This is a genomic window from Neobacillus sp. NPDC097160 (assembly GCF_044762155.1).
Taxonomy (GTDB): domain Bacteria; phylum Bacillota; class Bacilli; order Bacillales; family Cytobacillaceae; genus Neobacillus.
On sequence record NZ_JBIWDU010000002.1, the window covers coordinates 288,358 to 402,110 of the forward strand.

Annotated in this window: 131 protein-coding genes, 2 pseudogenes and 1 riboswitch (2 of these 134 only partly in view); of the genes and pseudogenes, 45 read left to right on the forward strand and 88 right to left on the reverse strand. The window is 38.4% G+C overall.

The window, feature by feature from the left end; all coding sequences use genetic code 11:
• On the forward strand, positions 1-401 hold the final stretch of the coding sequence (locus tag ACIQXV_RS03340; protein WP_402955987.1) for a carbohydrate ABC transporter permease. The gene continues 427 nt to the left of window position 1, outside the view; the window shows 401 of its 828 coding nt (coding positions 428-828); its start codon lies beyond the left edge, outside the window; its stop codon occupies positions 399-401.
• A 93-nt stretch (positions 402-494) separates the two neighbouring features.
• The gene (locus ACIQXV_RS03345) at positions 495-1,793 is read left to right on the forward strand and encodes an ABC transporter substrate-binding protein (protein ID WP_402955989.1); all 1,299 of its coding nucleotides are present in this window, start codon (positions 495-497) and stop codon (positions 1,791-1,793) included.
• A 115-nt stretch (positions 1,794-1,908) separates the two neighbouring features.
• Here ACIQXV_RS03345 and ACIQXV_RS03350 read toward each other — a convergent pair.
• Positions 1,909-2,303 (reverse strand): annotated as a pseudogene (locus ACIQXV_RS03350) (globin domain-containing protein).
• 223 nt (positions 2,304-2,526) lie between these two features.
• Here ACIQXV_RS03350 and ACIQXV_RS03355 point away from each other — a divergent pair.
• Positions 2,527-2,877: a DMT family transporter gene (locus ACIQXV_RS03355; protein WP_402955991.1), complete on the forward strand. Its 351-nt coding sequence runs from the start codon at positions 2,527-2,529 to the stop codon at positions 2,875-2,877.
• 4 nt (positions 2,878-2,881) lie between these two features.
• The gene (locus ACIQXV_RS03360) at positions 2,882-3,196 is read left to right on the forward strand and encodes a DMT family transporter (protein WP_402955993.1); all 315 of its coding nucleotides are present in this window, start codon (positions 2,882-2,884) and stop codon (positions 3,194-3,196) included.
• A 54-nt stretch (positions 3,197-3,250) separates the two neighbouring features.
• Here ACIQXV_RS03360 and ACIQXV_RS03365 read toward each other — a convergent pair whose 3' ends face one another.
• The 4 genes from ACIQXV_RS03365 to ACIQXV_RS03380 form a co-directional block, all read right to left on the reverse strand.
• Positions 3,251-3,925, reverse strand: a complete 675-nt coding sequence (locus ACIQXV_RS03365; protein WP_402955995.1) for an oxidoreductase — start codon at positions 3,923-3,925, stop codon at positions 3,251-3,253.
• A gap of 33 nt (positions 3,926-3,958) precedes the next feature.
• Positions 3,959-4,477 carry a GNAT family N-acetyltransferase gene (locus ACIQXV_RS03370; RefSeq protein WP_402955997.1) on the reverse strand — a complete coding sequence of 173 codons (519 nt, stop codon included), beginning with the start codon at positions 4,475-4,477 and terminating at the stop codon, positions 3,959-3,961.
• A 13-nt stretch (positions 4,478-4,490) separates the two neighbouring features.
• Entirely contained in the window at positions 4,491-4,886 is a 396-nt protein-coding gene (locus tag ACIQXV_RS03375; protein ID WP_402955999.1) for a VOC family protein, read from the reverse strand.
• Between the two features lie 153 nt (positions 4,887-5,039).
• Positions 5,040-5,528 carry a hypothetical protein gene (locus tag ACIQXV_RS03380; protein ID WP_402956001.1) on the reverse strand — a complete coding sequence of 163 codons (489 nt, stop codon included), beginning with the start codon at positions 5,526-5,528 and terminating at the stop codon, positions 5,040-5,042.
• Between the two features lie 126 nt (positions 5,529-5,654).
• Between ACIQXV_RS03380 and ACIQXV_RS03385 the strand changes: the two genes are divergently transcribed.
• Together ACIQXV_RS03385 and ACIQXV_RS03390 are read left to right on the forward strand one after the other, a co-directional pair.
• Positions 5,655-6,026 carry a VOC family protein gene (locus ACIQXV_RS03385; protein ID WP_402956003.1) on the forward strand — a complete coding sequence of 124 codons (372 nt, stop codon included), beginning with the start codon at positions 5,655-5,657 and terminating at the stop codon, positions 6,024-6,026.
• A gap of 106 nt (positions 6,027-6,132) precedes the next feature.
• A riboswitch (PreQ1 riboswitch) is annotated at positions 6,133-6,177 on the forward strand.
• Positions 6,178-6,183: 6 nt separating this feature from the next.
• The gene (locus ACIQXV_RS03390) at positions 6,184-6,759 is read left to right on the forward strand and encodes a QueT transporter family protein (RefSeq protein WP_402956004.1); all 576 of its coding nucleotides are present in this window, start codon (positions 6,184-6,186) and stop codon (positions 6,757-6,759) included.
• 110 nt (positions 6,760-6,869) lie between these two features.
• On the opposite strand, the gene ACIQXV_RS03395 is transcribed toward ACIQXV_RS03390, so the two are convergent.
• Both ACIQXV_RS03395 and ACIQXV_RS03400 read right to left on the reverse strand, forming a co-directional pair.
• A complete protein-coding gene (locus ACIQXV_RS03395) occupies positions 6,870-7,562 on the reverse strand; it encodes a copper homeostasis protein CutC (RefSeq protein ID WP_402956006.1) in 693 nt (230 codons plus the stop codon).
• On the reverse strand, positions 7,563-8,339 hold the full coding sequence (locus tag ACIQXV_RS03400) for an N-acetyltransferase (RefSeq protein WP_402956007.1): 777 nt from the start codon (positions 8,337-8,339) through the stop codon (positions 7,563-7,565). It lies immediately after the preceding gene.
• A gap of 159 nt (positions 8,340-8,498) precedes the next feature.
• Between ACIQXV_RS03400 and ACIQXV_RS03405 the strand changes: the two genes are divergently transcribed.
• Positions 8,499-9,023 (forward strand): DinB family protein, encoded by a 525-nt coding sequence (locus ACIQXV_RS03405; RefSeq protein ID WP_402956009.1) that lies wholly within the window; start codon positions 8,499-8,501, stop codon positions 9,021-9,023.
• A 195-nt stretch (positions 9,024-9,218) separates the two neighbouring features.
• Positions 9,219-9,644, forward strand: coding sequence for a VOC family protein (locus tag ACIQXV_RS03410; protein WP_402956011.1), 426 nt, complete (start codon positions 9,219-9,221; stop codon positions 9,642-9,644).
• Between the two features lie 91 nt (positions 9,645-9,735).
• On the opposite strand, the gene ACIQXV_RS03415 is transcribed toward ACIQXV_RS03410, so the two are convergent.
• Positions 9,736-10,614 carry a LysR family transcriptional regulator gene (locus tag ACIQXV_RS03415; RefSeq protein ID WP_402956013.1) on the reverse strand — a complete coding sequence of 293 codons (879 nt, stop codon included), beginning with the start codon at positions 10,612-10,614 and terminating at the stop codon, positions 9,736-9,738.
• A 107-nt stretch (positions 10,615-10,721) separates the two neighbouring features.
• Here ACIQXV_RS03415 and ACIQXV_RS03420 point away from each other — a divergent pair, with 107 nt between their 5' ends.
• Positions 10,722-11,810, forward strand: a complete 1,089-nt coding sequence (locus tag ACIQXV_RS03420; protein ID WP_402956015.1) for a citrate synthase/methylcitrate synthase — start codon at positions 10,722-10,724, stop codon at positions 11,808-11,810.
• A 122-nt stretch (positions 11,811-11,932) separates the two neighbouring features.
• Here the strand turns inward: ACIQXV_RS03420 and ACIQXV_RS03425 are convergent, their stop codons facing one another.
• A complete protein-coding gene (locus ACIQXV_RS03425; RefSeq protein WP_402956017.1) occupies positions 11,933-12,541 on the reverse strand; it encodes an exonuclease domain-containing protein in 609 nt (202 codons plus the stop codon).
• 185 nt (positions 12,542-12,726) lie between these two features.
• Between ACIQXV_RS03425 and ACIQXV_RS03430 the strand changes: the two genes are divergently transcribed.
• Positions 12,727-13,116, forward strand: a complete 390-nt coding sequence (locus tag ACIQXV_RS03430; protein ID WP_402956019.1) for a VOC family protein — start codon at positions 12,727-12,729, stop codon at positions 13,114-13,116.
• A 27-nt stretch (positions 13,117-13,143) separates the two neighbouring features.
• Here the strand turns inward: ACIQXV_RS03430 and ACIQXV_RS03435 are convergent, their stop codons facing one another.
• Positions 13,144-13,716, reverse strand: a complete 573-nt coding sequence (locus tag ACIQXV_RS03435) for a TetR/AcrR family transcriptional regulator (protein ID WP_402956021.1) — start codon at positions 13,714-13,716, stop codon at positions 13,144-13,146.
• 13 nt (positions 13,717-13,729) lie between these two features.
• The gene (locus tag ACIQXV_RS03440; RefSeq protein WP_402956023.1) at positions 13,730-14,437 is read right to left on the reverse strand and encodes an MBL fold metallo-hydrolase; all 708 of its coding nucleotides are present in this window, start codon (positions 14,435-14,437) and stop codon (positions 13,730-13,732) included.
• A 225-nt stretch (positions 14,438-14,662) separates the two neighbouring features.
• Here ACIQXV_RS03440 and ACIQXV_RS03445 point away from each other — a divergent pair, with 225 nt between their 5' ends.
• The 8 genes from ACIQXV_RS03445 to ACIQXV_RS03480 all read left to right on the forward strand — a co-directional run bounded on the left by ACIQXV_RS03445 (position 14,663) and on the right by ACIQXV_RS03480 (position 20,533).
• Positions 14,663-14,989 carry an ArsR/SmtB family transcription factor gene (locus ACIQXV_RS03445; protein WP_402956025.1) on the forward strand — a complete coding sequence of 109 codons (327 nt, stop codon included), beginning with the start codon at positions 14,663-14,665 and terminating at the stop codon, positions 14,987-14,989.
• Positions 14,970-15,425 (forward strand): SRPBCC family protein, encoded by a 456-nt coding sequence (locus tag ACIQXV_RS03450; RefSeq protein ID WP_402956027.1) that lies wholly within the window; start codon positions 14,970-14,972, stop codon positions 15,423-15,425. Before ACIQXV_RS03445 ends, ACIQXV_RS03450 begins: the two co-directional genes overlap by 20 nt.
• A 34-nt stretch (positions 15,426-15,459) precedes the next feature.
• A complete protein-coding gene (locus ACIQXV_RS03455) occupies positions 15,460-15,849 on the forward strand; it encodes an SRPBCC domain-containing protein (RefSeq protein WP_402956029.1) in 390 nt (129 codons plus the stop codon).
• A gap of 216 nt (positions 15,850-16,065) precedes the next feature.
• On the forward strand, positions 16,066-16,578 hold the full coding sequence (locus ACIQXV_RS03460) for a DoxX family membrane protein (RefSeq protein ID WP_402956031.1): 513 nt from the start codon (positions 16,066-16,068) through the stop codon (positions 16,576-16,578).
• A 177-nt stretch (positions 16,579-16,755) separates the two neighbouring features.
• Complete coding sequence (locus ACIQXV_RS03465) at positions 16,756-17,862, forward strand: ABC transporter ATP-binding protein (protein WP_402956033.1); 1,107 nt, start codon at positions 16,756-16,758, stop codon at positions 17,860-17,862.
• Positions 17,852-18,655 carry an ABC transporter permease gene (locus ACIQXV_RS03470; RefSeq protein ID WP_402956035.1) on the forward strand — a complete coding sequence of 268 codons (804 nt, stop codon included), beginning with the start codon at positions 17,852-17,854 and terminating at the stop codon, positions 18,653-18,655. Before ACIQXV_RS03465 ends, ACIQXV_RS03470 begins: the two co-directional genes overlap by 11 nt.
• Position 18,656: 1 nt before the next feature.
• Positions 18,657-19,463 (forward strand): ABC transporter permease, encoded by an 807-nt coding sequence (locus ACIQXV_RS03475; protein ID WP_402956037.1) that lies wholly within the window; start codon positions 18,657-18,659, stop codon positions 19,461-19,463.
• The gene (locus ACIQXV_RS03480) at positions 19,460-20,533 is read left to right on the forward strand and encodes an ABC transporter substrate-binding protein (RefSeq protein WP_402956039.1); all 1,074 of its coding nucleotides are present in this window, start codon (positions 19,460-19,462) and stop codon (positions 20,531-20,533) included. The genes ACIQXV_RS03475 and ACIQXV_RS03480 overlap by 4 nt, the downstream gene beginning before the upstream one ends.
• A 76-nt stretch (positions 20,534-20,609) precedes the next feature.
• Here ACIQXV_RS03480 and ACIQXV_RS03485 read toward each other — a convergent pair whose 3' ends face one another.
• From ACIQXV_RS03485 to ACIQXV_RS03540, 12 genes are all read right to left on the reverse strand, one after another.
• Complete coding sequence (locus tag ACIQXV_RS03485; protein ID WP_402956041.1) at positions 20,610-20,831, reverse strand: hypothetical protein; 222 nt, start codon at positions 20,829-20,831, stop codon at positions 20,610-20,612.
• 179 nt (positions 20,832-21,010) lie between these two features.
• The gene (locus ACIQXV_RS03490) at positions 21,011-21,808 is read right to left on the reverse strand and encodes an energy-coupling factor ABC transporter ATP-binding protein (protein WP_402956043.1); all 798 of its coding nucleotides are present in this window, start codon (positions 21,806-21,808) and stop codon (positions 21,011-21,013) included.
• Complete coding sequence (locus ACIQXV_RS03495) at positions 21,805-22,650, reverse strand: energy-coupling factor ABC transporter ATP-binding protein (RefSeq protein ID WP_402956045.1); 846 nt, start codon at positions 22,648-22,650, stop codon at positions 21,805-21,807. The genes ACIQXV_RS03490 and ACIQXV_RS03495 overlap by 4 nt, the downstream gene beginning before the upstream one ends.
• 182 nt (positions 22,651-22,832) lie before the next feature.
• Positions 22,833-23,603: an energy-coupling factor transporter transmembrane component T family protein gene (locus tag ACIQXV_RS03500; RefSeq protein ID WP_402956047.1), complete on the reverse strand. Its 771-nt coding sequence runs from the start codon at positions 23,601-23,603 to the stop codon at positions 22,833-22,835.
• Positions 23,604-23,636: 33 nt separating this feature from the next.
• Complete coding sequence (locus ACIQXV_RS03505; RefSeq protein ID WP_402956049.1) at positions 23,637-24,239, reverse strand: ECF transporter S component; 603 nt, start codon at positions 24,237-24,239, stop codon at positions 23,637-23,639.
• Between the two features lie 21 nt (positions 24,240-24,260).
• The gene (locus ACIQXV_RS03510; RefSeq protein ID WP_402956050.1) at positions 24,261-25,007 is read right to left on the reverse strand and encodes a nucleoside phosphorylase; all 747 of its coding nucleotides are present in this window, start codon (positions 25,005-25,007) and stop codon (positions 24,261-24,263) included.
• Between the two features lie 478 nt (positions 25,008-25,485).
• On the reverse strand, positions 25,486-26,499 hold the full coding sequence (gene bioB, locus ACIQXV_RS03515; protein ID WP_402956051.1) for a biotin synthase BioB: 1,014 nt from the start codon (positions 26,497-26,499) through the stop codon (positions 25,486-25,488).
• 334 nt (positions 26,500-26,833) lie between these two features.
• A complete protein-coding gene (locus tag ACIQXV_RS03520) occupies positions 26,834-27,307 on the reverse strand; it encodes a DinB family protein (protein ID WP_402956052.1) in 474 nt (157 codons plus the stop codon).
• Between the two features lie 23 nt (positions 27,308-27,330).
• Positions 27,331-27,882: a signal peptidase I gene (lepB, locus tag ACIQXV_RS03525; RefSeq protein ID WP_402956320.1), complete on the reverse strand. Its 552-nt coding sequence runs from the start codon at positions 27,880-27,882 to the stop codon at positions 27,331-27,333.
• A 401-nt stretch (positions 27,883-28,283) separates the two neighbouring features.
• Positions 28,284-28,841 (reverse strand): NADPH-dependent FMN reductase, encoded by a 558-nt coding sequence (locus ACIQXV_RS03530; protein ID WP_402956053.1) that lies wholly within the window; start codon positions 28,839-28,841, stop codon positions 28,284-28,286.
• A 28-nt stretch (positions 28,842-28,869) separates the two neighbouring features.
• Positions 28,870-29,394, reverse strand: a complete 525-nt coding sequence (locus tag ACIQXV_RS03535) for an adenylyltransferase/cytidyltransferase family protein (RefSeq protein WP_402956322.1) — start codon at positions 29,392-29,394, stop codon at positions 28,870-28,872.
• Positions 29,395-29,432: 38 nt separating this feature from the next.
• Positions 29,433-30,911 carry a 4-hydroxyphenylacetate 3-hydroxylase family protein gene (locus ACIQXV_RS03540; RefSeq protein WP_402956054.1) on the reverse strand — a complete coding sequence of 493 codons (1,479 nt, stop codon included), beginning with the start codon at positions 30,909-30,911 and terminating at the stop codon, positions 29,433-29,435.
• Between the two features lie 240 nt (positions 30,912-31,151).
• Here ACIQXV_RS03540 and ACIQXV_RS03545 point away from each other — a divergent pair, with 240 nt between their 5' ends.
• Entirely contained in the window at positions 31,152-31,775 is a 624-nt protein-coding gene (locus ACIQXV_RS03545; RefSeq protein WP_402956055.1) for a Crp/Fnr family transcriptional regulator, read from the forward strand.
• Between the two features lie 13 nt (positions 31,776-31,788).
• Here ACIQXV_RS03545 and ACIQXV_RS03550 read toward each other — a convergent pair whose 3' ends face one another.
• Complete coding sequence (locus ACIQXV_RS03550) at positions 31,789-32,409, reverse strand: Crp/Fnr family transcriptional regulator (protein ID WP_402956057.1); 621 nt, start codon at positions 32,407-32,409, stop codon at positions 31,789-31,791.
• A gap of 304 nt (positions 32,410-32,713) precedes the next feature.
• On the opposite strand from ACIQXV_RS03550, the gene ACIQXV_RS03555 reads away from it, so the two are divergent.
• Complete coding sequence (locus ACIQXV_RS03555; RefSeq protein WP_402956059.1) at positions 32,714-32,986, forward strand: hypothetical protein; 273 nt, start codon at positions 32,714-32,716, stop codon at positions 32,984-32,986.
• A gap of 378 nt (positions 32,987-33,364) precedes the next feature.
• Here ACIQXV_RS03555 and ACIQXV_RS03560 read toward each other — a convergent pair whose 3' ends face one another.
• The 8 genes from ACIQXV_RS03560 to ACIQXV_RS03595 all read right to left on the reverse strand — a co-directional run bounded on the left by ACIQXV_RS03560 (position 33,365) and on the right by ACIQXV_RS03595 (position 40,937).
• Entirely contained in the window at positions 33,365-34,282 is a 918-nt protein-coding gene (locus ACIQXV_RS03560; RefSeq protein ID WP_402956061.1) for a D-alanyl-D-alanine carboxypeptidase family protein, read from the reverse strand.
• 157 nt (positions 34,283-34,439) lie between these two features.
• On the reverse strand, positions 34,440-35,543 hold the full coding sequence (locus tag ACIQXV_RS03565) for a sensor histidine kinase (RefSeq protein ID WP_402956063.1): 1,104 nt from the start codon (positions 35,541-35,543) through the stop codon (positions 34,440-34,442).
• Positions 35,536-36,219, reverse strand: coding sequence for a response regulator transcription factor (locus ACIQXV_RS03570; protein ID WP_402956065.1), 684 nt, complete (start codon positions 36,217-36,219; stop codon positions 35,536-35,538). The genes ACIQXV_RS03565 and ACIQXV_RS03570 overlap by 8 nt, the downstream gene beginning before the upstream one ends.
• A 40-nt stretch (positions 36,220-36,259) precedes the next feature.
• On the reverse strand, positions 36,260-37,006 hold the full coding sequence (locus tag ACIQXV_RS03575) for a vWA domain-containing protein (protein ID WP_402956067.1): 747 nt from the start codon (positions 37,004-37,006) through the stop codon (positions 36,260-36,262).
• A gap of 119 nt (positions 37,007-37,125) precedes the next feature.
• On the reverse strand, positions 37,126-37,524 hold the full coding sequence (locus tag ACIQXV_RS03580; RefSeq protein WP_402956069.1) for a VOC family protein: 399 nt from the start codon (positions 37,522-37,524) through the stop codon (positions 37,126-37,128).
• 23 nt (positions 37,525-37,547) lie between these two features.
• Positions 37,548-38,555 (reverse strand): hypothetical protein, encoded by a 1,008-nt coding sequence (locus ACIQXV_RS03585; RefSeq protein WP_402956071.1) that lies wholly within the window; start codon positions 38,553-38,555, stop codon positions 37,548-37,550.
• Entirely contained in the window at positions 38,552-39,430 is an 879-nt protein-coding gene (locus tag ACIQXV_RS03590) for an ABC transporter permease subunit (RefSeq protein WP_402956073.1), read from the reverse strand. Before ACIQXV_RS03590 ends, ACIQXV_RS03585 begins: the two co-directional genes overlap by 4 nt.
• Before the next feature lie 445 nt (positions 39,431-39,875).
• On the reverse strand, positions 39,876-40,937 hold the full coding sequence (locus tag ACIQXV_RS03595; RefSeq protein ID WP_402956075.1) for an undecaprenyldiphospho-muramoylpentapeptide beta-N-acetylglucosaminyltransferase: 1,062 nt from the start codon (positions 40,935-40,937) through the stop codon (positions 39,876-39,878).
• Between the two features lie 241 nt (positions 40,938-41,178).
• Here ACIQXV_RS03595 and ACIQXV_RS03600 point away from each other — a divergent pair, with 241 nt between their 5' ends.
• A complete protein-coding gene (locus ACIQXV_RS03600) occupies positions 41,179-42,171 on the forward strand; it encodes a LysM peptidoglycan-binding domain-containing protein (RefSeq protein ID WP_402956077.1) in 993 nt (330 codons plus the stop codon).
• A gap of 176 nt (positions 42,172-42,347) precedes the next feature.
• Here the strand turns inward: ACIQXV_RS03600 and ACIQXV_RS03605 are convergent, their stop codons facing one another.
• A complete protein-coding gene (locus tag ACIQXV_RS03605) occupies positions 42,348-42,965 on the reverse strand; it encodes an FMN-binding negative transcriptional regulator (RefSeq protein ID WP_402956079.1) in 618 nt (205 codons plus the stop codon).
• Between the two features lie 71 nt (positions 42,966-43,036).
• Positions 43,037-44,440 carry a MocR-like pyridoxine biosynthesis transcription factor PdxR gene (gene pdxR / locus ACIQXV_RS03610; RefSeq protein ID WP_402956081.1) on the reverse strand — a complete coding sequence of 468 codons (1,404 nt, stop codon included), beginning with the start codon at positions 44,438-44,440 and terminating at the stop codon, positions 43,037-43,039.
• A gap of 114 nt (positions 44,441-44,554) precedes the next feature.
• On the opposite strand from pdxR, the gene ACIQXV_RS03615 reads away from it, so the two are divergent.
• The 3 genes from ACIQXV_RS03615 (at position 44,555) to ACIQXV_RS03625 (ending at position 46,829) form a co-directional block, all read left to right on the forward strand.
• Positions 44,555-44,971, forward strand: coding sequence for a GNAT family N-acetyltransferase (locus tag ACIQXV_RS03615; RefSeq protein WP_402956324.1), 417 nt, complete (start codon positions 44,555-44,557; stop codon positions 44,969-44,971).
• Positions 44,972-45,159: 188 nt separating this feature from the next.
• The gene (locus ACIQXV_RS03620) at positions 45,160-45,726 is read left to right on the forward strand and encodes a sigma-70 family RNA polymerase sigma factor (protein ID WP_402956083.1); all 567 of its coding nucleotides are present in this window, start codon (positions 45,160-45,162) and stop codon (positions 45,724-45,726) included.
• Positions 45,723-46,829, forward strand: coding sequence for a DUF4179 domain-containing protein (locus ACIQXV_RS03625; protein ID WP_402956085.1), 1,107 nt, complete (start codon positions 45,723-45,725; stop codon positions 46,827-46,829). The genes ACIQXV_RS03620 and ACIQXV_RS03625 overlap by 4 nt, the downstream gene beginning before the upstream one ends.
• A 150-nt stretch (positions 46,830-46,979) precedes the next feature.
• Here the strand turns inward: ACIQXV_RS03625 and ACIQXV_RS03630 are convergent, their stop codons facing one another.
• Positions 46,980-47,771: a GNAT family N-acetyltransferase gene (locus ACIQXV_RS03630; RefSeq protein WP_402956087.1), complete on the reverse strand. Its 792-nt coding sequence runs from the start codon at positions 47,769-47,771 to the stop codon at positions 46,980-46,982.
• Between the two features lie 97 nt (positions 47,772-47,868).
• Between ACIQXV_RS03630 and ACIQXV_RS03635 the strand changes: the two genes are divergently transcribed.
• A complete protein-coding gene (locus tag ACIQXV_RS03635; RefSeq protein ID WP_402956343.1) occupies positions 47,869-48,036 on the forward strand; it encodes a hypothetical protein in 168 nt (55 codons plus the stop codon).
• Here ACIQXV_RS03635 and ACIQXV_RS29785 read toward each other — a convergent pair.
• The 3 genes and pseudogenes from ACIQXV_RS29785 to ACIQXV_RS03645 form a co-directional block, all read right to left on the reverse strand.
• A pseudogene (locus ACIQXV_RS29785) lies at positions 48,030-48,113 on the reverse strand (DUF2812 domain-containing protein); the annotation flags it as partial. The gene ACIQXV_RS03635 and the pseudogene ACIQXV_RS29785 overlap by 7 nt on opposite strands.
• Positions 48,110-48,436, reverse strand: coding sequence for a PadR family transcriptional regulator (locus ACIQXV_RS03640; RefSeq protein ID WP_402956089.1), 327 nt, complete (start codon positions 48,434-48,436; stop codon positions 48,110-48,112). The pseudogene ACIQXV_RS29785 and the gene ACIQXV_RS03640, both read right to left, overlap by 4 nt.
• Positions 48,437-49,027: 591 nt before the next feature.
• Positions 49,028-49,288, reverse strand: coding sequence for a hypothetical protein (locus ACIQXV_RS03645; protein ID WP_402956091.1), 261 nt, complete (start codon positions 49,286-49,288; stop codon positions 49,028-49,030).
• A 303-nt stretch (positions 49,289-49,591) separates the two neighbouring features.
• Between ACIQXV_RS03645 and ACIQXV_RS03650 the strand changes: the two genes are divergently transcribed.
• Positions 49,592-49,828, forward strand: a complete 237-nt coding sequence (locus ACIQXV_RS03650; RefSeq protein ID WP_402956326.1) for an ATP-binding protein — start codon at positions 49,592-49,594, stop codon at positions 49,826-49,828.
• A 56-nt stretch (positions 49,829-49,884) separates the two neighbouring features.
• Here the strand turns inward: ACIQXV_RS03650 and ACIQXV_RS03655 are convergent, their stop codons facing one another.
• Complete coding sequence (locus tag ACIQXV_RS03655) at positions 49,885-50,898, reverse strand: GGDEF domain-containing protein (RefSeq protein WP_402956093.1); 1,014 nt, start codon at positions 50,896-50,898, stop codon at positions 49,885-49,887.
• 327 nt (positions 50,899-51,225) lie between these two features.
• Here ACIQXV_RS03655 and ACIQXV_RS03660 point away from each other — a divergent pair, with 327 nt between their 5' ends.
• Both ACIQXV_RS03660 and ACIQXV_RS03665 read left to right on the forward strand, forming a co-directional pair.
• Entirely contained in the window at positions 51,226-52,032 is an 807-nt protein-coding gene (locus tag ACIQXV_RS03660; RefSeq protein WP_402956095.1) for an alpha/beta hydrolase, read from the forward strand.
• Positions 52,033-52,060: 28 nt separating this feature from the next.
• Positions 52,061-52,285, forward strand: coding sequence for a hypothetical protein (locus ACIQXV_RS03665; RefSeq protein WP_402956097.1), 225 nt, complete (start codon positions 52,061-52,063; stop codon positions 52,283-52,285).
• 69 nt (positions 52,286-52,354) lie between these two features.
• On the opposite strand, the gene ACIQXV_RS03670 is transcribed toward ACIQXV_RS03665, so the two are convergent.
• The 7 genes from ACIQXV_RS03670 to ACIQXV_RS03700 all read right to left on the reverse strand — a co-directional run bounded on the left by ACIQXV_RS03670 (position 52,355) and on the right by ACIQXV_RS03700 (position 59,305).
• Entirely contained in the window at positions 52,355-53,773 is a 1,419-nt protein-coding gene (locus tag ACIQXV_RS03670) for a tetratricopeptide repeat protein (protein WP_402956098.1), read from the reverse strand.
• Between the two features lie 210 nt (positions 53,774-53,983).
• Positions 53,984-55,054 (reverse strand): sulfate/molybdate ABC transporter ATP-binding protein, encoded by a 1,071-nt coding sequence (locus ACIQXV_RS03675; protein WP_402956100.1) that lies wholly within the window; start codon positions 55,052-55,054, stop codon positions 53,984-53,986.
• 1 nt (position 55,055) lies between these two features.
• Positions 55,056-55,943, reverse strand: coding sequence for a sulfate ABC transporter permease subunit CysW (gene cysW / locus ACIQXV_RS03680; RefSeq protein ID WP_402956328.1), 888 nt, complete (start codon positions 55,941-55,943; stop codon positions 55,056-55,058).
• 20 nt (positions 55,944-55,963) lie between these two features.
• A complete protein-coding gene (gene cysT / locus ACIQXV_RS03685; RefSeq protein ID WP_402956102.1) occupies positions 55,964-56,797 on the reverse strand; it encodes a sulfate ABC transporter permease subunit CysT in 834 nt (277 codons plus the stop codon).
• A 65-nt stretch (positions 56,798-56,862) separates the two neighbouring features.
• Positions 56,863-57,933: a sulfate ABC transporter substrate-binding protein gene (locus ACIQXV_RS03690; RefSeq protein ID WP_402956103.1), complete on the reverse strand. Its 1,071-nt coding sequence runs from the start codon at positions 57,931-57,933 to the stop codon at positions 56,863-56,865.
• A gap of 375 nt (positions 57,934-58,308) precedes the next feature.
• Positions 58,309-58,476, reverse strand: a complete 168-nt coding sequence (locus ACIQXV_RS03695; RefSeq protein ID WP_402956105.1) for a YezD family protein — start codon at positions 58,474-58,476, stop codon at positions 58,309-58,311.
• A gap of 373 nt (positions 58,477-58,849) precedes the next feature.
• Entirely contained in the window at positions 58,850-59,305 is a 456-nt protein-coding gene (locus tag ACIQXV_RS03700) for a DUF2269 family protein (RefSeq protein WP_402956107.1), read from the reverse strand.
• 197 nt (positions 59,306-59,502) lie between these two features.
• Between ACIQXV_RS03700 and ACIQXV_RS03705 the strand changes: the two genes are divergently transcribed.
• A complete protein-coding gene (locus tag ACIQXV_RS03705) occupies positions 59,503-59,874 on the forward strand; it encodes a YbaN family protein (RefSeq protein ID WP_402956330.1) in 372 nt (123 codons plus the stop codon).
• Between the two features lie 56 nt (positions 59,875-59,930).
• Here the strand turns inward: ACIQXV_RS03705 and ACIQXV_RS03710 are convergent, their stop codons facing one another.
• The 6 genes from ACIQXV_RS03710 to ACIQXV_RS03735 all read right to left on the reverse strand — a co-directional run bounded on the left by ACIQXV_RS03710 (position 59,931) and on the right by ACIQXV_RS03735 (position 63,712).
• Positions 59,931-60,473: a GNAT family N-acetyltransferase gene (locus ACIQXV_RS03710; RefSeq protein ID WP_402956109.1), complete on the reverse strand. Its 543-nt coding sequence runs from the start codon at positions 60,471-60,473 to the stop codon at positions 59,931-59,933.
• Positions 60,470-60,994, reverse strand: a complete 525-nt coding sequence (locus ACIQXV_RS03715) for a GNAT family N-acetyltransferase (protein WP_402956111.1) — start codon at positions 60,992-60,994, stop codon at positions 60,470-60,472. The genes ACIQXV_RS03710 and ACIQXV_RS03715 overlap by 4 nt, the downstream gene beginning before the upstream one ends.
• A gap of 82 nt (positions 60,995-61,076) precedes the next feature.
• Complete coding sequence (locus tag ACIQXV_RS03720; protein ID WP_402956113.1) at positions 61,077-61,574, reverse strand: GNAT family N-acetyltransferase; 498 nt, start codon at positions 61,572-61,574, stop codon at positions 61,077-61,079.
• 14 nt (positions 61,575-61,588) lie between these two features.
• Entirely contained in the window at positions 61,589-62,098 is a 510-nt protein-coding gene (locus ACIQXV_RS03725) for a GNAT family N-acetyltransferase (RefSeq protein WP_402956115.1), read from the reverse strand.
• A 110-nt stretch (positions 62,099-62,208) separates the two neighbouring features.
• Positions 62,209-62,880, reverse strand: a complete 672-nt coding sequence (locus ACIQXV_RS03730; protein WP_402956117.1) for an alpha/beta family hydrolase — start codon at positions 62,878-62,880, stop codon at positions 62,209-62,211.
• A gap of 4 nt (positions 62,881-62,884) precedes the next feature.
• A complete protein-coding gene (locus tag ACIQXV_RS03735; RefSeq protein WP_402956119.1) occupies positions 62,885-63,712 on the reverse strand; it encodes a PP2C family serine/threonine-protein phosphatase in 828 nt (275 codons plus the stop codon).
• Positions 63,713-63,808: 96 nt separating this feature from the next.
• Between ACIQXV_RS03735 and ACIQXV_RS03740 the strand changes: the two genes are divergently transcribed.
• Entirely contained in the window at positions 63,809-64,150 is a 342-nt protein-coding gene (locus ACIQXV_RS03740) for a DUF3889 domain-containing protein (protein ID WP_402956121.1), read from the forward strand.
• Between the two features lie 74 nt (positions 64,151-64,224).
• Here ACIQXV_RS03740 and ACIQXV_RS03745 read toward each other — a convergent pair whose 3' ends face one another.
• From ACIQXV_RS03745 to ACIQXV_RS03765, 5 genes are all read right to left on the reverse strand, one after another.
• Positions 64,225-65,040 (reverse strand): GNAT family N-acetyltransferase, encoded by an 816-nt coding sequence (locus ACIQXV_RS03745; protein WP_402956123.1) that lies wholly within the window; start codon positions 65,038-65,040, stop codon positions 64,225-64,227.
• A gap of 258 nt (positions 65,041-65,298) precedes the next feature.
• Complete coding sequence (locus tag ACIQXV_RS03750; RefSeq protein WP_402956125.1) at positions 65,299-67,896, reverse strand: ABC transporter permease; 2,598 nt, start codon at positions 67,894-67,896, stop codon at positions 65,299-65,301.
• The gene (locus tag ACIQXV_RS03755; RefSeq protein ID WP_402956127.1) at positions 67,893-68,576 is read right to left on the reverse strand and encodes an ABC transporter ATP-binding protein; all 684 of its coding nucleotides are present in this window, start codon (positions 68,574-68,576) and stop codon (positions 67,893-67,895) included. Before ACIQXV_RS03755 ends, ACIQXV_RS03750 begins: the two co-directional genes overlap by 4 nt.
• Positions 68,577-68,809: 233 nt before the next feature.
• Positions 68,810-69,811, reverse strand: a complete 1,002-nt coding sequence (locus ACIQXV_RS03760; RefSeq protein ID WP_402956128.1) for a sensor histidine kinase — start codon at positions 69,809-69,811, stop codon at positions 68,810-68,812.
• A 1-nt stretch (position 69,812) separates the two neighbouring features.
• Positions 69,813-70,496, reverse strand: coding sequence for a response regulator transcription factor (locus tag ACIQXV_RS03765; protein ID WP_402956332.1), 684 nt, complete (start codon positions 70,494-70,496; stop codon positions 69,813-69,815).
• Between the two features lie 293 nt (positions 70,497-70,789).
• Between ACIQXV_RS03765 and ACIQXV_RS03770 the strand changes: the two genes are divergently transcribed.
• Positions 70,790-71,515, forward strand: coding sequence for a DUF421 domain-containing protein (locus ACIQXV_RS03770; protein ID WP_402956129.1), 726 nt, complete (start codon positions 70,790-70,792; stop codon positions 71,513-71,515).
• 167 nt (positions 71,516-71,682) lie between these two features.
• Here ACIQXV_RS03770 and ACIQXV_RS03775 read toward each other — a convergent pair whose 3' ends face one another.
• Positions 71,683-71,865 carry a hypothetical protein gene (locus tag ACIQXV_RS03775; protein ID WP_402956131.1) on the reverse strand — a complete coding sequence of 61 codons (183 nt, stop codon included), beginning with the start codon at positions 71,863-71,865 and terminating at the stop codon, positions 71,683-71,685.
• 213 nt (positions 71,866-72,078) lie between these two features.
• Between ACIQXV_RS03775 and ACIQXV_RS03780 the strand changes: the two genes are divergently transcribed.
• Positions 72,079-72,465, forward strand: a complete 387-nt coding sequence (locus tag ACIQXV_RS03780; protein ID WP_402956132.1) for a hypothetical protein — start codon at positions 72,079-72,081, stop codon at positions 72,463-72,465.
• Between the two features lie 83 nt (positions 72,466-72,548).
• On the opposite strand, the gene ACIQXV_RS03785 is transcribed toward ACIQXV_RS03780, so the two are convergent.
• Both ACIQXV_RS03785 and ACIQXV_RS03790 read right to left on the reverse strand, forming a co-directional pair.
• A complete protein-coding gene (locus ACIQXV_RS03785) occupies positions 72,549-73,262 on the reverse strand; it encodes an MOSC domain-containing protein (RefSeq protein WP_402956134.1) in 714 nt (237 codons plus the stop codon).
• A 43-nt stretch (positions 73,263-73,305) separates the two neighbouring features.
• A complete protein-coding gene (locus ACIQXV_RS03790) occupies positions 73,306-73,791 on the reverse strand; it encodes an HIT family protein (protein WP_402956136.1) in 486 nt (161 codons plus the stop codon).
• Positions 73,792-74,013: 222 nt separating this feature from the next.
• Between ACIQXV_RS03790 and mprF the strand changes: the two genes are divergently transcribed.
• Positions 74,014-76,563: a bifunctional lysylphosphatidylglycerol flippase/synthetase MprF gene (mprF, locus tag ACIQXV_RS03795; protein WP_402956138.1), complete on the forward strand. Its 2,550-nt coding sequence runs from the start codon at positions 74,014-74,016 to the stop codon at positions 76,561-76,563.
• A 109-nt stretch (positions 76,564-76,672) separates the two neighbouring features.
• Here the strand turns inward: mprF and ACIQXV_RS03800 are convergent, their stop codons facing one another.
• The 3 genes from ACIQXV_RS03800 to ACIQXV_RS03810 form a co-directional block, all read right to left on the reverse strand.
• Positions 76,673-77,920: a cation:dicarboxylate symporter family transporter gene (locus ACIQXV_RS03800; protein WP_402956140.1), complete on the reverse strand. Its 1,248-nt coding sequence runs from the start codon at positions 77,918-77,920 to the stop codon at positions 76,673-76,675.
• 173 nt (positions 77,921-78,093) lie between these two features.
• Positions 78,094-78,645, reverse strand: a complete 552-nt coding sequence (locus ACIQXV_RS03805; RefSeq protein ID WP_402956142.1) for a hypothetical protein — start codon at positions 78,643-78,645, stop codon at positions 78,094-78,096.
• A 417-nt stretch (positions 78,646-79,062) separates the two neighbouring features.
• Positions 79,063-80,052: a DUF4003 family protein gene (locus ACIQXV_RS03810; RefSeq protein ID WP_402956144.1), complete on the reverse strand. Its 990-nt coding sequence runs from the start codon at positions 80,050-80,052 to the stop codon at positions 79,063-79,065.
• A 220-nt stretch (positions 80,053-80,272) separates the two neighbouring features.
• Here ACIQXV_RS03810 and ACIQXV_RS03815 point away from each other — a divergent pair, with 220 nt between their 5' ends.
• On the forward strand, positions 80,273-80,905 hold the full coding sequence (locus ACIQXV_RS03815; RefSeq protein ID WP_402956146.1) for an NUDIX hydrolase: 633 nt from the start codon (positions 80,273-80,275) through the stop codon (positions 80,903-80,905).
• A 207-nt stretch (positions 80,906-81,112) separates the two neighbouring features.
• Here ACIQXV_RS03815 and ACIQXV_RS03820 read toward each other — a convergent pair whose 3' ends face one another.
• The gene (locus ACIQXV_RS03820) at positions 81,113-81,601 is read right to left on the reverse strand and encodes a hypothetical protein (protein ID WP_402956148.1); all 489 of its coding nucleotides are present in this window, start codon (positions 81,599-81,601) and stop codon (positions 81,113-81,115) included.
• Between the two features lie 149 nt (positions 81,602-81,750).
• On the reverse strand, positions 81,751-82,620 hold the full coding sequence (locus tag ACIQXV_RS03825; protein ID WP_402956150.1) for an aminoglycoside 6-adenylyltransferase: 870 nt from the start codon (positions 82,618-82,620) through the stop codon (positions 81,751-81,753).
• 63 nt (positions 82,621-82,683) lie between these two features.
• Between ACIQXV_RS03825 and ACIQXV_RS03830 the strand changes: the two genes are divergently transcribed.
• The gene (locus ACIQXV_RS03830) at positions 82,684-82,980 is read left to right on the forward strand and encodes a DUF6597 domain-containing transcriptional factor (protein ID WP_402956152.1); all 297 of its coding nucleotides are present in this window, start codon (positions 82,684-82,686) and stop codon (positions 82,978-82,980) included.
• Positions 82,981-83,052: 72 nt separating this feature from the next.
• Here ACIQXV_RS03830 and ACIQXV_RS03835 read toward each other — a convergent pair whose 3' ends face one another.
• The 4 genes from ACIQXV_RS03835 to ACIQXV_RS03850 form a co-directional block, all read right to left on the reverse strand.
• Complete coding sequence (locus ACIQXV_RS03835) at positions 83,053-83,499, reverse strand: SgcJ/EcaC family oxidoreductase (protein WP_402956154.1); 447 nt, start codon at positions 83,497-83,499, stop codon at positions 83,053-83,055.
• Between the two features lie 407 nt (positions 83,500-83,906).
• Complete coding sequence (locus tag ACIQXV_RS03840) at positions 83,907-84,323, reverse strand: VOC family protein (RefSeq protein WP_402956156.1); 417 nt, start codon at positions 84,321-84,323, stop codon at positions 83,907-83,909.
• Positions 84,324-84,546: 223 nt separating this feature from the next.
• Positions 84,547-85,593, reverse strand: coding sequence for an SDR family oxidoreductase (locus tag ACIQXV_RS03845; protein WP_402956158.1), 1,047 nt, complete (start codon positions 85,591-85,593; stop codon positions 84,547-84,549).
• 234 nt (positions 85,594-85,827) lie between these two features.
• Positions 85,828-86,358, reverse strand: a complete 531-nt coding sequence (locus tag ACIQXV_RS03850) for a hypothetical protein (protein WP_402956160.1) — start codon at positions 86,356-86,358, stop codon at positions 85,828-85,830.
• Positions 86,359-86,837: 479 nt separating this feature from the next.
• Between ACIQXV_RS03850 and ACIQXV_RS03855 the strand changes: the two genes are divergently transcribed.
• Positions 86,838-87,629 carry a nuclease-related domain-containing protein gene (locus ACIQXV_RS03855; protein WP_402956162.1) on the forward strand — a complete coding sequence of 264 codons (792 nt, stop codon included), beginning with the start codon at positions 86,838-86,840 and terminating at the stop codon, positions 87,627-87,629.
• 343 nt (positions 87,630-87,972) lie between these two features.
• Here ACIQXV_RS03855 and ACIQXV_RS03860 read toward each other — a convergent pair whose 3' ends face one another.
• The 5 genes from ACIQXV_RS03860 to ACIQXV_RS03880 form a co-directional block, all read right to left on the reverse strand.
• Positions 87,973-88,650, reverse strand: coding sequence for an AlkZ-related protein (locus tag ACIQXV_RS03860; protein WP_402956164.1), 678 nt, complete (start codon positions 88,648-88,650; stop codon positions 87,973-87,975).
• A 116-nt stretch (positions 88,651-88,766) separates the two neighbouring features.
• Positions 88,767-89,765 carry an SPFH domain-containing protein gene (locus ACIQXV_RS03865; protein WP_402956165.1) on the reverse strand — a complete coding sequence of 333 codons (999 nt, stop codon included), beginning with the start codon at positions 89,763-89,765 and terminating at the stop codon, positions 88,767-88,769.
• A gap of 29 nt (positions 89,766-89,794) precedes the next feature.
• The gene (locus ACIQXV_RS03870) at positions 89,795-90,661 is read right to left on the reverse strand and encodes a TPM domain-containing protein (protein WP_402956167.1); all 867 of its coding nucleotides are present in this window, start codon (positions 90,659-90,661) and stop codon (positions 89,795-89,797) included.
• Positions 90,658-91,686 (reverse strand): TFIIB-type zinc ribbon-containing protein, encoded by a 1,029-nt coding sequence (locus tag ACIQXV_RS03875; RefSeq protein ID WP_402956169.1) that lies wholly within the window; start codon positions 91,684-91,686, stop codon positions 90,658-90,660. Before ACIQXV_RS03875 ends, ACIQXV_RS03870 begins: the two co-directional genes overlap by 4 nt.
• 84 nt (positions 91,687-91,770) lie before the next feature.
• Complete coding sequence (locus ACIQXV_RS03880; RefSeq protein ID WP_402956171.1) at positions 91,771-92,451, reverse strand: PspA/IM30 family protein; 681 nt, start codon at positions 92,449-92,451, stop codon at positions 91,771-91,773.
• A 338-nt stretch (positions 92,452-92,789) separates the two neighbouring features.
• Between ACIQXV_RS03880 and ACIQXV_RS03885 the strand changes: the two genes are divergently transcribed.
• Positions 92,790-93,701: an EamA family transporter gene (locus tag ACIQXV_RS03885; protein WP_402956173.1), complete on the forward strand. Its 912-nt coding sequence runs from the start codon at positions 92,790-92,792 to the stop codon at positions 93,699-93,701.
• Positions 93,702-93,855: 154 nt separating this feature from the next.
• Here ACIQXV_RS03885 and ACIQXV_RS03890 read toward each other — a convergent pair whose 3' ends face one another.
• The gene (locus tag ACIQXV_RS03890) at positions 93,856-95,058 is read right to left on the reverse strand and encodes an MFS transporter (RefSeq protein WP_402956175.1); all 1,203 of its coding nucleotides are present in this window, start codon (positions 95,056-95,058) and stop codon (positions 93,856-93,858) included.
• Positions 95,059-95,332: 274 nt separating this feature from the next.
• On the opposite strand from ACIQXV_RS03890, the gene yiaA reads away from it, so the two are divergent.
• Both yiaA and ACIQXV_RS03900 read left to right on the forward strand, forming a co-directional pair.
• Positions 95,333-95,803: an inner membrane protein YiaA gene (yiaA, locus tag ACIQXV_RS03895; RefSeq protein ID WP_402956177.1), complete on the forward strand. Its 471-nt coding sequence runs from the start codon at positions 95,333-95,335 to the stop codon at positions 95,801-95,803.
• Between the two features lie 449 nt (positions 95,804-96,252).
• Positions 96,253-97,116 (forward strand): AraC family transcriptional regulator, encoded by an 864-nt coding sequence (locus tag ACIQXV_RS03900; protein ID WP_402956179.1) that lies wholly within the window; start codon positions 96,253-96,255, stop codon positions 97,114-97,116.
• A 95-nt stretch (positions 97,117-97,211) separates the two neighbouring features.
• Here ACIQXV_RS03900 and ACIQXV_RS03905 read toward each other — a convergent pair whose 3' ends face one another.
• The 7 genes from ACIQXV_RS03905 to ACIQXV_RS03935 form a co-directional block, all read right to left on the reverse strand.
• Complete coding sequence (locus ACIQXV_RS03905; protein WP_402956181.1) at positions 97,212-98,300, reverse strand: serine hydrolase domain-containing protein; 1,089 nt, start codon at positions 98,298-98,300, stop codon at positions 97,212-97,214.
• Between the two features lie 192 nt (positions 98,301-98,492).
• Entirely contained in the window at positions 98,493-99,374 is an 882-nt protein-coding gene (locus ACIQXV_RS03910; RefSeq protein ID WP_402956183.1) for an NAD-dependent epimerase/dehydratase family protein, read from the reverse strand.
• Positions 99,375-99,396: 22 nt separating this feature from the next.
• Positions 99,397-99,990: a VanZ family protein gene (locus tag ACIQXV_RS03915; protein ID WP_402956185.1), complete on the reverse strand. Its 594-nt coding sequence runs from the start codon at positions 99,988-99,990 to the stop codon at positions 99,397-99,399.
• Positions 99,991-100,207: 217 nt separating this feature from the next.
• On the reverse strand, positions 100,208-101,581 hold the full coding sequence (locus ACIQXV_RS03920) for an MFS transporter (RefSeq protein WP_402956187.1): 1,374 nt from the start codon (positions 101,579-101,581) through the stop codon (positions 100,208-100,210).
• Positions 101,582-101,643: 62 nt separating this feature from the next.
• Positions 101,644-102,363: a purine-nucleoside phosphorylase gene (deoD, locus tag ACIQXV_RS03925; RefSeq protein WP_402956189.1), complete on the reverse strand. Its 720-nt coding sequence runs from the start codon at positions 102,361-102,363 to the stop codon at positions 101,644-101,646.
• A gap of 258 nt (positions 102,364-102,621) precedes the next feature.
• On the reverse strand, positions 102,622-103,362 hold the full coding sequence (locus ACIQXV_RS03930; protein ID WP_402956191.1) for a GntR family transcriptional regulator: 741 nt from the start codon (positions 103,360-103,362) through the stop codon (positions 102,622-102,624).
• Positions 103,363-103,818: 456 nt separating this feature from the next.
• Entirely contained in the window at positions 103,819-104,286 is a 468-nt protein-coding gene (locus ACIQXV_RS03935) for a GNAT family N-acetyltransferase (RefSeq protein ID WP_402956334.1), read from the reverse strand.
• A gap of 191 nt (positions 104,287-104,477) precedes the next feature.
• Between ACIQXV_RS03935 and ACIQXV_RS03940 the strand changes: the two genes are divergently transcribed.
• Together ACIQXV_RS03940 and ACIQXV_RS03945 are read left to right on the forward strand one after the other, a co-directional pair.
• Positions 104,478-105,494, forward strand: coding sequence for a S66 family peptidase (locus ACIQXV_RS03940; RefSeq protein WP_402956193.1), 1,017 nt, complete (start codon positions 104,478-104,480; stop codon positions 105,492-105,494).
• Positions 105,495-105,562: 68 nt separating this feature from the next.
• Positions 105,563-106,033 (forward strand): divergent PAP2 family protein, encoded by a 471-nt coding sequence (locus ACIQXV_RS03945; RefSeq protein ID WP_402956195.1) that lies wholly within the window; start codon positions 105,563-105,565, stop codon positions 106,031-106,033.
• A 633-nt stretch (positions 106,034-106,666) separates the two neighbouring features.
• Here the strand turns inward: ACIQXV_RS03945 and ACIQXV_RS03950 are convergent.
• Positions 106,667-107,503 (reverse strand): aldo/keto reductase, encoded by an 837-nt coding sequence (locus ACIQXV_RS03950; RefSeq protein WP_402956336.1) that lies wholly within the window; start codon positions 107,501-107,503, stop codon positions 106,667-106,669.
• A gap of 123 nt (positions 107,504-107,626) precedes the next feature.
• The gene (locus ACIQXV_RS03955) at positions 107,627-108,475 is read right to left on the reverse strand and encodes a pentapeptide repeat-containing protein (protein ID WP_402956197.1); all 849 of its coding nucleotides are present in this window, start codon (positions 108,473-108,475) and stop codon (positions 107,627-107,629) included.
• A gap of 217 nt (positions 108,476-108,692) precedes the next feature.
• Between ACIQXV_RS03955 and ACIQXV_RS03960 the strand changes: the two genes are divergently transcribed.
• Together ACIQXV_RS03960 and ACIQXV_RS03965 are read left to right on the forward strand one after the other, a co-directional pair.
• On the forward strand, positions 108,693-109,211 hold the full coding sequence (locus ACIQXV_RS03960; RefSeq protein WP_402956199.1) for a CBO0543 family protein: 519 nt from the start codon (positions 108,693-108,695) through the stop codon (positions 109,209-109,211).
• A gap of 165 nt (positions 109,212-109,376) precedes the next feature.
• Entirely contained in the window at positions 109,377-110,273 is an 897-nt protein-coding gene (locus ACIQXV_RS03965; RefSeq protein ID WP_402956338.1) for a DMT family transporter, read from the forward strand.
• 31 nt (positions 110,274-110,304) lie between these two features.
• Here the strand turns inward: ACIQXV_RS03965 and ACIQXV_RS03970 are convergent, their stop codons facing one another.
• Together ACIQXV_RS03970 and ACIQXV_RS03975 are read right to left on the reverse strand one after the other, a co-directional pair.
• Positions 110,305-110,487 carry a hypothetical protein gene (locus tag ACIQXV_RS03970; RefSeq protein ID WP_402956201.1) on the reverse strand — a complete coding sequence of 61 codons (183 nt, stop codon included), beginning with the start codon at positions 110,485-110,487 and terminating at the stop codon, positions 110,305-110,307.
• Between the two features lies 1 nt (position 110,488).
• Positions 110,489-110,683, reverse strand: coding sequence for a hypothetical protein (locus tag ACIQXV_RS03975; RefSeq protein WP_402956203.1), 195 nt, complete (start codon positions 110,681-110,683; stop codon positions 110,489-110,491).
• Positions 110,684-110,968: 285 nt separating this feature from the next.
• Here ACIQXV_RS03975 and ACIQXV_RS03980 point away from each other — a divergent pair, with 285 nt between their 5' ends.
• Positions 110,969-111,151: a hypothetical protein gene (locus tag ACIQXV_RS03980; RefSeq protein ID WP_402956205.1), complete on the forward strand. Its 183-nt coding sequence runs from the start codon at positions 110,969-110,971 to the stop codon at positions 111,149-111,151.
• 169 nt (positions 111,152-111,320) lie between these two features.
• The gene (locus ACIQXV_RS03985; RefSeq protein WP_402956207.1) at positions 111,321-111,905 is read left to right on the forward strand and encodes a M15 family metallopeptidase; all 585 of its coding nucleotides are present in this window, start codon (positions 111,321-111,323) and stop codon (positions 111,903-111,905) included.
• 165 nt (positions 111,906-112,070) lie between these two features.
• On the opposite strand, the gene ACIQXV_RS03990 is transcribed toward ACIQXV_RS03985, so the two are convergent.
• Both ACIQXV_RS03990 and ACIQXV_RS03995 read right to left on the reverse strand, forming a co-directional pair.
• Positions 112,071-113,264, reverse strand: coding sequence for a chromate transporter (locus ACIQXV_RS03990; RefSeq protein ID WP_402956209.1), 1,194 nt, complete (start codon positions 113,262-113,264; stop codon positions 112,071-112,073).
• Between the two features lie 218 nt (positions 113,265-113,482).
• Positions 113,483-113,753 carry the final stretch of an alkaline phosphatase PhoX gene (locus tag ACIQXV_RS03995; protein ID WP_402956211.1) on the reverse strand. The gene runs 2,213 nt beyond the window's last position, so the window shows 271 of its 2,484 coding nt (coding positions 2,214-2,484); the start codon falls outside the window, past its right edge; its stop codon occupies positions 113,483-113,485.

Consider the following 113,753-nt stretch of genomic DNA (forward strand, 5'->3'; position numbering starts at 1 on the left):
TCATGTACCTTGGTTTTGGATCCGGAATGACTATCTTCTTATATCACGGATTTGTTAAAGGAATCCCGGTAGAACTTGAAGAAGCAGCCATCATTGATGGATGTTCAAGGTTTGGCGTGTTCTGGAGAATTGTGTTTCCACTATTAAAACCAATCACGGTAACCATTGTCATCCTAAACAGCCTATGGATTTGGAATGATTACTTATTACCATCTCTGGTCCTACAAGATCCTGGATTAAGAACCATTCCATTAGCAACATTCTTCTTCTTTGGCCAGTATACAAAGCAATGGGATTTAGCACTGGCAGCACTTGTTCTTGGTATCATACCTTTGTTAATTTTCTTCTTCTCAATGCAAAAACACATTATCAAAGGGATTACCAGTGGTTCAATAAAGTGATTTTTTTCTATAGGAACAACCTCTGCTGTTTGTATTTTACAGACAGCAGGGACTTATATAAAAATTAGATTTACAAACCAGGAGGGAAAACAAATGGCTTTCAAAAAATATTCAATCGCAGCAGGGATTTTATCAGCTTCACTTCTTTTAGGGGCTTGTGGCAATAGCAACAGTGCATCCGGGGATAAGAAAGACGGCGGCAGCAAAGATGGAAAGGTAGTTGTTGATATCTTTAACGGAAAGGTTGAAATTGCCGATCAATTGAAAGCGTTAACAGACAAATATACTAAAGAGCATCCAGATGTTACGTTTAACATTGAATCAGTCGGTGGCGGTGCAGATGGCTCTGCAGCTCTAAAAGCCAAATTTGCTTCCAACAAAGCACCGGATATCTTTGGTAACGGCGGCTATCAAGAAGCTGTTACTTGGAAAGATAAATTTGAAGATTTATCTGATCAGCCTTGGGTGAAAGATGCTTATGAAAATGCATTAAAACCAATGACAATGGATGGCAAAATCTACGGACAGCCTGTTAACATGGAAGGCTACGGATTCGCTTATAATAAAAAATTATTTGAAAAAGCCGGCATTAAAGACCTGCCTAAAACATATTCAGAGCTAGAAGCAGCAGCGAAAAAACTGAAGGATGCTGGAATCACTCCTTTCTCAGTTGGCTATGCTGAGTGGTGGGTCTTAGCAAACCATGGTCTAAACGTTCCATTCGCTTACCAACAAGCTGATGCTGAAAACTTCATCCCAGGCTTAAACGAAGGTAAATCTAAAATTGAAGGCAACAAATACTTCCAAGATTACTTTAAGTTGGTTGATTTAACCGTTAAATACGGTAACAAAAATCCATTAACAACAGACTACAACACAGAAGTTACCCAATTTGCTAACGGCGAAACAGCTATGATTCAGCAAGGTAACTGGATCCAGCCAATGCTTGATAAATTAAATCCTGGCATGGAAGTTGGCTTTATTCCATTAGCACTTACTGATGATGCTGCACAAGCAGATAAATTAATGGTTGACGTTCCAACGAACTGGGTTGTTTATAATAAAGCTCCTGATGCAGACAAAAAAGCAGCAAAAGATTTCTTAAACTGGATGGTTTCATCTGATGCAGGAAAAGAAGCTCTTGTAAAAGAATTCAAGTATCTTCCTGCCTTCAAAACAATTGAAGCAAAAGCAGAAGACATTGGGCCGCTAGGTGCTGATCTTCAGAAATATTCACAAGAAGGCAGAACTTACTCTTGGCAGTTCATGAAATATCCTGATGGTGCAGGCCAAGAATTCGGTGCAACACTACAAGCATATGTAGGCGGTCAAAAATCTGCTGACGAAGCAATGAAAGCACTTGATGCAACATGGGCTAAGTTAAAAAAATAATTAGGCTTACAAGTCGGACTCCTCTCACAGCGAGAGGAGTTTTTTATTTTTATATAAAAATATCCCCGCCTTACTGCCTTTTTATAAGGAAGTGACCGAGGATTTTAATTCTTTATTATTCTTCGCTGTCTGGAGTGTTCACCATGATTCCAGCGACTTGTGTTAAGCGATCGTAAAAATCTAATCCTGCCGGGTTTTGATCAAGGCCAATCTCCTGAAAGGCTTCTCTCATACAGCGAAGCCAGCACTCTGCTCTTCTAGGAGTTACTTCAAATGGCAGGTGTCGATCCCTCATCGCTGGCGGACCAAATTCCTGGCTATAAGTGCCGGTCCTCCTAAAAATTGCGGCAGAAACATCCTTTGCTTTCGTTTAATTTCTTCCATATCCCCTTCAAATAATGGTGCCAATTCGGGATCGTCATAGACACGCGGATAAAACGCATTGACTAGCTGATCAATCGTATCTTGCCCGCCAATTTCGTTATAAAGTGATTTAAAAGTATATTCCAATTTTTTCTCACCATCCACTTTTATTTTTCCCCTGTTTGTAATAATTATAATGATAAATCAAAACGCATTTCGTGATATAAATCACACTAATCCCACATTCTCAAAACTTTCCATTCGTTTCAAATCACTTTTTTCGAAAGGTATGGTATTCTGATATAATATGACGGTTTCGTGATGGGAATAGTATTGAGACCAAAACAGGCATCTTTAAGAGGTGATTAAAATGAATAAAGCCTGGATTTATGTGGTTTTAACTTGTTTGTTTGAATTAATTTGGGTGTACGGTTTTAATACAGCGGAGACATGGTGGGAATGGGGAATAGTAATTGGGATTATCTTAATTGATTTTCATTACCTTCCTAAAGCATGTGTGAGCCTTCCTACAGGGACGGTTTATGCCGTTTTTTCTGGGGTAGGCACAATCGGAACAGTATTAATGGATGTCTTCCTTTTTGGCGGGAGTTTCAATACGGCCATGTTTCTGTTTGTTGTTCTTATCGTAATCGGCGTCATCGGTCTAAACCTTGCTGACAACAAAGCAGTGGAAAAAGAAACCATGAAAGGAGCTGCCTAAAAGTATGGGCTGGTTGTTTGTTCTTTTGGCAGCTGCAGGTGAGGTTGCCGGTGCCGCCGGGCTAAAATTATATAGTCAGCGGAAGACATTTAAAAACGGAGTGCTTTATATAGGCGGATTCAGTGCTTCATTTGCCTTTTTATATACTTCATTTCAATTCGTGCAGCTAAGTGTTGCCTATATCGTTTGGGTTGGCATTGGAACGGCGGGTGCTGTACTCATAAACATCTTTCTATTTGGAGAATCGAAAAACGTCGGACGGATTTTAAGTGTTGTGTTGATTATCATTGGGGTCATAGGATTAAAGGCATTTTCCTAATGTGCCAGGAAGGTTGTGGGTAAAATAACTCAGAGCGGAGCGCCCTTCTCTGAGTTATTTTTGATTCGCGATTCGTTCAATTTCTTGTGAAGAATAGGTGAATACACCATTTGCGTCTGACTCAGCCACAATGGCCATTGCTTTAGCAACTTTTTTTGCTTCGATTGCTTTATAGGGGCGCATCGGTCCTATCATAATTATATTTAATAAACCACTTGCTTTCGCTCCTAGTTTTTCTCCAAAACGAAACTCTTTACGCTCCCCCAATAGCAATGACGGGCGAAAAATATGTAATGATGGCAGATGTATTGTTTTTAACGATTTCTCAACATCACCTTTGACGCGATTGTAGAAAAAACGTGAATTGGAATCAGCCCCCATCGCTGAAACAATGAGAAATTTTTCTGCATCGCCCTTTATCGCTAATTTTGCGGCTTCTAACGGGTAATCGTAATCTACTTTTCGAAATGCTTCCTTAGACTTTGCTTTTTTAATCGTTGTTCCTAAACAGCAAAATACATCTGTTACCTGAAATAATTCTGGGTAGGCTTCCAGTTGGTCAAAATCAACTGTACGCTGTTCGCAGATTGTCGATTCAAAATTTTCAATTGGCCTGCGGACTAGCAAATGAATTTTGTAATAGTGATTTCGCTGAATGAGTGTTTTTACTAACTCATTGCCGACGAGACCGCTTGCACCTAAAACGAGCGCTGTTTTTTTATTGTTCACTTGATTGGGTCTCCTCCTTTTAAGCACTTTTATTTAAAACAACTTTTCATAACAAAAGTACGTTCCATGGCCAGCAGGCTTTGAGGAAAAAAATACTTCACCGGTTTTGTTATATCCCCGTTTTTCATAAAAGCCTAAAGACCCTTTATTTCCAGAGTAAGCATCAAGCCGTATTCCGTCATATCCTTGTTCCTTAGCCATATTTTCCGCAAATTGCAGCATGGTTCCTCCAAAGCCTTTTCCTTGAACGGATGGATGAGTACAGAAGGAATGGAGGATTAAATATTTTCCATCCTTGTTAGACCAATTTACGTCATCCCATTCAGAAATTTGCCATTCGTTTAATACCATAGCTCCAAGGGTTTCTGATTCACTATGTAACATAAACATCTCTTTTTCGTTAATCGTGTGTTCAAAATACTCTTTATTCGGATACTCGACATCCCATTGATAGATTCCCTTTTGTTGCAGTTCTTCTTTACAATCTTGAAACAGTTGGTCAATGCTTGTTAAATCTCCGACTGCTGCAAGTGAAATTTGTTCTTCCCCCATACCTTTTTCCCCTTTAAATTTTATTGTCAGGTGCTACTAATTCCACTTTAATTCTGTCCGGATCTTCAAAATAAACGGCATAATGCAAATCCCCTCCGGCATATGGATGCTTATCCTGATACAGAATAGTAATCCCTTTTTCCATTAATTGTGCCGTTATTTGATTGACGTGTTCCTTGGTTTTTGCATGAAAGGCCAGATGATTCAGACCGACTCTAGAGCGGTGATAGGGAATATCCAGAAACCGCTTATCCGTTTGAACAAAAACAAGATAAGTTTCTCCATATTTCCAACTGATGCCTGAATCCCATTTCTGATATGTCTCGTAGCCTAATTCTGTTAAAAACCAATCCCAGAATTCGATGGTTTTGGTTAAGTCAGATACATAGATTTCAAGATGATGCAGCATGCTGATTTCCCCTTTCCAATAATCCCATTGTAGCATTTGCTAACAAAGAACAAACAGAAATTTCTGTTTTTCTAACCGTGAAAAACAAAAAAATCCTCCATTCAAAAAAACACCACAAATGGAGGGAGTAATCCAACTTGCGGTGTCTTGCGTTTATGAGAAGAATCTTTGAATAATAGTTTTCGGCTTTTTTCGTATTTTTTCAGCTATTGCTTGAAAACCGTACATCAGAACTGATTTAGCCATAAATAAAATTCCCATTTGGTAATGCTTCATTCTGACAAGAGAAACAATCCCCATATTTCTGAGGGTGATCATCCCTGGGAAAACAAACAAAAAGTTCGTGATTGTATTTAACAAAAGGAAACGGCGAAATTTCCCAAAGGAAAACTTTAATATCCAGATTGAGCCTACAAAAAGTGGCCCGATGATAAAGGGAATTTCGCCCATAGTTTTAGGAATAAGTTTCTCATAAAATCGCCACCAAACCCGTTTTTTTGCTATCAGACTTTCAACAGTAACCCAAATACAAACAAACAGGGCCCCCGGGTAAAATCTCCGAAATGACTTTTTCCCTAGGAGCGGCAATGAAAGCCATGGTACTAACATCATAGCGAGTAAGAACATTTTATTATGTTTCATCAATCAGCCATTCCTTTTTTCTTTTAGGATGCACAAATTGGTAAAATTTTATAATCGGTGTGTTATTTTTTGAAAAGTAGGCAAATTTGGAATAGAATGTAATTATATTTGGATGGGGGAATTTTTATGACAACAATTCAACGAGTTGGACAAATTGGGGTACCTGTGAAGGATATCGATCGAGCGATTACATTTTATAAGGATGTACTGAAGCTTCCGCTGCTGTTTAATACAGATACGATGGCATTTTTTGAGTGTAATGGGATGCGTCTCCTTCTCAGCCTACCGGAGAAGGAACAATTTGCGCATCCAAGTTCGGTGATTTATTTTAATGTTGATGCTATCAAGGCTGCCTATCAGGACCTTATTGAAAAAGGAGTAGCTTTTATTGATGAACCACATGTTGTTGCGAAAATGGGACAAACCGAAACATGGATGACGTTCTTTAAAGATACGGAAGACAACATCCATGCGTTAATGAGCGAGGTTCAAAATTAGGGATGCAAGGGATACCGTTTTGAGGCGGTATCCTTTATTTTTCCAAAATAGTGTCATTGACTGGTGCTTTTTTTTATATTAATATAGTAGATTGCAAGTATTATATAGTAACGTGGTTCGAGAACCTCCCACGTAAAAAAACTAAGGAGAAATGAATATGGAGAAAACATCTAATACATTGGCACAACCAATGGGTGCTAATGCAGGGGCTAGTGCCTCTGGAGCTGCTACAGCCGGCAAACCGCGCAACAATGTGCAAGGGATTGTCGTAAACGGGATTATTGCTGCATTGTACATTGCAGTCTCGGCCTTAATCCAGCCGTTTGGATTTACCCAAGTCCAGTTCCGTGTATCGGAAATGTTCAATCATCTTATCGTTTTTAACAAAAAGTACATTTACGGTATCGTTCTTGGTGTATTTTTAACAAATTTATTCTTTTCACCAATGAAGGCCTATGACCTTATTTTCGGTGTCGGCCAATCGGTAATTGCCTTATTAATCACGATTGCGTGCGCACGCTTTATTAAAGGCATTTGGGCGAGGATGATTGTCAATACACTTGTCTTCACATTTACGATGTTCTTAATTGCTCTGGAACTGCATTTGGCGTTTGATTTGCCATTCATGTTTACATGGTTAACAACTGCAGTGGGTGAATTTGTCGTGATGGCGGTTGGTATGCCAGTCATGTATGTAATTAATAAACGTGTTCAGTTTAATAAAATGGTGTAAATAAGAAAAGCGGAAGGCGCCCGTCTATCGGCGTATGGCCTGGAGCTGGACAATAAATAGCAAGAGGTGCTGCTTAAGTTGACTAAAGCAGCACCTCTTTTTTAATTTTTCTAGCTGAGTATTCTTTTGATCTTTTGGATCTCATCCCCGTTGATTCGATTGCGGAAGTCTCCATCAATCCTTACTGCGGAGCCAAAATGATATTCTGCTGCCTGAAGTTGGTCGTGAATGTATCCGATATTTTTTGTGGATAGACCTGAACCCGGCATGATGGTTGGGGAGGTTACGGATTTCTGCGACTGCTCAATCATTCTTTTTAAATTATCAAGCCCTTCGTGCGCGGTCGGTTTACCACCTGATGTCAGAATTTGATCTACATGATATGGTGATTGACAGAGCGATTGATAAGCCTCGATAGAATTTGTTTGATCAATCGCACGATGGAACGTTACGGTTAGGCCTTTCGCATCTTCTAACACCATTGAGAGCATGTCAAAATCTACTTTGCCCTGATTGTTTATTGCCCCGAAGACAATTCCCGCCGCGCCCAATTCTTTAATTACTTTTATATCCTCGCGAATGGCCCCCCATTCATCTTTACGATACACAAATGAAAAGCTATGCGGCCGTACCATGACCATAACAGGAATCTTAACACTCTGGACAACTGTTTTAATGATTCCGTAACTGGGTGTCAGTCCGCCTTCTGTCATGGCGGAAACTAACTCAAGACGGTCAGCGCCATAGGCCTCCGCTGTTTTGGCATCTTCATCATTTAAGACAATAATCTCTATTTTGCTCATCTAAAAAAACCCCTTTTTCATAGAAAAATATTTATAATACGTTTCCGTTTGCGACCGCTTCACGCAGCCATTTTTCTCAAATACCCCTTGCATTTTCTTATTTGCTATATCCGTGCTTCCAATGTAATAGGATGCCCCCATTTCCTTTAAAGCCCATAAGGATTGGAGATGCATCGCGCTGCTGAGGCCTTTCCTCCTCATTTTTGGTAATAGACCAAAATAAAATAATCGGCCCTCATCTGTTGTCCCTGGCTCGATGTGAGGGATGGAAATTCCAATCGGATGATTTTGCAAAAAATACACTCGGCATGAATTTTCCCAGTTTACCCCTAATTCACTTTTTACAGACATGAGGTGCTGGTCCATCGTTAAGGAGGAATCTTTATTATCTGACCCTGCCATACATTTTTCCCAGAGCTGTTTAAAATCCGTTTCAGAAAAAAAAGAGTTCGCTATGGAAGCCCATTTAAATGGGGGTTTCCATTCTTTAAGGTTCTTTAAATCCCTAGATACCTCAACCCTTGAAGAATAATATTCAAACCCATTTCTTAGGAATAATTCCGATATATACTCAGATTCAGGCGATCCCATTTCCAATGAAACACCAATTCTCTCCAATCCCCATCTTGAACAAAGATCTATTAATGAAAGGATATCTTGCTCCAAAATGAATCCTGCTGGGTTTTTCTTTTGTTCGAGTGTGATGTACGTCGGAAAACCGTTTAGTATTTTAAAGGTAATCCCTACTAACTTCTCTACTAACAATATATTAAGCATTTTTTCACTACCTTTCACCTACTATTTTAATTAAAAGGTAGAAAAGGAAACACAACAAAATTGTGAACATTATCATCTTATTATTTTTGATTGTTTTGAATATTATGGTAGGATTGAATTGTGAAAAAGCCGTGAGATTAGAAGGGAGAGAACGAAATAATGTTACAGCGTCCAGTAGAAAATGAATATCCTGAGTATTATGTACCTTATGTAAATTTGGTAGCAGATGGTGACCTTGTATCGATTTTAAAAGAGAATTTAGATGAAACAATTGCTCTTTTTAAGGAGGTAACGGAGGAGGAAGGTCATTTCCGTTATGCCCATGGTAAATGGAGCATTAAAGAAGTTCTTGGTCATATGACTGACACCGAAAGAATAATGAGTTACCGCCTGCTTCGTGTTGGCCGCGGGGACCAGACACCATTGGCAGGCTTTAACGAGAACGATTATATTAATGGGTCCCAGTTCGACCAACTATCGAATAAAGCGATCCTTGAGGACTTTACGGCAGTACGAAATGCCACCATCACCCTAATGCAAAACATGGCGGATGAGACTTGGGCCCGAATAGGCTTTGCCAACGGAACAGAAGTCACCACCCGTGCCATCGGCTACATCATCGCAGGCCACGCCATCCACCATGGCAAAATCATCAAAGAAAGATACCTAACTGGACTAAAATAAATAACGTGGTTGTAGTGCAAATGGTACCTGTCGCCAATTTTACTGTTGCGAACATGCGTTCTTTGTTTTATAATTGAATTATCGGTAATACTAGGATGTGGCTGCTTTAATTGGTGATTGTCAGCGAGATGCCTGTCTTTTGGACTATCGAATAAAGCAAGTAACTATTCTAATGTGACAAGGAGAGATTTAATTATGACAGTACGATTAATTCCCTATTTAGTGATGGACGGTAATGCAAAGGAAGCGATTGAGTTTTATCAAAAGGCATTGGATGCACAGGTTCTTTTTAGCCAGACTTTTGGAGAAATGCCGGAAAACCCGGAGTTTCCTCTGCCTGCAGAAGCAAAAGATCGTGTAAGTCATGCAACAATTAAAGTTGGTGAGACAGAGCTAATGTTTTCTGATACCTTCCCTGGTCAGCCACATCAAAGCGGAACTCAAGTGACCATCTGTATTACCACTGACGATGCTGAAAAAGCTCGCAAATTTTTTGATGCACTAGAGGATGGCGGTCAAGTGCAAATGCCGTTCCAAGAAACCTTCTTTAGCCCCGGTTATGGTACTGTAATAGACAAGTTCGGAGTAACCTTCCAAGTTTTCACAGAAGGTAAGCATTAATTTATTAAAATAACTAAACGGTTCTGTCAGCAACATTAGTGACAGAGCCGTTTTGCTTTTTTGCGCGGCATTTACAATACTGATTCATTATCTACAATCTATAATTAGAAATAAACTGTAAAAATTCTCTTTGTTTGGAATGATCATATTTCATGATGGCATACGTGTTAGCTTCAGGCAGTTGGATGGAATGACAGTCTACCTCTAGTAATCTCCCTTCTAATAATTCTCTCCTGACCGTCGATGTCGGCAGAAATGATACCCCCAGCCCCTCTACAATAAATCTTTTCGTGATATGAACCTGAGATACTTTCATCATCCGTACACTTGGATATTTATTTTTTACCATTCTGCAAAGAAGATCCCAATAACTTGGATGATTGTGGGTTATTAGATAATTAGTTGTTAACACTTCCTCCTCGTCCAATGGAGGTGCAGATTCAGAATCCCTTCCATCATGAGGAGCAACTAAAATGACTCTATCCTTTGATAAAAGCTCACTAATCATAGTTGGATGGTTGCTGTTTAAGCACGATAGCCCCAGATCTACTTCTTCATTTAAGACCGCCTGTTCGATATCGACGGATTCAATTATTTTGACTGAAATCTCTACTTCCGGGTATTGCTTTGTATAGCTTTTTAGAACATATGGCAGGATCGTATCCGCGATCAGCGGTGAAATACCTAGTGATAACTTTCTTGTATATCCCTGACTAAAAGAGGTAATATCCTCTAGTCCACGTTGATAAACTTCCAGTAATCTCTTCGCATGACCCAAATATTGTTTTCCCTCTTCAGTAAGTTTTATTTTTTTCCCATTCCTATGAAATAACAGGATGCCGAGCTCTTTTTCCAGCTGTTTAATATGGACCGTGACGGAAGGCTGCGAAATATATAGTAGCTCTGCCGTCCTGCGAAAATTCCCACAATCTGCTGCTGTTATAAATGTGTTAAGCCATTGAAATTCCATACACCGCTCCTTATTAAAAATAGTAATCAATTACTTTAATATTATTCAATATTCTTAATTATATTTATTTTATAAAATAACACTATATAAGGAAAGAGGTGTTTTTTATGATACAAAAAGGTTTGAAAGGCATTGTTGCAGCAGAAACATTAATTAGTCATATTGATGGGGAAAAAGGCCAGTTGTTTTATCGGGGTTATGAAATAAAAGAAATTGCGAAAAGCTACTCCTTTGAGGAGGCTGCCTATTTTCTTTGGTTTGGCCATTTTCCTAATGCTGACCAATTAGGTACGTTGAAAGAAGAATTGAGATGTAATCGTCCACTGCCCGAAAATATAAAGGTCATAATCGATCAGCTTCCTCTGGGAATGGATTTAATGAGTGTGATTAGAACCGCCATTTCAGCAGAAGGCGGCAATGGTGATTATGACTGGCAACCCGAAGTCTCACAGGCTATCAGATTAATTGCGCTGGTTCCTACCATTATCGCCTATCGAAAAAGTCAGGTAGATGGAAATGTAGCCGTGGCTCCACGAAATGATTTAGACCATGTTGAAAATTATTTGTATATGCTGAATGGAAATGTTCCATTGGCTGCCCATGTTGAAGCCCTTGAGACTTACATGACCCTTACCCTAGAGCATGGTATGAACGCTTCTACCTTTTCCGCCAGGGTTACAGCATCAACGGAGTCAGATTTAGTTTCAGCAATTACATCAGCAGTCGGGACAATGAAAGGACCGCTTCATGGCGGTGCTCCTTCAGGAGTCATCGAGCTTCTTGATGAAATTGCCATTGTTGGGGATGCTGAAATGGTGATTAGAGAAAAGGTTTTGCGCGGGGAAAAATTAATGGGCTTTGGGCATAGGGTTTATAAAACTCACGACCCTCGATCGGTCGCTCTAAAAGCAAAATTAATCGAGCTTATTGGAGAAGATGAGTGGCTTGACCTAGCGATGTCTGTGGAAGACACTGCTGTCAGGGTATTGGCTGAATTGAAACCTGGCCGATCACTTTATACAAACGTAGAATTTTACGCCGCCGCCATCATGAAAGCAATCAATATGGATGTAGAGCTATTCACCCCTACCTTTACCGCAAGCAGAATCGTCGGATGGACAGCACATGTCATAGAACAGTCCGAAAACAACACCATCTACAGACCCCAATCTAAATACATTGGAACCTTCAATTAAAGCGAGCGGACTTATAAATAGTGTATATAGTAGTAATGGTGTCAGGCACCATTACTACCCCCAACGCAGGGTTTTTGCGTTGGGGTTCATTTTTTTTGCGGTTGGGTAGTTTTTTAGGTTTTTTAGCCCATTTTTGTTCGTGCTGAGGCTGGCTGATATTTTCTCATTGGTCCTTTGTCTAGAACCTCTTGAAGATAAGAATTCCCATTTGGACTCGTTTTCTTTAGCAGTTCCAATAAGTATGTAATGTCGTCCATGGCTCTATGTGTTTGATAGTTAGTTATATCATGTGCTTGTAAGATTGTCAGGAGTTTACCATTTGGAAAACCGTAGTTTTTCCATGGAATATTTCTCATCGTACAATACCACTTTAAATCGTTGACTTCCGGATACATGTGATAAAGAAAGCTGCGGTCGAAGGAAGCATTATGGGCAAACACAGTGTCCGCGCGATGAAAATAGGTTTTTATTTTCACATCATAAAAGCTTTTTCCTTTGACCAACTCATAAGGAATTCCATGAACCCTGTATGCTTGGTCATAGTTGTTCCGAGCTGAATTCGAAAGCGGCTCCCGTAAAAAGGAATCTTCGTCAATAATATCAATGATTTCACCAGAATCAGATCGATAGGTAAATAACTTTAAAGCTAATTCAATCACTTCATCTTTGGTAGGACCCAAACCAGTCGTTTCTACATCCAAAACCAAACCATATTTTACTAATCCTCGCACCGTCATCATTCCTTAATACTTAAGTTTTCCACTATTATAACAAAGCTTTCCGAACTATTACATCTCCAAAATGTCCCTAATGGTATCCTGATAGACTTAGAAAGATTCCTTTTTTATCCCCATCAGCCCTATGTTATGATATAGTTACCAAACTCAAAAATTCATTTGCAATGGAGATGACCACTTTGATTCAATACCACGAGCTTCATCACGTTAGTCTAACTGTAACCGATTTAGAGCGTGCAAAACATTTTTATAGTGAAATCCTCTGTTTAAAAGAACTCAAGCGGCCTGCCTTCGATTTTCCAGGTGCATGGTATGAAATAGGAAACCAACAGGTTCACCTCATTGTCCTCCCGACCTCACAAACGATCCGTCAAGATAAATATTTAAACAGCCGGAAAGGACATTTTGCGCTTAGAGTAAAATCTTACGATGAAACCCTTAACTGGCTGAAGCAACATGATGTACCCATGTATCAACCTCAAAAAAGTGCCAGCGGTTTTGCACAAATTTTTTGCGCCGATCCTGATGGGAATCTAATCGAACTAAATGTGGATAAGAGAGATTTATAAAGTAAGCAGCTGAAGGCTTTATGGAGATTATCGTTCTTCTCCTATTCCAGCAAGAAATGCCTTAAGAATAATCGATAGGCTCTCATCCAAATCCAGTGTCATCTTAAAACCGCCTTTTTGCTCTAAAGCAGAAAAGCCATGTAAAATACTGCGTAACCCCCTGACGGCGTGCAGGGCAAGATTCCCTTCCAATTGGTATGCTTGGAGTACCCGTATGGAAAGGTCAACGATTTTTGCCCCGGCCTGTTGCACATCCTCATCCTCCGGGTCGGGGGCAAACAATGTCGCCTCATAAATACCGGGATGCTTCCGAGCAAAATTGACATATGCCTTACTAATTGCCAGGACAGCCTCGGTGCCTGACACCCCAATCGCAGCATCGGCCATGACCTCATTTAAGCGGTCGAATCCGTGAATGGCCAATTTTTTTCTCAAACCTGGAAGCCCATCAAAATGGTTATATAATGAAGGCGGGCGAATTCCTAATTTCTTCGCCAAATTTGCAAGTGTAACCTCATGCATTCCTTTTTGATCAGCAATCTCCCCTGCTGCTTCTAATATGGTTGTTAAATCAAGTCCAATTTTAGGTCTTGGTGACATAGTCTCTGCTCCTCTACCCTATTTTGCGCTCTAAACTTGAGGCTGCTTGTTCCATAACTTGCAATGGATTTTCAACCATTTCTCCGTGGCCAACCGCAAGCAGCTTTGGCTGATAGCTTATTAGTTTTTTGGCACTTGCTAGCGCCGTTTTCTTGCTCCAAGTACCAAAGGCTGGAAAAGGAAACCATGGCTTCATGTCCCCTGCCACGGCAATACCACCTCTTGTTTGAAAGGCATCACCGGCAATCAGTGCCTTTGTCCGTAAATCTAAAAAGGACATCGAGCCTGGTGTATGTCCCGGCGTTTCGATAGCGGTTAACGAACCGACAAAATCACCTTCCTTCAATAATATATTAGCTCTTGTTTTTATTTTTTTCGGTACACCGCCTTTAATCGGTGTTTGCTCTTCATGTGGGTCAAGGGAACGATCATCATTCATTAATCTGTGATCACGGGCAGAAATATAAACAGGTATCTCCGGCATTAACACTTTTATAGAATCGAGTGCACCAACATGATCCTCATGTGCATGTGTTAAAACAATTTTTGTAATCGGTTTTCCAATGGTTTCAGCCGCCTGCAAAATCCCCTTCGTACAAAAGCCAAGTGCTGCATCAATTAATGTTAATCCATCCTCTTCCTCCACCAAATAGCAATTGACAGGAAAAACATTCGCCATGAATGTCACTTGATATAAATAACCGTTTTTGATCATTCTCATTATGGTCATCCCCTTTTAACTAATATCATTAGTTTTATTTTAACTAATACTATTAGTTTTTTCAATACTTTTTGGTAAAATTTCCATTAACTAAAAAGAGCTGGATACCAACTTAAAAATGTTTATCTGTGTCATGTAATATATTTTCGATTCTTACCAAAAGATACTATTAGGTAAATTTATAATTAAGTTGACACTTAATTAAGTATATACTAAAATAAACGCATGATTGAAAAAGTCCTTCATGCAATAGCAGAGCCAAGAAGAAGAGATATTCTCTATCTCATTCGCGACGGAGAACTTACCTCCAGCGCAATTGCATCACATTTTGAAATCTCAGCTCCAGCGGTTTCACAGCATCTCAAAGTTTTGGAACAATCTGGCCTCGTTGTAGTCAGGAGAGACGGAACAAAACGGTACTACGGAATTAGAAGGGATGGTTTTGCTGAATTAAAACAGTACATTGACCGTTTTTGGGATGATAGTTTACTACGTCTGAAAGAAGCAGCTGAAGAAGAAGAAAGGAGAAAAAATGATGAAAACAAACCATGATACCATTACGAAAGAGATTTTTATCGAGGCACGGCCTGAAACATTATTTTCTTTTTTTACGGATGCAGAAAAAATGGTCCGCTGGATGGGGAGACAAATCCTTCTCGAACCAAAAATCGGCGGTAAATATCGAATCGATGTCAATGGCAGCGATATTGCCATGGGAGAATATGTAGAAATAGTGCCTTATGAAAAAATCGTCATGTCCTGGGGCTGGGAGAAATCAAAAATGGTCCCTCCTGGTTCAAGTAAGGTTGAATTCCGATTAACGCCAACAGAAAATGGGACGAACCTAGTATTAACTCATTATGATTTGCCAGTCGAAGAAATTCCGTCACATCAGCAAGGCTGGTCTCATTATATGCCGCGCATTAAAGATTTTGCGGAAAGCAAAGACCCGGGTATTGACCCATGGTCTGTTGTGGCGATGCACTAATTTTTATTAAAAAATTTTAAGGAGAGGTTATAACATGACTAAAACCATTCATCAAGAAGTAGTTTTCAATGCGCGCCCAGGACGCATTTATGAAGTACTGTCGGATTCTAAGCAATTCAGTGAAATGACTGGGGGTGCACCAACTGAAATTAGCCCGGATGCTGGTGGTACCTTCTCATGCTTTGGCGGCATGATTCATGGAAGAAACATTGAATTAGTTCCAGGTGTGCGCGTTGTCCAAGCATGGCGAGTAAAAAACTGGCCAGAAGGTGTTTATTCGATCGCTATGTTCGAACTGAAGGAGCAAGACTCCAAAACCCTTTTGGTTTTTGAGCATATTGGTTTTCCTGAAGAAGAAGGAGAACATCTTGCTGTAGGCTGGGGAGAAAATTATTGGACCCCATTAGAGAAATATTTAGGTTAATAGTGGTAAAATTCATCACATTATTTCAAACTTAACTAGTTGAAATAATGTGTTTTTTTATTCATCGAACAAAACAAATACAAGTGTTAATAAAATGTTCAAATTCTTTTTACAGAATTGTGAACCATTGAACAAAATACCCTATTTCTGAGATAAGTTTGTTATATTAACAGTGTACTTAATATATAAAAATTAATTAACAAGGGGATGTTTTACATGGTAGTCAATTGGTTAAGAGAAAATAAAGTTGCCGCTGCAATTTTAACAGTTCTTCGTTTATTTCTTGGTTATTCTTGGTTAACAGCTGGTTGGGGTAAGCTTTCAAGTGGGGCTTTTGATGCTTCTGGTTATTTAAAAGCAGTGATTGCGAACCCAGTAAAAGGTCCAGACGGTAGTGTAGTGTATGGCTGGTATGTTGAATTCCTTAAAGGATTTGCATTACCAAACGTTGATATTTTCAATACGATTGTTCCTCTTGGAGAATTTTTAATTGGATTAGGACTTATTCTTGGATGCTTAACAACAGCAGCAGCGTTTTTCGGACTTGTGATGAACTTTTCTTTCTTCTTAGCTGGAACAGTATCTCATATTCCAACAGACCTTATCATCGGAGCCATTATTCTTTTCGCAGGATTTAACGCCGGCCGTATTGGTCTTGACCGCTGGGTAATCCCGTTCATCCGCAATACTGCATTCAAAGGGAACAAAACGCTCAAACAAAATGTTTAGTACTACAAAAAGTGCCTGAGCCAAAGGCGCTTTTTCTAATTCATCTATTTTAGAAAAACTTGCCTTTTGCAAGTTTTTTTTATTGTAGTAATTGAATTTTCAGGTTCTTCCTGTATAATGATTCCCGAATGGAACAGCTTGGGACTAGATGTAATTGGAAAGAAGGAGGTCACTTTTATGAACGGTGCCATTATTCATTTTAAAAATGTAACCAAACAATATGACAACGATCCGCCTGTCCTAAAGGAAGTAAGCTTTGAGATAGAGCGTGGCAAATTTTATACACTGCTTGGCCCTTCTGGATGCGGTAAAACAACAATATTAAGGTTAATCGCCGGATTTACTGAAGCATCCGAAGGGGAAATTTATTTTAACGGCAAAAAAATCAATCATGTTCCTGCGAATAAACGGCAGGTAAATACCGTATTTCAAGATTACGCTCTTTTTCCCCATTTAAATGTATTTGAAAATGTGGCGTTCGGATTGCGCATCAAAAAAATGAAGAATCCGGAGATAGAACGAAAGGTAAAGGAAGCACTTAGCTTTGTAAACCTTTCAGGCTATGAAACACGCGAAATCAGAGAAATGTCCGGAGGGCAGCGGCAGCGCGTTGCGATCGCCCGCGCCATTGTCAATGAGCCTGAAGTGATTCTGCTTGATGAACCATTATCAGCGCTTGATTTAAAGCTGCGTACCGAAATGCAGTATGAGCTTCGTGAATTGCAGCGACGCCTTGGAATTACCTTTATCTTCGTCACACATGATCAAGAGGAAGCACTGGCGATGTCCGATGAGATTTTTGTCATCAATAAAGGGAAAATCCAGCAAAGTGGCACACCGACAGATATTTACGATGAACCGATTAACCGCTTTGTCGCTGACTTTATTGGCGAATCCAATATTGTCCAAGGCAGAATGATAGAGGATTATCGTGTGGAATTTGTCGGCAGAGAGTTCGAGTGCGTCGACCAGGGGTTAAACACGAATGAGCCCATTGAAGTGGTCATCCGTCCTGAGGATTTAGAAATCACCACATTGGATCGCGGTAAGCTCCAGGTGCGCGTAGACTCGCAATTATTCCGCGGGGTTCATTATGAAATCAGCTGCTATGATAAAGACGGAAATGAGTGGCTCGTCCATTCCACGAAAAAGGCAACCGTAGGCGATGAAATCGGGCTTTATTTTGACCCTGAAGCCATTCATGTTATGCGCCACGGAGAAACCGAGGAAGAATTTGACCGGCGGTTAGAAGCCTATACGGAAGTGGAATCCAATGGAAAATAAACAAACCCGCAGTATATTTATGGTTCCTTATTTCCTTTGGATTGCTCTTTTTGTCATTGCACCCATTTTGCTCGTACTATATTACTCTTTCTTTGATATTGAGGGAAATGTATCACTTGTAAATTATCAAAAGTTTTTCACACCGGTGTATTTAAAGATGACATTCAGCTCGTTTTGGTATGCCTTTTTGATTACAGCTATTTCGCTCTTGGTTGCCTATCCAACAGCCTATTTATTAACAAAAACAAGGCACAAACAATTGTGGCTTTTATTAATCATTGTACCTTCATGGATAAATTTATTGTTAAAGGCATACGCCTTCCTTGGAATTTTCGGTACATATGGAGTGGCAAACAGCTTTTTAAAAATGATTGGGATAGGCGCACAGCAAATCTTGTTTACGGATTTCAGCTTTGTATTTGTCTCAGTTTATATTTTTATCCCCTTCATGATTTTGCCGATCTTCAATTCATTGAATGAATTGAATCCGACCCTTTTGGACGCAGCCGATGACTTAGGGGCATCCAAATGGACGACGTTTCGCCGCGTTATTTTCCCATTAACGATTGACGGGGTAAAGTCAGGCTGCCAGGTTGTGTTCATCCCGGCGCTTTCCTTGTTCATGCTGACCCGATTAATTGCCGGAAACCGCGTCATCACCCTTGGGACAGCGATTGAGCAGCAATTTCTTGTGACGCGGGACTGGGGCATGGGTTCGACGATTGCCGTCTTTTTAATCATTATTATGGTTTTCATTATGATTGTAACGAATACACGAAAGCGAGGTGTGTAATGTGGATAAAAAAATCTCTCCCTTATCAAAGCTATTTCTATTGATGATCTTTTTTATCCTGTATGCACCTATTTTCTTTCTTGTCATCTTCTCTTTCAACAGCGGGGAAACGATGTATAATTTTAAGGGATTCTCGCTTGAGTGGTACCGAGAACTTTTTCAGGATACAAGACTTCTGATTATCGTTTTGAATACTATAGTGGTTGCTTTATTATCAGCACTCTTATCTACGATCATAGGTGTGCTTGGGGCATTGACCATCCATCAGGCGAAAAAAAGACAAACCAAAAATTCGCTGTTATCTTTAAACAATGTGCTTATTGTCAGCCCTGATGTCATCATTGGCGCTTCGTTTTTAATTTTGTTCACGATGGCTGGGATCAAGCTCGGGTTCTATTCGGTGCTGTTATCCCATATCGCTTTTAGCATTCCGATTGTTGTCTTGATGGTGCTGCCAAAGTTGATGGAAATGAGCCCGACGTTAATCGATGCCGCCCGGGATCTTGGTGCAAGCCGTTGGAACGTCCTGACAAAGGTCATTATTCCATTTATCACACCAGGAATTTTCGCAGGATTTTTCATGGCGTTAACGTATTCATTTGATGATTTCGCGGTTACCTTTTTTGTCACCGGAAATGGATTTTCAACACTTTCCGTTGAAATTTATTCATTAGCCCGCAGGGGAATTTCCTTGAATATAAACGCACTATCAGCACTTTTGTTCCTATTTACAACTTTGCTCGTTGTGATTTATTACTTTATTACACAGCGTAACAAGGTTAATGGAATGGGGGTTCGTAAGCGATGAACAAGCTAGTTCGTTTTTTCCTCGTGATCGCCCTTGCATCGGCAGTGCTTTTATATGCAATTTCTAGTTTAAACACGTCCCAAGGCTATTCGGGCGGCAATACGTTGACGATTTATAACTGGGGCGATTACATTGATGCAGATCTCATAAAGCAGTTTGAAAAAGAAACAGGAATTAAGGTTATTTATGAAACCTTCGATTCCAATGAGGCGATGCTGACAAAGATTGAGCAAGGCGGCACGACCTATGATATTGCCGTTCCTTCTGAATATATGATTGATAAAATGCGGCATGAGGATTTGCTTATCCCGTTGGATCATTCGAAACTGCCTAACTTAAAAAATATTGATCAACGATTTATGGATCTTCCATTTGATCCGGGCAATAAATATTCTGTTCCCTATTTCTGGGGAACCGTCGGCATTGTCTATAATCCGAAAATGCTTGATGGGAAGAAAATAACCAGCTGGAATGACCTTTGGGAACCTTCCTTACGAAATAAAATTCTGTTAATCGATGGTGCCCGCGAAGTGATGGGAATGGGCCTGAACAGTTTGGGGTATTCGCTAAATGACACCAGCAGACAGCATTTAATCGAGGCGAAGGAAAAGCTTGATACGCTTACCCCGAATGTCAAAGCTATCGTTGGTGATGAAATCAAGATGCTGCTTGCCAATGAAGAGGCCTCTGTTGGCTTAGTGTGGTCCGGGGATGCTTCTGAGATTATGTCCGAGAATGAAGATTTGGACTATGTTGTCCCTAAAGAAGGCTCTAACCTTTGGTTCGATAATATGGTCATCCCGAAAACCGCGAAGAATATTGAGGCAGCCCATAAATTTATTAACTTCATGCTCGATCCGAAGGTTGCTGCACAAAATACAGAATATGTTGGTTACTCGACGCCGAATAAGCAGGCACTTAAACACATGCCTAAAGAGGTCGTCAAGGATGAACGGTTCTATCCATCACCGGAATTGACGGAAAAACTAGAGGTCTATGAAAACCTTGGCAAAAAGAATTTGGCATACTACAATGAATTGTTTTTACAGTTTAAAATGCATCGGAAATAGTAATGGGATGATTCATTCATGCATCCAAAAAGGGCCGCAATTTCCTATCTCTGGAAATTGCAGCCCTTTCTTTACTTTAATAACTATTATCTTCTTTATAACTTTCCTTATTTGCATACCAATTTGTTAGCTCGGTTAGGATCGCAAACACGAAGAAAAAGTTCATCGCCCAAACATTGATAAAAGGAGTAATGCCGCCAAACTCAATGGTTGCATATCCCTTTAGTTTCATGACAATCGTCGACTCGATAAAAATCAAAATAAACCCTAATACACCCGCCGCTGCTGCTCTGAACATCTCATTTTCCCCCTTGTAAAATAATGAAGCTATCCTTAGATTTCCATATATAAATCGTGAATAAATTGTAATTTTGACAATTCCGTGAACATCCTTACCTCTATTATATGGCAAAATCCGTTAAACACAACTCCCAACTTACCAATAAAGAAAAGGGTGTCAGGCACCATGTGAATTTTTCACATGGTGCCTGACACCCTTATAAACTCTTCTACAGTCAATATAGTGTTTTTCACACCTAGCTTGACTGCTAGTTGGGTGATGCCTGGTGGTTCGACTTTGGCTTTGCTGAGAATTTCCCTTTGTGAGAATACGAATCTTGTGTCCCCATCCAGTAGGACCTTTCCTTCATTAAACACAATCGTGCGCTCAAAATTCTCTGCGACAAAATCCATGTCGTGGATAATTGTCATGACTAATTTGTTTTTGCTCTTCAATTCCTGGATGATTTGGCGGATCTTTTCTTTGCCTTGATGGTCCTGTGCAATGGTCGGCTCATCAAAAATAATGATGTCTGTATCCATTGCCACAACAGAGGCAATACAAAGCAGTTTCTTTTCCGATAAACTCAAATCATGAGGATTCATCTCTAGTTTATCCTCGAGCTCGACCATCTTTAAGGCTTTGATCGCCTGCTTCTCCGCCGTATGCTTTCCCATTTTTATATTTAACGGGCCAAACATCACTTCTTCCAAAACTGTTCGTTTAAAAATTTGATCATTCGGATTTTGAAAAACGAGTCCGATTGTTCTCGCCATCTCAGCGGCAGTTTTAATTCTTGCATCAAAATGATGAACCAAGATTTCCCCTTCATTCGGTTTCAAAAGGCCTTTCAGCAGCTTCACAAACGTCGTCTTTCCTGCACCATTTTGACCGATAATGGCGGTGGATCGCTCGTCGAACTCTAAATTAATCCCTGAAAGCACTTGGGGTCCACCATTTTTATAGGAAAAAGAAAGATTAGATACGTTAATCATCCAAATCGCCCCCTTAATGCCTTTTCCGCATCATCCAAGGTTATAGGATAATAATACGAAGCTGCCGTCTTCGCCCCCAAAGCTTTACACACTCTTGTATAAACGGGTGCAACAATCCCATGGTCCTTAAGATCCTTCCGCGAAAAAACCTTCGCAGGTGAGTCCATGTCAACCATTTTTCCGTCATGTAGCAGTAATACTCGATCGCAATATTGGGCGACTTTCTCCATCTTATGTTCTGCTAGAATAACAGTAATCCCCTGTTTACTTAAGTTTTGAATCGCGGTGAATACTTCCTCGGAACCTGCAGGGTCTAGCTGGGAGGTCGGTTCGTCCAATACTAGAATGTCCGGTTTCATTGCAATGATACTAGCAATCGCCATCCGCTGCATTTGCCCCCCAGATAAGTCAAAGGGATTTTGATCCTTTACATGCTCAATCTTTAACAAGTTAAGCACATAATCAATCCGCTCAATAATTTCAGGACGGGGCAGGCCTATATTCTCAAGCCCGAAAGCTATTTCCTCATACACCGTCATTTTCGAGCCCGTTACCTGGGTAAATGGATTTTGAAACACCATTCCTACCTTCAGAGAAACGTCAGCAATCGTATGACTTTTCACTTCCAGTCCGTCTACCACCACTTTCCCTCCATATGCCCCTTTATAAAAATGAGGAACGAGACCAACCAGCGCTTGACACAAGGTCGATTTCCCCGCAGAGTTTTTCCCAATAATACCGATAAATTCCCCTTCATTCACTTCAAATGAAAGATCATTAAGTGCGAGCATATCGGATAGTGGATATTTATATTTAAGACCCTCGACGATTATTTTTTTCATGCTAAAACCAATAAGACGTTCAACGCCAACATCTCCTATGGAAAATAAATTATTGTGAACAAACCGTAGTCGCCTAATAAAGGCGGTGTGAGCAGAGCAAGGCCTCACTAGTCCAAAGAAGAAAATGTGTATATTCATTCAACTTAGATAAAACTACTTCCCTTATGCGGCGCTCCGCCCCTTTACCACGCTAAAATCCTCCACGCTATGGCGCCCACAATTAGCAACAGCATTACTGACTGAATCAGTCTGCTATGGGTGTAAGTTTTTTCCTCATATAAATAGGTTTTCGGGGCCCTGGAATTAAAGCCCCTCACCTCTAATGCCATCGCCCGTTCCTTTGTATTGATTAGCGACCCTAGGATAACCGGGCCCAATAACGGTACGAAAGCCTTGATTCTGACCAACAAATTTCCTTCTGTCTCCATGCCCCTCGCTCGCTGCGCATCCGTAATCGTCCCCATGCTCGACAGCATTTCGGGGATAATTTGAAAAACGGAAACAATCACATATCCAATTCTTGGTGACATTCCTTTACGGACAAGCGTTTCAACAAGATCAGATGGTTTCGTCGTAAGAACCAAGATCATAAAGGAACTGACGATATTCGTTACCCGGAGCGTAATCGTTAAGGCATACAGCAGCCCCTCTTTATACATAGCAACTGAACCAATTTGAAAAAGAACGGTCTCATTTTCCGGTTTAAACAAGCCTTGAATGATGACGACCGTAATCAGCACGAAAAAAACAAAACTAAACACAGGAATTGTTTTTCGAATCACTTTCGCTGCACACAATAACATAATACTTATACCTAGGCATAAAAAAGAAATCGTGAACGATGGCAGAATAATAGGAATGAATAGGGCAAATAGAATGTAAAACAGTTTCGTGATGGGATCGACATCATGAATGAGCGATTCCCTTTCCACATACAAGCTAATCGATTTCAAAAAGCTTCACCAGCTTTCTTTTACCAAGAAGACTTAATCTAGTGTCTCGATTTTTTCATTATTGTTATATAATTGGATCACATTCCGAGGTAATCCTTTGAAAATACCAAAACTAATTAATACAACTAATAATTTATCCGGTACATCGACAACCAATTCATCAAGCAGCGATGCCAGCCAAGTAGAATCTGTTTTGGCTAGAATAAAAGCAAATAAAGCGTCTCCCCATACATTCCCTGTTTGGCCGCCCCAGAAACCAATATTTAGCGGTGTCGATACAACCGTCGCTACAAGACCAATGATTAAACCGGCAACGATGGCCTTTCCCCAGCTAGAAATATAGCCTTTGAAAAATAAAACCCCGACCGCCAAGCCAATCGCCACACTTGTAATCGAATATACAAACGAAATGGGATCGGTAAAACCATAAATGATATTATTAATTGCACCTGCTAAGGCACCGACAATCGGACCGCCCAACATCGCGGCTAAGACAGTTCCGATGGAATCCAACCATAGCGGCAGTTTCAAAAATGCCGCAATTAATTTACCAATATAGTTGACACCTACCGCTACCGGAATCAGAACGAGCGCGGCTGTTGATAAACGCAACGACCACATGCTTTGTTTTTTCATTAAAAAAACCCCCTTTTCAATTTAAAAGCTAGAATCATAGGAAACAATCGCTTCGAGTGCGGTGAGGATTTCCAGCTCTTCCCCACGTTTGCTATTGTTTTTCGCATCAATGTAATCATTGATTCCCCCTTCCAAATCCCCCTCTTTTTCAACAACGACATTTAAAATGGAAGCAGTCTTAATGCCACGCAATCCACCAATGACAAATAGGGCAGCTGTTTCCATGTCTGAAGCGAGAATCCCTTTCTCTGACCAATACTTGTCGATTTCTTGTTCTTTATCAGTATAAAAGCTGTCATGACATCTGACAACACCTGTGTAATTTTTAGCGCCATTCTTTTTTGCTGAGTTGATCACATGAAAAAGCAAATCGGTATCTGGAATAGCAGGATAGGCCTTGTTAATATAGGCATAAGACGCTCCGTCATTTCTCACGGCACCGGAAGCAATTACCAGGTCACCAAGACGTAATTGTGGTTGCAAGGCACCGCAGCTGCCAATCCGTATCATCACGTTTACACCTATATTCTTTAACTCCTCGATGGCAATTCCGGCTGACACCCCACCAATTCCTGTTGAGGTCACGAAAATAGGCACTCCTTTATAAAAGCCTTTGGTTGTTTTGTATTCTCGGTTGAAGGCGACTTCCACGGGATTGTCTAAAAATTTAGCTACTTCATCAACACGACCGGGGTCACCTGGCAATAACGCATATTGCACCTCGTGTCCGTTTCCAATTCTGATATGCGGTTGTAGGTTAGTTTCCATATTCGTTAGCTCCTTATAAGTTTTTTAGTTTGAAAGACAAGAGTTTGGTTGTTTATATGTATGATTCTTATTAAGTTCTATTCACATTGGGTAATATTTGGATTTGTCTACAGTATGGGTGAGGTCAGCATCTAGTTGAGGCATCATTTTCTTGGTGTAACAGAAGGGAAAATTTTCTACTATTTATTACAATTTTACCAGAATAATCTGATTTGGTCATACTGAAGACGTATTCCCCTTTTATGGCAGAAGTCGTATTAACCGGCCGCCGGCCATCGTAAGGGAATCTTCACAACTTCCACACAAGTTCGCTACAACTTCTACATAAGTATAATTTAATATAAAGGTAACTTAATTAAGAAGTGGTTCGAAGAGCTCATTTCTTAAAACTTCCCATAATTTGATTGGTGCTGACACCAATCATTTTTTTTGCCAAAAAAATGATGCCCCCACAGTTTTCGTGAGGCATCACCATCAATTAATAGGTTTTTGAAAACGACTGGCTCTCAACATCGAATGGATTTTCCTCGATTTCGAATCCGAGGTCCTTAATGAGTTGGAAGTCAGCATCCGCACATTGTCCATCAGTCGTTAAATAATCACCGACAAAAATGGAGTTTGCAATGAATAAGCCTAAATTTTGCAATGATCGCAGGTTAAATTCGCGGCCGCCGGAAATGCGAATCTCCTTCGTCGGATTGACAAACCGGAATAGAGATAAAATTTTCAAGCAGCGAATTGGTGTTAGGTCATCTAGATCCTCAAGTTTTGTTCCCTTAATTGGATGGAGGAAATTCACCGGTATAGAATCAGCATCCAACTCTTTCAGTGCAAAGGCCATCTCAACAATATCCTCATCCGTTTCCCCCATCCCGCAGATGACTCCGGAACATGGGGAAATTCCAGCTTTCTTTACATTTTCAATCGTCTCAACTCGATCCTCATAATCATGCGTGCTGGTAATATTTTCATGATGGTTCGCGCTTGTATTGATATTGTGATTAAATCGATCCACACCAGCGGATTTCAGCTTACCTGCTTGTTCTTCGGACACAAGCCCCAAACAAGCACAAATTTTAATTTGCTCCACCTCATTTTTAATTTCCTGGACGGCAGAGATAACAGTATCCACCTCATTATTGGTCGGTTTCCTGCCGCTCATTACGATACAATATGTACCAATTTTATTCTTTTTCGCTTCCTTGGCTCCCTCCACAATCGTTTGTTTACTAATGAGAGGATACCGGTCAATTTCTGTTTTTGCATTAATCGATTGGGCACAATACCCGCAGTCCTCAGGACACAGTCCGCTTTTTGCATTAATTATCAAATTCAACTTCACTTTTTTTCCATAATAATGTCTGCGAATTTCATAGGCACCATTAACGAGCGATAGAATATCCTCATCTTTGGATAATAGGATTTCCCTTGCCTCCTCATTTGTTAATTCATGTCCTTCAATCACGTTTTTTGCCAGCTTGATCCAACCCATACCATCACCTCAATTTTAATTGTCAACTTATATCGTTAATTGGTTAACAATTAAAATTATAAATCATGCAAGCTATTATGAAAATAGATAAATGAAAAATTTGGGTTTTACAGGTAATTTGCCCCACTCAAAAAACCTTCACAACTTCCACACAACTTCCCCCTAAGTTCTACACAAGTTTTTCTTAATATAATGGTAACTTAATTAGGAAATTTGTTCACTTGAGCTCATTTCTTAAAACTTCCCATAATTTGATTGGTGCCTGACACCAATCTATTTTTTTGCCTTCCTACTCAACAAGAAAAAGACAGCATGATTGCCGCCTTTTCTTCTATTACAAATTCTGATCTTTTAAAAAAGCATTAATTTGGTTTTTATGCATTCGATCATGCTCAATCAGATCAGAAAAATAACTTGATACTATCAGCCTGTTTTTTCCAATGATAATCGGTTCATAAAATCTATCAGCTGGAATGTTCTTAATTTGAGAAACTACTTCTTCCCGTTTCGATACAAATTCATTGATAAGACTAACTTTAAATATGCCTGACCGTGCATAAAGTGACGCTTTAGTATTTATATTTTCAACATCCACTTTTACCGCGGGAATTTCCTCGGAGCGAATGATAAAAGGCAGTCGATAGTCCAATAAAAATAGATCCCACGAGATGAAGTGGGAAATCACATCGGCAATTCCCCAACTGCCTTCCTTAAAAGGCCCAAACCAGACGTCATCCGTTAATCCCTTTAATGATTCACTCCAAGTTATTAAACTCAACTTTTCTTCAATAATTTGCTGCTTATTCATACTATCCTCCATCCCCCAGTCTACTACCTTACATTTCTAATATTCGAGAACGGAAAAATGACAAATTCACTTTTTCCCACAATGTCCGCTTCCTTGATAAAGTCTAAACCATTGCGGCTATCCATGCTTTTCAAGCGATTATCCCCCATCACAAAATAATGGTTTGCAGGGACAATAATTGGGCCAAAGTCCCCCGTTAGCAGACTTCCCATTTTCTCGGCTGCCTTCCGGTTTTCTGATAGGTAGGATTCCTTAACGGGTTCCCCATTAATCAATAATTGGTCATCGTTCATTTCAATCTTATCCCCTGGCATCCCTATGATTCTTTTTACATAATTTTTAGTCGGACCTTTAATGATAACAATGTCGCCTCTGCTAAAACTTGCCGAATAGTACAGTTTATTTACAAAAATTTTCTCTTGATTATGTAATGTCGGCTCCATCGATGCGCCTTCAACAACATACGGAGAAAATAAAAATGTTCTTAAAACAACGGCAATGCCTGCCGCTATCAAAAGTGATTTCCCCCAGCCGAGAAGCTCTTTTTTTGAATTCGAACTAGCCATATCCAACAACACCTTTCTACTAAATTCAACGAAAAATACTGATACTAATACTATTCGATACCCAGCCAATAAGACCTTTTAAAACCCTAAAATAATCACTTAAAAAAGGATCAGCCATCCAAATTGTGATGGCTGATCCTTACGATATTAATTAACCCCGACTTGCGTCCAAGCAGATGCAACTCTGCCGCCGGATGATTGGCATAATTCCTCCTATTACTATTAATATCCTAATAAACGATCATTAGCCCCATTTTTCTAATCTTTCTCTTCTACTTCCATTCACCCCTTATTAAAAATCGTCCTCAACTTTTGAAACCGCTATCATTTTTTTCTAACCTATCACCTCTTTTTTCATAGTAATTTAGTACTATCATTAATCGGATTATAATCTCGATTGAAAAAAGAAATTAATGACTTATTTTTGCATAATCCCCTTTTAAGGTCTTCTGCATATGAACCACTTCAGCGGCCAAAGCACCAATTCTCTGCAGCACATCTGGATGAACGATTTCATTTTTCTCGTTAAAATGTTCGTTATTGGCATAAACATAACCCGGAGCAACAAAGGCACGAAAGTAACCAGCAATCGGTTTTAACTGATTTTCAATTACAAGATAATGCTGATAGGTTCCGCCATTTGCCACAAACCCCATTACTTTATTTCTAAAATCGTTAGGATGAATTAAATCAAATAGGTTTTTTAAAACACCTGGAATAGAGCCTTGAAAAATAGGTGTTCCAATGATATAGAAATCGGCTGATGATACCTTTTCCATGACCTTTCTCGTATCCCCTGAGTAGGTGGAAGGAGGACGACCGTCACAAAATTGAAGATCGTAATCCATTAGGTTTAAAAATTCTACTTCCACTTCAGGATATTGTTGCTTCACTTCATCAAGTACTCTTCTAACTAAAATGCCAGTTTTGGCACCGATAATCGTGCCTGAAATCCCTAAGAGTTTCATTTGTTCCTCTCCCATCCCTAGTAATTTTCTATTCTCCAATAGGCCAACCAAGGAGTAAGTTGGATAAGCGGGTATCTCCTTCTGCGATTAATTGGCGAATCCTCGTGGAGGACACTGTATTCCCCTTCGAACAGCAGACAGGCTGCATCATATCTACATTGAAATATTTTTTAAGCATTGCAAGATCCCCAGTTCGCCCCTGCCCAAAACGAAAATCCTCTCCAACGATAATTTCCATAGGATTCAAGTTTGCTAATGTTTGAATAAAATCATGTGCACTTTTATTCGCATAGGCAAGATCAAACCGTGTAACCACCACATGGTCTACCCCAAGTTTTTCGAGTATCGACAGTTTTTCAGCGATAGTCGTAATCATCTGGACTCCTTGAAAAAACACACGCGGCGGTGGATCAAAGGTATAGATTACACTTGGTACATGCAGCTCCTTGCTTTTTTCAACGGCCTGCTGAATGACTGCTTGATGCCCTTGATGAACCCCATCAAAGGCACCAATTGCAATGATGGAGCAGGGCAGTGTTAAGGATGTATACATATGTGTTTTCAATCCCCTGCCTCCTCTCATAATTGACTTTAATTTGTTGAAACTTCCTTTTCTGCCTTACAAACCTTCAAAGCCTCATCCACCATATCAGGTGAATGCTGGCGCTTATAATTATTGTAAAAAATTCCTTTTTTCCGAACCGGATCCCCTGTATAGTATCGTTCATATTGAAGCAGGCGCTGACCAAAGGCTTCACCACATAAATCCCATGCTAATTTAAAGATACTAATCCGCTCGAGAGAAGACACACCAGCTCTTCCTACGTAAAAATTATCAATAGCATCGCTTAGTTCTTCGTTAAAACAATCAGCCTCAGTCGGTGACATCAATAGGCCGCCTGCCCCAATGATTTGGATTACTTCGATGGCTCTTGGATAGGCCGTTGGCAATAATCCTCTAATGGTTTCCAGCGGTGTATAAGCTGGCATTGCCTCACCTTGTTCCGTCATGGTGTATTCAATTTCTGCTACACGTAAAAGGGCTCTGATTGATTCCAATGACTGAACAATTTCCGCCAAATCATTCTGGACATTCAAATAGCCGTCTACCCCAATGGAATCTGCAACCTTCATGGCCACTTCTGTCGCAAATTGAAGTTTTACCAATCCTCTTACACCAGATTGATGTGCCGGCTGCTGCCCAGCCCCTGTCATTGGATACAACTTATTTGCCGCATCCACATTGTTATATAAAAATACACGGTCCCATGGGACAACCACATCGTCAAATACCAATAAAGCATCCATTTCCTCAAATCTTGACGCTAGCGGGTGGTCAAAAAAGGAACGAGTCCCATCTTGCATCTGCTCACGGCAAATGATTCGCAGTCCTGGTGTTTCAATTGGAATCGCAAATGCCAATGCATATTTTTCGTCACCCGGCTTAAATCCTGGGAAGGAATAGATAATCACCTCATCGGTAATAGGTGAAAGGGTTGCAAGCATTTTAGCCCCTCTTACAACTAATCCATCAGGGGTTTCCTTAACTGCTCCTAAATGAGTATATACATCCTTTTGCTCATGGGATGACTTACTTCTGTCATTCTGTGGATTGATAATGGCATGGGTTAAAAACAAATCATTATCACGGATGTACTTATAATAATTACGAATATTCTCTGCCCAATTTTTATTGTATTGTTCAAAAAACCAAGAATTGTAATACATCGATGTCACAACGACATTTAAAAAGTCCGGAGTCCTGCCCATTAGCCCAAAGGTTGCTTTTGCAAACGCTTCAAAAATAGCCCTGCGTTTCATTAAATCCTCGTAGTTTTTCGGAACTAAAAAGGCATTATTCACTCTTTCTCCTGTTTCTTCACAAATATGTGTAATTTGCTCTTTAAACACCGGGTCATGCTGCATGTCATATAACTTAGCAATTTCTAGAATCGGTTGTTTAAAAACCGGTTCATCAAATAAGTTAGTGATTTTTCTGCCGGACAACCATACCTCCGGTTTGCGGGACTTTACCCCTTCAATATATTGTGCACCAGTTCTAATCCCCATCTGATATCCTCCTTAAAAATGTATAAGAAATTTATAACTGAATTGTAATACTTAATTTTGACCGTAACTGTAGCCTATTTAACGTATTTTTCAAGAAAAATTAAAAATAATCAAAATACTCTAACTAGTCGTGGTGTTTTCATTTCGTTTACACTATGATAATAGTAATAACTAAACAATCTAAAAAACTGACCATTCATCACTGCTAATACATTCAAAATAGGTTTGGGAGGTAATAGTATGGTTACTTTATATGAGGAAGTTTTTAATTGGGATACCTATCTACAGTTTGGAAAGAGGGAATTTTTCAAACGAAGGCAAGCAATCTATACTCAGGGAACTTGCGGAGAAGGGTTTTATTTTCTCCATAAAGGTCTAGTGAGAATTGTTAGTGTGAACGCAACAAGAAAAGAACGCATGTTAAACATTGTTATTCCCAACCAGCTTTTAGGAGTCCAGAGTTTAGATCAAAAAGAGCATTTTACAACTGCCATTGCAGTTAAGGATTCTGTCGTGTACCATTTTTCATGTGAACAATTTAAAGAATTGATTAAAGCACATCCTGAATTATGTAGGCTTTTTTCGCGGAGTGTTATTCATAAAATGAAAATCCTTTTAGACCGGATTAATTTGGATGCGCTTACATCCGAACAAAAAATTGCCCAGCTTTTACAAAATGTTTGTTATGAATATAAAAATTATGAGGTTCCAATCAATCAGCAAGACATTGCCAGTTGCACAGGATTGACAAGAATTACTGTTTACAAGGCTTTAAAAGTATGGGAAGAGGACGGGGTCATTGCGATTCACAATCGAAAATACTACATTAAAAAACCAGATTTCCTTAAAAACCTGGTCAAATAGGAGGAGCTTTTCCTCATATGTCTGGATTATTTGCAATGGCTTTTAATGTTTCAATGTTTTTAATTATAATCTGGCGGCCATCCAGGGTAATATAATGATCCTGCTTCCATTTCTGAATTACTTTATTAACCGTAATACGTGAGCTACCCAGATATTTGGCAAAGGCAGTTTGATTCATGGTAGCGCTTCCATTTTCTTCGTAAAGCTTCACTAAATAATAGGCCATTTGTTGTTCTACGGGACTGTCTATGAGAGAGATAATTTCTGCTAATGTTCTGAACTTATAGATAAGAGAATCTGTATAAATGGAAGCCGCATCTGGAAATTCTGTATAGATTTCTGCGACTGCCTCATCTGAAAAATAATAGATAATAGAGGGACAGGTTGTGGTGGCACTCGTTAAATAGGGCTCTTGCTGAACACCGTGTTCGCCAAACAGCATGCCAGGAGGAACAATATTGATGATGCGTTCGTTCCCTTGGTCCGAGAGTAAGGTGATTTTAATTTCACCGATGCTTAAATAATAAAAACCTCTTCCCTTCTCCCCCTGACGATAAATCAGCTTTTGCCTTTCTGCTTGGAATCGCTGCCCATACTTTAAAAAAGGTTCCCATTTGTAAAGGAGTTCTTTCATTCTATCACCTTTCTATAAATAGATCTTCTTTATGCCATCATATTTACAAGAAACAGATTTGAACCCGCTCTTTATAGTATATTATACATTATCTGAATAGTAAGAAGGTAACAAAAGGTGATTTATTTATTCCAATTCACACTGTTATCCATGTTGTAAAAGTTCATTTGACAAGAAAAATATCCCTTTATATGATAAAAATTAACAAAGGTTGGATTTTTACTAATTGAGAATTTGATTATGAATAAAACGCTAGTTGAAATATTACATATTGATTTTGCCTAAATGAAGGAGTGAAAAAATAATGTTGTTAAAAATTTCAAGACAAGAATTTGATTCAATTGATGATACCGTCCTCTGGTCGGCCTGTTTCGAGCCAATCATCAAAGTTTATAAAGCGAGAATGAGTGAACAAACACATTTGAGTGAACATGAAATTAAATCTCAGTTCTATAAAGAACTGACAGATGGTCAGCGGGCACTGTTTATGTTCCTAGCATTTTATAATCATGCAAAAAAATCACTGGAAGAATTTTATTGGTGGAACGCCTATTTTTTGGCACAGCCGAAGATTTAGTCAGAAATTGCAGCAGGGCTTCAATATTTTAACGCAGATTCCATGCTGCTGGTTTTTAAAGAAATGAAAGTGCTTCTTACAGCAAGGAACTACCCACAAAGTTTGGTAAAGTTCAATTCAACACACGAGGACCTAAACCATGATTCGGAACTTCATAAAATGATATGTCCATTCAACACTCAATTCAACGATATTTCCCTTGCAACATTAAAAAGAATTGGAGAGTACATCAGAACCCACTCAAACGAATTCATACAGTTTGAGGACTAGAAGAGATTTCTAAGCAAAATAACCTTTTTTTACAAAAGCCGAATAAAAAAAGCGATACCTCTCTTTGTTGGTTAGGCATCATAATCATAATCATAATCATAACCATAATTATTTATTGACGTATTCGGATGATCTAAAACCGTTCGTTAATAATGTGGTGGAATCATTCCATACACTTTCTTTGCTAGAATTTAACACCACTGCCATTAATCTTTTTCCATTTCGTTCAGCTGAAGATACAAGGCAATAACCAGCCTCATCCGTAAATCCAGTCTTTATTCCATTGGCCCCTTCAAAATAATATGGGCTATTTGAATCTAACAGCTTATTCCGGTTTTGATAGGTGACAGCCTCATCTGAATAGACCTTACTGCTCACAATCTCTTTGAACGTTGGATTTTTTATTGCCTCGCTGGCAATTAACCCTAAATCATAAGCAGTTGTATAATGATTGGGATGATGCAGCCCATGAGGATTCATAAAATGAGATTCTTTGGCCCCAACCTCTTGCGCCTTTCTGTTCATCATTGAAACAAAATAGTCCAATGCCTTCTCCTCTGAAACATGAGGATTATCCAGTTGTTTTTTCGCAATGTAGACTGCGGTGGTCCTTGCAGCGTCATTTCCGGAAGAAAGCATTAATCCGGCCAGCAATTCCCTTAGTGTAAGAACTTGCCCTTCTTTGAGCCACGCAGTGCTTTCACCCTCCGTTTTGAATTGCGCTTCTTTTCCAACCGTAATTCGATCAGTTAATTTCCCATATTCAACAGCCAATAATGCGGTTAATATTTTCGTTGTACTTGCTGGATACAGTCTTTTATGATCATTTTTTTCATACATCACCTTTCCTGAATCCAAATCCAAAACTAAAGCTGCTTCGCCTTGAATGGGAGAAGGTGGGTTTATCGAATCTATGTTAGTTTTTGTGAAATGATCGCGGACAGTTTTAATCCCGTTTAACTGGCTTCCATAACCCAATAATAGTAGGAAAATCATACCGATTACTACATGTTTTATTTTCATCATAACAGCACTCCTAGAAAAATGGTTTAATGCAAATATAGCCATTATTTCTAAAGTGGGACGAAATTAAACCTTAAGAAAACCTAAAGAATTTATAATGGTTACTTTATAAACAGGAAAAGACCGCAAAATTGCAGTCTTGGGCTGTTTGAAATATACTTCAATGCTTAGTTGACAACGGCAGCTGAACTTGAAATATCGTTTCCACTTCACTACTTGAAACGATAATGTCTCCTTGATGCAGTTCCACAATTCCCTTTGCAATTGCTAGACCCAGGCCTGTTCCGCCTGTTTCCACTGACCTCGACTGCTCTATTCGGTACATCCGATCAAATATAAAAGGAATAGCTTTTGCAGGAATCACTTTCCCATAATTGATAACCTTCACTACCGAGTTCCCGCCTTCTGCTTCAACAACGAGAGTAATCTTTTTCCCGCCATTCCCATACTTAATTGCATTGGAAATAAGGTTTTCAAATACCCTCATGATTTTATCAGGATCAGCCTCCATCATCAGTTCATCGGTAGAGGTTCTCAATTCTATTTCCATATCTGCCTTTATTAGTTCAGGGTGAAATTGCGCCGCAAGCTGTTTAAGCAATTCGATTAAATTAAAGCATATCCGTTTTAAGGCAAGATCACGGTTATTTATTTTGGTAAACTCAAAGAGGTCGTTGACCATGCGATTGAGACGTATTGATTTTTCATAGGCAATATCCACAAAATATCGAAGTTCCACTTCATCTCTGTATTGATCCTCCTCAATTAATCGTAAGTAGCCGATGATCGATGTTAACGGAGTCCTCAAATCGTGAGACACATTTGTCACCAGTTCGTTTTTCGATTGGGTCGCCTTCTTTTCATCTTCAATTAACGCCTTTAACTGTTCCTTCATTTGATTAATGTTTTGTGCCAACGGACTTAATCCCCCATGTTTCCAAATCGGGATCTCTAAAGCAAGATGACCTTCCGAAATTTCATCTACCGAACGGCTGATGATCTTAAAGTACGTTGCCATATTTTTGATTGCTAAGGCATAATAGATGACCGTCAAAATAATCGTACCAATAAATAATAAGTACCAAAATCCATTGCCATCCCTCATATTGGCGTATAAATAATTTACTTCTACCGGTAAAGGGAGGTATATATATATAAATCGAATGATATATGCTAGTATGACCGTTGAAATTCCTGCACCGAGCAGACTATATAGTAGATATGAAAGTAATCTGGCATAAATGGAGGTTGATTGTTTATCCATCAATTTTGTACCCCACTCCCCAGATCGTTTTGATTAATTTATAGCCCAGCTCCTTTTCCAGCTTTTCACGCAAGTTACTGATATGTACCATGACCGTATTATTTGAAGAATAGTAAGTTTCCTTCCATACTAGTTCAAAGATTTCTTCACTGCTAAATACCCTGCCTAAATTCGAAACCATAATATAAAGAATTGCAAACTCTTTTGAAGTTAAACCTATCGGACGCCCATTTCCTTTAACCGTATGGAAGGTTTTATTTACCTCAAGGCTTCCCAACTTGATAATCTCGTCATCGTTCTGTTCTTCTTGGTATAGATAGGCCCTGCGAATCAGCGTTTTAACGCGGGCCACCAACTCCAACGGATTGAATGGTTTGGTTAAGTAATCATCAGCCCCGCTCATTAAACCTGTTATTTTGTCCATATCCCCTGTCTTCGCACTAACCATCATAATCGGAACATGATGTTTAGCACGTAAAATTCTGCATACTTCCAATCCATCCACTTTTGGCATCATCACATCCAATACAATCAAGTCTATCTTTTCTTTCTCAAACAAAGCTAGTGCCTCTTCGCCATTGAAGGCTTTCGAAATTTTAAACCCTTCATTTTGTAAATAAATCGCGATCAATTGAACAATTTCCTTATCATCATCCACTATTAATATATGTCGCAATCTTTATACCCCCGATCATTGCCCAACTAATCGCTTTCGTTTATCGGCCAAATAATTTGCCCCAAAAGCCCTGCCTTTTCGGTTCGGGCTCCTTAGATGATTTTTGTTCCTCTTTATCGATAGGAACGATCCCCTTTTGCTTTGCTTCCATTAACCAGCTTGGGAATTCGTTTAATAACGCATTGTAAAGCTGATCATCAGAAATGTTATCTATTTCTGCGACGTGCAAAAAGTTTGCATTGTCTACGATTCGCCCTTCCATCGTATCTAATTTCTTTAGAAAATCAAAATTCCCATTTCCAATTCCAACAAATTGCCAAAATACCGGATGTTTTGCGGAGCTTTCAATTATTGGCTTAATTGATTTTTTGCAGCCCCCATCGTTGATAAAAACTATATATGCCGGATCCTTGCTCGGCTCCTTTTCAAGATACTTTCTTAAAACATCCTTCATCACAGGCGGTTCATCATTTCTGCCGAATTTATGTACTAACTCATCTTCTAGGATAATTCGATTAACATAGCCGTCGAAATCCCTCTCTGTTACAGGCTTTAATCTTGAAAACTCATTATCATAAACCCAAACATCCAACATGCCATCATCATCAAACTGAGAGGCAATCGCTAAAATTCGCTCAACTACTTTTTGAACCGAACCATTCTTATACAATGTTCTCATGGAGCCCGTAATATCTAGAACGAGTCCTACTCTTGCCGTTACCTTCTCTAAATTCTTCTTTTCCAACACAATCTTTACGCTTTTTTTCTGTAAATCAATTGTCGCCATTTCCTATCCTCCTCATAGGTAAAATTCATGCGCAAATGATAATTTCCTATATCAATAACTCCAAGCTTCATCATCGATACGAAATAAATTTCCTCATACACCATAATTGTTTCCCGTAATCAATCCTTATTAGATAAATCCCTGCAAATCATCAATACATTTCCATCAGGGTCTTTAAAGACAAAATAAAAATCATCCTGGATTTCTGTCATTAATTCCACATTATTTTCTTTCAAAAATTGATAAGATGCTTGAAGGTTATCTGTTACAAATTGGATAGAAGGTACCTGATAGGTTGAAAGATTACTATTTTCATCTCTCCACATTGGCATCGTATCTAAAATTAATCCTGCGGTTCCCTCCATGGGTGCAGCAAATAAATGTCCAAATTGGATTTCTCCATCTGTCAATCCAAGAATTTTACTATACCATGTTTTAGCTTTTTCAATATCACGAACAGGAAGAAACACTCCACCAATCCTGTTTTTAATTGGTGTTTTATTTATTGGTTTATGCACTTTAAACAACTCCTCTATTAATATTATCTTGCTTTTTCTTGTAAACTGTATTCAGCGGCGTTTATTGGCATATTATTTCGGTCACTGTTTCGCCAGGGCTTCTTTTTCTTTTTCAAGTGAAAACCTAAATGGTTTAAATCCATGGAAGTCTCGAGTTCCTTCTTGATCATATTAATGATGATAATGATAAAAAAGTAGGCAAGTAGTGGTGCAAGAATAATATAGGGTGCCCGGTTAAATTCAAGATAGTTTTGTCCGATTAGACCTGCCCATTCTTTCGTAAAGGAATAGGGAATTTCTAATCCTCGAACTTCTTCTGCTGAAATACCGCCAATATAAAAGCCAAACGCTCCAAAGAACATAATTAAACTTAGCGCACTGATGAGATGCTGCAAAGCAATGACTATTCCATATGATGTCAAAAACGGATACAGTTGAGTCTTTAATACATGAAAATGATTCGCCCCCATTAAGTAGGAACTCTGCATAAATGATTCTTTTTTCATATGATCAATGATTTCGGTTGTTGTGAGCAGTACAGATGGAATCCCTACGAGTGCGAGCACCAGCATTTGATAGAACAGAATACTATAAATAGTTTCTTCACTGCCAATGACCCAAGCCTTGGACATTAGCGGCAAGGCGATAATGATGGCAGGAATCATGCGAAAAACTAGCAGGAAGTCCTTTACAATCGGGAGAAGCCTGTTGAGCCACAATGAAAAAACTACTCCCAATAATCCCCCTATAACCATCCGAAGGAATGTAACACCAACGGCCATTAAGATTGTAAATTTAGCTCCATAGATCATCATGAAGAGAATATCCGCTCCATTCCGGTCGGAGCCTAGCAGATAATGAGAAGATGGTGGAAATGGTGGTACTCCAAGAAAGTTCCCCTTTTCATCATATAAAAACCTCACTGAGTTAAAGTCTTTTGGTCCGTAAAGCGGATACAAGAAACTTAATCCTAGAAGTAGCATTAGGATGGTCAAGCCGACAATCGTTTTTTTATAGTTAAGCCATTTCATATACTAATTTGTTCCTTTCTATTCATGATCGCTGTTGCCAGTGCAGCTATTACATTAGCGATAATTAGTGGAAGAGCAAATAGAACGAGTCCAATTATGTATGCGGCTGCACTTTGGCCGGCAATCATGCTAAGCCCCTGTATGTAGCCATTTATCGCAAACAAAGTTTCTACCACATAAATATTCGTAAGCGAAAACCAAACAATTGTCCGAAAATGGCTGTAAAATAACGGAATAATGTTTCGGATAATATGTTTGATATAAATAGACCGATAGGGAAGACCTTTTGACCTTGCAAATAACACATAATCCTTGTTCTCTTCGTTTGTGAATTCTTTTACGACTAACTGAATGAAGAAAAAGGCCGGGAGAAAGCTAACAATAAAGATAGGCATAAAATAGGGGTCGTTGTTAAAATAGCCATATAGCCGAAAAAGTCTAATACCATAAGTTCGATACATGTAGATCATTAAAAATTGAAGCAGAAAGATAATAAGTAATTCTGGTGCTGTTGTCGTGAAATCAACGAGACTGACGATTCTTTTTCTTAGTTTTCGTGGTAACATGATAATCAAAATGCTGACCATCATTCCAACCACGGCTACAATGAGGAGTGATATCGATAAAATACTCATCGTGTAAAAATACTTATGCATCCCTTCCCCTTGAAAATAATTCAGAAGCTGCGAAATTTCCTGCTTATGAACAAATGACTGCAGGATACCGAGAATGGTTTTCTCAAATTGACCCAGATTTAGTCCAATACCTCCCTCGCCTGGATTAAAAGACACAAGTGACGGCAGACAAATCATCAAACAAAAACCTGCTATTATGGCTATGACTCTTACAGGTAGATACAATATCTTCTTGTTCAAATTTCATTCCTCGCCTTCCATTATGCAAACTTACAATTATTATAATATTCCAACTCTACTAAAATCCAATATTATCCTTATTCGAACAAAAAAATAGGCTGTATCAACCTATCGGATTCCTTATCAGTGACATACTTGGAGGAAAGTGTGACGTAAAATACTGAAGTTTGTTTGATTTCCAATAAATATCCAGTAAATTGTTGTAAGTTTTGAAAAATAGGTAATAAGTGTTCGGATTTATGTCGTAAGTACCACAAAATATGTAATATGCGGCTGAAAACATGTCGTAAGCGGAGGAAATTGAGCCGTACCCTACTCCAGCAAGCTAATGAAGACCAAAACTCCAATCGAATGCCAACAAAATTGCCTTCATCAGGCCGCTAAAGACGATTAGGTCGCATTCGGCACAGAATATGCATCAACCACTCCACAATCGCAGTCATAATTAAGCTTTGTTTATTTCATTTACCAGAGTTTGCAATGCTTCCCCTCTTTGTGAACGTTTCATGTTCCGCCGAAATTCTGCGCTCTTTTTCTGAACCGACTCTAAATAATGTACTAATGATTCACCAGTTAGATTTTCTTCTGCTAAAGTAAGTGAATATCCCTTTTCTTCGAAAGCTTTTGCATTTAAAATTTGGTCGCCTCTGCTTTGCTGTAGACTTAAAGGGATAATTAGCATCGGGATATTTAATGCCAAAAATTCAAAGATGGCATTGGATCCGCCTCTAGTTATAACAAGATCCGTAGCAGCCAAAATATCGGGTAATTCTTCATGAACATATTCAAATTGTCTATATCCGGGAACGTTAGAAAAATTGGTATCTATGTTACCTTTACCGCACAAATGCACAATTTGATACATGGGAGTTAGCTGTTTTAAAGAATCCCTAACTGCCTCATTAATTTTCCTAGCACCTAAACTGCCGCCCATGATCGTCAAGATGGGAAGGTCTGAGTTTAACCCAAGGAACTTCCTCCCTTTTTCCCTTGACCCGTTTAAAACCTCTCTTCTTATCGGTGAGCCAATGACCATTGTTTTCTTTTCCGGAAAAAACTTTTTCGTCTCTTCAAAAGAAGTAAATATTTTGGTCGCAAACCTTTGGGAAATTTTATTCGCTAAACCTGGCGTCATATCACTTTCATGGATAAAAATCCGAATTCCTAATGATTTAGCAGCGATAATAACCGGGACTGACACAAACCCGCCCTTGGAGAACACTAAATCAGGTTTCAACCTTTTTAAAATCTTCCTTGCCTCTATACATCCTTTTACGACCCTAAACAGATCGACGAAGTTTTCAAAGTCTATATATCTTCTAAGTTTTCCGCTGCTAATCCCATAAAAGGGTATATTCATTTTGCTAATTAACTCTTTTTCAATTCCATTTTTAGAACCAATATAATGAATAGTCCAATCTGTGCCCATCTCATTTATAATCGCCATATTTGGTGTGACATGGCCCGCCGAACCGCCGCCAGTAAACACAATTGTTTTGTTCGCCATACATCCTCCAGACTAAAGCAGTATTATGTTGTATTCATTATATGTAAATTGGGCTCACAATTCCATTTATTTACTAAACGCTTAAGTACGCTGGATATTTATGTTTTGTTACACAAAAAAGAATAAAAATTCCAATTCACCCAAGAATAATATCATGGCTGCTTTACAAACTATTTATTAAGAGATAGGTGTCTTGCTGCAATTATTATGTTTCATGATACCCACAATGAAAGGAAAAAAAATGAAAAAATTTTTTGTGCCATTACTTAGTTTGATTTTAATAATGCAAGTGACTATATTTCCTGTTCTTGCAGCAGGAAATAACCCTACCAATATTTATGTGGTAAAAGCAGGTGATACATTACCTGCAATTGCAAATAAATATGGAACATCAGTTGAAGAGCTAAAGGTTACAAATGGATTGCAATCCGATACATTATTAGTGGGCCAGAAATTGTGGGTGCCAATCATGTATGAAGTCGTTGCCGGGGATACACTGGATAAGATTTCATCAACCTATAATTCTTCAGTCGATACGATAAAATCAACAAATGGACTTTCATCTGAACAACTATATACAGGGAAAATGTTAAAGATTACTCCTAAAAGAATGACAATGCAAGGACAGTATATTCTTATGAACAAGGAGGAATTTAAGAATTGGTTACTTCACAATGAATTTACTAGAAAAATTAGTTTAATCCAACAACATCATACATGGTTACCGTCATACAAGAACTTTCATGGTTCCAATCATTTTACAATGTTGAAGGGGATGGAGAATTATCATATTAATAAAAAGGGATGGAAGAATATCGCTCAAAATATTACTACATTTCCGGATGGAAAAGTAGCAATTTCGAGACCATTTAACATAGCTCCTGAAGGATCAATTGGGTTAAAGGCTAACATTGAAGGGATAGCCATCGAAAATATTGGGAACTTTGATATAGGTCATGATGTAATGACTGAGGAACAAAAGGAAACTATTGTTTACATCACTGCATTGCTTTGTATTAAATTCGGGTTGACTCCTTCAATCGACAGCATCACTTATCATCATTGGTGGAACTATAATACGGGGCAAAGAGTGTTAGATAACAGTGCAGAGTATGAAGTCAAAACATGCCCCGGTACTGGATTTTTCGGGGGTAATTCCACAAATAGTGCAAAAAATCATTTTTACCCCCTAGTTTCACGTAAAATGCAAGAAATTGAAGCATCTCTACACTAGTTATGTTTAAAGAAAAAAATGGCGTAATATCCTTTAATTGATTATAAATACATATCCGGGTCTTTAATGTCTTTTGATGTATAAAGGGAAAAGCCCGTTACGAATACGGACTTTTCTAGCAAAACCATTTAATTTTATTCTTTTACAATTGTAATACCGAATAATCTTTTAATTCGTTATTTGCACTTTTGGATATTTCTCTTCATAAGGGATGCTATTTGTTTATTATCTTGATTAGAGCTGTTTTCTAGCTGTTTAATAACTAACTCTTGTCGTTCTATAGGATGATTTTGACTTAATTTAGCTTTTGCTTCAATTTTTGTGATGTTTATTTTGAATGCAACAATTCCTTTACTCATTCCTTCAATAAAACCGGGTTCCACCTCATGTAAATTGTATGGACTATCTGGGCTTTCATATTTATTTACCATGTCATTTAAAGAATCAAATATTGCTTTTCGATCTTCGACAATCTCCATCTTTCCATATATATGGATAGACACATAATTCCAAGTGGGGACTGCCTTCTCTGTTTCGTACCATGAAGGTGAAATATAACAGTGTGGACCTTGGAAAACCACAAGAACTTGTTGGTTTTCTACATCTTTCCATTGCTCGTTCGGACGTGCAAAATGACCATATAAAGAACTTTCATCTTTTTTTAGGACCAGTGGAAGATGAGTTGCGTACGGTTCTCCATTATGCTGAGAAAAAACCGTTGCGAAACTGTATTTTTCGATAAGGTCATAAATCATTTCTTCATCTTCGATTTTAAAATGTTTTGGTATATACATATGATTCCGCCTCGTTTCTAATAGTTTAATTAGAATTTAAATATATAGTGTTCTAATCATGTCAAAGGTTTTTAAATCCTCCATGCCTCTTTTAATAACTGTATTCCTTGCTCTATTTGCTCCTCTGTTAAACCGCCAAAACCTAATAAGATCATTGGCTCTTGTTCAGGCAAATTATTCTCATAATAAACAGACGTTGGGTACACCTTCACTTTATATGCCTTTGCCCTCTCAATCAGTTCTTTTTCCGACAGTTGATTCCGGACATTTAATAAAATGTGTAATCCCGTATCATCTCCAATTATGCGTGCTTGCTGGCCAAAATATTTTTCAATGGACCGAATCAATGTTGCTTGCTTCTTACGATAAACGGTTCTCATCTTATTTAGATGTCGTTCCCAATGGCCATTGATCATAAATTGCCATAGTGTGTGTTGATGCAACCTGGAAACTGTCTGTTTGTAGATCGTAAAATCTTGGTTATATTTTTCTAGTAACCTATCGGGTAATACCATGTAACTAATGCGAATCGAAGGAATGAGGGATTTAGAAAAAGTTCCCAAATAAATGACTTTACTGTTAATGTCTAGCCCTTGCAAGGACGGTATTGGTTTTCCCTTATATCTGAATTCACCGTCGTAATCGTCTTCAATAATATACCGCCCCTGTTTCTCTGCCCATTTTAATAATTCCATTCTTTTTGTAATCGGCATGACCATTCCCTTTGGAAATTGGTGTGAAGGGGTAACATAGGTGACTTTAGCCTTACTTTCAACTAAATGATTGAGATCAATCCCGTCTTGATCGAGTGGAATCGGCTTTAAGATCACGCCTTGGTCTTTAAACGCCTCCCTAATTCGATGGAATCCCGGATCCTCCATCGAATAAACCGCATCCTTTCCAATGATCATCGTCAACAAACTAATTAAATATTGGGTACCGGCACCGATGATAATTTGATCAGCTGAGCATCTTACCCCTCTTGATTGATATATGTATTTTGAAATTGCCTCTCTCAGCGGTAATTCTCCTTGAGGCTCACCATTTAAGAAATAGGAACTTTCCTCTTCATATAAACTTTGAATTGTTAACTTCCGCCAAATGGGAAACGGAAAATGCTCCAACGCGACTGTACCATGACTAAAATCAACTTCGTATTCCACACCTTCATCCTTCATTTCTTTTATGGTTTTCGGAACGTCATCAACGTGATGAAACAAATCGCGATTGAGTTCCTTCACGTAGATTCCCTTTCTCTCGACACTTTCTACATAGCCTTCTGCCAACAATTGTTCGTACGCAGTTTCAACCGTATTTTGACTGATTCTCAGATGATGAGATAGTTTCCTTTTTGACGGCAGCTTTTCCCCGGGTTCAATTTTTCCCGTTTGAATTTCTTTTTTGAAAAAGTTATAGAGTTGAATATATAACGGTTCCCCACTCCCGTGATCCAAATCCAATGTTATCTCTAACACAATCTTTCCCTCCCTACAATCTGATATGGTTAATTATATTATATCTGACCCTTTTGGACATATCAGTTATTTTCTATAATCATAGATATAAAGCTGGGAGGGATGATGTTTATGATGAATTTTTCAGGTGAAATAGTAATTGACTTTAAGATTGGGGCGACTGTTACTGCGGAGGAATTATCTGATGTGTTCAAAATGTCTGGAATAAGAAGACCTGTTGATGATCTTCCCCGTTTGCAACGAATGATTGAACAGGCTGACCTGCTCATTACCGCATGGGATAGACAAACATTAGTAGGCGTCGCAAGAGCGATCACAGATTTCAGTTATTGCTGCTATTTATCGGATTTAGCCGTGAACAAAGACTATCAAAAACGGGGAATTGGGAAAGAATTAGTCAGACTCGTGCAGGAAGAGATTGGCGACGAAGTAATGTTATTGTTGCTGTCCGCACCTGCTGCAATGGAATACTATCCTCGTATTGGTTTCGACAAGGTTGAAAATGGATTTATCATTCATCGGAAAAAGTAAAACGAACCAGCCCTTTCAAATAGAGAGGGAGCGTTATGAAGCACACATATACATCGTTATTAAAAATCCCGACATTAATAAAAAATGGTGGGATTTTTTTATTTAGTATAATAGTGAGAAAAAATCCTTTTTACTTCGTTATATAAAGTGTAAGAGCGCTTTTACAAAAAAATAAGGGGAATCATTTCATGAAGGCCAATGAAACAAATTTTATACAGCGATTGCAACAACAAAAAGAGGACGCATTAGAATATATTGTTGATAAATATTTGCCTTTAATCAAGGGGATCACTTGTAAAGTTCTCAGTCCCCTTCATAACAATGGCGTCATAGAAGAATGCATCAATGATATTTTTCTATCAATTTGGGACCATTCAAAAAAGTTTCATGGGGAATCAACTGATTTCAAGAAATGGATTTGTGCCATTGCTAAGTTTAAAGCAATTGATTATTACAGAAAAGCAACTAAAAATATCGAAATCACATCAAATGCTTTGGATTGTAATCCAGAAAAATCTATTGAGGATGAACTAATACTCCTAGAAAACCGAAAGGAATTAATTAAGTTAATCAATCAATTAGAGCCTATGGAACGAGATATTTTTATCATGAAATTCTTTCTTGGATTAAAGACAGAGGAAATAGCAATAAAACTGGGATTAACCAAGGCTTCGATTGATAATCGAATTTATCGAGGGAAAAAGAAACTAACTAAAAAAGCTTCAAACCTTACGTTAGGAGAGAATGGAATATGAAGGATATTTACGAATTATTAAATGATCTTAACATAGACGAGAATGAGTTTGAGGAAATGGAAGTCACTGATCTAGAAAAGGCAAATATAAAAAGGTCATTAAAAAAGGCAATAACTAAGAAGAAAAAAAGAAGCAGCTGGAAAAAGAGTGTTGCCGCTGCATCCATTCTAGTAGGTTTATCAATAACAACTTTTGTAACCTATCCTGCCTATGCCGGAAACATCCCGGTAATTGATGATATTTTTCGATTTTTTGATAACGGAAAGACGGATAAAGAAACAGGACTGTATTATGATTATAAAAAGTTCTCCAATGAAATAAATATGACGAAAGAAAGTAATGGGATCAAAATTACAATTATTGATGCTGTTTTTGATGGGAAGACTTTAACTTTGACATATTCCATTGATAGTGAACAGGATTTAGGTAATGCAGATCTTTCTATGCCAAGAATAACAGGTATGAAAGCTTATGGCGGAACGGGTAAAACTTCCAAAATTGATACAAATAAATATGTGGGCATGCTCACTGTTAGTAATTTGGAAAATAAGAAATTAAATGTAGCCAATATTAAATGGGATATTGACAGCATTCGGAACCCAGATCATCAGACCGTGATAAAAGGAGATTGGAAATTTGCATTTAGTCTAGATGCTACAGATAGCAAAATACAATTAACTGATGGCAGTGCTGAAAAAAATGGCGTAAAAGTGAAGATTGGAAAAATATCCTTTAACCCGATGTCCTTTATTGTTTATTATGATCAAGAAGTTTCAGAGATGGTTAAAAACAAATGGGACGGGGTGGATGTTGAATTTGAAATAAAAGACGACTTAGGAAATATATACTTAGGTGAAGATAATGGAGGAATAGCGGATGAAGGCTCGTATCAGATGAATGGGAGTAAAACATTCAAAAGATTAGACCCGAATGCAACCAAGCTCATCATCACGCCTCATATCACCTTGAGGGATTACAACTCTGATAATTTTACTTCAGTAGAAATAACGAAAGATGGGGAAAAGGAAATCCCTTTACCCGAAAAGCCCGGCAAGGGGAAGGAACAGTTTGAATTAAAGGACATCATTATTAAAGTTAAATAATACATTGATAGGACTGCCCTGGTAAAGGACAGTCCTTTGTTTTAGAGGCATCAAGATCGCATGCTCGGAGATTTTTTCCATTAAATATGTAACTGAATGATTTCCTTTATTTATGAGCTTTAATTCTTATGCGAAACTATTTTTTAAACCTTAGCTTTCCTGTATTTCCTTAATACATCTTCCACCTAAAAAGGCATGGCCGGTAATAAATTTCCCGGCTGTATTAAAGCCATATTTTGCATAGACCTTTTCGATTTTCTCATTGATTGGAAAAACCCATAAATCCTCTATTCCCTTTTTCTTCACTTCTGCCTGCATGTAATAGATAAGCTCGCCAATTAATCCCTTTCCTCTGAAATCTTCTTTCGTTGCGACGCTCTCCATACGAGCTTGATCGCCATGTGCAAATATACAAGCAGTTGCACATGCTTCCCCATCATAGCGAAAAAGATAATGCGTGAAAGCAGGGTGTTTAAACTCCTCAGGAAAAGCCTTTTCCCTCACTTCTCTTCCGCCAAATTCTTTAATACTGCATTCAATTTCCAATGCTTCATCAAAATTATCTTCCGTTACTCTTTCAATCGTAACGCGATCACTACTTTTGTGTTCGTTGATTTTTTTGTTCCAGATTTGAATTGGGCTGACCAATTCCTCGAAACCAAAATTGTAGGAATTTAGTTCCTTTATGAATGACGATAGGTCTTCAAGATTATATAGATAAAAACGGGGCGTTATGCTTTTTTCTTTATAAAACTGAATGACTTCCTCTATCACACCGCTTGGATTTGGTGGAACTTCATATATATGCGCATGATTAGCATCATAGTAGGATGGCTGGTCTTCATTATAGAAAAGATACCCCCAAGATTTGTTTTTTCGCTTTGCAAAGGTGTCCAGGTAAGCGATATCTAGTTCTAGAACTTTTTGAAAAAGGTTTTCCAAGATCGTTTCCTCCAAATTGTATAGCTAGTTTTATGATAATAAGTTGGGAATTTAGTGTTTTACTACAGGACTGTTCCTCCTAGGGGCACGGCAAAATATGGGGCTGCCATCTGATGTTTCTGCTTATGATCCATCAGATGAATCAGATAATGATCCAGCTGATGATAACAAGGAAGGTACCCCATTCCATAAGGTGGGAACCCGTATCCCATATGGATTCCGTAAAAAGAATATGGAAAATATCTTTGACTTGCCAACAAGCTGATACCCTTCAGCCGCCATCTGATTTAGCCACTTTTCTTCCTTCTCAAAATCTAGAAAAAATTTAAACTTTCTCATCATGATCCCCTCTCATTTTTAAATGCATCCTCTGTAATTCGAATCATATGCTTCATTCTTTCTGCATCCAACTGCAGTATGTCTTTGCCCTTATCTGTAATCTGGTAGACCTTTCTACGGCTATCCCCGCTTTCGACAGGCTGAATAAATTTTAGTTTTAGTAAGTTTTCAATTGCCCCGTATAATGTACCGGCAGCCATTCTTACTTGGCCGTCGCTCAGTTCTTCAATCTTTTGCAGGATGAGATATCCATGTGCAGGCTCCATTAAAGACAAAAGAATGTAATAGACCGTTTCAGTGAGTGGTATCTGTTTATCCCTTTTCATTATTCTTACTCCTGTCTGCCATTTAATTATATACAGTTTAACTATATAGTTTCATTTTATACAGTTCAACTATATATGTCAACCAAGGATTCCAATAAATAAAAAACCACTCGGGAGTAGTCTCCAAGTGGCATGTGATTTTTGTTTTGCAACTACACCGTAATTAAAGGATTTTTCCTTTTTCAGTCTTTCTTTTTCAAATACGGCTCCATTTTGTGATTAATCATCCAATTTCCTGCTAAAAAAAGGGCGACACCTACGATCACAGACCATAAACCGAACCTGCTCAAATAAATGTTTCCAATAAATATAATCAGCAATAGCCAGCCAAATTTAAGAAACCAATAAATGAAGTACATGCAAATCGCCCTTTCACAAAATGAACTATACATCTATATTCACCGATATCGCTCAAGTTTTCAATGCATCCGCTTAGCAGCTATACGATCAAAAAAACTGGTTTGAGTACCCCCAGGAACAAAAGACAGAATGGAATTAGCGAAAAAGAAAGAGGGATAATTTCCCCTCTTCCTTCAACGTAATATTATTTATGTCGCTGATGCCTGCCGCATGTGAAGGATGTCTTTACCTTCATGAAATCATACATGAGTGCAGCCTTCCTGCCCTTTTCTGTAAATCTATTCTTTTTAAAACGAAGGCACTCCATAAATTCAGCATCACACTGACAAGGAGCAATCCCTCGGCTAAGGCAGCGGTCATGTCTCTGGCAGCAGGCATCCACATCATTAATAGGTGCTCCAGGTCCGCTGCAGCCAGGCCCGCACCACCGGTATCCAGGAAAAACACACAAAGAAAACGGACTTCTTCTCCTTCTGTTTTGCAAAACACCATCCCCCTAAATGAAATTTACCAGTTAGCTTTTTGGTCGCATTCCTTACTAATAAAATATGAATTTCTAATGAATATGAGATGGCAAAACCCCAAACTATGACCATCCAATGAAATAATATCTTCAGATAATAATAAATTTGAAATAACTAACTTAAAGATCTAGGGATATTAGATGATTTTCATGTAATAAAATTATTTTACGTGTCCACCCCATTCTTTTTCTATGGACAAAAATAGGATAATAATACTATACCTATTAGAGGAGTAGATCAAAAAGAGAACGAACAAACGGAAATACATAAAATAGAAAAAAGAGCGAATTCCTGTAAAATCACAGTGGCTGATGATGGGGTTGGCATGCAGAAGGACCAAATAGCTCAAGCCTTTATTCCGTTCTACACATTGAAGAAAGGTGGTTCCGGATTAGGCTTAACGGTTTGTAAAAGAATCATCGATTCTTACGGCGGAAATATTTTTATAAAAAGTGTTCCTAATGAAGGAACTCAAGTAGAAATTACACTGCCGTTAGCGGTTGAATAATAGGAAACGCAGGAAAGGTCGCAGTTATTAGGAAAAGCTGCGACCTTTCTCTTTTTCTAAACACTACTAACCTTATTTCTACCGCAATTCTTTGAACGATACAAGCCTTCATCAACTCTACTTAGCAGCGAATCGATGTCGTCATCCTGCTGAGAATCGGCTACCCCAAAACTAGCAGTAAGCTTTCCCACAACTTGGAAGTCGTGTTCTTCAACCATTTCCCTTAATTGCTCAGCAAGCATAATGACCCCTCGGCCCGAAATATCGGGGATGATAATAAATTCTTCTCCTCCCCAGCGTCCGAAAAGGTCATGTGGAGAAAGACTATTTTTGATGAGTTCGGCTAATTCAATTAAAACGGCATCACCCGCTTTATGTCCATACATATCATTGACCTTCTTAAAATAATCTAGATCGAAAAAGATAATCGAAAAATTTACCTGTATTTCTTTGGAATCCTTCAACTTATTTTCCAACCATTCATCAATCCGATGCCGGTTCGCAATTCCCGTTAAAGAATCTAGATAGGCATGCTTTTTAAACATTTCCGCTTCAGTGTATGCTTTAAAAATATGCTGTGCATAAAAGAGAACAATAATATAGATGATATTTGCAAAATAAAACTGTAATAATGAATCAATCGATTCTATTGAGAGCCTGTTCATGAATATAACTCCATCTACAAGAGTAAGAGCAAATATTCCGATGGAGAAGTACATTCCTTTTTTTATACCGAGAGTTAAGAAAATAAATACGATATAAATCGGCATCCAAACAATAAAATCTCCCAAGGATCCACCCATTTTTAGTAAGTAATGATGGACGACGACAAAAAAAGTGGCGACGTGATATACACTAATCAAAACCAGATTGGAGTACTCAATAAAACGGACAAAACGGACCTTATATAGCAAAATCCAGCTAATGACGAACCAGATTGTAAGTGTGTTATTGATGATAAAATTGATTTTATTTTCAGCATTACTATTTTGCAAAAGCGTATTTAAGATGAACGCCGTAAATATACATGGCACCACCCATAGATATACGCTTCTCTTTAGTTTATCCATCGGATTTTCATCTCCCCAACTAATCAAATTGGATTAGTCTCGCTTTAATCCTCAAATGAGGAATACGCCTGTATTTTTCGCATCTGTCGTTACCTTAGTCCAACAAACATTGTATCTTTGTTATTTAATAAATTTATATTTCAGTGATGAAGGCGGAGTTTTTGCAATTTTTCTAGTCTTCATATAACTATTGTAAATGATAGTTTTAGGTTTTAATATAGCTTTATTGGCGTATGATTTGTAGTATTTTTGTCTATTTTTTTCTAATTATAAAAAGGAATTGTTTTGTTTGTATAGAAATATAAGATTGAAAGGAGGGCAAAAAAGATGATTCGAAAAGAGGGTATGTTAGAAAAATTCCCTGTTTATATGACAGCTTTTAAGCAAGAAAGAATGATTAGAGTATTCCTTCCGAATAGCTACAACAATGAAAATAAGAGATATCCCGTCCTATACATGCATGATGGACAAAATATTTTTGAAGATGAAGGTGCGATTAAAGGAGTATCCTTAGGGATGAAAGATTACTTAGATAAGAGCGGTCTAGACATCATTGTTGTGGGGATTGACCAAAACCCGGAAGGTGAAGAACGGGTCAACGAATACTGCCCATGGGTGAATGGTGAAATCAGCAAACAAATATTAGGTTATGCCAGTCCATCGGGCGGCAAGGGCGAAGAATATTTAGATTTTGTGGTAAATGAGCTTAAACCGTTCATAGACCAGAAGTACCGTACGCTTGAGAACCACACTTCGATGGCTGGAATCTCCTTAGGCGGCCTCCATTCGACTTATGCTGCATGCCGCTATCCACATGTTTTTAAAAGAATTGCTGCCATATCCCCCGGTTTTTATCGAAACCAAGAAGAGATTGAGAAACTGTTAAGCGAGTCCGACCTATCTACCATTGAAAAGTTTTACATGGACTTCGGAACAAAAGAAGTCGGCAAAGATGAAGAAATGAATAAGGTATTCCTTGGATTAACAAATCGAGTCGTTGAAATTTTGAACGATAAAAAAGTAAATCTTCATTTTCAATTGAATGAAGGTGCAGAACATGCTTATATATTTTTTAGAAAAAGAGTCCCTGCAATGCTATCATACCTATTTTCAGATATTGATAGAGAAATTTGAAGATGTGCTTTCATTAATCTAAAAAGGTATGGCTAATTATATGCCATGCATCTTCGCCCATTTAATCTTTAATTTAACGAGCACACATCTCGTCGGAACAAGCGACATCGCCATCCTAAAATATACAGGCGATCCCGGCATCCTAAACCTAATCATCATCATCATCATCTATGCAATTGCCCAAATCATCCTAACAAAAACCATCTACCAAAATAAAAACGTCAAAACCAACATAGCGAAGGTTACAACATAAGAAAGGGTGACAGGCACCATGTGAAAATTTCACATGGTGCCTGTCACCCTTTTTCTTATTACCACTTTGTTAACCTGTTTCTTGGTTGTTTTCTATTTGGTTGTAAATTTTTTGATAGGCTGCGGCTTCTTTTGGTAGTCCTTTATTTTGATACATTTTACTGATTTTTCGTACTGGTGAAGGATTTTGCGGTTGAAGTTCCATTTCCCAGAAGAAACAATCAATGGCTTTATCATATTGTTTAAATTCGGCATAATAATCGCCCAAATCCATCATGCGATCGGGATCTTCGACTAATTCAACCATTTTATTAATTTTTCTTATCACTTCTGATTGTGGATATAGCCTTTCAATTGCTAAAAGTTTAGTGTGAACGGATGGAAGGTCATGCTCGTTAAGCATATTAACCGCAAGTTTGAAGATTTTATCTTCCAATTGCTTTGTATTTTCCGGGTGGGAGAGGTGTTCTAACAATGGAGCAAATTCGTCTAAGTGTTTTAGGACGAAGGTAGCATCGCAATTTTCCCAAATAGTTTCGAGGATGGCATTATAGGAAGACGGCAGATCGTGAATAAATTTGAATAGGCATGACGCCGCTTGGTGATAATTCCCTTTTCGGAGCATTTTTTCCAACATCAATTTTGATTCAGGTAACACTCGGAACGGATTGATGTTCACCTGACCTAAAGCGAGCATCCATTCCTCCATTGTGATAAAACCCAAAGCAATTTCCGTATACTTTGCAACGGATTGAGCGTTTTGAAGACGATTCGCATTTTCCAGCCACAGCAATAACGCAGTTAAACCATCTTGTTTACATAAGATATTTTCCAGCACCATTCGTTCGTTTGAAAGAGAGCGATTTTTGAAACAGTGTAATTCAACAAATAGAGGATCCTTTTGCATGATGGATGGGTAGTCTAAGGGATGGTAAAAATTGCGGTAGGAAGTAAATTCGTGTGAATCCAATCGTTCCTTTGCAGATTTTAATGAAGGTGAAAAATCACATAAAAGTTGGAGTACCTGAAACGATTTCATAAATTTTCCGCTTCGTCTAAGGTGAAAGTAAATCTTATCAATCATCGCAATTAGCTGATCTTTTTCAAAAAAGGAATCTAAAGTTGTCGCAATATGAGCCACTTCTTGTAAAGAAAAATGGAGTTGAAGTTGAGAGAACAGTTTATTTCTATTTGGTATCGAAACGGACACCTCGGGGATTAATACGGTTAATAATGGATGTGGAGATTCAATAACAATACCTTCTTGAAATGCTTTGTTAATAAATGCACCTTCCTCTACTTGATCAAGCTTAGCTCCATAAATAAACGAATGTTTATAGTAGATAAGATAAAATCTTTCGTCATCTTGGGTTAAAACCTCGATTACCTTGCTTCTCGCAAAGATTGCGACTCGCATGACATTCCCTTTTTCAACTTTCTTTTTATCTTTTATCGATAGTTCCGTTGGCATGATCATTTCTTTATCCATTATATCTTGCCCCCATTCATCATAGATACCTCTTAAGCTTATTATAGCATAAGTCTAAAAAAGGCGTGCTGAACATAATTGGTAAACTGGTACCTGCTAAAAAACCCAATCGTGTTTGGTTTTTTTATGGTTAAGAATGAAATAATATTTCGGATAACAAAAAGCCCTATTTCTTTTGAAATAAGGCGGCATTTGCTTATCATTTAATGTCTAGATTGAATAATCCTCTGGGATAAACACTTTTAATTGTTTTGGTTTGACATAGACTTCCTCGCCAGTTTTTATATTGAGGCTTCGAAAGTGTTCTTTCGTTAATTCTGCTTCTAAAAAGTCTCCTGTATCTGTTCGAATGAGTTCAAGTTGGACGACCGCACCGACCAAATGAATATACCTAACCGTTGCGGAAACGGTATCCGGCCCCTTCTCTCTTTGGATGTTGATGTCATGCGGCCGGACATAACCTATTGCTTCGGTATTCACGGTTCCTGAAAATTCGGGTGCATCTACTACAAAATTACCTTGCCGTAATTTCCCTTTATGCAGGCGCCCTTTAAACAAATTGACATTTCCTAAGAAGTGAAATACAAATGGACTATTGGGATGATCATAAACTTCTTCTGGGGTGCCAATCTGCTCAATCTTTCCTTCATTCATGACCACGATTCGGTCGGCAACATCGAGCGCTTCTTCCTGATCATGCGTCACAAAAATACTCGTAATCTGGTAATCATTATGGAGCTTTCGTAACCAGCGGCGAAGATCCTTCCGCACCTTCGCATCCAACGCACCAAACGGTTCATCTAACAAAAGGACTTTAGGTTCAACGGCTAATGCTCTTGCAAGGGCTACCCGCTGCCGCTGTCCACCTGACAAATGGGACGGATAGCGAGTAGCAAATGCTTCAAGTTTCACCAACCTTAATAATTCATTGACCTTCTCATCTATTTCTTTTTTGGAGGGCCTGCTTTTTCGCGGACGAGCCCTTAATCCATATGCAATATTATCAAACACAGTCATGTGGCGGAATAAAGCATAATGCTGAAACACAAATCCCACTTTACGCTCTTTTGTGCTAATAAGGGTCATATCTTCTTCCCCAAACAAAATAGTCCCCTGATTTGCAGCTTCTAATCCTGCGATAATCCTAAGAAGGGAAGTCTTCCCTGAACCAGAAGGGCCAAGGAGCGCGACAAGTTCCCCTGTTTGAATATCAATATTAATTTGATCAAGGGCATTATAGGTCCCAAATGATTTCGAGATATTTTGTATTTTAATACTCATCTTAAAAATCTCCTTTTTCAGGAATCATTGATTTTTTTACTTTCCATTCAATCACATTTTTCACGACCAAGGTGATAATGGCGAACAGGGACATTAAGGATGCGACCGCAAAGGCAGCTGAAAATTGGTATTCATTGTATAAAATTTCAATATGAAGCGGCATCGTATTGGTCATCCCGCGAATATGTCCGGAAACAACGGATACAGCACCAAATTCTCCAATTGCCCGGGCTGTACACAAAATAATGCCATATAATAATCCCCATTTAATATTCGGCAGGGTCACCAATAAAAACGTCTTCCAACCGCTTGCACCTAGCGTCATGGAGGCTTCTTCATCAGCCGTGCCTTGTGTCTGCATCAAAGGAATTAATTCCCTCGCCACAAAAGGCAGCGTGATTAACTGGGTTGCTATAACAATCCCCGGAACGGCAAAAATAATTTTTATATCATGCGCTTGTAACCACGGACCAAATAAGCCATGGCTGCTAAATAATAAAACAAATACCAATCCCGCAATCACGGGCGAGATGGCAAAGGGCAGGTCAATAATCGTTATCAGCAGGCTTTTTCCTTTAAAATTGAACTTAGTGACCGCCCAAGCGGCAGCAACCCCAAAGATGGCATTGAGTGGTACCGTGATCACTGCAACTACCACCGTTAATTTAATCGCTGATAAGGCGTCAGGACTGCTGATCGCAGCGAAAAACACAGCGCTGCCTTTTTCAAAAGCTTTGATAAAAATAGCAATTAGCGGTAAAACCAAAAACAAACATAAAAATCCTAGTGCCGCTGTAATCAGTAGCCAGCGCACCCAACGAGATTCCGTTTCTTTCATCGTACTCTGTACCTGTGTATGTGGATATTGTATTGAAACATGTCCTGCCATCATTTCACCCTCCTTTTGATTTAAATAAATTTACGATTTGTCCACCATTGTAATAGATTGATAACCAATAAGAGAATAAACGAAAAAATCAGCATGACAGCGGCAATGGCCGTAGCCCCTGCATAATCATATTGTTCAAGTTTCGTCATAATTAACAGTGGGGTAATTTCCGTTCGCATCGGCATATTTCCGGCAATAAACACCACTGATCCATACTCCCCCAAAGCTCTTGCGAAGGCTAGTGCGAACCCAGTTAGCGCCGCAGGCAATAATTCCGGGAAGATTACTTTCACAAAAGTTTGCAGCCGGTTTGCCCCCAAGCTGGCTGAGGCTTCCTCCATTTCTTTATCCATATTTTGCAAAACAGGCTGTACAGTTCGAACAACAAAGGGTAACCCAATAAAGGTTAACGCAAGAATAATACCAAGTGGTGTAAACGCCACTTTAAAACTCAAAAATTGTCCAACCCAGCCATTTTCTGTATACAGTGTCGTTAGAGCAATTCCGGCAATTGCCGTCGGCAGGGCAAAGGGTAAATCCACGAGTCCATCGATGATTCTCAACCCTGGAAACCGATAACGAACCAATACCCATGCTATTAATACTCCAAAAACCACATTGATGAATGCCGCGGTTAAAGATGCACCAATACTTAGCTTGTAAGAGGCAACCACCCGAGGGTCAGATATAGTCTGCCAAATTTTTGACCATTCCACCGAAACGGTATTAATGAAAATCATCGATACTGGCAAAATGACGAGGATACTTATATAAAACATGGTGAACCCAAGTGAAAGTCCGAATCCAGGCAGAACGCCAATTCTTTTCATTTTTATGCTTTGTAACCGAGCCATGAGGTTGACCCCTTCCGATTTAGATCTATTGGGGCTCCATAAGGAACCCCCGGTGATAGGTGAATTTATTTTGGCTGATAAATTTGATCAAATGTACCGCCATCGTTAAAGTGTTTTTCCTGTGCTTTTTTCCAGCCTCCAAAATAATCATCAATCGTCACTAAATTAATTTTGGGAAATACATCTGCATACTTTTCAAGGATTGCTTCGTTCCTTGGTCGATAGTAATTTCTTGCAACAATCTCCTGCCCTTTATCCGTATATAAATAGTTCAAATATGCTTCTGCCACTTCTTTTGTCCCCTTTTTCTCCACCACTTTGTCAACGACAGCAACAGGAGGTTCCGCTAGAATGCTAAGGGATGGTACGACAATTTCAAATTTGTCTTTGCCTAGTTCATTGAGCGTTAAGAACGCTTCATTCTCCCAGGCAATTAGAACATCACCGATGCCTCGCTCCACAAATGTAGTGGTAGCCCCGCGTGCACCTGAATCTAATACTTCGACATTTTTATATAATTTACTCATAAAGTCCTTGGTTTTCGCTTCATCGCCATTGTCTTTTTCTTGTGCGTACGCCCAAGCAGCTAAATAATTCCACCTCGCGCCGCCTGATGTCTTGGGGTTTGGCGTAATCACTGATATCCCTTTTTTCGTTAAATCATCCCAATCCTTAATCCCTTTTGGGTTCCCCTTTTTGACAAGAAAAACAATGGTTGAAGTATACGGAGTAGAATTATCTTTTAATTTTTTTTGCCAGTCTTTTGAAAGTAAGCCTCCCTTTTCGGCAATTTCATCGATGTCATAAGCCAAGGCCAATGTCACCACATCTGCTTCAAGTCCATCAATAACAGCTCGCCCCTGTTTCCCCGAACCACCATGTGATTGCTGAATGGTAACCTCTTGCCCCGTCTTCTCTTTCCAATATTGAGAGAATTCCTTATTAAACTCTTCATAAAGTTCACGGGTTGGGTCATACGATACGTTTAATAATTGAACAGGATCCTTCTTTTTTGCAACTTCTTGGCCGCTAGTTTCTTTCTTTGAATTTTGTCCACTCGTCTGATTGGTGCCGCAGCCGGCTAAAATAACCGCCATAAGAATAAGTACTAATGTGAATTTGTAAGAAATTTTCATTTTCTTTCCCCCTTTTTTGTAAGAAAAGCGCAAGCGCCCTGGTCAGCGGCGTATGGCCTGGAGCGCTCCAACTGAGATAAAGGAAACACGAAGAGCCGAAGGCAATTCGATGTTGACTTATCGTAGGGCGGAGAGCGAAGGCGTCTCGCCGCTAGGGCGCTGGAGCTAGACAATTCTCAAAGTCGAAATTTATACATCTTATCTTTTAACAAAAAAGACTGCTTCATTTTTAAGCGGCATGCGTAAAGTGTTGTTACCTATGTTTCGGGGCAACAAGTCTTTTAACACGTCTAAAAAATAAGCAGCCTTCAGTGGACTGATCGGCAAATTCTTTTTCAAAATCATAGATAAGTAGATCGAATCTTTTTTGGTCTATCATTTTTGATTTTTTGCGGTAACCCTTTTCGATTCAAAGCGGGTTTTCTCTGTCTTATCAATTTGCGTAATGTGGCCGTCATGAACAGTTATGATGACAGAACCATACTCTATATTCTTTAAAGTGGATAGAATAATATTCGCTTTCGCTTGATCTACAACTGCCATATGAACATCCTCCCTTAAATATAATATTTCACATAAGATTACTTGGTTTTAAAGTCAAAAAATTTTAATCCAAAAATCGCTAACAACAACAAAATGGACTACACTATTAAGTGTATAAATGTTACATATTCTCCTTTCTATATAAAAAGGCTTATACCCCTTATGAAGAGTATAAGCCTTTGGTTTTCCAATCAGCTCGTTATGGAATTAGTAATATCTTTCTAGAAACCTTTTAAATTATTTCCATTTTATTCTGACTTTTCCGAGGTGTCAAGTGTGTTTTTTGATTTTTAAAGGTTTATTTATCAAAAATATCAGAGGATCCCTTTCCAAAAAGAAAGGCATGGCTGATTCTAAGCCATACCTTTCATGGTTAAAATGGTTTTAAGATCATCAGGGCAATGATGATTATAAAAATCACATTTTCAAGGTGTTCATATTGAAATAGAACTTTTGATAAGCGCCAATATTCTTCAGGAATTTCTTCACCTTTGTGGGATTCTAACAGGGCTTTAACCGGTTTCGACCTTGGTGAAAGGACAAGCGGGCCAATAGCGAGCGCTGCCAAAAAGAGCACAAGGCTTGTTACATACCACCCCATTCGAAACAAGATTGGATTTAAAAAGCCCATGGTCAAACCTGTAAGAAGTAACAGCGTACCGCCCACCATTACAAATATATGTAATTTATGTCGAATCTTATATGAATGTTTTAATTCAGTCATTGTTTTCCCAGATTTAACTACGGTTGTTAAAATAAAACCTGGCCCCATTCCCAATATGGCTGAAAAAATATGTATGAATACAATAACTTTGTAGAAAGTAATCACTGGTGCCAACCTCCATATCTGCATGCTTCCATTTTACCATAAACAACGTGATTTCAATGGAATATCTTGCATTCTGGCACAGTTTTGTAGAGTTTCCGCCATTAATTTCTCACATTAATAATGATATAATGTAAGAGAGTTGGGAGTCACGATGCACCTGAAAGGGGGCAGTAATCATAAATAATTTCATTAAATTTATCTTTGTTTTAATAGGATTTTTAGCATTGGGCCTCGGCATTTTGGGTATCTTTTTGCCCCTGTTGCCAACTACTCCACTTTTACTTTTAGCATCGTTCTGCTTTATGAAAGGATCAGAACGGTTTGAACGCTGGTTCAAAGGGACAACTCTCTACAAGCGTCATTTGGAAAACTTCGTTAAAGAGAGGGCCATGACTTTACAGCAGAAACTGACCATCTTATTATTTGCGGATGCAATGATTGCCATCGCCTTCTTCTTTCTCGACAAAATCATCTTGAGGATCATGCTGCTGCTTATCGTTTTGTATAAATACTATTATTTCATCTATAAAATAAAAACGATTCCGGTTGTAAAAGCGGAACCAAAATAACACAAAATACGGATGGCACCATCCAAAATGTTGGGTGGTGCCACTTAGAAAAATAATTAACTTTCATCATCTGGATTAATCATCGCCAACACTTGATGGTCTTCCCATTTCCCGTTAATCTTCACATTTTTCAATGCAATTCCTTCTTTATGGAAACCTGATTTCTCCAGCACTCGAATCGATCCGATATTGTGGGGCATGACGCCAGCTTCAATCCGATGTAATTTCAGTTCAGTAAACGCATACCCCACTAAAAGTTTAACAGCTTCTGTTGTATAGCCTTGGCCGTTATGCTTCTGATCTAAAAAGTAACCGATGAATGCGCTTTGAAGTGAGCCTCTTAATACTTGAAATAGATTAATTGTACCAATCAAGACCCCATCATTTTTAAAAATCCCAAAATTATAAGCCTGATCTGTACGTCTGTCTTCTTCATATTGCTTGATTCTCTCAAGCTGGGACTTCATTGTGTAATAAGTCTCTCTCCGCTCCATCGAAAACTTTTCAAAGAAATTGCGGTTCTCCGTCAGTAAATCAATAAGGGCTTCAGCATCTTCTGTTAAAAATGGTCTTATAAAAACATTATGTCCCTTAATCATGTAGTCTTCCTTTCTCTATTTATATGCAGAACCATGTATTCATCATCATAATAAACACCATCTACAATTAGTGCCTTTTCCTCTATTCCGAACGTTTTAAAACCTAGTTTTTGATAAAGCTGTTTTGCTTTTTGATTACTTGCGATGACACCTAGGTTTATTTTTTCAATCGCTTCGATATCTTTCGCTTTGTTGATTGCTTCTGTTAATAATGCTTTCCCAACGCCTAAACCTTGTTTCTTTGGAGTGACATACATCGCAAAAATGTTTGCCCTATGCTGAATTTTCATCCGATTCTCTTGAAGTAAAGTGACAACCCCGATTAGTTCTTCATTGTCAATCGCACCAAATGTGTAGTTTCCTGGTGCGGTAAAATTACGGGCACACTCTTCAACGGGATTTTCCCGCTTTACGGCTTCTTCATAACTTGTTAAAAATGCCTCAGGATTTTGCTTCAATGCTTCTAAGCGTAACGCCCAATAACTTTCAGCGTCTGATGGGTTTAGTAATCTAATTTCCATGTTTGTACTCCCCTTTGACCTTTTATAGACCGCTTTTGAAATTTATCAACCTCTTTAATTTAAACAATAATCTTAAATCAATTTATAAAAGCTTCGACATATAGTATTCATCGACAAATTCGCCATTAATAAAAAGGGAATCCTTTTTTGTTCCTTCAATCTCAAATCCCATTTTCTTATACAATGCCAGCCCGGGCTCGTTGCGGGTTACGGTCGTTAACTCAAGTCGATGCAGCTTCCGTTCCCTTGCCCACTCTTCTAGTCTCGCAAACAGTTTAGTTCCAATCCCTTGACCTCGATAATCCTTTAAAATTCCTACCACAAGATAAACAGAATGCTTAGTTCTTTTTGCAGTGCCGCCAATCGCAAATAAATACCCAGTTAGCTTATCGTCTTCTTCCGCTACAAAAATAGTAGAGTTTTCGCTTTTTTTCATGGTCTCAATTCTTGTTCTTTGCTGTTCTATTGTGATCTTTCGTTCACCTGCTTCCATCAGCATGAACTCTGACTTTTCCTCAACCTGCCGAATAAGCTCCACTAAGTTTTCCGCATCTGAGACTTTTATTTCTCTAACAATCAAAACAGCCACTCCTTTTAAAGGACATTTCTAATATTACTCCAGCCATACACAAGTTCCTTTACTTTTTTACCAGCAAACTCCACCTCAATAGTATCGATTTTTTCCGCTCCAAGTGCCTCGTAGAAAAAACGGGAACTATTATCTTCTAGTACTAAAACAAGCATAGTCGATATATTTTGCATAAGCAGTTCTTCTATTAAAGATTTTATTAAAAAACTACCAAGTCCTTTACCTTGATATTCTTTTAAAATATAAATTGCATATAGCTCACCAATATAATCAGAGTATTTGCAAGTTCGTTCTTTGCCGCCAGATATAAATCCGATAATTTGCCCTTCTAAATTCTTAGCAACATACACTCCGCCATTTGGAATGCTGTTTTTCCACAATTGCTCACGGCTTTCATAGGAAAGGCTGTTTAAATATTCTTCTGGAACAATACCAGCATATGTAGTTCTCCAACTATCGACATGGACTTTCGCAATTCCTTTAGCATCGGCTAACACCGCTTTTCTAATCTTCATCCCCACACCTCCACATTTATAGACTGTCTATTGTAATTCTTTTATTCTTTCACCTATTCACATCCTTTTAAAAAAAGAGACGAAGCAATCCGAAAAACGTTTCGTGGTCATCATCCATTGCTAAATTTAATCATAAATTCCTGAACTTGCTCGATAACTTCTTTAATGGCTTCGATTGATGCTGAAATATCGCCCTTAATTTCTAACCCATGATCAGCATCTGGAATCACAACTGTGCCCACTAAAGGATTATTTTTCAGTGAAGAAATTCGTTCTTCAATAAAATGATGATCTTGATCGCCAATCACACATAGTGAGTGCCGGTCGGTGTTTATTAGTGCTTGGTACACCTGGTCATCTTTGATTAGTGGTGTTAGCCAAACGCCAATCGCATTGTCGATGTAATTTTTCCGAGTCCATTCCATTGCCATCGGAATCGTTCCAATCGATTTACTAACCAGGAAACACTGTTCATACACGGTATCTTTTAGAACTTCCTCGACAACCGCCTTCACATCTTCATACATCCATTGGTCTTGCTCTGTTTCGCTAAGCATTTTAAACTGTTCATTTTTTGTAAATTGATAATTAACATGAAGTACATCGATGTTATGGTTCAAACACATGCCTGTCGCATAATGAAACAGCGGGCGCTGAGTACTGTAACCAAGACCGGGCAGCATGATACAGATTGCCTGTGACGGTTGTTCACTGCGAATCCATGTATAGGGGATGGTCGAGCTTTCATTTCTGACTACTTGATTTTCTAAAATTTGATACATATATTCACCTCTTTGGTTGATTACTGGGAATGGCTGCGGGATGCGGATTGACATAATCCCAGCAGATAATGGTCGCACTATCCTGACCAGCGCTTTCATGAACATGCTGCAAAATATGCTTTACGTTTGCAGGGACATCCCCTTCATAACAGTCATTGTAAAGATGCAAAGATGTTTCATAAAAACGCTCAGCACACTCTAGGACACCATCTGTTACCAAAATGATTCGATTTTGGCCGGTCCTTAGTTCTCGAATGCCAGAAGAATAGCAAGGTATCGGTAATGAAAACGTATTGATTTGTCCAATCCATTCATAAAATTGCCGTTGGTTTAAGGCGTATTGTCCTAATTTATGTAGGTCTTCGTGGAGGAGATAGATTACGCAATCACCGACTGAAAGCCACCATAGGTACTTTTCTTTTCTGACACATAGCAGGCAGGCGGTTTCACCTTGGATTTGTTTACAGGACTCCAGAAAAGCCTCGGATTGAAAAATGGAAAGGATATGTGACTCAAATGATTGAAAGACGGTATCTATTTGTTCCTCCAAAATGATGGCTAGCTTGTCAAACTTATTTTCAATGGTTTTAAGTACTAAATTGACACTTTCTGCACTGTTATGCCCATCTAGAATCATGGCAAATTCCCAATCTGCCCCCTTTACCGCTAGAGCCCCATCTTCATTTTTATAAGCCCCGGCCTGTCGGTGCCCGCCGTATCTCCCCAGAACCAGTTCTTCACATGAATCGATTTTGATTTGGCCTAGATACGGTGCTTCCTTTCCTATCCATCTTAGCTTTCGGAATGGCTCCTGGTTCTCATTGGGCACCATTTTTAAAACCTCCTTAACCGATCATTTCAAAAATCAATTTTCATAATTTAAGTCGAACAATGCCATGATAAAACTAAAAGTAAAGAAGGTAATGACTTGAGAAAACTGCTGATAGGATTATTAACCGTGATTTTTTATTTCTCTGCGGGTGCTTTTCCACAAAAATTTTTAAATACAGCAATGGCTCAACAGAAACCGATTCCTCCCTATGCGAAGTTTGGTACCCTTGCAATGGAGAAAACACATGAAAAGTACCCGAATGCTAAAATAATTGATTATCTGCATATCGGGAGATTAGCTGGCAAGCAAACCTCAACGGAAAAATTTAAACTTTGGTTAAAGGATAACAGCAAAGAATTCGGTGTTTTCGTGAATATTGAGTTTAACAATGAAACGGGTAAAGTCAGTAAGATTACCTTCAAGGAAACGTGGCGATGAACAGTAACCTGCCTGCTCCTTTCTCCCTTCTTCGGGCACTGACAACATAACCTAAAAAACGGAAATGAGCTTGCTTATTCTTGAAAATTGATTTCGGTGATTTTCCCACTTTTTATGAAACCAATATTTTGATACACCTTATTGGAGGCAGGGTTGATGATATCAGCGTACAGCATCGGGATTAACTTTTCTTTTTCTAAAATGGCACATAGTTCGGCTGTCAACGCGCTTGCATAGCCTTTTTTCCGCAGCTCAATTGGTGTAAACACAGAGTTAATTCTCCCATACTTTCCTGAGCGGTGAGAAATATTTGCCATCGATACCGGTTTCCTATCTACCAGCCACAAGTATAATCCGCCCGCTTCAATCATCGTCTCTGCCTTAGACAGCTGTGTTTCAGGCTCAGCCGAACTATTGAATGCATCCCTGAGGAAACCTGCTAGATAGAGGGCAACGGTTTCAACATCTTCTTTTGTAGCTTTTCTAAATTCGCCACGAACATTATTCGGCTTAAGTACTTTTGGACAATAATAAGACTCCATTGTCATCTCTTTTTCCCAACGGACGTCCTTCCTTTTTGAATAAATCTCCGCAAATCTTTCTACCGTATCCGGATCTCCAGTAATACCAGGAAGCGGAACATTATTCAGATCGATTGCTAATTTTTCAAAAATGTCTTCCTGCTTGTCAGCCGCCATTTTTTGCGAAACCCATAACCAGCCCTTATGCCCCGGTGTGTGGGCAAAGATCATACTGCCATCCGCTGTTTTGAGGCAAAGCGCATCGCCGCCTTCTCTAATTCGAAAAAGTAGATTATATTGAACCTCATCAGATTCAAAAAGGCTCCCCTCCGCCATTGCTGCGTCATTTGGAACAAGTTTAATAAACATATCCGATTCCCCCGTTATATTAAAAGATAATAAAAAGAGCCTTTCGCTTAACAGGCTCATATTTCCAAATCATATAACTATTTAAATTTTTGTGTTTTTCACAATTTTACCATTTTTCTCTTTGTATTCCTACAAAATATTATGTTACTTGTATGCATGACAACAAGAATTTACAACGACACCAAATAACAACATCGAGGTGTTAATAAAGGTGACAGGCACCATGTGAAGAATTCACATGGTGCCTGTCACCCTTTTTCATATACTTTCTTGTTTTAAGGTATCTACGATGTTTTCTTTTTTTACTTTGCTGCTGGAGTAGAGCATGGCGGAACAAACGATGATAAATACAGCGGCGACCACGTAGATGATACTGATCCATGGCAGGGTGAATCCGTAGCTGAAGCTGTTCATCATAGACCTATGAATCAAATACATAACTGCAATACTTAAGGGGAGCCCATAGAGCAGCGCCTTGATCCCATAAAACATACTTTCATAATTAATCATTTTGTTAAATCCCTTAGGTGTCATTCCCACCGACTTCAGCATCGCAAATTCCCGTTTTCTAAGAGAAATCGAGGTTGAAATCGTATTAAAGATATTGGCAATCGATATCGCCGTAATTAAGGCAATAAAGCCATACGTAAATACTGACATGAGCATGATCATCTGTTCTTCCTGTTGTCTGCTTTGATAAACATTGTGAATATATAGGTTACCCTCTTTTATTTCTTCCATTTCCTGTTGGGTTTTCATTGGGTCATTGCTCTTCAGGTAAAGATACGTTTGAACGTATTTTTGCAGCTTGTCGTTTAGCAGATGATCCATCGCTTGTTCTGAAACAATGATTGTTACCCCGCCTACCCCAGCTGGTGTAATACCCATCGGAATTTTATCTGTTAAGGCAGCAATTTTCACTTTATTTATTAAAGTTTCTTTTTCGGCATCCTCATAATTAAAATTCAAATCGATACTTTGGCCAGTTTTCGTATGAATAGACTTTGTTTCCACATATTTCGCTGTTGCCTCATCCTGATATGGAATCGTATCAATGACAATGCCCGTCATTTCCTCTATATTTATTAACCGCTCATAATCAGCATTAATTTCTTTTGCATAGGCCTTTAGGTTTTTCTCATTTAATGCATGAATTTGAACATAAATAGGATATTTTCCGTTCTCAAGTATACTCCGGTCCTGCTTCACCGTTTGTTGTATTTCGTCAGGGAGAGCAGCTTCGTCCATCCAAGTGTTCATATTTAACTCTCTTACCACGCTTGATTCCGTTACGCCCTCAAGAGAAGAAAATGATTGCAGCATCCGCAAATTTGATTCAGTTAATTCATCGCCATTTGATACTGAAATATCATAATTCACTCCATCTTGTGAGAGCACGAGTGACTTTTTCAAGTTATCGGTAAAATATGAAACGGTTAAAAATAACACAATGCTGATTACAAGCGAAAATACCGTTGCTTGGTACTTCCGTTTATTTCGCTTTAAATTCTTCAAGCCTATCTCTGCTTCAATACCGAATAACTTTCGAACAAGCTTCGATGTTTTAACTGCTTTACCGGTCAGCTTCACCTCAGCTGTTTGACGAATCGCATCAATTGCGGAGATTTTAGATGCCTTTATGGCCGGAAGGTACGTTGAAATGAAAATCGTTACCATCGAAACCACACAGGCAATGAAAAGTGATAATGGCGTGACAGTCAAGGTTAACTTCTCCTCTAACCCTAATGCCCCTTGAATAACCGAGTTAATGGACCAAAAGGTAACACCGATTCCAAGAAGTCCAGCGATAATGCCAATTGGAATACTGATGCAGCCAATGATAATGCCTTCAAAAAATACTGAATTTCGCTTCTGTCTTTTCGTTGCGCCCACACTTGCAAGCATCCCTAAATGGCGCGAACGTTCTGAAACAGAAATAGCAAAGGCATTATAAATTAATGAAACGGAACCAATGATAATGACCGCCATAATAATGGCCATTAAAGACATAAGCGTGCGGTGTAAGTTATCATTATTGGTCACACCGTAATAACGTAATAACTGATTATTAAATTGGGGAGATTTGATTTGATTTTTCTTGGCAAGGTTCTTCGCATGATCAAATAAGGAGCTCTTGACCTTGTTTAACACAACCGTTGCATTAACAGGATCATTTGCCCCGATTGTGCTTTCATCTACATAGCTAATAATCGTATACCCTGGCGCCCATGTTGGCTCCCATGTCGGACGTTTGATAATGCCTACAACCGTGTAGCTTGCAGTCGTTTTATTGGTCAAACTCTCAGATGTTTTCTCATCCTCCATTTGTAATGGATCTTGTTGTTCAAAAACATGATCCGTAACTCCAGGCATGGTGCGCTGTCCAACTTCAAGAGTTAGTTGGTCGCCAAGCTTGTATTCCACTTTGGCATTCGTAGCAATGTGCTCCGAAAGAACGACCTCATTACTTTCTTTTGGCAGCCGCCCACTGCTCAATTCAATCGGAAACTGTTTAAAGCCTTGAGCATTGTATTCTTTGACAAACAAGTAGGGTTTGCTTTCATTTTGGCCGCCTTCTAGAACCGCGTAGCCGCGGTCACGTGAAAGGACCACCTTTTTTGTTTCCTTATCGTTTTTTATTGCGTTAAGCTGCTCTTTGTTGACATCCTTGTAAAGGACATGCCACTCACCGTCACTAGCAATTGACTGCCGCTGCATTAAGTCCATAAAGGAAACACCAAGGGTTGCCACTGCTGTCACCATTGCCACAGAGATAATGACACCAATGATGGTCACGAGCGTCCGCCGTTTGTTTTGCTTCAAATGCCGGACCGTTAATTTATTGACAATATTCACGGCCGAATCACCTCGTCCTTGGCGATTCTGCCATCTTCAATCGCAATAACTCTGTCGGCTTGTAAGGCAATTCGTTCATCATGGGTAATAACTAACAGCGTTTGCTTATATGTTTTATTAAACATTTTTAATAAATCGATAATTTCACTGCTATTCTTACTATCTAAATTACCCGTAGGCTCATCGGCAAGCATGATTGCAGGATTACTGATTAACGCCCGTCCGATGGAAACCCGCTGCTGCTGACCGCCGGAAAGCTGATTGGGCAGATGGTTTAAGCGATTCTCCAGTTTGAGAATCTTTACAATTTCATTAAACTGTTTTTTGTCGACTTTGTGTTCATCGAGCAAAAGCGGCAAAGTAATATTCTCTTCCACCGTTAAGACCGGAATCAGATTGTAAAATTGATAGATCAAACCAATTTGCCTGCGTCTAAAAATCGCCAGCTGTGTTTCATTTAAATTATAGATGTCTGTATTGTCTACAAGAACCTTACCACTCGTCGGACGGTCAACACCGCCAAGCAGGTGAAGCAGCGTCGACTTTCCTGAACCGGACGGACCAATAATCGCAACAAATTCGCCTTTTTTCACTGAAAAAGATACATCATCAAGTGCCTTAACTGCCGTATCGCCTTTACCGTACATTTTAGTCAGATGTTCTATTTTTAAAATATCCATTATGGTAAAACCTCCATGTTTTGCTGATGATTTTAGTTTATCTGGCTAAAATGACTTCCAGGTGACTGTTAAGTGACAATATAGTCACTTAATGTTGTATTTCATTCTGAAAAAAATGGCATGCCGAGAGTAAATTAATCTTAAGCAACAGTGACTAGGTGTTAACCGACAGTAAACCTTCATTATCCGAGAGTAATCTTACTCTATCCGCCAGTTGGACACCTTTATCAAACTTAAATCACCTGCTTATAAAACTTAATCCGAAACTGTGTCCCCTCTCCGTTCTTACTATTAACCTCGATGTCACCATTTTGATTAGTTATGATGCTGTGTGCCATTGCCAAACCTATGCCGATACTTCCTTCGCTTGCATTCGCACCTTTGAAAAAGCGTTTAAAAATATATGGAAGATCTTCCTTCGCTATGCCCTTCCCGTTATCAGCAATGACGATTTCCGTAAACAATGCATTTTCTGAAAAAGAAATGGTAATGACACCACCCTCTAAGGTATATTCCACGCAGTTTTTTAAAATATTGATGATGGCTTCGGACGTCCAGTTTAGATCGCCAACAAAGGAGACGGTATCATTACCTTCGATTGAAACGGTTTGCTCCTTGATGTCCATCGGAATCATTACGGGCTCTAATGCTTTTAGTATCAGTTCTTTTACGGTTATTTGGTCTTGTTTGAATTGAACTGTTCCAGCGTCTATTTTTGACAGTTTTAATAATGAAGAAACAAGCCATTCAATTCGTTCAAGCTGAATCCGAATAGTACGGGTGAATTTATTTCTATTTTCTACAGAAAGATTGGCATCACTTAGAAAGTCGGTCATCATCATCATCGAGGTAAGCGGAGTTTTCAGCTGATGCGATATGTCAGAAATCGCATTAGTAAGTTGGATTTTATCTTGCTGTAAAAGCGATCCCTGCTCGGATAGCATGAAGGTCACTTTATAAATATTGTTTTTAAGAATGCTTAACTCGCCCTCAAAGTTATCACGCAAATCAAGTGAATAATTACCGCCACTAATTTGCCGCAAATAACCGGACAGCTTGGCGATTTCACGATATCGCCAACTGGTAAAAGCCAAACTACAAGCGATTAATAATACGGAAACAAGAAAAACAATCACAATCACATTGATTGAAAAAAAAGCTGCAGTCATAATTCCAATTAGAGCAATCACCCACATCATTAGAAGGAATACTCGCACCTCAAGATTACGAAGCATGCTAATCACCCACCTTATAACCTAAACCACGCACAGTTTTGATAATTTGAGGATTTTGCGGATTGTCCTCTAACTTTTCTCTCAGTCTTTTTATGTAAACGGTTAAAGTGTTATCATTAACAAAGTCTCCGGCCACATCCCAAATCCGCTCCAATAGCTGATTACGCGAGAGAACCTGACCAATATGATTCGCAAAGATTAAGAATAAGCGATACTCTAACGCTGTGAAAAGTATTTCTTCTCCATTTTTGTATACTTTTCCTTCGAGCGTATTAATGCGGACATTCTGTATTTCAATGATCACTTTTGATTGCGGATGCTTTTGGTATCTTCGCAAGACGGTTTTAATCCTGGAGATCAGCTCACGAACCCTAAATGGTTTGGTTATGTAATCATCTGCACCCATGTCTAGTCCCATCACGACATTGACCTCATCATCAATGGCTGTTAAAAAAATCACAGGAACATCACTGCGCTCCTTCACCAGCTTACACAATTCATAGCCGCTCCCGTCTGGCAGGGATAAATCAAATAAACATAATGCGATTTGATCCAACTCCTCTGCTATCATCCTTTTCGCAGATGCAGCGTCATGGCAAAGAATCGTTGAAAACTGATCCTGTTGCAGCGAATATTCCAGTCCAGATGCAATCGTTTTATCATCTTCCACAAGTAAAATTCTCATCATCCACATCCTCCTTCCACCTCCCCATTATAACAGCACAAAAAGGTGACAGGCACCATGTGAACTTTTCTAACGGGTTCACTTGTGAGGTCCAAACTATAAAACAGAAACCAAATCACAAGAAAAGTCACATAGTTTCCGTAATTAGATTCACAGCATTTCACATCAAAAAGGCTTAGAGGAAAACCTCCTCTAAGCCTTTTTGTTTTATTCGGTTGATGAATGAATATCCAGTTAATTTCCTTCTAATACTACAAGCTATAAATAATAAGATAAAAGAGGGTAGTACATATATGGGAAATGTTTTCTTCATAACAATACTAAAAGGTATTGGAATATACGTTTTAGCATTATTTTTAACCCGAAAAATAGGCACAAAACTTATTTCACAAATGAATTTTTTTGATTTTATTATGGGTGTTTCAATGGGTTCAATAGTCGCAAATGCTATTATTGATAAGCAATTTGCAACACTATCAGCTATTACTACCTTCATATTATTTGCCATTTTGACTGTATTCACTGGATATTTAAGCTTGAAAAACTTCACATTAAGGAAGCTAATCAATTCTGAACCGGTTACTTTAGTTGAAAATGGAACCATTGTGGATGAAAATATGAAGAAAATGAAATTGACCATAAATGAATTAAAGATGAAATTAAGAGAAAAAAATGCTTTCAATGTGGCGGACGTAGAATTCGCTATAATGGAAACGGATGGTAAATTATCTGTATTACCCAAATCAGATAAAAAACCACTTACTCCTTCTCATATGAACATTCAAACAACAAGTTCAGGTCTTGAAAAGGATATAATCATTGATGGAACGATAATAGAGGAAAACTTAACAAGTGCTGGACTAGATAAAGAATGGTTAACATCTGAACTTAATAAACAAAATATCAAAGATTGTTCAGAGGTTTTCTATGCTGGGTTAGATAATACTAAAAAACTATATATATCTAAAATAAACAGTACCAATAAAGAAACTCAGGGCAAATCATTACCTCCAAAATAAAAAAACACGCTATTTATAATGTGAAATAACGTGTATTTTAGGATGTTATTTGCTTGCTTGCACCCCTGAAGTAAACCCGTTAGAAAATTTCACATGGTGCCTGACACCCTTTACAAGGTTATCACAATGGAATGGAGAACAATTTCCAGTGTGCCATTTTGCGCTTTTTACTGGATTCTTGGTTCCTTTGGTCCTTTTTTATGATTGACGTTGTTGCTTGGAAGCTTTTCGGGATTTAAATTGTTTGTCATTAATTTGTATTCTTGCCACTTTGACATTAACGGTTGAATCTGGTGTTCAGGTACGACGATTCCCTTTTTTTCTAAGTGTTTGAAAACGCCATCAGCCATTCTTCTCTACCCCTTTCATGATTTCAATAAGTTATGCCTGATGAAAAAATCATGAGGTCTCCTGTTTAATTATACCATTTTCCAAATAAAATTGTAAGCGTTTTCAAAATATTTAGGCTATTTAAAAACTTATTACCTAAATCCAAAGGAATATCAGAAGATAGTACGGTTAAAACTAAAGGAGGTTACACTTGAAAATAAGGCGGTGTTTGCATGTCAGATTTTGGGGAACAAATTGATTATGAAACGGGCACAGCGATTCAGACTTTCAACATTATTAAAGCAAATGAAAATGCTGAAGGATATGTGGTACATTTGGATATTGATCTTGACAGTGGTTATGCGCTAGAAGGCGTTAAGTTAAACATCTCCAACGAGGATTTTGCTGCCTACGAAACAAATGATATTCAAGAAGTAGTTAAATACGCTTTAGGATTCTTCGATCAAACAAAAGGAGCAATTGAAGTGAATAATGAAGAAAAGAATATGCAACCAAAGCAAATAAAAAATACTGTGACACAAAGTCAAGCGGAACAAACATTAAAAGATAAATACAATATTAAAGACGAAGACAGAGCATGGGAAGATGACCGCCTTTAATGGAGGCATCTTCCTTCTCTTAAGGAAATCGTGCAATTAATCCGCTCTTTCTTTACTTTCCTTCAAAAATCTACAGCACTATCTTATTCATTTGGTCCAAAAACTCGGTCGCTGATATCTAAGGTATCGGGGTTCCGCTTTTCTATTCGCTTTGTTAATGTGGCTCTCATACCTGAAGCAAGCAATTCGCAAGCTGCAAGCTCTTGCATTTTTTCAAAATTGGGTTCCTTGCCATGGATAATTTGATTACATTTTTGAATATTCCACTGCGGATACGGACGATCAAGCAAAGTAAACGTTTGCCCCGGCTCAACATGCCCTTCCTGTAAAACGCGGAAATACCAGCCTGTCTTGCCTGTGTTTTGCAATAATAACGCTAAGGTTTTTATTTTAAATCGGCGTGCCGGTTTCCAGCATGGCTGTCTTGGCTGAGAAACTTGAATGACTGCCCCACCAATTTGAAACGTATCACCAATGGCAATCGTTCCCTCCGTAACATGTTCCATAACCAAATTTTCGCCCATACCTCCAGGTAATATTTCAGAAATCCCTAATTCTTTTTGCCAGTATGCATAGTTTTCAAATGAATATGCGAAAACGGCTTTTTCAGGCCCGCCATGGTGTTCCAAATCTGCTTGTCTATCACCAGTTAACCCCGTTTTTCCGACCCATATTGGTCCTTCAACAGGCTCTTTAAAAATCGCGCTTGTCCACTCCCGCTCCATTGGGTTTGCTGCCTCTTTATTTCCAATTGTTTTTGGTATTCCCACAAAAACTTTTTTCAGGATTATCTCCACTTTTACTCACTCCTTGGAATCAATATCTTCCATTTTTCTAAAATCAGCCATTCAAATAATTAGTAAGCAGCCCAATGGCCTCCATCACTTTTTCTACATTTTCTTCATCATTCATTTCGTTTCGGGCATGAAGCAAGGCAGGTCTGACTGATTCCACCGAACGCCCAAATTCAACCATCCATTCATAGCGGGGGACCATCCATGTGTGAAAATGGTGCGTCGTATCTTCATTGTAAAAATAATAAACATGCTCGATTCCTAGGACGTCTCTCTGCGCCTTTCTAATTTTTGTTAAAATGTTTATGTAGTCCAGTTTCTCTTCTTCCGTTAATTCATCAAAACATTTAATATGCCGCTTAGACGCCAAGATGATTAATCCCTTAATTGGGTAAGCGACATCTTGATGGGCATGGAAATGCTCCGTTTCGATGACCACACCTCCATCAGGCTCAATCAAACCGCTTGTTAAGGCACAGCTTAAGCATTCAACCTCTACTGTATTTCCGTTTGATAAGGTAATTTTTCTCACAAAAGATCCCCCTTACTCTACTAATCTAGTTTTTATATTAAACCATTGTACCAATATTGAAAAATCTCTAACCGAATTCTTTTACGAATATTTATGTACTTTGGTTACAGAATACAGATTAGAATCATATGTTTTTATCTTTAACTGGAGGCTGCCTTTTTCCTTTCCTTTGTTGATTGGAGTGATCAATGGCAGGATGGAGAACAAGGAGAAAATAGGTGAATGAATATGAAAAAGATGAATAAAGAAAAGATCTTTTTATTCCTAAAAATTTTATTTCCGATGATTTTGTTAGGACTTGCCGTTTATGAAATTAAAAAATTTACTGGAAATGTTAATGTTCAATTGCTTCGTCATGAAGTTAATCAGTTGCATTTTGCCAAGCTGCTCTTGATTCTATTGATTACTTTTTGTGCTATTTCCCCGATGATTTTTTACGATGTGTTGTTAACAAAAATATTAGCGATTAAAGTACCGTTAAAAGAACTGCTGAAAAAATCTTTTATTGCGAATACCTTTGCAAACTTCATTGGGTTTGGAGGTCTGGCTGGTGCTACACTAAGAGCTTATTCCTATCATGAATATGAAACCGACAAAAAAAGACTGTTGAAGATCATTGCTTCTGTTTCCCTTTACTTCCTTACCGGTATCTCTTTGCTTGCCTGGATTGTCCTAGTTGGATATAGAGGTTTCCCTCTCTTTCATGATAAAAAATGGCTATTTTGGACCAGCGCAGCGGTAAGTTTATATTTGCCAGTTTTTTTCGTCGTCTATCTTATTCAGCGGAAGAAAGCGGCGGAATTCATTATCGATTGGGGAATGGCATTAAGACTACTCTTCGTTTCTTTATTTGAATGGATCGCCATTTTTCTTGTATTTTGGCTATTATGTCTGATATTGAGTATTCCGATTGATTTTGCTCATCTTGTGCCTGTATTTATTGTTGCATCATGCGCCGGTATCATTAGTATGATTCCTGGAGGTTTTGGCTCCTTTGACCTAGTTTTCCTTTTGGGAACTCAGTCCTTGGGGGTTCCGGATGAAAAGGTGGTTATCCTGCTACTATTTTATCGTATCGGCTACTTTATTCTTCCATTTTTACTGGGGGTAGTTTTATTCATCAAGGATTTTTGGAACAGGTGGAATCAATCGTGGAACAAAGTTCCTGATGCCATCCTTGTGAGGTTTAGCCATATCCTTTTAACTTTTTTGATCTTTCTATCAGGACTTGTTTTGCTACTTTCCGCAGCCGTCCCGGGAATTATCGAAAGACTAAGGATTGCTCAAGAATTTTTATCCTTTCCGATTATGAATATTTCACATCAGCTCTCCGTTGCAACTGGTTTTATCCTGCTAGGTTTATCCCGTGGTATTCAGTACAAGGAAAAAAGGGCATACAACCTAACGATGGTCGTTTTAATTTTTGCTGCCGTATTCACCTTCTTAAAAGGATTTGATTATGAGGAAGCATTGTACATTTTAATTGTTGTCGTGCTCTTGAGAGCTTCAAAAAGGCGATTTTACAGAGAGCGTTTTGTTTTGAACTGGGGCAAAACCATTTTTGATATCGGTATGTTTGTCGTCATTACCTTGATGTTTGTCTTAATCGGATCTCTCAATTTGCCTTCCTCCGAAATGAAAGTGAATCCAAGGCTATCACCATATCTGATTAAAGACTATCGTGATTTATTTAAAAGTGCGTTAATCGGCTTGCTTATCGCGATGGTCCTTTTTTTCATCGGCTATTTGTTTAGACGGAATAACAAATGGGAGCTGCAAACATCCATTACTCAAGAAGAAAAAATCATGGACCATTTGGATCATTATAATGGAACGGTCCTAACACATTTAATCTTTTTACATGATAAATATATTTATTGGAATCAAAAAGATAACGTCATGTTTGCCTATCAAGTATATGCGGACAAGCTTGTCGTCCTCGGTGACCCCCTTGGAGATCGAGTCGAACTGCCACTTGCCATAGAAGAATTTCGAGAAACAGCAGATCTTCATGGGTATACGCCTGTTTTTTACGAGGTAAGCGAGAAAATGCTCCCTTTTCTGCATGAAAACGGTTATGACTTTTTCAAGCTTGGCGAGGAGGCTTATGTTGATTTAGACAGTTTTTCCTTTAGTGGCAAAAAAATGAAAGGAGCCAGGGCAGTAAAAAATAAGTTTGAACGTGAGAATTATCAGTTTGAGATTGCAAGTCCACCCTTTCATGCAGATTTTATGAAGGAACTCAAGGAAATTTCGGATGAATGGCTTCAAGGAAGAACGGAGAAAGGTTTTTCCCTCGGTTTTTTTGATGAGGATTACCTCAATAAAGCTGAAATAGCCGTTGTTAGAGCAAATGGAGTGGAGATTCTTGGATTTGTCAGCTTATTGCCGGTTTATGACCAAAAACAAACAATATCATTGGATTTAATGCGCTTTGGGAAGGATTCGCCAAATGGAACGATGGACTTTGTTTTTCTATCGTTATTTGAATGGGCAAAAGAACAAGGATATAAAGCCTTTAATATTGGGATGGCCCCTTTATCAAATGTGGGGCTGTCAAAGTTTTCGTTTTTAAGCGAAAAGGTTGCTTCGCAAATATTTTTGCATGGACAATTTCTCTATTCATTTCAAGGGTTAAGAAAATTCAAAGATAAATATGCGGATATGTGGCTTCCAAAATATTTAGCTTATCGGAAAAAAACTTCCTTGCCGATCACAATGGGACAAATCACCTTATTGATTGGAAAGAAAAGAAAAAATGGAGACCTTTAGACGTAAAGAAAGATTGGCTAGCTCGAGCCAATCTTTCTTTGTGAAAAAAACTTATAGTAGCGTGATAAAGTAAAAAAAAGTATACCCCAAACTTTCGCAAGGCCTGATATTAAGCTGCCTTTTGTTCACCATTCTCATCAAGGCTATGGCCTTCCCATTTTGTTATAACAATAGCTGCCAAGGAGTTTCCGACAATATTTACACAAGTACGTGCCATGTCCAAAATCCGGTCAATGCCAGCAATGAATGCTAGTCCCTCAGCAGGAATCCCTACACTGCCTAATGTGGCAAGAAGCACGACAAACGATACGCCTGGAACCCCGGCAATGCCCTTAGAGGTAAGCATTAATACAAGCACTAATGTAATTTGCTGTCCAATGCTCATCGGAATTCCATACATTTGCGCAATGAACATGGCTGCAATGGCTTGATAAAGGGTTGATCCATCAAGATTAAAGGAATAACCCGTTGGAATGACAAAAGAAGTGATCGACTTCGGACAGCCAATTTTCTCCATCTTCTCCATGATTTTCGGAAGAACGGTTTCTGAACTTGCTGTCGTATAGCCCAAAATGAGCTCGTCTTTTAAATATCGTAGCAGCTTGAAAATGTTAAACCCGGCAATTTTCGCCGTTAACCCCAAAATCACTAAAATGAAAAAGATCATCGATCCGTAAACAACAAGGACCAGTTTCCCCAGTGGAATTAACGAGGTGATACCGAATTTCGAAACGGTCACACCAATCAAAGCAAAAACACCGAGTGGAGCTAATTTCATGATCTGGTTTGTGACAAAGAACATCGCATCTGCCGTTCCTTTGAAGAAATTGAGAATCGGCAGGCCTTTCTCTCCGATCGCTGCCACTCCAAGTCCAAACATAACGGAGAAGAAAATGATTGCAAGCATATCTCCATTTGCTAGTGACTGAATGATGTTGGTAGGAACAATGTTCACCACTGTATCAATCATCGAATGTGACTCCGTTTTTTCAGCCGTACTTACATAACTGTTAATATCCGTCTTCGTTAAATGCGTGCGGTCGACTCCAACCCCTGGTTGGAAGACGTTGGCTGCAAGCAGTCCAACAATGATGGCAATTGTCGTAATGATTTCAAAATAAAGCAGAGTTTTGCCGCCAAGCTTTCCCAAAGACTTCATATCGCCGACGCCTGCAACACCAACAATAAGACTTGAGATAACGATTGGAACAACAATCATTTTAATTAAGCGAATAAATATATCACCTATTGGCTGGAGATAGCTTGCCACCTGCGGATTACCAAAAAAAACTGCACCGACCGCAATACCCAGAGCCAGTCCAATGAATATCTGCCATGCTAAACTAATTTTCTTCATCAACATTTCTCCTTTTTCTAAATATATAAAGTTGATTAAACACAAGAATTTATTTGGGCGATGTTATTATTTTAGAATAACATGCAGGGCTTAAAAATAAAAGAAGTTTTGGAGTAAGTAAACATAGTAAAACCTTGCCAGCTAAATTGGCAAGGTTTCCTGTTGGGCTATACTTAATTCTGGGATTTTGATCCAATTCCTGCATATTTCCTTACTGCTTTCCTCCATACTAAAAATCCATATTCCATCGTAGAGAGAGTCAGACCGAGCCAAGCAAATAAACACGAACCTGGATAGAATTCATATGTAGATGAGGGTTCAACTTTTTCAATAGGTTCCATTTCCCTTTCAGTTTCCTGCTTGTCAAAAGAAATGTCTGCACCTTTAGGGTTCTCATGTTTTTCAACAACCAGCTCTGCTTCATCGTGTTTCCCCGCCATCGATTGCATAGCTTCAGTTATCACATTCGCAATTTCATCCTTTGAAAAAACCTTTATCGAAATCCAACCGCGTGGGTCTACCTCGTAGCCATGCTTCTTAATGGTTTCTTCTGACATATACTTTCCGACCACGTAGCCATTCCCACTTGGGTGCAATTGCGTTGCCAAAACTTGCCCTTTTTGGTGACTTTCAGGATAAACAAAGCTTACTCTTCCATTACTAATTTTCTTTTCCTTCAGTTTAAATGAATGAAAAATAGCCTTTTTTTCCTCAAAAGATAACACTTCAATGACTCCCTTCCAAATTTAGTACAAATCAATATATTTATACAAAAAGATGAAAATCCGGCATTTGTGGATAACACGTTCAAAAAAAGCCCCGGGTTGGATAATCCCCCATCCTTCCCCATGGATAAGTTTTCCACTGTTACCTTTATTATAACAGATACTGCATCCCTACAATGACTGAATCAAAGAAAAGCGCAAGTGCCCTGGTCAGTGGCGTATGGCCTGGAGCGCTCCAACTGAGATAAAGGAAACACGAAGAGCCGGAGGCGATTCGATGTTGACTTATCGTAGGGCGGAGAGCGAAGGACACTAGCCGCTAGGGTGCTGGAGCAGGACAATTCTCAAAGTCGAAATTTATACTTTCTTATCTTTAAAAATAGCCTTATAAATTCAACATTTATAAGGCTTGTTTTCTTACGTATTCCCGTTGGAACTGCTGGCAGCAACTGTTGCCGCAGTGATACTTGCGGTCATTGCTGCCTGCTGGGCTTGGATAAGCACTTCAATCGATATGGTTAAACCTGTTCTAGCAGCATCTCCCATTACTTTCATTGAACTCATCAAAAACAGCACACTCATCATAAAATTGATCTCTTTATTCCATTTAAAAAGTTTATCCCGATTCAATTCTTCATTAATCACCAGCAGGTTATTTATTTCACTTTCCTTATTTTCTAAAAAGCTGAGCATGCCGATGTATGGATAATAGACCTTTTTGGTTTTAAGATTAGCTTTGTGGAGCAGTTCTTTTATTTCCCAGCATTGCTGCGCCTTCGCATCTGGAATATGTTCTGAATCCAATGCTAGAATATGGCTAAGAAATTGCAGATCATTCCCGCTTGAGAAACCTTTCTCTTGAAGCGCCTGGTAATACTCCTCCACATTGTTAACGATGGCTTCCGCGTCGTTTTCACATAAGGCCAGTATCGATGCCAAAGGGTAATCACTAGAACTCGTCAGGAAGAAATGATTCCCCTTCATCCCCTTGTAAATATCTCCTGTTTTCTGAACGATTTCATCGATTCTTATTGGTTCAACTTTTAAGAGAGTTCCTGCTGCAATATAGGAATAGGCATTACGGCTGAAGCCATTTTTGATTAGTTTATCATAGATTTCAATGAAGCGATGAAAGCTTGTTTTTCCATCATCCGTTGTTGTATCTAATGTTGCAGCAATGCTAAAACGCTGAGCCGATTTTAAATAGGAAAAGGCTCCTACATTGTCCTTTATGTATTCAGCAATATCCAGATACTTTTTTAAGTGAAACTCTTTTGCGTTTGTTACATACATAGCGGCAATCATCATAAGCGTGCGTTTATCCGCTTTCCATTTTAATGCTGCATACAACTGTAAGTAAATATCCCTATAGGCTTCCATTCTTTCTGTTATTGATCTCTCTTGCACGTGTTTTTCCATCACCTTTCGCTATACTTCTTATACTTTATACGAAATATGGAAGAGAATGGTTTCAAGAGAATGGTATTTTAATAAAATTTATACTATTTGTTCAATTAGTTTTTCCTTGGCTAGTTAAACTAGTTGCACAAATAGTATGTATATATTATTCTATATATACATAGAATTTCTACATATATAGAATAATTATATATAAGGAGAATTGATAATGGAAGATGAGCTAGTAAGAGTTTTTGATACCAATCGGAATCCGATTGGAGTAGCAACTAGGGAGGAAGTACATCGACAAGGACTTTGGCATGAATCCTTCCATTGCTGGATTGTTAGCCGTGAAGAGGAAATTGATTATCTTTATCTGCAGCTTCGCTGTAATCTAAAAAAGGACCATCCGAATCTTTTCGATATTACCTCAGCAGGACATTTATTAGCTCATGAAACGGCAGCGGACGGCATTAGAGAGATCAAAGAAGAATTAGGTATTGATATTGCCTTTACTGAGTTAATACCATTAGGAATCATCAATTATTGTGTCAACCATGAAGACTTAATTGATAATGAACTAGCACACACATTTTTATATAAAAAGAATCTTGCTTTTGATGAATTTAGCTTACAAAAAGAAGAAGTTTCAGGTATTATCAAAGTGAAATTTTCTGACTTTATTGATCTTTGGACTGGTGTTAAACAAGAAATAAATATTAAAGGATTTGAGATAAATAATAATGGTGAAAAGCTCGTAATCGATAGGCTGGCTGACAAAAATGAATTTGTCCCCCATGGGCTTTCATTTTATGAAACGATTATACAGTTAATTAAGGAAAAACTAAATGAGTGTAGCTAACCTGCCTTGCAGTGAATCAAAATGGCGAACAGTACCTGACACTGTTCGCCTATACAAATAACTAAATTTGATTCTGGTTTTTGGGGTTTTGCAAACAATTGAACTAGTTTCGCAAATAAACACTTCACTTTCGCAAATAAATTGACTTGTTTCGCAAATAAACTCTCTCGTTTCGCAAATAAAAAGGAGTACCTTTATCCTTTTTGTTTAAACTTCTTGGCTCCCGACTATATTACTTTGAACGTTTTCTTTTAATTCTTGAAACATATATAAAAGGAAAGATAGTACTGTGAAAACATACATTAATTGTATTTTTTTCATTCGTACTAATGACGCTATTCCGAATTTTGTTAAGTATGGCACAACAATATAAGTAAATATTGAATCAAAAATTCCATTCAAAATCATATACCTAAAAAATTTACCGTACGTCCATTTTAATATCCACATTGAACCAACGAAGAACGGCCCCCACATAAAAGGGATTACCCCAGATAATTTTGGATGGAGGGGTTCATACCACCACCACCATTTCCGTTTTTTTGCAATTATATTAACAATTCTTACCATTAAAGTGATAAATAACCCTGCAGGTAAATATCGTTTAAAAGAACTTTTCCCTAATAATGGGGTAGTAATCCAAGGAAGTATCATCATCAAAAGCATTAATGACTTTGAATACTTCATTATTTTCATAAAACAAACCTCCCGTTCAATTCATCAGAGATAATATTCCCTATAATTGTGAGCTTATATATTTTTCTAAGAATAATAATGGTAATGAAAGCCACGAACATATTTTTGGTATGGTAACGATTTGTATAAGTAATAATAGATTTGGTTTCTTAATAAGTTTTCTTTGCATCGACAGGGAGCTTTTGGACATGTTTTAAGTAATTCTTTACTCTTTTTGCCTCTTCGAATGGATATTCAAATTGAAACTGATCTGCTACTTCAAGCGCCACTTTTTCAAATTCGTTCGTCATTAAAAATAGTGCTTCCCACACAGCATCACTTTTACAAGTAGGATAGGTTTTTACAATAACATCCCACAAGTCGTCTTTAACATAGCGCTGCAAGTATTTTGCATTTTTCCCGATGCTTATTGAAAAGTCTGTTTCGATTCCCACCTTCCATTCAATCATTTTCAGAAACATGGCACGCACTAAACTTAAATGGTCGTATGCATACAAAATTTCTTGTCTCCATAAACCTTTCGCTACATATGTGGACACCCACCAAAATTCATTACAGCAATCCGCAAAATAGCTGGCAGAAGGCTGTTTCACCCAATAGTCTTCATCTGTTGGTTCTGGAATAGCAGGCATGATTCCGTCTTTATCTAGTAAAATAACCGTTAGTTTATCCTCAAAAGCATAGGCTTCTCTTTCCTCTATGGGAATCAGCGTTAAATCAATACGATTTCCATCTAAAAATTGAATTAGATAAGTAAAACGGCTCCCCATTTCGTTTGGAAACAAATCCATATTCTCGGGAGTTTGCATGATTAAACGTTCTCCAAAAACATCTACCCAACTTGGATCGTTGATAAATGAATCCATATCAGTCACAAGATACACTATATCAAAATCTCTAAACAAATCTTTCGGTACATTTGGGTTCGTCCTAGAGCCATTCATCCCAACAGCCCTCACCCTATCATCTTTCTGTGCTAAGGTAAGAACTAACTCCATTATTTCATGTTCTGTACGCATATTATCTCCTCCTCTTTTTTTATACTATAATTGAAATAATAACTATCAGGAAGGGTAATCAATATGCGGCTTTTTCGTCCATTGCAGCCACCTATTTTACAACCAGAACCATTTCATTCTAACTATCGATATCAAGAATTTCTTCCTTCCAAAATTCTGCAGCCTTTTATTGCATGTTATTGGACTGTTGAGTTCCATACATCAGATACAAATAAATTGCATCGGATTGTACCAGATGGATGTGTGGATATTATTTTTGATCTAAAGGCTTTGTCTTCATCAAAAGGAGCCTTTGTTACAGAATTAATGACAGAGTACGAGGTCGCTTTCCAATCCATTGAGAGAATGGGAATTGAATAGAGTTTGATGTAGTGGCCAGTAATACACCCTTTCACAAATAACTAGTCATCACTTTTTGCAAATATATCATTTTTACAGCAATTCTCTCAATTCATTGGTAAATTGTTCTACAAGTTCAGGCCTCCCATGAAATTGTGCTGGAGTATTTTGAAAAAGTTCAATTTGCCAGCCTTTATCGTTATGAACTAAGATAAGTGTGTGATGTGTGTTCACTTCCTGTTTGATATCCGATGCTCCCGGAGGCACCATGCCTGCGATTGCTCTTAAAATAACTGCCTTGTTATCAAGGAAACGGATATCCTTTACTTTCGTTACAAATGGAGCAGTTGGATGGTCCTTAAAAATGGGGTTAAGATGAGCAAAAATTTCCTTTGGCCCCTTCGCAAGACTTCCATCAAATCCTATACTCTCACCATCCTCCGTAAATAAACTAGCCATACCATCTGCATTACGGCTGTTCCAAGCCTCAATTAGCTGTTTATACACTGTTTTTACGCTCATAAGTTTAGTATCGTTCATTTAATACCTCCATATATTTTTTTTAGTATTTTGCAATCTTAGCTTTTGACAAAAATAGCATATTGTAATAAACAAAAAATGGTCAAAGAGGGATTTGGAGGAACATTTAACCAATTAGCTGATTATTTGATAAAAATTTAGTGCTTTTTTATATAAAAAAAACAATTATTAATAGTTTCAGTGCATTTGAGGACAAAAATCTGAACTGAAAACGAAATCTGTCCTCATGCGACATTCATAAGGACAAATTTCGGTAATGGAAAAGGGGAATGTATCTTTGCAGAGTGAAGTTTAATCTATTAAAAATTCTTTTAACACCTTAACAGCTAAATAAAAAGATGATGCCTGTTAAGACACCACCACTTAGAATATAAAACCTCAATAAACCAGAAATTCTGACGTAAAAGTTACCCCTGATTAATTGCATTTTCATCCACATAAACGACTTCCCACAAATGACCGTCTAAATCTTGAAAACTCCATCCATACATAAAGCCATGATCTTGGGGATCATTCGAAGGTTTACCGCCGGATGCTAGTGCCTTATTTACCAATTCATCAACTTGATCCCGACTTTCAGCTGATAAGCAAAAAATTGCTTCGGCAGAAGTAGAAGTATCAGCAATTTCCTTTTTACTAAACCCTTTGAAACGTTCTTCGACCATTATCAATACGTAGATATTGTCGCTGATGATCATACAGGCTGTGGTCTCATCGCTGAATTGTGGGTTGAATTCAAAACCTAGCTCCCGAAAAAAGTTGGTAGACTTGTTCAGATTTTTCACTGGTAAATTGATAAAGATATTTTTGGATTGAAATGCCATTTTTTATCACCTCATGCTGACATTATCACAGGCACCAAAACCAAGTCAACTTAGGGTTTCACGAAAACATACATGATTCATTATCAGGAACAACTTACACCGATTATTGTTCAAAGATTGATCAAAAAACGCTTTTAATAATGCCGATAGAATCATTCTTTTTAAAAAATTTAATTATTTCGGGAAGCTTCCTTGTTTATTTGGGCTTGGAGATACTCTCCCATCACAATGACCCCTTTTTATCCTTTTGAAACCACATCTCCAGCAGTTCCTGCTCTCTTACTTGTGATATCCCCGCTTTTGGTTCTTTATCCTTCCTCGCCTTCTCCCATTGATAAACATCATAAACAGTATCCTCAAGAGGTCGAAAGGAAAGACCAGAGTTAACAGCTTTTTCTATATTGAAGGAAAAAGCTCCTTTCCACGGTTCTGTTTCTTCTTCTAACAGGAAAGTTTCAGGGATCCATAATGGCATCTCCGTCCACGGCTGTACTTTGTGCTTCAATAAAAATCTTTCTTCCACCCATACAAACTCGGCATCGCTGTTTATTACGGCTTTACAGGTGTTCAATAGCTCTCCTATAGTCAATTGATTATTTGGGCCAGTAACATTGAAGGTACCTGCCTTTCTGTTTTCCGCCATATTGAACACCCATGTCGCTATATCTCTTATATCAATCAATTGAACTCGGCGATTTGAACGTCCCGGCACCAATACTTTTCCACCTTGTGCTACACGTTGAACCCAGTACGGGAGTCGATCCGTATAGTCAAATGGCCCAACAAGCTGCCCTGCTCTTATCTGCAAAATACGTCCTGGCCAATGCTTCTCTGCTTCTATTTCACACAATACCTTCAACGCACCGTAATACTCGTAAGGAGAGATTTTACCTGCCTCTACATCTTTCAATTTATCTTCCGACGGCATGGGTTGTAAATGATAGTCTTCTGTAATATTGAGCGGAATCCAATCTTTATAAACAGAGATACTTGAGATAAATGTATAATGTTCGATGTTATCCCGTAATACTTCTGCGATTTTTTTTATTTGATGGGGAGCAAATCCGCATGTATCGATTAAGACATCCCATTTCCGGTTTTTCAGAAGTGATACATCACTATCCCTATTGCCGATTAATTGTTCTACATCAGGAAACGCTTCGTTATTTGTACCACGATTGAATAAGGTGATTTCATGCCCTCTTCCCAATGCTTCTTCAACCAAAGCTCTTCCTAAAAAACGAGTACCTCCTAATATAAGGACCTTCATAATTTTCCCCCATTCATTTTAATAAAGTGAAAAAAATTGCTTTTCTTTTATAGAACGATTTTCCTTCTTAAAAAGATACGGAGAGTGTAAAAAATTTATTCTTTTGTAGGAAGTAGTTTGGAATCCGGCGTGGGAGTTCAATGATTAACATGGACGTGTGATGAAGTTTGACGCAAAAAACAAATCGGGGCTGGATGCCCCGATTAGAGAACATAACTATTCCTTTTTACCACATTAATAATCCAATTGGCGTAAAGACAAAAGCAACTCGTTTTCGTTATTTTTTTTAATTTTGTATCTACGAAATTGGCTTTCAATTTTCTTTTGTTCGTCATCTTTTTTACTAAATAAATTTGCTAATTGATAAAACCCTTCTGCTAAGATAGTCACTGCTCCAGCAGAACCTAATTCCAATCCCAAAGTTTCTGTGTCTGATAGCTGTGATTTTGCTAATTCTTCTATTTCGCTTTTATATTCTCCCTTGATTACAATAAACGATTCCTTATTATCAAATGCTAATAGTAAATCTTCAGCATTAAAAACTTCAAAGATAGCATTTTCGTTTTCTAACCGTAATAATTCGTCGAGCACCATCCCCTCACTTTTTTCTACTGTTCTTGCAATTGCTTGAATTGTTTTAACTGAATAACTGCTGACATTTTTTTTGTTTACACTTGAAAGCATTTGTTGACTTATTCCCGTTTCCTTGAATACATCATAGCGCTTCTTGCCATTTTTTTGTAAATAAATATCCAAAAGGCTCATCTTTGTTCTCCTCTCCTTTGGTATTTAATAAATTAATTTTTACTAAAATATATTTTACTTAATTATATTTTAGTAGATGTACCAAAAAATGTAAATACCTATTTTAATCAGTGGTTGTCAAAGTCGAAGAAAATTATAGGAAATAGAATTTTCCATGTGTGGGATTGTTTCTCAGAAGCAACCTTTAAATCTGTAATATGTTCGAACATGCTTAGTGCATTTTCGGCGGCCTTTTTTGCTTTTTCCATGTCCAGCAAATACAAGGTGTGACCTGAAGCTTGGTTTCGCAAATAAATTGTGTAGTTTCGCAAATAAACACGATACTTTCGCAAACAATGGGTGAAGTTTCGCAAATAAATTTTCTTAGCCAAAATTTTAAATAGTTAGCAACAAATATTTGATATTTTTCTACAAATTTCTGCAGGAATTTTCCATTCCAAATCAGAATTAATAGGTAAAACCTATAAGGAGTGATTTTTTTGATTATCAAGGAACGAAAAATTCCATTAATTATCCTGATTTTGTTGGCACTTTTGCGGCGGCTTCCCAAAAATCATGATAAGCGGCCGCAAATTAAGAAGGAACTTGCAAGAAGGCAGGCTGGTTACCAAGGCGAAGAGTCATTGGACTACTATTTATGTCGACTCCCAGATAAGAAATATATGATTTTCCACGATTTAAACCTTCCATATGGGAAATATAACTACCAAATCGATACGCTTCTCCTTACACAAAAACTCGCCCTTATCCTAGAAACTAAAAATATGACAGGAACGTTAAAGTTTGATTTAGAAAATGAGCAATTTTTTCAAACGATTGATGGAAATGATAAAGGCTACACAGATCCCATTGCCCAGGCTGAGATGCATAAAGCCTGCTTAAAAGAGTTCCTCTCTAAGTATAATTTCCCTTCAGTGCCAATCGATTACTTAGTCGTCATTAGTAATCCATTTGCCGTCATATCCTATAATGGGTACAACCCCGAAGTGAAGAAACGTGTATGCAAATCCCATAATCTCCTGAAAAAGATTGATATGTTCGAGAAAATGTATATGAATGAAATCCTCACCGATAAGGTGCTTCGAAAACTAAGCAAACTCCTAGTTAAAAAGAATACTCCACCAACAATCCATGTATTAGAAAGATATGATATTAAAAAGAACGAATTAAGAACTGGATTTCATTGTCCTTTATGTGATCATCTTCCGATTATCCGCCAAAAAAGAAATGGTACTGTCCATCCTGTAATACTTTTGTTAGTGATGCGCTAACATGCTCGCTCCTGGATTATTTTTTACTCTATGATTCGAAAATAACAAACCACAAGTTTCGAATTTTTGCGCATATAACATCTGTCGATGCAGCAGGGAGGCATCTGCGATCCGCTGGACTTGCTAGTTCCGGAGAAAAAAAGAATCGTTCATATTCTCCAGATACTATTCCTTGGTAAAATTCAGTTTCGCAAACAAATCCATTGGTTTCGCAAATAAAAATAGATTAACGCCTCAGATAAGATCTATTCTCCAAAAAAACAATAAAAACGGGCTATTCCCATACAAAATAAGTAATTTTGCATCGGTAGCTCGTTTCTATGCGGCTTTTAATTCTTAATCATTAAAACTTAAAAATCTTCCCCAATGCTTTCATCGATTCCGGGCTGCAAATCTGAGCAAAGTGCTCTTTCAATTCCATTTTTGCTTCTTCAATATTGATGCCTATTTGCTTAACATCATTACTTTTTGCCCAATAGTCCATGGTCTCAAATGACGTGCTGCTCCAGCCATTTTTTTCGCCCAATTCATTGGTCTTTGCTTTCGTCCCGGAGACGACAATATCCAGGAACCCTTGTAAATCCAGCAACGCGTTATCAAATGGCTTTTTCTTTTCTTTATCCTTCATTCCTGCTTTCAACCTTAACGCTCTAGTATCAATGCCTGGTTCCACATCAATAAGCCTGTACAGTTCTAACGCTTCTCTTGAAACCAAACCATCGACATATCTTTTTTCCAACGGCTGCTGTGAGCCCAAAATGATCCTAACTAACGGAAGAAGCTCACGAGAAATCAAAACAGACTTTTTCTTGATAAACTTTCCGTATGCCGCCACACCATCAACGGCGAATTCTGCACGCCACATCCACGGATCCAATTCTGAACCACTATACCAATGGTCCTTCGAAGTAATACTATCTAATGAGGGATAATCAGGTACTAACTTTGCCAATGGCAGTAAACCAAATTCCTTAATCACCTCAATGGCTTCTTCATATGTACGAATCTGGTAATTCTTCATTTATCTCAGCTCCCTAGGACTATTCTTATCTATCTACTAAATAGTTTAACTAATTTTAATCACCAATAAACTATAAAAAACGCTGTTGTTCATTCAACAGCGCCTTTTTTGTGAGATTAGGAAATTAGTTTTTGCCCGCAGTTTGAACAGAAGTTTGCCGCACCTGTTTTGGTTCCGCAATTTGGGCAAAAGTTTGGCCGTTTTTGGTCTCCAGCATCGGGTTTCGCAGATGGTGCCGTATTTGGAGTTGGTGCTGGCTGATTTTGAGATTGCTGGTTCAGTTGATTCATCATTTGGCCCGCAATGTTCATTCCCATCATCATTCCGGCCATATCAGATGTTGCTCCGCCTCCACTCATTTTCCCGGAGGCCATCCCATCTGTTATGGAGATTTGCTGGTACCTCCCAACATCACTCACCATTCCGTGAGAAGCATTTTTTGTAATCATGTCTTGAACCTCTTTTGGATAGCTGAAGCTCATGACATGAAATCCAGTGATCGTGATGCCGCTCTTAATCATCTGCATATCTAAATCCTCTTGAATTCCTTTCGAAATGTCGAAGGAGTTGGCCTGAAGATTGAACATATCCTTCCCTTCTCTAGTAATCCATTTCATCAGGAGCTGGTCGAGGACCGATGTGATCCGAATTCTAACATCCTCTACTACATATTGATCCTTCACACCAGCAATTTGATCAATTAAGGCAATATAATCATCTACTTTAAAATTAAATGTTCCATTCGCTCGAATCGGCATGCCGCCAGGGAGTCCAAGTGTCGGGATATTAATTGCATTTTGGGTGCCCCATTTCACCACAAATTCTTTCGTGTTCACAAACAACACTTCTACCCGCATACCGCTATTGAATCCAAATTTGAATCCTTTTAAGGTCGATAAGAAGGGAATGATCTGCGATTCAATATCATACTCCCCTTCATCACGAAATACCCCTTCAATTTTTCCATTATTAAAAAAGATGGCATCTTGACCTGGTCGAATAATCAATCTGCTCCCCTTTTTAATTTCGCGATTGCTCCATTTATAGAAAATCATATCATCGCGAAATTCCTGCCATTCTACTACGTTTGCAAATTGGTTTCTAAAAAAAGACATCTATTATTTGCTCCCTTCCGCTTGTTTCATTAAAATTTGCCGCCGCTGCCGCTGTGCGAGTGCCCGCCTCCAGTGATTCCACCGCCGCCACCACTTTTCGAATCGTTAGACGGCTTTTTCTGTCTAGTCACTGTTTGATTGACAAAGTTATCATACTTGCTAACAACTTTTGATTTATCGCTATCCATATAGGTTCGGGCATTCACTGTGACCCTGCCGCCGGAACGATAAGCCATGATTGCTACAACTACACCTGCTATAATGAATGAGACAATTAATTGAAACCACCATTGGAAAAATAAATTTTCTGGTTCGCTCCCCGAATCGTAGCCATTATACTCTCCTTGATTTCCACCCGATCCATTGCCTGTATATCCATCCGAACTGTTACTCGGCTCATAGCCCATATATTCATAGGAAGTATTTAAAAATACCGAAAACGCTTGGAAATAATGCCCCTCTGATAAATCCGGTGTAATATTATCGCGAATCTGATCAAGCCGTCCATCATCCAAATACTGCTCGGCTTTTTTAAACCCCGCCAAATACACATCCCGTTCTTGCATATCGATCGCTAGTATCGCTGTATTTCCATGTGGCTGGTCATATCCGGGTGCCTGTTCATCATAGAAATCTTCCACATATTGTTTTAGAATCTTTCCATCTGTTCCATTTAACGTGAGGATGATAAAAGCGGTCTCCCTCTCTTTGCCCAGTTCACTTGCCAAATTCTGAAGTTCTGCCGCCTCTTCAGACGTTAGCAGTCCGGCGGAATCATATATATACTGATTCCGATCAAATGTTTCTGCCTTTACCGACAGCCCCAATGGAAGAAGCAGGAAAAGAGTCATAAACAAAAATAAGATACTGTATTTTTTCACAAAACTTCCACTCACCAAAAACCGCCTCCCATCAGATAAGAGACACATTTTAACGCAAAAAAGGTTCCTGCTGTGATTCCACTAAACCACATCGCCACTTTACCCGTGCTGATTGGCGGTTTGCCAACGATTTTACCCGTCTGCCCATTCATCGCAAAAGTACGCTCAGCATTGTTGTAATCATAGCTGACCATCCACACCGGCAGTAAAACATAATTACTTTTCACACTTCTCGTATCAATCTGCTTATTTTTCACATTTACTGAATGATAGCCTGTTAAAGTTGAAGAAATATAGGACTCAATATAACCGCTGACTTTATCCTTCGCCCTTGGAAGCAGTTCTTCATCTGTATAATTGTATTTCTCCGCAATATATCCTGCCAAATAGGGAGTTTTAAAATCTTTTAATTGATCATATGGGTATGGTTCCAGTTTATCCATTAAATCATCATTCATTTTTTCGGATGCATCAACAGGAATCTTAACATAATCAAGGTTGATATCCCGGAAGGCATCAAAATACTTTGTTTCGGTATAAATATAATCGCCCTGTTCATAGGTCCTGACCTTTGTACATGTGGCATTTACTTGCACCTTACTGTTTAAATCAAATAACCAAAATGGCACATACATGCCGGTGATGCTCTTGATTCGATCCGCTGTCATGAAGCCTTTCGGGGTAAGGAGCCCTTTTCTGCACCATTTTTGAAATGCCTTCACCGCCTCCTCCTTACTAATAGTAAAAGGAATGACCTTTCGTGGTGCAAGCAGACCTGATAATCGCTCGGAAATGACGACACCCGCGCCGCAGAAACTGCAGCTTGTTGCGGCTGTTTCTGCTTCTGTAATGAGAACCGCTCCACAATTCTCACAATGGTACTCATTCGCCTCATCGGTTGAAAACCTGGCTGATACCAAGTCTTCAGGATAATTTTCAATATTTTCGTGTCTGCCGCAGCTTTGACAGGATAATTCGCCTGATTCAGCATCAAAGCTCATATCACTCCCACAGCTAGGACATTTATAATGAAGGATCATATTTTCAACCCCTTTTATATCTATTAAATTTTAATGGCAGGCGTTCAAAAGCTGCAGCTAAATGGCTACAGCTTTGATGGGCCACTATTCGTTATTCTTCATTCTTTCTTTCAATGCTGCAAGTTCATCCTCAACATCATTTCTCGGTTCGTCATATTTAGCTGTTAAGTCAGCGATATCATCCTTCGGACGTGCATTTAGTTCAGCCATTGCATTCGCCTCGTCTAGTGCACGATTCACCTTCTCTTCCATTCGCCCGAATGCAGAAATCGATTGGTCTGAATGTGCCGCCGATGCTCCAAGCTTATTCATTCGTTCCTGTGTCTTAGCCACAGACCATTTCGCTTTCAGCATATTTCTGCGAGATTCCAATTCACCGATATCCGCGACAAGCTTATCATGCATTTGTTTCATTTGCAGAGCGTTCGCTGAAGCCAATTGATAGGCTGCTTGCAATTCTGTTAATTTCGCTGAGAGCGTCGCTTTCTTCTCGAGAAACTTCCTCGCATCTCCTTCATTACCTGCTTCTAATGCCTTGATTGCATAGCGTTCCATTTTCTCCATATCTTCTTGGCACTCAGCTGCGACTCTTTTTGAACGCTGCTCCTCTGCCATCACTGATGCCGTTTCCGCTTTTACCTTCCCTAAATCGCTGTTAAGGTTTCGTAAGTACTGATCAATCATCTTCTCCGGATTTTCAGCCTTATCTAACAAAGCATTAATATTGCTCGCCATAATATCTTTAAATCTTGAAATAATACTCATCAGGATCTTTCCTCCCCTTTTTTGAAAAACACATCATTACATTATACTGCTTCAATTTAAAAAAAGTTTCATTTTTTACCAGGACAAGAAGTAACTTTGTTTGTGCTATGGTTCATCATGAGTTCAGCACTAATTTTATTGACTTTCATTCTCATTTGTTTTAAAGTAACAAAAGTAAGATTGAATACTAAAAACTATTTCTTTGTGGACTTTTCTAGAGAATTCTCTATTTTCGCCACACAGCTTTCCTATGATAGCTGTGTGGCTTTTTTGTGTGGAAAAGGCGTCAAATCAGTTTATCCATTATAGTTTTCTATTGAATGAAAGGGGTAAGAGAAATGAAAACATGGCATTATGCATTAATTGTTTTATTAGGTGGATGCTGTTACGGTGCCTTATCTACTTTTGTAAAGCTTGCTTATACTGCGGGTTTTACCATGGCAGAAGTGACTGGGAGCCAATATTTAATGGGGACTCTACTAATCTGGATTGTAGCTCTTTTTTCGAAAAAGAAAAAACTAACACTAGCAAAAATAGGAAAACTACTTATATCGGGAATTCCACTTGGTTTAACAGGGCTATTTTATTACCAATCACTACAATCACTTAGCGCTTCGCTTGCGGTGATCTTTTTATTTCAATTTGTCTGGATTGGCAGCTTATTTGAGTGGTTTTTTTATAAAAAGACACCTACAATTGGAAAGGCTGTTTCCATCGGTATTCTAGTTATAGGTTCGATTCTAGCAGCAGGCGTTATAACAGAAGGCAGCGGGCAAATGACGTGGCAAGGAACAGTTTGGGGACTACTCTCCGCTTTAACCTATACTACTTTTATCTTTCTTAGTAGTACTGTCGAAAAAGAAACACCAGCTGTGCAAAAAAGTGCTCTCTTTGCCACTGGCGGTTTGGTTACTGTTTTACTTCTGGTTCATCCAACAGCGCTGTTCCATTTACCAGTTTTAATGGGAGTTGCACCGTATGGTCTGTATCTTGGCTTATTAGGGGTTGCTCTGCCGCCACTGTTATTTACCATTGGAATGCCACATATTGGACCAGGACTTGGGACGATCTTAACATCCTCTGAACTTCCTGTAGCTGTTATCTTATCATCGCTTGTATTAACAGAACACGTTAGTATGTCCCAATGGCTTGGGGTTGCTTTAATATTTGGCGGAATTGTTGCGGGAAATATAAAGATATCTAAAACTAAAATGAAATCTGTATCTTGGGAACGGAAATCTGCCTCTTAAGAATGGCAGCCCTCGGCGTGGGGTGCTTGCATGAAGGACAAATCTTTCTAGTGTTCAAACAAAACTGGCCTTCATATCCATACGAAGGCCAGTTTCTATTTATATATTCTTCAAAATAGTTATTGCCAATCATCGCAAAGTCAAATCTCACCAACTAAGCGTTGCTTTTCCGTGTTGATATGCTAATGAGACCCTTGCCTTTCCAATAAGCCGCACCCATCGCAACTAACAACAATACACCTGTTACGACAAAGACCATTTGCACCGGAAAAATTCCGCCAATAAAGCCGCCAATCATCGGGCCAATCATCCCACCGATTTGGTTGGCCGTTTGGCTTAATCCGAATGCCCGGCCACGGAAATCCTCCGCTGTTGACTTCACAACGAGACCATTTAATGCCGGGTAGACTGCACAGAAAAAGGCGCCAAACACAAAACGAATAACCGAAAACCCGATAATTTCACTGAAGAGAATTTGCGCCAGCGTGCCGAGACCACCGCCAAGTAAGCCGATAACAAGCACCCGATGAAAGCCTACTTTATCGGCCCATTTCCCCCAGACGGGAGCGAATAAGGCACTGGCAATTCCCGGAAGTGAAAACACAATACCGGCTAACAGTGAAGCCTTATCAACCGAACCGCCTAATTTTACAATATACAAGGGAAGAACCGGTTCAATCGTCATGATCGAACCTGCTGTAACAACTGTTAAGAGTAGTACCAGCATAAAGGGTCGATTGCTCCACGCTACTTTAATATCATTTTTTACAGAACCACGCTTTTTACTTGGGGTAAAATTCTCCTCCGTTACCCAAAAAATGACCAAAAGAGTCGAAATAAAAGTGAAAATTCCTGCGCTGCCGAAAGCCCAGCGGTTTCCGACCAAATGAGCAATTCCCCCGCCCAGCAGCGGCCCAAGTATCCCGCCTGAGGCAGATGCAGTAGAAATCATCGACAAAGCATATCCTACTTTGTTACCTGGCGTATTCGTCCCAATCAAGGCAATCGCCCCAGGAATAAATCCCGTTAATAGCCCCTGTGAAATTCGTAAGGCTAGTAACTGATAGGGGTTGGTCACAAATGCGGTTAAAGTATAGATGATAAAAAGACAAAATCCCGCACGGATAATCATCGGCTTTCGTCCATATTTATCGGCTACACTACCCCAGAACGGGGAAGCGATGGCTCCTGCAAAAAAAGCAGCGCTAAATAACAATCCTGACCATATTTCAATATGCTCATGTACACCAATCTGAGGAAGAAAGATCGGCAGAAAAGGAATAACCATGGAAAAACTGGCTGATGTAAAAAAGACGCCAATCCATAGTACCCCTAAATTTCGTTTCCAGCCTTGCATGCTAATCGCGCTCCCATAAATACCCTATATAATAATTTCCCCCTAACTTTACCACAAAAATGAAAAAAAAGAACGCTTAGCAACCCGAAATAGTTTCCACAATAAATGCTTGAGGTTGAACACACAAGTCGTGGATGTAGAAATTCTAATTGGAAATTAAGAAAAAAATTAACTATTATTTGTAAGAAAATTCTATATAATAGATTTAGTGGGAGCACTACATGCTTTCTAGTGCTCCATTTTATTCGATAAAAAGATGGAGGCGAAATATTCAATGTCTAATGATAATGAGGTTTTATTAGATAAAGGAAAACAAAAGGATTCAAAAATGAAAGTAGCAAGGAAAGAGGGAGAACCGACTCCAGCTTTCATAGGTGCTTCTTGGGCTGCGCTATTAGTAGGTGTTGCGGCATATCTTATAGGCTTGTTTAACGCAGCGATGCAATTGAACGAAAAAGGGTATTACTTTGCAGTTTTAGTATTTGGACTCTATGCAGCGGTATCTTTACAAAAAGCAGTAAGAGATAAGGATGAGGGAATACCAGTTACTAATATTTATTATGGGATTAGTTGGTTTGCACTTATTGTATCTATTTCATTAATGGGAATCGGTTTATTCAATGCAGGAAGTATTGATTTAAGCGAAAAAGGATTTTATGGTATGGCATTTGTTCTTAGTTTATTTGCAGCCATTACGGTTCAAAAGAATATAAGAGATGCACAGAGGGCAAGAGAAAGGGATTAAATTATTTCGTTCATTTGAAGGAGTGCTTATTCAATTAATAAGCACTTTTTATTATTCCTATGATCTTTCATTTACCATATGAGCACTCTTTATCCCCTTTTGGTCAATGTAATGCCTTTTCATTTACCGTTTGAGTGCTCTTTTTCCTTCTTCGGTCAATGTAACCCCTTTTCATTTACCGTTCGACCGTTCTTTTTCCCTCTTCGGTCAATGTAACCCCTTTTTCATTTACCGCCTGGGTAATCTTTTTCTTTTTAAGGTCAATAAACAAATAAAGTTCATAAAAATTTTGCTGTATTCGCTTGATTAACAGAGATTCTTTCATAAAAATTGGACATTTGTGGGCAATCGGGCAAAAATAGAAATATAGGAAACCTGTTCAAACAAAGCAGAAATTGACAGGATTTCAGTTCGGATTACTTGTAGGATAGAATCAAGGAGTGAGCGATATGGGTTGGGTAGAATCTTTACAGAGGGCAATCGACTATATGGAAGAACATTTGCTAGAAACGATTACAATGGAAAGTATTGCGAAGCAGGCGAATGTCTCAGTATTTCACTTTCAACGTACATTTGCGATATTAACAGATATAACTGTGGGGGAGTATATTCGCCGTAGACGATTAACTCTCGCTGCACAGGAACTCTCCAATACGAGTAGCAAAATCATCGATATCGCCCTGAAATATGGCTATGACACTCCCGAAGCATTTACCAAAGCATTTCGCCGGCAGCACGGCCTAACACCAAGTCAGGCGAGAAATCATCATGGAAAGCTGAAATCATATAACCGCCTGATGATTCAGGTGAGTCTGAAAGGAGCAGATCCAATGAATTACAAAATTGTTGAAAGAGAAGGTTTCCAAGTAGTTGGAGTAAAGCGAGAGTTTTCATGTGTAAATGGTGAGAATTTAATTGGGATTCCAAAAATGTGGAATGATGTTCATACCGATGGCACTAACGACCTGTTATTTAAGTTGAATAATGGGCAAATTAAAGGCGTAGTTGGTGTTTGTGTGGAAAAAAATAGTAACCAATCAGAGCCTCTCATTGATTACTGGATAGCCGCAGAATATAGTGGGGAGACACCGGATGGTTTAATGAAACTTGATATTCCTGCATCAAAGTGGGGTGTTTTCGAAGTTCACGGACCAATGCCAGATGCAATCCAGAAGGCTTGGAAACAAATCTTTTCAGAATGGTTTCCATCCAATCAATATAAGTCGGCAGGCACTCCCGAATTAGAAGTCTATTTCGATGGAGATCCATGGAGCCCTGATTACTACTCCGAAATTTGGATACCGTTAAAATAATACGCCACTATTTTTCCTTAGCGATGCTTCAGATGAAGCATCGCTATTTCTTTTTTATACCCGTGCAATGTGAAGTATTAACAAAGGGTTAAATATTACTTTTCGCATTTAGCTAAGGTTCTAAGAATACTAAATACATAGCGAATACTTTTTGCTAAATACGTTGTATTATTGAAATTGCCAATGATATAAACATCCATTTTCGGATTATAGAGCATAAAAGAACCTATTGAGCCTAAGTGGCCCCAGACGTTATACTTCTGAATAACCGGCAGCATCCGAACCCTCATTAGTCCATACCCGTAATCAACGCCTATCCACATTTTCTTCCACTTTTGCATACTTAAAGGTAAATCAGGCTGCATCAACTTATTTCCAGTTAAAGCCTTCATAAATAATAGTAAATCTTCAGACGTGCTAATCGTTTGCCCCGCAGCATACAAACTCTTAAAACTAAGTTGGTCTTCTACTTTAATTTGTTTGTCCAATGCGTATATATTTGCCACAGGATAATTGCTTTTTACAGCGGGCTCCGAGTACTGGCCTAAATAGGACTGATTCATATCGAGCCGCTGAAAAATGTACTCGTGGAGAACTTCATGATAGGATTTTGAGGTAATTTCTTCAATAATTAATCCTAAAAGGTTAAAACCTGTATTAGTATAGTGGCAGCCTTTACCTGGTGCAAAACGGGAGCTTAAATACTGTTTTGACCATTGAATGGTATCTTGGGCAGTCCATTCTCTTGAGGGTTCTTCAAGCAGCATTTCCAAAAATGCTTTTCCCTGTTTCGGTTTATCCTCATAATAATCCGGTAGTCCCGATGTATTCGTTAATAAATGCTCGATACGAATTTCAGATGAGTAGTCTTTACCTTTATAAATATGCAAATCCCTTATAATATCCTCTGGTAAATATTTTGCGATCGGATCACTAAAGCTTAACTTCTCTTCTTCAGCCAACATTGCAATAATCATTGCGGTAAATGTCTTTCCAATGCTTGCGGTATGATAAGGCTGTACTGGGTTCGCGGGCAAATCATCGGTTTTCCCGTGGGCCATATTCCAGTGAATATTGAGCTTATCCGAATGAATCAGCAAATATGCATTAAGGAGCTTTGGGTTGGAATCAACGGTTGCCTTCAGTTTTTTTTCAATCATTAATTTAGCTTGTTCCCGATTCATTATTTCTCCTCCGCCCAATTAAATAATTCGGGTATCAATTAAACATCTTTATAAAATGCAAAAAGTGGAGAATATTATTACAAGTTTAATTCCTTTAACAGCCTATTAATGATAATAAAAAACATGCTGATTTTAATAAATTTAAATACGGATTATTTTGAAATGTTCATTGATGCCTCGAGTTCCTCTTTTTCAATGCCGATTTCCCGCAAAGTAACAGGCTAATTTGTCCAATAATTGATCTAATGGTGTAAAAATGTACCCTAATGAATTCGCACGACTCGTGTCAACTGACCACGAGCCTGGCAAATTGTATGGCGATGGATCTCCATCTGATTGTAAATTTGCCCTCTTTTCAATAAGGCCTTCGATTAACGCTACTATTTCTCTTAAACTACTATCACCGCTTGAGCCGGGATTAATTGCTCCTTGATAATCGGACTTAGCCATACTTTTTAAAAACTGTGCTGCTTCCGCTGAATCGATAAAGCTATATCTAAGGTCAGGATTCTCAATGAACATCGCCTTCCCATCCACTACATGGTCAACATGGAATTTCAAACGGTTGGTATAATCATCTTTCCCGACAATAATCGGAAAACGAACGGCGACGACTGGGACTTTTGCTTGCTGAAAAAGAATCGCTTCTGCAGCACGCTTTGCCTCTTGGTATCCCACATATCCGATGTACTCGCCCCTTTGTTTTAACGTTGGTTGAAATTCCAGGGCATTAAAATTTTCTTCCTTATGATTCGTACCAAAATCATACACAGCTTGGCTCGAGGTAAACACATATTTCTGGATTTTACCATCCAATGCCTTGAGCGTATCCAAAGCCTCCTGCGAAGAATAGCAGGTCTGATCAAAGACCACATCCCATTGCTTATCATGAAAGGAACCTCTTAACGATTCAGCATCTTCACGACTAATTTTCAATCTTGAGACCTGATCACCGAAGGAATCAAGAGTCCTCCCCCTCGTTGCAATCGTCACTTCAACACCTTCATCCAAAAGTAATTGGACTAACCTTTTTCCAACAAACTGTGTTCCCCCAAGAATTAACGCAGATTTCATTAAACCTTCCCCCTTTATTTTTTTAATCACGAACTTTCACTACTTTTTGAATGACTGGATACACCCCATACCCAATCCAAATCCCTAGCAAATTTAAGATCAAATCATCGATATCCATACTACCACGTCGTGTAAGGTGCTGAGCCGCTTCGATTATTAGAATGACACCTGCGGGTATAAAAAATAACTGACGTCTCGATGGGGTTTTATATAACATAAATGTCACCACACCAAACGGGACGAAAAGTCCTATATTCGCGGTAATATTATAGAAAGCGATTAGAAAACTACCATTTCCTGATAGGAATCCAATGATTGTTTTAAATGGGACCATATTAATTTGACTATACTCTTGGTTTGCCGGACGGAAAAAAAGTAAGATCAACAAACCTAAACTATATAAACTTATGACACTTTTTATGATATTTTTAGAGATTGGAATGATTTCCTTGCGCACAAAGTAAACCACGAAAAATATAAAAATTGTCACACACATCCAAACAACTACCAGAACAACTGGATGGAGATACGATAATAGCCGCATCCATACCGGTAATAAAACTACAAATAGAAGCTGGGAGAGCCCTAACGATAACCAAAGTGATTTGTTTTTCATTTTTACGATTATTTCCCACTCCCTTTAATGGAAAAATTACACAATCCCTTTCTTGATTATACACAAGGCGTACAGTTGCTGCCACCATTCGCATTACTGATAGGGGGACCAGTTAGGCGAAGTCAGAGGCCGTTGACCTTACTTATGAAAGAATAGTTATTCTTTCAAAAAAAAGAACCCTGGACTTTTCGTCCAGAGTTCTCGTTGATTAACAACATCACTTTCGTCCCACTAATCCCCAGTATATAACTAAACTAATAGCTGAGATAAGTGATAAAATTAATAGGATATTGCTATACAAGGATGCATTTGCAAGATGGATATATCCCAAAAAGCTGTTTTTCATAGAAGGTGAATCCATCATTGCAGCTGTATAGGCAATGCCAATCGAAGCGGCTACATTTAAAACAAGATTATAAAATCCAACCGCCGTACCGGAATTTTCCTTTGCAATTGTACTTACACATGAATCGATCATCGGTGCGTACATAAGTGCAAACGAACAAGAGAATAAAATCATCGAAACTACGAACACAACTACCGAGCTTTGGACAAACAATCCACCCAACAATACACTAACTGTAATGCCAGCCATAGCTGCAATAATCGATTGCTTACTTCCGATAAATTGAGCAATTTTCCCGGAAAGAGCTCCAACAGTTGCTGATAATACATAGGCCGGAATCAATAATAATGAAATCGTATCCAGCTTCAAACCATAAATGTTTTCAAGCAAAAATGGAAACAGGAAAATATACGCTAATTGAACCGAGTAAATAACAAAGGCTACAACAAGCAAAATTACAAAACGCTTATTTTTAAAAAAAGAAATACCAATAAATGCCTTTGAGTTCCTGCTAATATAAGTTAAGAATAACAAAATTGCCACAATAAACACGAGTAAATAAATCCAATTAAAACCGGAAATATACAACATTAGAAAAGCGGCGATAACTCCAACCAAGAACAGTCCAATGACATCAACGTAGCCGCCCTTCCCTTTCTCCTTTGGAAGGTATTTCAAGATAAAAGGAAGAAGTACGATGGTGATAAGGGCTACTAAAAATAGGCTTGTCCAATGTAAGTACGTTGCTACATACCCACCAGTCAATGAACCAATAACCAACGACAGGGCATAGCTGCTCGTACTAAATCCCAAAAATTTCTTTTGTTCATTTTCCGGTAAATGCTTCGTTACAAAAATAACATATAACGTTTCAGCTGACGCCAGCCCGGCTGTTTGAATAACACGTGATAAAACAACAAGCACAAATGAATGTTGGAACACATATCCCATTATTGAACCTGCACAAATTAAGATAATTCCAACGCTCAAAAGTTTTCTAATACTAATGGAGTCAGCCAAAGCGGCATAGACGACAGCTCCAATCCCAATGACAAGACCGGCCAAAGTGGATTGCCACATGACTGTTGTCGCAGAAATACCAAAGTCTTTGGCCATATCTACAGAAATAATTTTAAATGAATTGTCGATCACCAAACACAAAACAAACAATACTAATAAAACCGGAACAGCTTTTTTTATTGTAACGTCTTGATCTTCGGCTTTTTTTAAACTAAAGGTAGTCATCTGCTACGCTTCCTCTCCTCAATGCCACAGCTGCCTTGGTTCCAAGAAAAATTGTGATCTGCTTAAGCAAGCTCCAAGGCAATTTCCATCATATTTGTAAACGCGGTTTGTCTTTCTTCCGTTGTTGTTTGTTCTTGTCTAAAAATATGGTCACTAACAGTTAAAATAGTCAGAGCATTCACTCCCGCATGGGCTGCATTCATATAAAGCCCGGCCGTTTCCATTTCTGCACATAAAATGCCCATCTTACACCATCTTTCCAATGCTGTTTGATCTGCATTATAAAAGAAATCACTTGAAAGAACATTCCCTACATGAACAGGAAGACCTTTTTCGTCGGCCACTTTTTTAGCTTTTTCTAATAGTGAAAAAGAAGCAATATTTGCATACTGTCCAGGAAGATTGTATTGCTGTACATAATTGGAATCAGTTGATGCACCCATGGCAAAGACAATATCATATAAGTTCAATTGGTCTTGAATGGCTCCACATGAACCAATCCGAATTAAATTCTTAACTCCAAATACATGGATAAGCTCCCACGAGTAGAGACTCATACTAGGTGTCCCCATGCCCGTTCCCATTACAGAGATTCTTTTTCCTTTGAATGTGCCTGTATAACCAAACATATTACGAACATCATTAAACTGGACTACATCTTCCAAATAAGTTTCTGCGATAAATTTTGCCCGCAATGGATCCCCAGGTAAAAGAATCGTTTCAGCAATTTCTACACCATTTGGTTTAATATGAGGTGTTTCTCTTAGTTCAGTTGTACTCATAATTGTTCTCTCCTTTTAATTAAATAAACTTTAATAGATTAAATCTTGTTTCCGCTTTCAAATCAGCCAATGAATGGCATACCACTAAACAACGTTGTATAGTTGTATAAATAGTTGTCTATTATTTACACAACAAAAGAATAGCATATTATTTTTCTGTTAGCAACAATTATTTAAGTTAGGTTTTGCTTTTTTACACAAAAAAAAATACAGTGCATTTCACGAAGAAATGACACTGTAAAAAATACTTTTATTTTGCTATTTAGCTGCATTAATTCTGATCTGACTGAACTCTTTTGGGATATAGTATTTGTTATAAACAACAGGATATTGATCGCTAATATAAACACTTTCCAGAATTAGATCGCATTCCTCCCCCTTAAAAAGTTGATATTTTTGTAACATTTTATTCACGGCGACGGATCGTTTGATTTCAATGGTTGAAGAGTTTGCAACTTCATATACTTTCTCTTCAAGCATCGCTAACAATTGCTCTTCATTCTGAAGGTCTAGATTTAATTCGGTCACAGTTTCGACAGCCATCATAGTAAGCCCATAGGCCACTACTTTTTCCCCGCTTTTATACCAGCGTTCAAATGCCACTACAGCAGCCATTTTTTTCTTTAATACTTCCTCTGCATAGTCACTGGCTAAATCGATTCTGAAATTCAATTCCACTACATCAATCGTTTCCGAATGACATTTATAAAGCGGATTTCCCACTTTCTCAAGGCCAACTGTATGATGGGTTTGATGGAACTTTGTAATAAAATTCCCTTTCCCATGAATATTTCTGACCAAGCCGTCATCTTGCAAAAGAGCTAAAGCCTGTCTAAGAGTCATTCTGCTTACACCCAGTCTCTTAGCAAGTTCAGGTTCCGTTGGCAGCCTGCTATCGGGAGGAAATGTCCCTTCCATAATCAGCTTATACAGCTTATCGTATACGATAATATATAGTGGTTTTTTCGATTTATTCAAATCGTTTTGATTGAAATTCATACTTTTCACACCTAATTTTTGTTTTTTCTCAAATATTTATCACCATTATACCTTAATCACTATGGATTGTTTTCAGGGGATTTGATTTTTATAGTGTAAAACTTGTATCATTTTTTCTAATAATTAACGAATGAGTAATATTTAATTCATATTTTATTAATATTCCAGCACTATAATTAATAGCAGAGGGGATAGCATGCGTGGCTATCATGGTATTTGGCGAAGGCGGAGCCAGTACTTTCAGGAGTGTTTGATTTTTGCCTATTTGATATCGCGATCGTGGATGTATGAAAGTGCAAAGTGTTTTTCGGGTTAGCTTGAATTCCTTATAAACTGCCTGGCTCTCATTATGTGAACAAAAAATTGACCCTTGCTAACGATTTTCAGCAAGGGTCTATGGAAAAGACGAAGCCCTTTTATGGGTTGGATCAGAATTAAGCTTCATTTTATGGTTAGCTATAAATAGTAACTCATAATAATAAGCTCTCCTTTTGTCCCCATCCTTCTTTCTCCCTCATCTATAAATCCACATTTTTTATATAAGTTTTGTGCAGCCTCATTTTGTAGATTAACCGCCAATACAATTTCATTTATACCTTGATAATGTGCTTTTACAAAATCAGGCAATAACATTAATGCATTGTAGGCATAGCCTTTACCTTGATGGCGAAAATCTGTTGAAAAGGCTCTTACCAAAATCGCATGATGATTTTCTGAAAAAGGTTTTGCTCCCTCATTTTTATGGAGGTCGAAAAAAGTAACTAATCTATCTTCCTCGATTGCTAAGATCGACTCACGATTCGAATCTTGACTAGAAAGTTTGATACTGTCAACAGGTGTACCGGTAAATCTAAGTTGTTCTTCTGTTAAAATATATTTTTCAATCGCGTTTCTAAATCCTTCATTATAAAAATAGAGTTCCATAAAGACACCTCTCCTCCCATTTAAAACACCTGTTCCCATTTTATCAACTTCAGGAGATAGTTTCTATTATGATCATCATAATTTTCCTAATTTTTTCAGGTTACGAGAACAATTATATTATCTTTTAGAAATATAGTTTAACTTCAGGCAAGTCATCTGGTAAAATCATCTAAAAGTGAGGAGGATTTTCCATGATTACATATCCACATTTAAAAAACGGAGCTTCAATAGGGGTCACAGCACCTTCATCGGGTATACCTGTTGAATTACATAAACTGGTAACCATAGCTTGCAATCGTCTGGAACAGAGAGGCTTTCGAATAACCTGTGGCGATACTGTTTGGACGCAAAAAAAGGCAAAATCTGCATCAGCGGTAAAACGGGCAGCCGAATTAAATACGCTTATGGCTGACAATGAAATCGACATTATCATTCCACCGTGGGGCGGCGAATTATTAATCGAAATCCTCGAACATATTGACTATGAAAATATTAGAAACAAGTGGATATTAGGGTACTCCGATATTAGCGGCTTGCTCTTAGCTATCACATTGAAGACAGGAATCGCTACTGCTCACGGAACTAATTTAATTGATTTACGAGGAGAATTTTCGGACGAAACGACAGCCATGTGGCAGCCAGTATTATCAACAAAAACAGACGAATCAGTCCTTCAGCAGTCCTCTGAACAATTTCAGAAAGAATGGCAGCACGATAATCCCTCTCCATGTGTTTTTCATTTAACTGAAAAAACTAGTTGGAAAACTGCCCCAAATCGTAATATGAAAATACAAGGCCGCTTACTTGGCGGGTGTATTGATATTATTAGACATTTAATTGGCACACCGTTCGGTGATGTTCAAAGCTTTAGAAAAAAATATATAAATGGAGATCCTGTTATTTGGTATTTGGAGAACTGTGAATTGAATACCACAGACCTTCGAAGGTCATTGGTACAAATGAAATTAGCTGGCTGGTTTGACCAATGCTCTGGTCTAATGTTTGGCCGAAGCCCCGCGAATACACCAGTCGATAACTATACGGTTGAAGATGTTTATCAGGACCTTGCTAATGAACTCGACATCCCGGTCATTTATGATATTGATTGCGGCCATGTTCCACCGCAGATTACTTTTATCAATGGGGCATATGCAGAAGTTAAGGTCTCAGATGGAAAAGGAACCGTATTGCAAACTTTTCGGCCATAATTAATAATTTTCATGATTTTGGTTTTTTTGTCATATTCTAAGGACATACAATCATTAGGGGGAACGTGATGTTTTTATCCTATCCAATCTTAGCTGCACTTTTAGGAATGTTGATTGCCCAATTTGTAAAAATACCTATTCACTATATCACGTCGAGAGAATTAAAATGGAATCTGATGTTTAGTACCGGCGGCATGCCTAGTTCTCATACAGCTACCATAATTTCTTTAACTACAGCCATTGGGTTAACCTCAGGTCTCAAATCAAATGAGTTTGCTATATGCGTGATTGTTTCGCTAATTGTCATGCATGATGCCACAGGAGTTCGCAGACATGCCGGCTACCATGCTGAAGTGTTAAATACTTTATTAGCTGATTGGAACCGACTCATCGAAACCTTAAAAAATCCAAATTTAAAGAAGACAGAGTCAAGAGAAAAGCTCAAAGAACTATTAGGACATCAACCAGCAGAGGTATTTTTCGGAGCGATAACAGGAATCATTGTTGGAATTCTTACTTACCAAGTCTATCCGTTTTAATAACGACTTCAGGTATTTCTTTAGAGAGGGATTTTTAGCTATTTTCCAATTGGCTTAAGACCCTATTACCCACCATTTTAAAAGAAAGTGAACCTCGCCAAAAAAATTTTAACTGGTTCACTTAACAGGTCCAAACAAACAAATCATAATGGAAAACACACTATATTTCACTTTAGAAATCACAGTGTGTTTTTTTGTTATTATACCAAGGCCCGAAGCCCTAATTGTGGCATTAATCAAATTTTGGTATTGCCTGAAAAATAGGGGATTCGGGTACTTATCAGGTTCTATGCGACCGAATCCCCTTTAAAATCATGTCAACGGTCGCTTATCGTGGTTCTACGCGACCGAATCCCTTTTAAAATCATTGATACGGTCGCTTATAAGGGCTCTACGCGACCAAAGCCCCTATAAAATCATGTCAACGGTCGCTTATCAGGGCTCTACGCGACCGAATCCCATTTGAAATCATTGAAACGGTCGCATATCTAGATTCTAAGCGACCAAAACTCTTTTAAAATCATCGAAGCGGTCGCTTAGCAAGGTTCTAAAGATAGATAACAAATTTAGTTAAATGCCAGATTCATTTTTTCAAGCATGGACTATCATCAGCCCCCAAGATTCAATCTTAACTTAAAACCCTGCCGTCATCGTGTCCGGATGTGATCCAGCGCGGCTATCCTGATTTAAGCCATCGATTTGGACCATATCTTCTGCCGTTAATTCAAAATCGAAAACATCTGCGTTTTCAATAATGCGATGCTCTTTGATTGATTTTGGAATCGTAACAACTCCATTTTGAAGATCCCAGCGTAAAATAACTTGGGCGACGGACTTATTATATTTATGGGCAATGTCGACAAGAACAGGCTCTTCTAAAAGCTTCCCTTGTTTTAGAGGTGACCATGCTTCCAGTTGAATCCCTTCCTTCACACAAAATGCTTGAAGCTCTTTTTGCGTTAAATGTGGATGGTACTCAACCTGATTGACCATTGGTTTAATTTCGGCGGAACCGATTAAATCTTCTAGATGGTGAATCTGGAAGTTACTTACACCAATGGAGCGTACACGCCCATCTTTGTAAAGCTTTTCTAAAGCCTTCCAGGTATCTTTACATTTGTCTTTACCTGGCCAGTGAATTAAATAAAGATCCAAGTAATCGAGTCCGAGCTTGTTAAGGCTGGTTTCGAAGGCATTTAAAGTGGTTTCATAGCCTTGGTCAGCATTCCAAACCTTTGATGTAATAAACAAATCTTCACGAGCGACGCCGGATTCACGAATGGCTTGACCAACACCCTCTTCATTCCCATAAATAGCGGCTGTGTCGATACTTATGTATCCGTTCCGAATAGCAGCTTTTACAGACTGAATAACCTCTTCACCCTCAGTTACTTTAAAAACTCCTAACCCCATCCATGGCATTTTTACACCATTATGTAATGTTGTCGTGTCTTTTAAATTGGTCGGCATCATTTATTCCTCCTTTTTAAACATAATTTTAACATACAACTGGAATTCTTTTCATTTTTATGAATCATGATTGGAAAATAGCAGCAATGAAGGAATTGCTTCATGATCCTACGTTTAAAAAAATTATTTAGCAATTTTATGCCAATGATCTGGAATACTTAAAGAAGGTGGTAATTTAGTATTCAAATCGCCCTTAGCTGAGTTAATTTGTGCTTGAGTGAGAAAGATGCTTCCTGTAAGATTGGCGCCGCTTAAATCAGCGTCTCTAAGATCTGCCCCGATAAAATCAGTCACACTTATGTCTGCCTCTCTGAGATCAGCTGCTATAAGGAAAGCACCTCTTAAATTAGATCCTCTAAGGTTAGCCCCTTTTAACTTTGCACCTAAAAGGTCAATTCCCCTGCTTATTTTTTTATTTTTATTTGGCGGCACTTTCGCACGAACCAATTCACTTGTCTGTAAAAGTAGCTCATTAACCATCGGTCTATGTGCAGGTACATTAAGTTCAATAATTGATTGGGGACTTAAATTGGTGAGACTTTCCGTTGCTTCTAAAGCAGCCTGCAAATCTTGAAAAATAGGTTGAGTTTCTTCTAAACTAAGTGCTTCATTTAAGTAATAAAGCATTTCATGAAGCTGTTGCATAATTGGAAATACTTCAAACATTTCCTTCGCTGACTCTGGGTGATCCCGCCAATCATTCCCAACATAGGTTACTTGAGATACCTTTTGACCTGCACCAAAACATTCATATACAGCACAGCCGCGAAATCCATTATTTCTGAGTTTGTTATGAATCCCACAACGATAATCGGATTGCAAATTGGGACAAGGAGTGCCACCATCTTTATCAAGTGCGAAATCTGCAGACTTAGCATATGGCAAAGCTACACAGCACAAACCAAAACATTCTTCACAGTCCGCATGATAACGTTTAAGAATATTGTCCCCAGTGGTTAATTGTTTTGACAAAACTTACACTTCCTTAGAAAAAAATTACTTATATTCTTATCAATACTATAATACAGATGGGAAATTTATTGAATTGATGTCTTCTTAAAGATATGCATAAAATATGGAATAAACATTTAATGGTTTACGGCTGATTGGGAATACTAATATCACTCTACTAAAAAGGCTGTCAAAATAATGCAGTTTTTTACGGTTATTACATAAAAAGGTGGGCCTTATGTTTCTTATTATTAGTGGCTTTATTTCCATCCTTTGTGCCTGGAAATGGGGAGATTGGAAAAATTGGCGTCAGTATCTCAGCACCATTCAATATTTTATCATCGGTGACATGCTATACAATTTGTTCACGCAAGATTTCCCGTTGTGGAACTATCCGAGTCCGCCAAATCTGCTGCCTAACCATTTGTTTAACAACCTCTTTATTATGTTCATCATCTATCCAAGTACACTGCTAATTTTTTTATATCGTTTTCCTAAAAGAAACTTTTTTAAGCAGCTTGTGTATATTTTGTTTTGGGTTTTTCTTTGGGCAGTTTTCGAATTCTTTATGGGTTACTATGGACTATTCGTTTATCATCACGGCTGGACATATAGTTGGTCAATTTTCTTTGCAAGCATTATGGTTTTAATGCTTTTACTCCATTATAAACACCCTTTATGGGCATATATGTTATCAGTACCTATAACAGTATTTTTCCTTTTCTGGTTTCATGTGCCGATTCTTGCTGGTAAATGACCAGTATAGAGTCAGTCTTCCGCCGCCATGCAAAAATGTCCTTCATACCCCCTATGAAGGACAAACCTCGCTGGTTTTCCTCAATGTCTTTCATACTAGTTCTTAGCAGTTGAGAATTTTCACACTTTATGATTGGATTAAGAACAAGGGGGAATCGACTTGAAAATGAAAATGAGACTTATCATGACCATGCTCATTTTTGGGAGCATCGGGATATTTGTAAAAAAGATTGAACTATCTTCAAGTGAAATTGCATTTTTAAGAGGGGTCATCGGCAGTATTTTCTTGCTTCTTGCTAGTTTCATAGTCAAACACAAGACATCTTTTAAAGCATTAAAGAAAAATGCCATTCTTCTGCTGTTATCGGGAGCTGCCATTGGCTTTAATTGGATTTTCCTTTTTGAGGCTTACCGGTATACGACAATATCCAATGCCACGATTAGCTATTACTTTGCACCGATTTTTGTGATGATGTTAGCACCATGGGTTCTGAAGGAAAAATTAACAAGTGTGAAGGTTGTTTGCATCATCTCAGCAATGGTCGGTTTATTTTTAATCGTTAATCCTGGGGCTGGTAATACAAGCGGATCGCAAAATCATGTAGTAGGTGTTTTCTATGGCCTTTTAGCAGCAGCGTTCTATGCAAGTATAGTGTTAATGAACAAATTCATCAAAAATTTATCCGGCTTTGAAACCACATTGGTGCAATTAATGGTCGCTGCCATAGTCTTGTTTCCATATATATGGTGGCAGGGTCATCTGAATTTTGCTGATTTAAACACAACCTCCATTATTTATATCTTGATTCTAGGTATTGTACATACAGGGTTAGGTTATTTTTTATATTTTACTTCTATCAAAGAACTAAAAGGACAAACGATTGCCGTTCTTAGCTATATCGACCCAATTTCCGCCGTAATCATCGCAGCGATTTTCCTTAGTGAAGGCATGTCTCTTATTCAAATGATTGGCGGTGTTCTGGTCCTAGGGGCAACTTTTTTAAGTGAAAAACTGGAGTTGAAAATCGCGAAGAAAGGCCAAACGCCTACACCCTCTCCATAAGGATTCATGGAAAAAGGCAGACAGTGATAGATCATGTCTGCCTTTTTCCAATCAAGATTTCAAAATAGAAAAGAACGGAAGAACAAGTATGGCAAGCGAAAGAAAAAAAAAACGCTACCGCCCCGAATTTTTGTTTTTCCTTCCATAAGCTGATGCCAAACCCCATCGTATAAGCGGTTATGGCAAGCAATACGACGATGATGACTATTTTCAACCTATTTCCCTGCCTTCATTGGTTTTTTGCCATAATCCACAATTTCAACTTCCGCATTGACGTAAATGTCTGCCTTAAGATAGGATTTAGGCCAATTGAATTTTTCAAATTCCTGAATGGTTCCAAAATATTTCCTGGCATTAAAGGACAATGGGTATGGGACACCTTTTAAATCTGTCTGTATTTTTTTTAACACCTTCTCATGTTCTGTCTTGGTTCTTTATTGAATGTTTTATTAAGTGATTTTAAAATCTGTTTCATCATCCTGAACCACCCTGATTTTTATACAATTTTCCAGTATTAGGAGTTTTTATGTATGTAAAGAACGTGCGAAACTGTATTTCGCACCTTTTGTAATAGCATGATTACCAAAATGTTTACTGTCTTATCATCGATCCTTAACATCCCCTTCATCATTTCTTAATATGTTCAGGTTACAATGTTATTGTATAAACCATTACTTATGAAAGAAGGGATTTAGATGTTTTTAAAAAAGCTAGCAGAAAGTAAACTTGTGACAATTGATTACGTTAAAAATGGGATCTCACAAACCATTAAAGGTCGTGTCTATCGCCTTAACTTGCGTGAACAAATGCTCTCCTTGAAAGATGAACAACAAAATTCTTTCACTCTCCGTTTATCTGGTATTAGAAAAGTTTATTAACATGTTCTTCAGATGGGAGTAAACTTTCTTCTTTAACATCCTCTTTTTCATCCTCTTGAGACGATATCTTTTTCATCCAAAATAAGGAATATAATAATATGAAACAATTAGGCTATATCTTTCGTCTTAGATAATGAAGTAATTTTAAAGGCGAAAGGAATATGAAGTCTTGAAACGAAAACGGATAGGAAATTCTATTTATCTATTGATTCTCGTACTGGTCGCTATCCTTTTCATTATTGAATTTTTTAAGGAATCCAATCCTTTTACGGAATCGAAAATAAATCATTCTGATTCTTTCCCAACTGAACTTCATCCGATTGTGAAAGAACGTAGTAATCAATTAATCCAACAAGCGGCGGATAAAGGAATTGTGATCGTGATTACCGATGGTTTCCGAAGTTCCGAAGATCAGGATCGACTATACGAAAAAGGCCGTTCAACTGAGGGAAATATTGTAACGTATGCAAAAGGGGGAGAGTCCTATCACAATTTTGGGCTGGCTATTGATTTTGCGTTAAAGACCCCTTCAGGAAATGTGGTTTGGGATATGCAATATGATGGAAATAAAAATGGGAAAGCCGATTGGACCGAGGTTGTGAATATGGCAAAAGCTCTAGGGTTCGAATGGGGCGGTGATTGGGCTCAATTTAAGGATTACCCCCATTTAGAGATGAACTTTGGCTTGAGCATTGCGGATTTAAAGAATGGGGATAGACCTGCTGATTCATCGATGACAGCCGATACGAATTAAGGCGGACAGGGAATAGCCTAAAGGATTCCATTTTCCGGTGCATTATAGAATTGGCACACGCTATTTTTATAAGCTAAACAATTAACCCATTCTATTGGATGGGTTAATTGTATCTAATAGATTTTTGAGAAGGATCAACTTATATTTGTCCAGTTTTTATTTGATTTAAATTAATGCAATAAGTGAACCACCAATTGCTCCGGTTACTACAATAACCCAAGGAGGAAGTTTCCAATATACCAACATACTAAATAATACAGCAGCAAAAGCAAAGTCACCTGGTGCTAAAATTGAACTAGTCCAAATTGGATTATAGAAGGCGGCAATTAAGATTCCAACAACGGCTGCGTTGACTCCCATCAATGCACCTTTTATTTTGGGATTGCGACGTAATGAATCCCAAAAAGGTAAAGTACCTAATATAAGTAAAAATGCAGGCAAAAAGATGGCTACCGTTGCTAATAAACCACCTTTCCATCCATTTATTACTGCTCCCAAATAGGCGGCAAAGGTAAATAATGGACCTGGTACTGCCTGTGCAGCACCGTATCCAGCTAAAAATGATTCTTTGCTCAACCATCCAGAAGGTACAAATTCACGTTCCAGTAATGGTAACACCACATGACCACCACCAAAAACTAAAGAACCTGCTCTATAAAAGCTGTCAAATATAGCAATCCACCTTGAAGAAGTTATATCCCTCATTATAGGTAAAAGGATAAGTAATCCAAAAAATAAAAACAAACAAAGAAGTGCAAAGCCACGAGAAATGGGAATATGTATTTCTGAATCATCACTTTCAGTATGCTTTTTAAATAGGATAAAGCCTAATATGGCAGAAACAACAATTAAACCTATCTGTGTTAGTGCGGTTTGCCACAGGAGTGTACCAACCATTACAACTAATGCAATAGCTTTTCTTTTTAAATCCGGTGTAAGTTTTTGAGACATACCTAAAATAGCTTGTGCAACTACTGCTATTGCAACTATTTTAAGTCCATGTATCCAGCCAGCATTTTCTACATTTAATCCATTCAGGATTAAAGCAAATAAGATGAGAAGAATAACAGACGGAAGTGTAAAACCTAGAAAAGCAGCGATTCCACCTAGAAGTCCTCCTCGCAAAACTCCAATCCCAATTCCTACTTGGCTACTTGCAGGTCCTGGAAGGAACTGACATAGAGCCACTAAATCAGCATAACTTTTATCATCTAACCATTTCCTTCTACGAATATACTCTTCATGGAAGTAGCCTAGATGAGCGATTGGTCCTCCAAAGGATGTTAGACCAAGCCTTGCTGAAACTAAAAGTATCTCAAGAAGAGACTTAAAGCCTCTTTTGGATTTTTGTTGATTCAATCAAATCCACCTCCTTTTAGTCTTAAATTCCCTTAGTTCAGATGCCTTATTTCGTGCTTCAATTAGAGCCATATTCCTTAATAATAATATAAAAAAAATGGCGTGAGAAAACTGTTACCAGTTTTAGACGCCATTTTCCATGTCATTTAACAGTATCGCTGCACCAAACGGAACCCTTTATGAATAACGCTGTCCACCTTTAACGTTATTACTAAGAATTACTTTATCCATTCACCATTCTTATTGACTTTATAGCCTTGGATGGTGGTGTTTGCTGCCATGCTGCCATCGTTATTTAGATAGTACCACTTCTGCCCCACTTGGACCCAGCCTGTTTTCATCTTACCTGATGTTTCAAGATAGTACCATTTTGCACCGTCTTTCACCCATCCGGTCTTCATTTCACCTGATGATGCAAGATAGTACCATTCTGCTCCGTCTTTCACCCAGCCGGTTTTCATTTCACCTGATGATGCAAGATAGTACCAT

Bases quoted from the DNA above. Each gene is read 5' to 3' on its own strand.
- ACIQXV_RS03345 (WP_402955989.1), top strand. From the start codon at position 495: ATGGCTTTCAAAAAATATTCAATCGCAGCAGGGATTTTATCAGCTTCA.
- ACIQXV_RS03355 (WP_402955991.1), top strand. From the start codon at position 2,527: ATGAATAAAGCCTGGATTTATGTGGTTTTAACTTGTTTGTTTGAATTA.
- ACIQXV_RS03360 (WP_402955993.1), top strand. From the start codon at position 2,882: ATGGGCTGGTTGTTTGTTCTTTTGGCAGCTGCAGGTGAGGTTGCCGGT.
- ACIQXV_RS03370 (WP_402955997.1), bottom strand. From the start codon at position 4,477: ATGGGGGAAGAACAAATTTCACTTGCAGCAGTCGGAGATTTAACAAGC.
- ACIQXV_RS03375 (WP_402955999.1), bottom strand. From the start codon at position 4,886: ATGCTGCATCATCTTGAAATCTATGTATCTGACTTAACCAAAACCATC.
- ACIQXV_RS03380 (WP_402956001.1), bottom strand. From the start codon at position 5,528: ATGAAACATAATAAAATGTTCTTACTCGCTATGATGTTAGTACCATGG.
- ACIQXV_RS03385 (WP_402956003.1), top strand. From the start codon at position 5,655: ATGACAACAATTCAACGAGTTGGACAAATTGGGGTACCTGTGAAGGAT.
- ACIQXV_RS03390 (WP_402956004.1), top strand. From the start codon at position 6,184: ATGGAGAAAACATCTAATACATTGGCACAACCAATGGGTGCTAATGCA.
- ACIQXV_RS03395 (WP_402956006.1), bottom strand. From the start codon at position 7,562: ATGAGCAAAATAGAGATTATTGTCTTAAATGATGAAGATGCCAAAACA.
- ACIQXV_RS03400 (WP_402956007.1), bottom strand. From the start codon at position 8,339: ATGCTTAATATATTGTTAGTAGAGAAGTTAGTAGGGATTACCTTTAAA.
- ACIQXV_RS03405 (WP_402956009.1), top strand. From the start codon at position 8,499: ATGTTACAGCGTCCAGTAGAAAATGAATATCCTGAGTATTATGTACCT.
- ACIQXV_RS03410 (WP_402956011.1), top strand. From the start codon at position 9,219: ATGACAGTACGATTAATTCCCTATTTAGTGATGGACGGTAATGCAAAG.
- ACIQXV_RS03415 (WP_402956013.1), bottom strand. From the start codon at position 10,614: ATGGAATTTCAATGGCTTAACACATTTATAACAGCAGCAGATTGTGGG.
- ACIQXV_RS03420 (WP_402956015.1), top strand. From the start codon at position 10,722: ATGATACAAAAAGGTTTGAAAGGCATTGTTGCAGCAGAAACATTAATT.
- ACIQXV_RS03435 (WP_402956021.1), bottom strand. From the start codon at position 13,716: ATGTCACCAAGACCTAAAATTGGACTTGATTTAACAACCATATTAGAA.
- ACIQXV_RS03440 (WP_402956023.1), bottom strand. From the start codon at position 14,437: ATGAGAATGATCAAAAACGGTTATTTATATCAAGTGACATTCATGGCG.
- ACIQXV_RS03445 (WP_402956025.1), top strand. From the start codon at position 14,663: ATGATTGAAAAAGTCCTTCATGCAATAGCAGAGCCAAGAAGAAGAGAT.
- ACIQXV_RS03450 (WP_402956027.1), top strand. From the start codon at position 14,970: ATGATGAAAACAAACCATGATACCATTACGAAAGAGATTTTTATCGAG.
- ACIQXV_RS03455 (WP_402956029.1), top strand. From the start codon at position 15,460: ATGACTAAAACCATTCATCAAGAAGTAGTTTTCAATGCGCGCCCAGGA.
- ACIQXV_RS03460 (WP_402956031.1), top strand. From the start codon at position 16,066: ATGGTAGTCAATTGGTTAAGAGAAAATAAAGTTGCCGCTGCAATTTTA.
- ACIQXV_RS03465 (WP_402956033.1), top strand. From the start codon at position 16,756: ATGAACGGTGCCATTATTCATTTTAAAAATGTAACCAAACAATATGAC.
- ACIQXV_RS03470 (WP_402956035.1), top strand. From the start codon at position 17,852: ATGGAAAATAAACAAACCCGCAGTATATTTATGGTTCCTTATTTCCTT.
- ACIQXV_RS03480 (WP_402956039.1), top strand. From the start codon at position 19,460: ATGAACAAGCTAGTTCGTTTTTTCCTCGTGATCGCCCTTGCATCGGCA.
- ACIQXV_RS03485 (WP_402956041.1), bottom strand. From the start codon at position 20,831: ATGTTCAGAGCAGCAGCGGCGGGTGTATTAGGGTTTATTTTGATTTTT.
- ACIQXV_RS03490 (WP_402956043.1), bottom strand. From the start codon at position 21,808: ATGATTAACGTATCTAATCTTTCTTTTTCCTATAAAAATGGTGGACCC.
- ACIQXV_RS03495 (WP_402956045.1), bottom strand. From the start codon at position 22,650: ATGAAAAAAATAATCGTCGAGGGTCTTAAATATAAATATCCACTATCC.
- ACIQXV_RS03505 (WP_402956049.1), bottom strand. From the start codon at position 24,239: ATGAAAAAACAAAGCATGTGGTCGTTGCGTTTATCAACAGCCGCGCTC.
- ACIQXV_RS03510 (WP_402956050.1), bottom strand. From the start codon at position 25,007: ATGGAAACTAACCTACAACCGCATATCAGAATTGGAAACGGACACGAG.
- bioB (WP_402956051.1), bottom strand. From the start codon at position 26,499: ATGGGTTGGATCAAGCTGGCAAAAAACGTGATTGAAGGACATGAATTA.
- ACIQXV_RS03520 (WP_402956052.1), bottom strand. From the start codon at position 27,307: ATGAATAAGCAGCAAATTATTGAAGAAAAGTTGAGTTTAATAACTTGG.
- ACIQXV_RS03530 (WP_402956053.1), bottom strand. From the start codon at position 28,841: ATGAAACTCTTAGGGATTTCAGGCACGATTATCGGTGCCAAAACTGGC.
- ACIQXV_RS03535 (WP_402956322.1), bottom strand. From the start codon at position 29,394: ATGTATACATCCTTAACACTGCCCTGCTCCATCATTGCAATTGGTGCC.
- ACIQXV_RS03540 (WP_402956054.1), bottom strand. From the start codon at position 30,911: ATGGGGATTAGAACTGGTGCACAATATATTGAAGGGGTAAAGTCCCGC.
- ACIQXV_RS03545 (WP_402956055.1), top strand. From the start codon at position 31,152: ATGGTTACTTTATATGAGGAAGTTTTTAATTGGGATACCTATCTACAG.
- ACIQXV_RS03550 (WP_402956057.1), bottom strand. From the start codon at position 32,409: ATGAAAGAACTCCTTTACAAATGGGAACCTTTTTTAAAGTATGGGCAG.
- ACIQXV_RS03555 (WP_402956059.1), top strand. From the start codon at position 32,714: ATGTTGTTAAAAATTTCAAGACAAGAATTTGATTCAATTGATGATACC.
- ACIQXV_RS03560 (WP_402956061.1), bottom strand. From the start codon at position 34,282: ATGATGAAAATAAAACATGTAGTAATCGGTATGATTTTCCTACTATTA.
- ACIQXV_RS03565 (WP_402956063.1), bottom strand. From the start codon at position 35,543: ATGGATAAACAATCAACCTCCATTTATGCCAGATTACTTTCATATCTA.
- ACIQXV_RS03575 (WP_402956067.1), bottom strand. From the start codon at position 37,006: ATGGCGACAATTGATTTACAGAAAAAAAGCGTAAAGATTGTGTTGGAA.
- ACIQXV_RS03585 (WP_402956071.1), bottom strand. From the start codon at position 38,555: ATGAAATGGCTTAACTATAAAAAAACGATTGTCGGCTTGACCATCCTA.
- ACIQXV_RS03595 (WP_402956075.1), bottom strand. From the start codon at position 40,937: ATGGCGAACAAAACAATTGTGTTTACTGGCGGCGGTTCGGCGGGCCAT.
- ACIQXV_RS03600 (WP_402956077.1), top strand. From the start codon at position 41,179: ATGAAAAAATTTTTTGTGCCATTACTTAGTTTGATTTTAATAATGCAA.
- ACIQXV_RS03605 (WP_402956079.1), bottom strand. From the start codon at position 42,965: ATGTATATACCAAAACATTTTAAAATCGAAGATGAAGAAATGATTTAT.
- ACIQXV_RS03615 (WP_402956324.1), top strand. From the start codon at position 44,555: ATGAATTTTTCAGGTGAAATAGTAATTGACTTTAAGATTGGGGCGACT.
- ACIQXV_RS03620 (WP_402956083.1), top strand. From the start codon at position 45,160: ATGAAGGCCAATGAAACAAATTTTATACAGCGATTGCAACAACAAAAA.
- ACIQXV_RS03625 (WP_402956085.1), top strand. From the start codon at position 45,723: ATGAAGGATATTTACGAATTATTAAATGATCTTAACATAGACGAGAAT.
- ACIQXV_RS03635 (WP_402956343.1), top strand. From the start codon at position 47,869: ATGGGGCTGCCATCTGATGTTTCTGCTTATGATCCATCAGATGAATCA.
- ACIQXV_RS03640 (WP_402956089.1), bottom strand. From the start codon at position 48,436: ATGAAAAGGGATAAACAGATACCACTCACTGAAACGGTCTATTACATT.
- ACIQXV_RS03645 (WP_402956091.1), bottom strand. From the start codon at position 49,288: ATGGTGTTTTGCAAAACAGAAGGAGAAGAAGTCCGTTTTCTTTGTGTG.
- ACIQXV_RS03655 (WP_402956093.1), bottom strand. From the start codon at position 50,898: ATGGATAAACTAAAGAGAAGCGTATATCTATGGGTGGTGCCATGTATA.
- ACIQXV_RS03660 (WP_402956095.1), top strand. From the start codon at position 51,226: ATGATTCGAAAAGAGGGTATGTTAGAAAAATTCCCTGTTTATATGACA.
- ACIQXV_RS03665 (WP_402956097.1), top strand. From the start codon at position 52,061: ATGGCTAATTATATGCCATGCATCTTCGCCCATTTAATCTTTAATTTA.
- ACIQXV_RS03670 (WP_402956098.1), bottom strand. From the start codon at position 53,773: ATGGATAAAGAAATGATCATGCCAACGGAACTATCGATAAAAGATAAA.
- ACIQXV_RS03675 (WP_402956100.1), bottom strand. From the start codon at position 55,054: ATGAGTATTAAAATACAAAATATCTCGAAATCATTTGGGACCTATAAT.
- cysW (WP_402956328.1), bottom strand. From the start codon at position 55,943: ATGGCAGGACATGTTTCAATACAATATCCACATACACAGGTACAGAGT.
- cysT (WP_402956102.1), bottom strand. From the start codon at position 56,797: ATGGCTCGGTTACAAAGCATAAAAATGAAAAGAATTGGCGTTCTGCCT.
- ACIQXV_RS03690 (WP_402956103.1), bottom strand. From the start codon at position 57,933: ATGAAAATTTCTTACAAATTCACATTAGTACTTATTCTTATGGCGGTT.
- ACIQXV_RS03695 (WP_402956105.1), bottom strand. From the start codon at position 58,476: ATGGCAGTTGTAGATCAAGCGAAAGCGAATATTATTCTATCCACTTTA.
- ACIQXV_RS03710 (WP_402956109.1), bottom strand. From the start codon at position 60,473: ATGATTAAGGGACATAATGTTTTTATAAGACCATTTTTAACAGAAGAT.
- ACIQXV_RS03715 (WP_402956111.1), bottom strand. From the start codon at position 60,994: ATGGAAATTAGATTACTAAACCCATCAGACGCTGAAAGTTATTGGGCG.
- ACIQXV_RS03725 (WP_402956115.1), bottom strand. From the start codon at position 62,098: ATGAAGATTAGAAAAGCGGTGTTAGCCGATGCTAAAGGAATTGCGAAA.
- ACIQXV_RS03730 (WP_402956117.1), bottom strand. From the start codon at position 62,880: ATGTATCAAATTTTAGAAAATCAAGTAGTCAGAAATGAAAGCTCGACC.
- ACIQXV_RS03735 (WP_402956119.1), bottom strand. From the start codon at position 63,712: ATGGTGCCCAATGAGAACCAGGAGCCATTCCGAAAGCTAAGATGGATA.
- ACIQXV_RS03745 (WP_402956123.1), bottom strand. From the start codon at position 65,040: ATGTTTATTAAACTTGTTCCAAATGACGCAGCAATGGCGGAGGGGAGC.
- ACIQXV_RS03755 (WP_402956127.1), bottom strand. From the start codon at position 68,576: ATGGATATTTTAAAAATAGAACATCTGACTAAAATGTACGGTAAAGGC.
- ACIQXV_RS03760 (WP_402956128.1), bottom strand. From the start codon at position 69,811: ATGCTTCGTAATCTTGAGGTGCGAGTATTCCTTCTAATGATGTGGGTG.
- ACIQXV_RS03765 (WP_402956332.1), bottom strand. From the start codon at position 70,496: ATGAGAATTTTACTTGTGGAAGATGATAAAACGATTGCATCTGGACTG.
- ACIQXV_RS03770 (WP_402956129.1), top strand. From the start codon at position 70,790: ATGGGAAATGTTTTCTTCATAACAATACTAAAAGGTATTGGAATATAC.
- ACIQXV_RS03775 (WP_402956131.1), bottom strand. From the start codon at position 71,865: ATGGCTGATGGCGTTTTCAAACACTTAGAAAAAAAGGGAATCGTCGTA.
- ACIQXV_RS03780 (WP_402956132.1), top strand. From the start codon at position 72,079: ATGTCAGATTTTGGGGAACAAATTGATTATGAAACGGGCACAGCGATT.
- mprF (WP_402956138.1), top strand. From the start codon at position 74,014: ATGAATATGAAAAAGATGAATAAAGAAAAGATCTTTTTATTCCTAAAA.
- ACIQXV_RS03800 (WP_402956140.1), bottom strand. From the start codon at position 77,920: ATGAAGAAAATTAGTTTAGCATGGCAGATATTCATTGGACTGGCTCTG.
- ACIQXV_RS03815 (WP_402956146.1), top strand. From the start codon at position 80,273: ATGGAAGATGAGCTAGTAAGAGTTTTTGATACCAATCGGAATCCGATT.
- ACIQXV_RS03820 (WP_402956148.1), bottom strand. From the start codon at position 81,601: ATGAAAATAATGAAGTATTCAAAGTCATTAATGCTTTTGATGATGATA.
- ACIQXV_RS03825 (WP_402956150.1), bottom strand. From the start codon at position 82,620: ATGCGTACAGAACATGAAATAATGGAGTTAGTTCTTACCTTAGCACAG.
- ACIQXV_RS03830 (WP_402956152.1), top strand. From the start codon at position 82,684: ATGCGGCTTTTTCGTCCATTGCAGCCACCTATTTTACAACCAGAACCA.
- ACIQXV_RS03835 (WP_402956154.1), bottom strand. From the start codon at position 83,499: ATGAACGATACTAAACTTATGAGCGTAAAAACAGTGTATAAACAGCTA.
- ACIQXV_RS03840 (WP_402956156.1), bottom strand. From the start codon at position 84,323: ATGGCATTTCAATCCAAAAATATCTTTATCAATTTACCAGTGAAAAAT.
- ACIQXV_RS03845 (WP_402956158.1), bottom strand. From the start codon at position 85,593: ATGAAGGTCCTTATATTAGGAGGTACTCGTTTTTTAGGAAGAGCTTTG.
- ACIQXV_RS03850 (WP_402956160.1), bottom strand. From the start codon at position 86,358: ATGAGCCTTTTGGATATTTATTTACAAAAAAATGGCAAGAAGCGCTAT.
- ACIQXV_RS03860 (WP_402956164.1), bottom strand. From the start codon at position 88,650: ATGAAGAATTACCAGATTCGTACATATGAAGAAGCCATTGAGGTGATT.
- ACIQXV_RS03865 (WP_402956165.1), bottom strand. From the start codon at position 89,765: ATGTCTTTTTTTAGAAACCAATTTGCAAACGTAGTAGAATGGCAGGAA.
- ACIQXV_RS03875 (WP_402956169.1), bottom strand. From the start codon at position 91,686: ATGATCCTTCATTATAAATGTCCTAGCTGTGGGAGTGATATGAGCTTT.
- ACIQXV_RS03880 (WP_402956171.1), bottom strand. From the start codon at position 92,451: ATGAGTATTATTTCAAGATTTAAAGATATTATGGCGAGCAATATTAAT.
- ACIQXV_RS03885 (WP_402956173.1), top strand. From the start codon at position 92,790: ATGAAAACATGGCATTATGCATTAATTGTTTTATTAGGTGGATGCTGT.
- ACIQXV_RS03890 (WP_402956175.1), bottom strand. From the start codon at position 95,058: ATGCAAGGCTGGAAACGAAATTTAGGGGTACTATGGATTGGCGTCTTT.
- yiaA (WP_402956177.1), top strand. From the start codon at position 95,333: ATGTCTAATGATAATGAGGTTTTATTAGATAAAGGAAAACAAAAGGAT.
- ACIQXV_RS03900 (WP_402956179.1), top strand. From the start codon at position 96,253: ATGGGTTGGGTAGAATCTTTACAGAGGGCAATCGACTATATGGAAGAA.
- ACIQXV_RS03905 (WP_402956181.1), bottom strand. From the start codon at position 98,300: ATGAATCGGGAACAAGCTAAATTAATGATTGAAAAAAAACTGAAGGCA.
- ACIQXV_RS03910 (WP_402956183.1), bottom strand. From the start codon at position 99,374: ATGAAATCTGCGTTAATTCTTGGGGGAACACAGTTTGTTGGAAAAAGG.
- ACIQXV_RS03915 (WP_402956185.1), bottom strand. From the start codon at position 99,990: ATGAAAAACAAATCACTTTGGTTATCGTTAGGGCTCTCCCAGCTTCTA.
- ACIQXV_RS03920 (WP_402956187.1), bottom strand. From the start codon at position 101,581: ATGACTACCTTTAGTTTAAAAAAAGCCGAAGATCAAGACGTTACAATA.
- deoD (WP_402956189.1), bottom strand. From the start codon at position 102,363: ATGAGTACAACTGAACTAAGAGAAACACCTCATATTAAACCAAATGGT.
- ACIQXV_RS03930 (WP_402956191.1), bottom strand. From the start codon at position 103,362: ATGAATTTCAATCAAAACGATTTGAATAAATCGAAAAAACCACTATAT.
- ACIQXV_RS03935 (WP_402956334.1), bottom strand. From the start codon at position 104,286: ATGGAACTCTATTTTTATAATGAAGGATTTAGAAACGCGATTGAAAAA.
- ACIQXV_RS03940 (WP_402956193.1), top strand. From the start codon at position 104,478: ATGATTACATATCCACATTTAAAAAACGGAGCTTCAATAGGGGTCACA.
- ACIQXV_RS03945 (WP_402956195.1), top strand. From the start codon at position 105,563: ATGTTTTTATCCTATCCAATCTTAGCTGCACTTTTAGGAATGTTGATT.
- ACIQXV_RS03950 (WP_402956336.1), bottom strand. From the start codon at position 107,503: ATGCCGACCAATTTAAAAGACACGACAACATTACATAATGGTGTAAAA.
- ACIQXV_RS03960 (WP_402956199.1), top strand. From the start codon at position 108,693: ATGTTTCTTATTATTAGTGGCTTTATTTCCATCCTTTGTGCCTGGAAA.
- ACIQXV_RS03965 (WP_402956338.1), top strand. From the start codon at position 109,377: ATGAAAATGAGACTTATCATGACCATGCTCATTTTTGGGAGCATCGGG.
- ACIQXV_RS03980 (WP_402956205.1), top strand. From the start codon at position 110,969: ATGTTTTTAAAAAAGCTAGCAGAAAGTAAACTTGTGACAATTGATTAC.